At 46.6% G+C, this 97,530-nt stretch carries 60 protein-coding genes, 1 tRNA gene and 1 pseudogene; 27 read left to right on the plus strand and 35 right to left on the minus strand.

Annotated features, from left to right (window positions below; all coding sequences use genetic code 11):
- Positions 1-419: 419 nt before the first annotated feature.
- Together QUA62_RS17840 and QUA62_RS17845 are read left to right on the plus strand one after the other, a co-directional pair.
- Positions 420-522, plus strand: a tRNA-Phe gene (locus tag QUA62_RS17840).
- Positions 492-686: a hypothetical protein gene (locus tag QUA62_RS17845; RefSeq protein WP_333405718.1), complete on the plus strand. Its 195-nt coding sequence runs from the start codon at positions 492-494 to the stop codon at positions 684-686. Before QUA62_RS17840 ends, QUA62_RS17845 begins: the two co-directional genes overlap by 31 nt.
- A gap of 18 nt (positions 687-704) precedes the next feature.
- Here the strand turns inward: QUA62_RS17845 and QUA62_RS29425 are convergent, their stop codons facing one another.
- The 4 genes from QUA62_RS29425 to QUA62_RS17860 all read right to left on the minus strand — a co-directional run bounded on the left by QUA62_RS29425 (position 705) and on the right by QUA62_RS17860 (position 8,487).
- The gene (locus tag QUA62_RS29425) at positions 705-860 is read right to left on the minus strand and encodes a DUF4339 domain-containing protein (RefSeq protein ID WP_333372492.1); all 156 of its coding nucleotides are present in this window, start codon (positions 858-860) and stop codon (positions 705-707) included.
- 249 nt (positions 861-1,109) lie between these two features.
- On the minus strand, positions 1,110-3,221 hold the full coding sequence (locus QUA62_RS17850; protein ID WP_333405719.1) for a caspase family protein: 2,112 nt from the start codon (positions 3,219-3,221) through the stop codon (positions 1,110-1,112).
- Positions 3,222-3,310: 89 nt separating this feature from the next.
- Positions 3,311-7,414: an nSTAND1 domain-containing NTPase gene (locus QUA62_RS17855; RefSeq protein ID WP_333405720.1), complete on the minus strand. Its 4,104-nt coding sequence runs from the start codon at positions 7,412-7,414 to the stop codon at positions 3,311-3,313.
- Between the two features lie 605 nt (positions 7,415-8,019).
- A complete protein-coding gene (locus QUA62_RS17860; protein WP_333405721.1) occupies positions 8,020-8,487 on the minus strand; it encodes a site-specific DNA-methyltransferase in 468 nt (155 codons plus the stop codon).
- A 170-nt stretch (positions 8,488-8,657) separates the two neighbouring features.
- Between QUA62_RS17860 and ribBA the strand changes: the two genes are divergently transcribed.
- The 7 genes from ribBA to QUA62_RS17895 all read left to right on the plus strand — a co-directional run bounded on the left by ribBA (position 8,658) and on the right by QUA62_RS17895 (position 19,889).
- Positions 8,658-10,373, plus strand: coding sequence for a bifunctional 3,4-dihydroxy-2-butanone-4-phosphate synthase/GTP cyclohydrolase II (ribBA, locus tag QUA62_RS17865; RefSeq protein WP_333405722.1), 1,716 nt, complete (start codon positions 8,658-8,660; stop codon positions 10,371-10,373).
- A 265-nt stretch (positions 10,374-10,638) separates the two neighbouring features.
- Complete coding sequence (locus QUA62_RS17870; RefSeq protein WP_333405723.1) at positions 10,639-11,094, plus strand: HAD domain-containing protein; 456 nt, start codon at positions 10,639-10,641, stop codon at positions 11,092-11,094.
- Positions 11,095-11,142: 48 nt separating this feature from the next.
- Positions 11,143-12,582 carry a pentapeptide repeat-containing protein gene (locus tag QUA62_RS17875; protein ID WP_190662647.1) on the plus strand — a complete coding sequence of 480 codons (1,440 nt, stop codon included), beginning with the start codon at positions 11,143-11,145 and terminating at the stop codon, positions 12,580-12,582.
- A gap of 98 nt (positions 12,583-12,680) precedes the next feature.
- Complete coding sequence (locus tag QUA62_RS17880) at positions 12,681-14,414, plus strand: ATP-binding protein (protein ID WP_190662648.1); 1,734 nt, start codon at positions 12,681-12,683, stop codon at positions 14,412-14,414.
- An 875-nt stretch (positions 14,415-15,289) separates the two neighbouring features.
- A complete protein-coding gene (locus QUA62_RS17885) occupies positions 15,290-16,294 on the plus strand; it encodes an RNA polymerase sigma factor, RpoD/SigA family (RefSeq protein WP_190662649.1) in 1,005 nt (334 codons plus the stop codon).
- A 464-nt stretch (positions 16,295-16,758) separates the two neighbouring features.
- Positions 16,759-17,256, plus strand: coding sequence for a hypothetical protein (locus QUA62_RS17890; protein ID WP_333405724.1), 498 nt, complete (start codon positions 16,759-16,761; stop codon positions 17,254-17,256).
- Complete coding sequence (locus QUA62_RS17895) at positions 17,244-19,889, plus strand: CHASE4 domain-containing protein (RefSeq protein ID WP_333405725.1); 2,646 nt, start codon at positions 17,244-17,246, stop codon at positions 19,887-19,889. The genes QUA62_RS17890 and QUA62_RS17895 overlap by 13 nt, the downstream gene beginning before the upstream one ends.
- Before the next feature lie 49 nt (positions 19,890-19,938).
- Here the strand turns inward: QUA62_RS17895 and cobO are convergent, their stop codons facing one another.
- Both cobO and QUA62_RS17905 read right to left on the minus strand, forming a co-directional pair.
- On the minus strand, positions 19,939-20,562 hold the full coding sequence (gene cobO / locus QUA62_RS17900) for a cob(I)yrinic acid a,c-diamide adenosyltransferase (protein WP_333405726.1): 624 nt from the start codon (positions 20,560-20,562) through the stop codon (positions 19,939-19,941).
- Positions 20,563-20,620: 58 nt separating this feature from the next.
- Positions 20,621-21,199 (minus strand): Uma2 family endonuclease, encoded by a 579-nt coding sequence (locus tag QUA62_RS17905; protein WP_333405727.1) that lies wholly within the window; start codon positions 21,197-21,199, stop codon positions 20,621-20,623.
- Between the two features lie 900 nt (positions 21,200-22,099).
- Here QUA62_RS17905 and QUA62_RS17910 point away from each other — a divergent pair.
- The 3 genes from QUA62_RS17910 (at position 22,100) to rimM (ending at position 25,057) form a co-directional block, all read left to right on the plus strand.
- Positions 22,100-23,380: a molybdopterin-binding protein gene (locus QUA62_RS17910; protein WP_333405728.1), complete on the plus strand. Its 1,281-nt coding sequence runs from the start codon at positions 22,100-22,102 to the stop codon at positions 23,378-23,380.
- Between the two features lie 259 nt (positions 23,381-23,639).
- Positions 23,640-24,272 (plus strand): response regulator, encoded by a 633-nt coding sequence (locus tag QUA62_RS17915; RefSeq protein ID WP_006632834.1) that lies wholly within the window; start codon positions 23,640-23,642, stop codon positions 24,270-24,272.
- A 143-nt stretch (positions 24,273-24,415) separates the two neighbouring features.
- Positions 24,416-25,057 (plus strand): ribosome maturation factor RimM, encoded by a 642-nt coding sequence (rimM, locus tag QUA62_RS17920; RefSeq protein ID WP_333405729.1) that lies wholly within the window; start codon positions 24,416-24,418, stop codon positions 25,055-25,057.
- Between the two features lie 170 nt (positions 25,058-25,227).
- Here rimM and QUA62_RS17925 read toward each other — a convergent pair whose 3' ends face one another.
- The 10 genes and pseudogenes from QUA62_RS17925 to QUA62_RS17970 all read right to left on the minus strand — a co-directional run.
- A complete protein-coding gene (locus tag QUA62_RS17925) occupies positions 25,228-25,686 on the minus strand; it encodes a phosphate-starvation-inducible PsiE family protein (protein WP_333286404.1) in 459 nt (152 codons plus the stop codon).
- Between the two features lie 360 nt (positions 25,687-26,046).
- A complete protein-coding gene (locus QUA62_RS17930; RefSeq protein WP_332948676.1) occupies positions 26,047-26,358 on the minus strand; it encodes an RNA recognition motif domain-containing protein in 312 nt (103 codons plus the stop codon).
- Positions 26,359-26,374: 16 nt separating this feature from the next.
- Positions 26,375-26,821, minus strand: a complete 447-nt coding sequence (locus tag QUA62_RS17935; RefSeq protein WP_333405730.1) for a hypothetical protein — start codon at positions 26,819-26,821, stop codon at positions 26,375-26,377.
- Between the two features lie 161 nt (positions 26,822-26,982).
- Positions 26,983-29,178 (minus strand): nitrate reductase, encoded by a 2,196-nt coding sequence (locus QUA62_RS17940; protein WP_333405731.1) that lies wholly within the window; start codon positions 29,176-29,178, stop codon positions 26,983-26,985.
- A 374-nt stretch (positions 29,179-29,552) separates the two neighbouring features.
- The gene (locus tag QUA62_RS17945; RefSeq protein ID WP_333405732.1) at positions 29,553-31,316 is read right to left on the minus strand and encodes a nitrate ABC transporter ATP-binding protein; all 1,764 of its coding nucleotides are present in this window, start codon (positions 31,314-31,316) and stop codon (positions 29,553-29,555) included.
- Between the two features lie 104 nt (positions 31,317-31,420).
- Complete coding sequence (locus tag QUA62_RS17950) at positions 31,421-33,445, minus strand: nitrate ABC transporter ATP-binding protein (RefSeq protein ID WP_333405733.1); 2,025 nt, start codon at positions 33,443-33,445, stop codon at positions 31,421-31,423.
- A 230-nt stretch (positions 33,446-33,675) separates the two neighbouring features.
- On the minus strand, positions 33,676-34,545 hold the full coding sequence (gene ntrB, locus QUA62_RS17955; RefSeq protein ID WP_333214635.1) for a nitrate ABC transporter permease: 870 nt from the start codon (positions 34,543-34,545) through the stop codon (positions 33,676-33,678).
- A gap of 173 nt (positions 34,546-34,718) precedes the next feature.
- Entirely contained in the window at positions 34,719-36,053 is a 1,335-nt protein-coding gene (locus QUA62_RS17960) for a CmpA/NrtA family ABC transporter substrate-binding protein (RefSeq protein ID WP_333286415.1), read from the minus strand.
- A gap of 91 nt (positions 36,054-36,144) precedes the next feature.
- Positions 36,145-36,492 (minus strand): 2Fe-2S iron-sulfur cluster binding domain-containing protein, encoded by a 348-nt coding sequence (locus QUA62_RS17965; RefSeq protein ID WP_333405760.1) that lies wholly within the window; start codon positions 36,490-36,492, stop codon positions 36,145-36,147.
- A 3-nt stretch (positions 36,493-36,495) separates the two neighbouring features.
- Positions 36,496-38,031 (minus strand): annotated as a pseudogene (locus QUA62_RS17970) (ferredoxin--nitrite reductase); the annotation flags it as partial.
- Between the two features lie 610 nt (positions 38,032-38,641).
- Between QUA62_RS17970 and QUA62_RS17975 the strand changes: the two are divergent.
- Both QUA62_RS17975 and QUA62_RS17980 read left to right on the plus strand, forming a co-directional pair.
- A complete protein-coding gene (locus tag QUA62_RS17975; RefSeq protein ID WP_333405734.1) occupies positions 38,642-38,857 on the plus strand; it encodes a hypothetical protein in 216 nt (71 codons plus the stop codon).
- 824 nt (positions 38,858-39,681) lie between these two features.
- Positions 39,682-40,569: a PEP-CTERM sorting domain-containing protein gene (locus tag QUA62_RS17980; RefSeq protein ID WP_333405735.1), complete on the plus strand. Its 888-nt coding sequence runs from the start codon at positions 39,682-39,684 to the stop codon at positions 40,567-40,569.
- A 96-nt stretch (positions 40,570-40,665) separates the two neighbouring features.
- Here the strand turns inward: QUA62_RS17980 and QUA62_RS17985 are convergent, their stop codons facing one another.
- Entirely contained in the window at positions 40,666-43,320 is a 2,655-nt protein-coding gene (locus QUA62_RS17985) for a C39 family peptidase (RefSeq protein ID WP_333405736.1), read from the minus strand.
- A gap of 434 nt (positions 43,321-43,754) precedes the next feature.
- A complete protein-coding gene (locus QUA62_RS17990; protein ID WP_006632849.1) occupies positions 43,755-44,195 on the minus strand; it encodes a peroxiredoxin in 441 nt (146 codons plus the stop codon).
- Between the two features lie 607 nt (positions 44,196-44,802).
- Between QUA62_RS17990 and QUA62_RS17995 the strand changes: the two genes are divergently transcribed.
- From QUA62_RS17995 to ileS, 3 genes are all read left to right on the plus strand, one after another.
- Complete coding sequence (locus tag QUA62_RS17995; protein WP_333405737.1) at positions 44,803-45,213, plus strand: Npun_F0494 family protein; 411 nt, start codon at positions 44,803-44,805, stop codon at positions 45,211-45,213.
- Positions 45,214-45,658: 445 nt separating this feature from the next.
- A complete protein-coding gene (locus QUA62_RS18000; protein ID WP_333405738.1) occupies positions 45,659-46,222 on the plus strand; it encodes a Uma2 family endonuclease in 564 nt (187 codons plus the stop codon).
- A gap of 285 nt (positions 46,223-46,507) precedes the next feature.
- Entirely contained in the window at positions 46,508-50,104 is a 3,597-nt protein-coding gene (gene ileS, locus QUA62_RS18005) for an isoleucine--tRNA ligase (protein WP_333405739.1), read from the plus strand.
- Positions 50,105-50,356: 252 nt separating this feature from the next.
- On the opposite strand, the gene QUA62_RS18010 is transcribed toward ileS, so the two are convergent.
- From QUA62_RS18010 to QUA62_RS18025, 4 genes are all read right to left on the minus strand, one after another.
- Positions 50,357-50,650, minus strand: coding sequence for a hypothetical protein (locus tag QUA62_RS18010; protein WP_333405740.1), 294 nt, complete (start codon positions 50,648-50,650; stop codon positions 50,357-50,359).
- A 7-nt stretch (positions 50,651-50,657) separates the two neighbouring features.
- Positions 50,658-50,993, minus strand: a complete 336-nt coding sequence (locus QUA62_RS18015; protein WP_333405741.1) for a XisI protein — start codon at positions 50,991-50,993, stop codon at positions 50,658-50,660.
- A gap of 83 nt (positions 50,994-51,076) precedes the next feature.
- Complete coding sequence (locus tag QUA62_RS18020; protein WP_333405742.1) at positions 51,077-51,589, minus strand: dihydrofolate reductase family protein; 513 nt, start codon at positions 51,587-51,589, stop codon at positions 51,077-51,079.
- Positions 51,590-51,655: 66 nt separating this feature from the next.
- On the minus strand, positions 51,656-55,078 hold the full coding sequence (locus QUA62_RS18025; protein ID WP_333405743.1) for a leucine-rich repeat domain-containing protein: 3,423 nt from the start codon (positions 55,076-55,078) through the stop codon (positions 51,656-51,658).
- Between the two features lie 194 nt (positions 55,079-55,272).
- Here QUA62_RS18025 and QUA62_RS18030 point away from each other — a divergent pair, with 194 nt between their 5' ends.
- Positions 55,273-55,542 (plus strand): type II toxin-antitoxin system VapB family antitoxin, encoded by a 270-nt coding sequence (locus tag QUA62_RS18030; RefSeq protein ID WP_333405744.1) that lies wholly within the window; start codon positions 55,273-55,275, stop codon positions 55,540-55,542.
- The gene (locus QUA62_RS18035) at positions 55,539-55,850 is read left to right on the plus strand and encodes a PIN domain-containing protein (protein ID WP_333405745.1); all 312 of its coding nucleotides are present in this window, start codon (positions 55,539-55,541) and stop codon (positions 55,848-55,850) included. The genes QUA62_RS18030 and QUA62_RS18035 overlap by 4 nt, the downstream gene beginning before the upstream one ends.
- A gap of 120 nt (positions 55,851-55,970) precedes the next feature.
- Here QUA62_RS18035 and QUA62_RS18040 read toward each other — a convergent pair whose 3' ends face one another.
- The 4 genes from QUA62_RS18040 to QUA62_RS18055 all read right to left on the minus strand — a co-directional run bounded on the left by QUA62_RS18040 (position 55,971) and on the right by QUA62_RS18055 (position 57,619).
- Positions 55,971-56,291, minus strand: coding sequence for a DUF433 domain-containing protein (locus tag QUA62_RS18040; RefSeq protein WP_333405746.1), 321 nt, complete (start codon positions 56,289-56,291; stop codon positions 55,971-55,973).
- Between the two features lie 37 nt (positions 56,292-56,328).
- Positions 56,329-56,517: a hypothetical protein gene (locus QUA62_RS18045; RefSeq protein ID WP_333405747.1), complete on the minus strand. Its 189-nt coding sequence runs from the start codon at positions 56,515-56,517 to the stop codon at positions 56,329-56,331.
- Between the two features lie 397 nt (positions 56,518-56,914).
- Positions 56,915-57,277, minus strand: coding sequence for a DUF5615 family PIN-like protein (locus tag QUA62_RS18050; protein WP_333405748.1), 363 nt, complete (start codon positions 57,275-57,277; stop codon positions 56,915-56,917).
- 3 nt (positions 57,278-57,280) lie between these two features.
- A complete protein-coding gene (locus QUA62_RS18055; protein WP_190735861.1) occupies positions 57,281-57,619 on the minus strand; it encodes a DUF433 domain-containing protein in 339 nt (112 codons plus the stop codon).
- Positions 57,620-57,889: 270 nt separating this feature from the next.
- On the opposite strand from QUA62_RS18055, the gene QUA62_RS18060 reads away from it, so the two are divergent.
- A complete protein-coding gene (locus QUA62_RS18060) occupies positions 57,890-58,774 on the plus strand; it encodes an aspartoacylase (protein ID WP_333405749.1) in 885 nt (294 codons plus the stop codon).
- An 11-nt stretch (positions 58,775-58,785) separates the two neighbouring features.
- Here the strand turns inward: QUA62_RS18060 and QUA62_RS18065 are convergent, their stop codons facing one another.
- Positions 58,786-59,487, minus strand: coding sequence for a phosphatase PAP2 family protein (locus QUA62_RS18065; protein ID WP_333286450.1), 702 nt, complete (start codon positions 59,485-59,487; stop codon positions 58,786-58,788).
- A 160-nt stretch (positions 59,488-59,647) separates the two neighbouring features.
- Here QUA62_RS18065 and QUA62_RS18070 point away from each other — a divergent pair, with 160 nt between their 5' ends.
- Together QUA62_RS18070 and QUA62_RS18075 are read left to right on the plus strand one after the other, a co-directional pair.
- Positions 59,648-60,727 (plus strand): M23 family metallopeptidase, encoded by a 1,080-nt coding sequence (locus QUA62_RS18070; protein WP_333405750.1) that lies wholly within the window; start codon positions 59,648-59,650, stop codon positions 60,725-60,727.
- A gap of 141 nt (positions 60,728-60,868) precedes the next feature.
- Positions 60,869-61,450: a hypothetical protein gene (locus tag QUA62_RS18075; protein ID WP_333286454.1), complete on the plus strand. Its 582-nt coding sequence runs from the start codon at positions 60,869-60,871 to the stop codon at positions 61,448-61,450.
- A gap of 187 nt (positions 61,451-61,637) precedes the next feature.
- Here QUA62_RS18075 and QUA62_RS18080 read toward each other — a convergent pair whose 3' ends face one another.
- Entirely contained in the window at positions 61,638-61,871 is a 234-nt protein-coding gene (locus tag QUA62_RS18080) for a hypothetical protein (protein WP_190662685.1), read from the minus strand.
- Positions 61,872-62,064: 193 nt separating this feature from the next.
- On the opposite strand from QUA62_RS18080, the gene QUA62_RS18085 reads away from it, so the two are divergent.
- Complete coding sequence (locus QUA62_RS18085) at positions 62,065-64,227, plus strand: flavin-dependent dehydrogenase (RefSeq protein ID WP_333405751.1); 2,163 nt, start codon at positions 62,065-62,067, stop codon at positions 64,225-64,227.
- 38 nt (positions 64,228-64,265) lie between these two features.
- On the opposite strand, the gene QUA62_RS18090 is transcribed toward QUA62_RS18085, so the two are convergent.
- The 3 genes from QUA62_RS18090 to QUA62_RS18100 all read right to left on the minus strand — a co-directional run bounded on the left by QUA62_RS18090 (position 64,266) and on the right by QUA62_RS18100 (position 67,065).
- On the minus strand, positions 64,266-65,597 hold the full coding sequence (locus QUA62_RS18090) for a hypothetical protein (protein WP_333405752.1): 1,332 nt from the start codon (positions 65,595-65,597) through the stop codon (positions 64,266-64,268).
- Positions 65,598-66,083: 486 nt separating this feature from the next.
- Complete coding sequence (locus QUA62_RS18095; protein WP_333405753.1) at positions 66,084-66,746, minus strand: (2Fe-2S) ferredoxin domain-containing protein; 663 nt, start codon at positions 66,744-66,746, stop codon at positions 66,084-66,086.
- A gap of 67 nt (positions 66,747-66,813) precedes the next feature.
- The gene (locus QUA62_RS18100; protein ID WP_006632870.1) at positions 66,814-67,065 is read right to left on the minus strand and encodes an Asr1405/Asl0597 family protein; all 252 of its coding nucleotides are present in this window, start codon (positions 67,063-67,065) and stop codon (positions 66,814-66,816) included.
- Between the two features lie 355 nt (positions 67,066-67,420).
- Between QUA62_RS18100 and QUA62_RS18105 the strand changes: the two genes are divergently transcribed.
- Complete coding sequence (locus tag QUA62_RS18105) at positions 67,421-67,963, plus strand: Dps family protein (RefSeq protein WP_006632871.1); 543 nt, start codon at positions 67,421-67,423, stop codon at positions 67,961-67,963.
- Between the two features lie 131 nt (positions 67,964-68,094).
- On the opposite strand, the gene chlP is transcribed toward QUA62_RS18105, so the two are convergent.
- A complete protein-coding gene (chlP, locus tag QUA62_RS18110) occupies positions 68,095-69,315 on the minus strand; it encodes a geranylgeranyl reductase (RefSeq protein ID WP_039887052.1) in 1,221 nt (406 codons plus the stop codon).
- 440 nt (positions 69,316-69,755) lie between these two features.
- Here chlP and QUA62_RS18115 point away from each other — a divergent pair, with 440 nt between their 5' ends.
- Positions 69,756-70,142, plus strand: coding sequence for a hypothetical protein (locus QUA62_RS18115; protein ID WP_333405754.1), 387 nt, complete (start codon positions 69,756-69,758; stop codon positions 70,140-70,142).
- A gap of 1,086 nt (positions 70,143-71,228) precedes the next feature.
- Positions 71,229-76,598, plus strand: a complete 5,370-nt coding sequence (locus QUA62_RS18125) for an AAA family ATPase (protein WP_333405755.1) — start codon at positions 71,229-71,231, stop codon at positions 76,596-76,598.
- Positions 76,599-76,726: 128 nt separating this feature from the next.
- On the opposite strand, the gene QUA62_RS18130 is transcribed toward QUA62_RS18125, so the two are convergent.
- From QUA62_RS18130 to QUA62_RS18140, 3 genes are all read right to left on the minus strand, one after another.
- Positions 76,727-81,703, minus strand: a complete 4,977-nt coding sequence (locus QUA62_RS18130) for an Ig-like domain-containing protein (protein ID WP_333405756.1) — start codon at positions 81,701-81,703, stop codon at positions 76,727-76,729.
- Positions 81,704-82,112: 409 nt separating this feature from the next.
- Complete coding sequence (locus QUA62_RS18135; protein WP_333405757.1) at positions 82,113-86,906, minus strand: FG-GAP-like repeat-containing protein; 4,794 nt, start codon at positions 86,904-86,906, stop codon at positions 82,113-82,115.
- 205 nt (positions 86,907-87,111) lie between these two features.
- Positions 87,112-90,864 carry a CHAT domain-containing protein gene (locus tag QUA62_RS18140; RefSeq protein ID WP_445301680.1) on the minus strand — a complete coding sequence of 1,251 codons (3,753 nt, stop codon included), beginning with the start codon at positions 90,862-90,864 and terminating at the stop codon, positions 87,112-87,114.
- Positions 90,865-91,433: 569 nt separating this feature from the next.
- Between QUA62_RS18140 and QUA62_RS18145 the strand changes: the two genes are divergently transcribed.
- Entirely contained in the window at positions 91,434-97,175 is a 5,742-nt protein-coding gene (locus QUA62_RS18145; RefSeq protein ID WP_333405759.1) for an AAA family ATPase, read from the plus strand.
- Positions 97,176-97,530: the final 355 nt, after the last annotated feature.

Consider the following 97,530-nt stretch of genomic DNA (forward strand, 5'->3'; position numbering starts at 1 on the left):
TATGTCCTATTTTATGACACTTTGTGTACTCTGCTTACTTTTTTCTTCTGCTACCCCTACTTATTGAGCCGATACCTCTGACGCATCTACCTGGTATTGCTTTGATTCTCAGCCGTTATGCTAGCAAGATTTTCCCTTTTGTGCTGATGTGGCTGGGTTTCAGAATTCTGATAGACAGCGAATCCTATCGTCTTTTTCTACCGAACGCTTGACAGACTCATGCGATCGAAACATCGAAAAAATTCATAACAACAGTACCATTACCTACAAGAAAGCAAGAAAAAAGGCTTTAACATTATAGAATCATATAAAAAAAGCGATGCCGTCAATCCCAAATTACTGGTCTATCAATTTAATCTCCTTGCCATTCCATATCTGGCAGTTCCTTTTGAGGAAGTAGCGAGGTGGCTTCAATTTCTTGCCGGATTGCTGTTGTGACTTCGCAGTTACTATTCAAGGAATCGATCGGGAGCAGTGGACTGAAAATCCACGTGTTACGAGTTCAACTCTCGTTCCTGGCATCGCAAAGCCCTCACAAAGTTGAGGGTTTTTTTTTAGGAAAAATGCGGGCAATGCAGTCATTTATCGAACTCGATTTGCCTGAAAGTTTAGCTAACGAGATTGGTGAATCTGTTCGACCTGAATATTTGAAGCTGTGGAGAAGGATTCAGCCCCGCCGAGAATAGTTTTTTCGGGATAGCGCCTTATTTTTGAGTGAGGTACGACGCTAGTTCTGGAATTTCACCGGCGCGCTGCCACTCGGCTTCCCCGCGCCGCACTTTGGTTCGGGCTGTGATTTCCTGAACCTCCCATAATTGCAATTTGGTATAGGGCCCCTTGGCTTCACCGCTGCGAAACACGTACCATTGAGCAACTTCAGGAGTTGGCTGGGTCGTCTCACAGGCTTCATCCGATTCATTCCAGTTGTGGCTTTGATTGAGTGCCAGTTGCGTAAGCCCTGTTTAACTTTTTATGTTGAAAAAGGATTGAGATTAGGATGAGGCTAATCTTTTCCAGGAATAACAAGTTTTTGACTTACAACCGCAGATAAACACAAATGACCGCAGAGGGATATAGGCTTTGGCAGCATTCTTAAAAAATTCTCTAAATCAAACCCCACTCTTTTTCACCACCACTTCCACCTTTTCCGTCGTCCATTCCTCACTCGCATCAGTCACAACCGTAATCTTCCGCTTAGGATTTTCTTCATCCACAACCGCCGTTAATAACTGTTCTAAAGCATTGGTTGGTTTTTTATCCCCAACTCCTGGTCGAGGTTGGTCTAAAGCCGGCAACTCTAACAATTGAAAATTTGTTGCATCCACCGTCGCAAATACTTTAATAACTTCTACCCCTTCCTGATAATTTTCTGGTAATGATATGTTGAGTTTTCTGTTTATCTCTTTTTCCGGGGCTAAACATTCATAATCTGCTTTTTTGGGATAACTTTTAACTATACTAAAATCCTCCTGAAGATCCAACATGGTGATATTTAATGTTAAATGAGAGTCATTGCGAATCACTAGGGTAACATTCTCTTCACCTTCTTCTAAAATCGGCACCTTACCCTCAGCATTCAGAACTATTTGTTCTCGTTTTACTGATTTAACTAACTCAACCTTAAGTTTGCGATTTAAGGGAGCAAAAGCATCCTCATTATCCAGCTCCAAAATAGTCTCATATCTGGCAACATGGATTAAGCGATTAATTAGCCTTTCGGTGGCTTTAGGTTCATCAATTTTAATGGGAAAAAGAAGATTATTTATGGGTTCTTTATTCGCATCTAAAATCCAATACTCCCCTTCAGGATTCAGGGAAACAAAATAATCTACATTCTCATCTGTTTCTGTCTCCGAACAAAATTCTATCCAGCGATGGCCTTCAACTTGTGTTTTAACCTCTTCTATTTTTGTAGAAATTGATGCAATATTGACACCCTGAAATGGTGGTAACGGGTCAGGTAAGAGAAGGCGAACTTTGCGAATTTGTTTTAATCCTGGCGATAAATAGACAGCAGGGGAACCGATTTTAATCATTCCTTCAGTTAATTGATTATTGATGGTTCTGATACCATATAGCGCCGTTACTTCTGCCCAACAGTCCGCTGCTTTCAATTCTACTACTTTAACCGTTGCGATGCGGTTCTCACTATCTTTAAAATCCCTCGTTCTGAATTTAAAAATATCAAATTCTGCCCCTTTTTTAATACCGCTAGCTTGACCCATTTGTAGCTGAACTCGGTTTTTCTTAATATCTACTTTCATCACCGGCACCTTACGGCTAGCACCAACAGATTGACTACCCAAAAAAGTGCGATCGGTCTCTCCCATCAACATGGGTGTTTGTCGTACAAATTCATTGTTAACTTGAATAGAAATTTTATTGAACAGATCCTCTACAGAAATTGCTGTCCCGTGTTGCCGCAAAGCTTTTAATAAAAAATAAGTCAAAGCACCGTTGCGTTCCGTCCCTTCAAAAACCTTTTCATAAGCAAATTCATGATCCCGACAAGCTGCGATTAAGGTATAACCTTTCGGTTCGGGTAACAAGCCATTGACAACCGTAATATTGCGGCTATTTTCTGTTGCAGTTTGCCAATTTTGGGCTAATTCCTGAAGCGGGGCGACTAAACTATCCCTAGGTCGAGGAGTGGTATCAATAAACCCCTCACCGCGAATCCGGTCATCTCCGCTCATTTCTCTCGTTGCACCACCGGAATGACAACTATCGAGTACGAGGGTGACAACTAACTCTTTTTCCACCATTTCTTCCAGCAGTTTAGCAAATTCCAAATCGCGCAAATAGCGGGAATTTGGTTGACCGATATCTGTCGGAACTAAAGCTTCATCTAAACCCCCAAAACCCTTGAGGCTTTCAAAAATTGTTTTCGCCCGTCCCCCGTGACCAGAGTAGTGAATATAGACTCGATCTTGCGGTTGGGCTTTGGCTGTTAGTTCCTTGAATTTGGCAACAATATTTTCATACGTGGGTAAAAGTTCCGGGGCTTCTTGGGGTTGATTTGGATTCTCGGAAGCAGTTGCAGTGAGTTTAATAATTTGGTCGGGGGTGAGGTTAAAAGTAGTTTTTAAATAGGTTTCGACATGGTTAATATCTCGGACGCATCCCCGCAGGTTTTTGTAACGTCCCTCTGGTAAATCATGGGGAAAATAAAAATCGATACCGATCAGGAGGGCGTAGAAGTTGGGGGTTTGGTTTGTCATGGTTGATGGTGGGTAAGGGCTTTAGGAAATATTTTATTTTTATATAGGAGTAAACTGGGGGTTTTTATGCACTTTTCTATCTAAAACTATCAAAGCTTCTTGCATAAATTTCTGTCAATTTTCAGGGCATCTTCATCATTAGGATTAGGTATGAGGTAATTCTCTATGAAATTGCAGCCTTCCTTAACTAAATAATCAAAATCTAACCGCCACAGTTTCACGGTGTTGTCAGCACTGCCAGTGGCCAGCAGCTTGCCATTGGGGCTGAAACTGACAGCATTAACCGACTTTGTATGCCCAGTGAGGGTTGTAATTTCCTTGTCGGTGGTGGTATCCCACAGTTTCACGGTGTTGTTAGCACTGCCAGTGGCCAGCAGCTTGCCATTGGGGCTGAAACTGACAGCATTAACCGAGTTTGGATGCCCAGTGAGGGTTTTAATTTCCTTGCCGGTGGTGGTATCCCACAGTTTCACGGTGTTGTCAGCACTGCCAGTGGCTAGCAGCTTGCCATTGGGGCTGAAACTGACAGCATTAACCCAGTTTGTATGCCCAGTGAGGGTTTTAATTTCCTTGCCGGTGGTGGTATCCCACAGTTTCACCGTGTTGTCATCACTGCCAGTGGCCAGCAGCTTGCCATTGGGGCTGAAACTGACCGCATAAACCGAGTTTGTATGCCCAGTGAGGATTTTAATTTCCTTGCCGGTGGTGGTATCCCACAGTTTCACCGTGTTGCCACCACTGCCAGTGGCCAGCAGCTTGCCATTGGGGCTAAAACTGACAGCCCAAACCGTGTCTGTATGCCCAGTGAGGGTTTTAATTTGCTTGCCGGTGGTGGTATCCCACAGTTTCACGGTGTTGTCAGCACTGCCAGTGGCCAGCAGCTTGCCATTGGGGCTGAAACTGACAGCCCTAAGCCACTCTGTATGCCCAGTGAGGGTTTTAATTTGCTTGCCGGTGGTGGTATCCCACAGTTTCACCGTGTGGTCACCACTGCCAGTGGCCAGCAGCTTGCCATTGGGGCTGAAACTGACAGCTAAAACCCAGTCTGTATGCCCAGTGAGGGTTTTAATTTCCTTGCCGGTGGTGGTATCCCACAGTTTCACGGTGTTGTAATCACTCAGTTTCACGGTGTTGTCACCACTGCCAGTGGCCAGCAGCTTGCCATTGGGGCTGAAACTGACAGCATTAACCGAGTTTGTATGCCCAGTCAGGGTTTTAATTTCCTTGCCGGTGGTGGTATCCCACAGTTTCACGGTTTTGTCACCACTGCCAGTAGCCAGCAGGTTGCCATTGGGGCTGAAACTGACAGCTAAAACCCAGTTTGTATGCCCAGTGAGGGTTTTAATTTGCTTGCCGGTGGTGGTGTCCCACAGTTTCACGGTTTTGTCACCACTGCCAGTGGCCAGCAGCTTGCCATTGGGGCTGAAACTGACAGCCGTAACCCAGTTTTTATCAGCGAAACTTTTAATTTGCTTGCTGGTAGTGGTATCCCACAGTTTCACGGTTTTGTCAGAACTGCCAGTAGCCAGCAGCTTGCCATTGGGGCTGAAACTGACAGCTAAAAGCGGCTTTTTATGCCCAGTGAGGGTTTTAATTTCCTTGCCGGTGGTGGTATCCCACAGTTTCACGGTGTTGTCATCACTGCCAGTGGCCAGCAGCTTGCCATTGGGGCTGAAACTGACAGCCGTAAGCCAGTTTTTATGCCCAGTGAGGGTTTTAATTTGCTTGCCGGTGGTGGTATCCCACAGTTTCACGGTGTTGTCACGACTGCCAGTGGCCAGCAGCTTGCCATTGGGGCTGAAACTGAGCGCATAAACCGAGTTTGTATGTCCGGTGAGGGTTTTAATTTCTTTGCCAGTGGAGGTATCCCACAGTTTCACGGTGTTGTCAAAACTGCCAGTGGCCAGCAGCTTGCCATTGGGGCTGAAACTGACAGCATTAACCGAGTTCGCGTGTCCCCCCAAGGTGTTTGGTGCTGCCACATTGGAAACTGTATTTAATAATGACAGTTCTACTTGGCTATGAGTATCAGCATCTACCCAGGGTGTACGTTGCATTTGCACAACCGCTTTTAAAATTGTTTTGACAGCTTTTGACCCAGTAAGCACATCGGAATATTGAGCCAGAAAATTAATTTCATTAATAGCAGCACGCCACAAACCAAAACTAGCTAACCCTGCTAAACCCAAAGTTATCGCCGAAAAGCCACTTAGCCCGATAATCGTTAGTCGCCGTCCGCGTTCCCGTTCCTGTCTCTCTCTATCCCGTTCTTTAACGCTAACCTGAATAAAATCTCGTTCCTCCTGCGTCATTTCATCTGCGCGTTTACGCAACCAATCTTCTGCCACACTCAATAACGCGCCCCACAACAAAGCCCCAGCGTCATAGTTATTATTTTTCCACTCCCGCAGGGCCACCTTCAACCGTTCTTGCCAAGTCCGAAACTCACGGTTCGTATTCATCCACTCGCGCAAAGTTCCCCACTCTCGAATTAGCGCTTCATGCACTACCTCTACCGTATCTTCCGGTTCAAGCCGTCCCGTCACTACCAAACGCGCTGGATATCCCGCCAAATAACTGACCAAATTCCAGTTATCTTCCCCCACTTCCGCACGGGTAGCAATGCGCCTGGTATCTTCCGTTCCTTCCCCCGGACGCACTAATTGCACGAAAATTCGCTGTGCCTGCTTTTTCTGTATTTCACTCAGTTGTTTATAAACCTGTTCGGCATGATTGGCAATGGCTTTTTTCACCCCGCCAATTTCTTCATAAGCTTGGTGAGTTAACTCTCGGTTGATTTGCTTTTCCCACAAGCGAGTTAGGGCAAATTCTAATAATGGCAAATTCCCCGGTTCTTCTCCGACATCATCGAGAATGCGTTGGGTTAATCGCGGTTCTAACTGTACTTCCAATTTGTGAGCGGGTAATTCAATAGCTGCCTGTAATTCCTCCCGCTTCATGGAACTGAGTAACTGTGGTGTATATTCTTGCAACGCATCCCGCAACGGACGATAGGAAAGCACATAACCGTAAAAATCAGCGCGTAAAGTCAAAACTAAGGTAATATTTTCTTGAGCGATCGCCCTTAGCAACTCATCAGCAAAGCGTTCCTGTTCTTCCTTCACCTGACAAAGGGTGTACAGTTCCTCAAATTGGTCTGCCACCAACAACAACCGTTTACCTGAGTTGCGCTCTAAAATCCGAGATACCACTTGCTGCAAAGTGATTCTACCTTGCTGCAGATCGCCTGCTAATCCCACCGCTTCCCGCAGTTGTTGAGTTTCACCTGCTTCTGGTTCTAACTGCCGCACCAAGGCTGACGCTAACGGCAAAAACGGTTCTTTCCCCGGACGGAAAATTTCAATTAACCAGTTTCCCTCTTTTCGCAATTTGGGAATTAATCCCGCAAATACCGCAGAAGACTTACCGCTTCCACTTGGCCCAACCACGGCCACCAATGGTTGTGTGTGCGTTACTTCCACTAAGTTATTAACAAAATTTTCTTGCCCAAAAAAGAAGTCTGCATCTTCTTCTCCAAAGGCAGCTAATCCTTGGTAAGGGTTAGGCGGAATAACTTCTTCAAAATTACTTGCACTATCATCAATCGCCGAATTAGGTGATTTTTTTTTATGGAGAACGGGAATTTCGTTTTCCCCAAAGATCATCATCTGAGAACGACCTAACTCGCATGCTTCTTCTACCTCCCACCCAGCCGCAATCGCATCATAAAACGCTACAGCAAAGGCAACGGCTGCTCTATCTCCTACGGCTCTCTTCATGCCAACTACATCATTAACGTATTGGCTAATTGCCTCCGCCTGTACTTCCGAACAACAAGCATTGATAATTACGCACTTTACACCTTTTTTGGCAAACTCTTTAAACATACTGGTGAGGGCATTTGTCGGCACCAGCGCCATTTTTCCAGTATCATCATCTTCTAGGACAATTCCATCTTCTCCCGCACCATGTCCGCAAAAGTGGACATAGTGCGGTTGATAATCTAAGATAGCCCGGTAAAAATCAAGGCGACGCACGGCCCATTTTTGTTCTAATTTATACAGTTCTCGTTTATTTGCCCTTCGCAATCCTTCGTCAATTTCCCGGATTTCTCGATCCAATCGCAAGGGAGCAGTGTTTTTGGGATTAGCTGCCAGAATCAGAATTGTTTTGACGGGGGCGTTGTTACTCATAAGACAAACGAATGACAGGAGAATTTGGCGTTGCTTAATCAGGGTATGAAAAAAATAAGTTAGAAATCCAAAATCCTTGTGGATACTGGTTTCTCTGATTTCTATAGAACCCATTTCACATCTATTGCTGTAAAGGTCAACTTTGTGTGATAGGGCTTTCAGCTTTTTTGCCACCATCGCTTCATGATTTCTCGTCTTGTGGCTATTGAGTTATGTAAGACGGCTTGTTGGTGTGCCTCATTTTTTAATAAAAGATGTCAAATGGGTTCTATATTTAGCTTTTCATACCGTAACCAGCAACTCCGGAAGGATTATTTAGAAGCGCTAGCAGAAGGTAACAATTCCGTTTATGGAAATGCCACAACCTCACTCTCCTCCGTTTATGGAAATGCCACAACCTCAGTCTCCTTGTGGATACTGGTTTCTATAACTGGCATATTTCGCCTTTCATACCGTAAATCAGCAACGCCGAGAATTTTTCAACACGCTAGACGGCTATCCTGAGTTTGAGGTGATTATAAAAATAAAACTTCCCGTGGTACAGGCCGGAAATCCTGCGTCAGCGACACGCTCACACTACCGTTTCCACCACAAATCCCGAAGAGCTATTCATCCAAATTAAATGTATACTTATCTTGATTTTTTACATACCAGAGAAACTTTTCATTGCGGGGTGAAAAGAACTTGCTGCCCGCAACTCCCGCGCCGTAATTCCAGACAACTTCTTGAATCAGATAAAAAGGCACTTTGTCCCAAAGCAGGTAGGAAATCGGAATTGCTTTTGCCCGATCGCGAATTGACAAATAACCTAAATTTAGCCAAAACGCTCCTCGATCGAGCGTTACCCGGTAAACCTCCGCTATCCACTGCTCGCACCAGTTTAAATACTCATCTAACACCAAGGATTTTTCGTACTCTTTGCCGATGTTATAAGGCGGGCTGGTAACGGTTAAATCTACAAATTGATCGGGCAGCAGCTTCAATGCTTCCAAGCAATCCATGTTATAAATTAAGCAATTAGGAGCTTGAAAGTACGGTTTACCTAAAATCTTCGCGATATCAGTCAAGCTCATGAAATATTGGGGAGATATTTTGTTGACAAAGTGTAAAATTTATAGTAAGTGAGTTTAGAAATATTGTCAAACTCATCTGCACTGGGGAATCGCCCTGTCGGAAACAAAAGGTTACAATCACAAATACATTCTATTTCCATAACATTACTGTTTATAGCTTGAACTCCTCAGTGCCAAATAACAACACCTCAACACAATCCTTTCAATTTGACTCGATCGACAGCGCCCTCGCAGACCTCAAAGCAGGTCGCATGGTGGTAGTAGTCGATGACGAAAATCGCGAAAACGAAGGCGACGTGATTTGTGCCGCCCAATTCGCCACCCCCGACAACATCAATTTCATGGCCGTGAACGCGCGGGGTTTGATTTGTCTGGCCTTGAGCGGCGAAAGGCTCGATCGCCTGGAACTGCCCCTCATGGTCAGCAAAAACACTGACAACAACCAAACTGCCTTCACCGTCAGCATCGATGCAGTCAACGGCGTCAGTACCGGTATCTCCGCCGAAGACAGAGCCCGCACCATTCAAGTAGCCATCCACCCGGACACCAAACCTCAAGACTTGCGCCGTCCCGGTCACATTTTCCCCCTGCGGGCGATCGACGGTGGCGTCCTCAAACGCGCCGGCCACACCGAAGCCTCGGTTGACCTCGCCAGACTCGCTGGCCTGTATCCCAGCGGCGTCATCTGCGAAATTCAAAACCCCGACGGTTCGATGGCGAGGTTGCCGGAATTAATCGAGTACGCCAAACTCCACAACCTCAAAATAATCAGTATTGCCGACTTAATTAGCTACCGACTCAAGCACGATCGATTCGTCCGCCGCGAAACCGTCGCCAAATTGCCCACTCAATTCGGCGAGTTTATGATTTACGCCTACCGCGACACCCAAGACAATTCAGAACACGTTGCTATTGTCAAGGGCGACCCGGCAGAATTTAAAGACAAACCCGTGATGGTGCGGGTGCATTCCGAATGCCTGACCGGCGATGCTTTGGGTTCCCTGCGCTGCGACTGCCGGATGCAACTGCAAGCGGCACTGAAAATGATCGAAAATGTCGGTTCTGGCGTCATCGTTTACTTGCGCCAAGAAGGTCGGGGTATTGGATTGGTAAATAAACTAAAAGCTTACTCGCTGCAAGACTTGGGATTGGATACGGTAGAAGCCAACGAACGGTTGGGATTTCCCGCCGACTTGCGGAACTACGGCGTCGGAGCACAAATGCTCAACGATTTGGGAGTTAAAAAAATTCGGTTGATTACCAACAACCCCCGCAAAATTGCGGGTTTGAAAGGTTACGGGATTGAAGTAGCCGATCGCGTTCCCTTACTAATTGAAGCCACAGATTACAACTCGATCTATCTGGCAACAAAAGCCGAAAAACTCGGTCATATGTTACTGCAAACTTATTTAGTAACAGTGGCGATTCAGTGGGACGAAACGAAGGAAGAAGGTAGAAGACATTCGTCAGAAGGAAAAGAGGAAGATTCTGCAATCCAAAATCGGTACGAACACCTCGAAAAACTGCGGCATTTGGCGGCTAACCAGCACTTGCTGCTGCAAGAAGAAGCGCGACCGGTGGGAATAGCCCTTTTCGGAGAAGGCTCCCTCATCGTTCACCTCGGCTTCGATCAAGCCGGACTCGCAGCCCCCGATTGGTACAAAGATCCAAACCATCCTTACGTCAGGGCGATCGGTCAAATTTTGGGCGAAATCAGCACTGAGCCGAATTTGCAAACATTAGAATTCATGGTTTCCTCCGGTGGAGATCCGCTCAAAACCCTGCAAGTCCAGCTCGATCGCGAGACATTTCTTTTGTCGGAATTAACCGGAATTTGCGATCGGCTCGAACCTCAAAAAATCTACAGTTTTGCTCCTCTTGCCTGAAGGCAGAAGGTAGAAGCCAACCCCCCCTACCCCAGCAGGGGGGAAGGCAGAAGCCAAGAAAAGCTGTGAATTTCAGAATAATACTTGTTGATACCAGCATCTTCCTTTCGTCAGAAAGCAGCCACCAATAAAAACAGTGAATAACAATGTTGATTGCAGTCTAACAAGTCGATGTAGCGAACACTTGAGAGAGAATCGTCGATGCACATTTATATTATTAAGAAGTATTAATAGTTCTTAAATTATTTACTAGAACTTTTAGTTAATGTTAATTTTTTTAGACATTGATGGTGTACTTATTCCTGACAGAAGACATGAAACAGGGAGCTTGCAAACAGATATAATGAACTTTAATTCAGCTTGCCATAATCACTTTGAAAATGTCCTTCGTTCCTATCCTAATGCGCGAGTAGTAATTTCATCTTCCTGGCGTGAAATATTCCCTTTCGAGGTAATCCCGCCATTATTTTCACCAGATATCGCTATCCGTATTATCGGATTCACCCCTTTTCTCAACCCCAAAAATATTCACCAACACAAATATTTACGACACCAGGAAGTTCTTGAGTATCTTCGACAAAATCAAGCAGAAAACTCACCTTGGGTAGCCATTGACGATATTCCAGAACACTATCCGCCAGATGCGCCAGTTGTGGCTATTGATGATTACAATGGTTTTGACCAGAACTCAGCAAAGGTACTTTCAGAATATCTAACTTGATTTCAAAGGTTAGGAAAAAAGTATCGGAATAGAGAGGGTGAATTTGACATGGAAATGAACGTTGGTGACTTTCTGCACCGACTCGACCTCAGGGGACAAGCACTTAAAGGCACCAACCTCGGCGGTGCGGAACTCCGGGGAGCCAACCTCAGAGGCACCGATCTCCGAGAAACTAACCTCAGCGGCGCTATGCTCAGGTATGCAGACCTGATTGAAGCCGACCTCAGCGGCGCTAATCTCAGCGGGGCGGATTTAGCTGAATCATTTCTTAATTTAGCTAACCTCACTAGAGCTGATTTGACTGGTGCTATCCTCCGAGAAGCTAATCTCGTAGGAGCCGAATTCACCGGCGCCAACCTCAAACAAGCAAGTTTGATCAAAGCTAATTTAGTAGGAGCAAATCTCCACGAAGCCAACTTAACCAGAGCCAACCTCAGTGGGGCCGATTTGCGCGGTTCTCAGTTGAGCGGCGCCATTTTAGACAAGGCGGTATACAACAACCGGACTATCTTTCCCGAGGATATCGATCCGGGTGCAATGGGAGCATTTTTACTAACTCCCAATGCTTCGCTCCCTGGCTTAAATCTGGCTATGGTAGATTTGACCGAAGCCGATTTAAAGGGAGCCGATTTGCGGCGGACAAACTTATACAAAGCTATTTTATTTGGCGCAAAACTCGATCGGGCCAACTTAGCAGGAGCCAACCTCAGCGCAGCGGACTTGAGGGAAGCTAGTTTGAGCGGCACAATTTTGGAGAAAGCTGTTTACAGCAACAAAACATTGTTTTCAGAAGGCATTGACCCCGCTCTGGGCGGAGCTTATTTAATTGCTCCCAATGTATCGCTGCAAGGGGTAAACTTAACCGGAGCCGACTTAAACGGGTCAGATTTAAGCGGAGCTAATTTGAGCGGTTCTAACTTAAGTTCGGTTAATCTCAAAAATGTAGACTTCAGTAGAGCTAGCTTAAAAAAAGCTTACCTCAAAGGTGCAAACTTGGAGCAAACAGATTTGAGAGGAGCCGATTTAAGCGGCGCAATTTTACACCAAGTAAACTTGAGTTCTGCTGACCTCCGGCGTGTAGACTTAACAAGGGCTGACCTCAGCGGCGCTAATTTAAGCGATGCCGATTTGAGGGAGACAGATTTCACGGGGGCTACTTTGCTGTTCGCTAACTTGAGCGGGGCAGACTTGAGAGGTGTAGACTTGACAAAAGCTGACCTCAGCGGCGCTAACTTAACCGAAGCTGACCTCCGAAAAGCAGATTTGATGAGAGTAAATTTGGAGGGAGCAGATTTAACTGAGGCAGACTTGAGCGATGCTCATTTATTCCGAGTTAATCTCAGAGGTGCTAACCTGAAAGGTACTAACCTCAAAGGCGCCAGTTTAAAAGCGGTATTTTTGACCGATGCTTATTTGAGCGAAACCGATTTGGCCAATATAGATCTGAGTCCGAGTTTTTTTGAATTGCCACTAGGATCGGAATGGTAATTAGTTGACTGTTAACAATCGAAAATCTAAAATAAAAAATCGCCCGTCGAAAATTGCTCGATTATTAACAATCTAAAATCTAAAATCTAAAATCTAAAATGGATCGACCTTTAGGCTCTGTTATTCAAGGTTCTCTGAGCAAGGGATTAGAAGTGCGACTGCACGCCGACGTTTCGGTGGAAGATATGAGGGTGGGGAAATTTCTAGTAGTGCGGGGGGTGCGATCGCACTTTTTCTGTATGCTCACCGACGTGTCTCTCGGAACTTCTAGCGCCCGCATTTTATCGAATCCTCCCAATCCCGACGACGATTTTCTCCTCGCTGTGCTAGCAGGTAGCAGCACCTACGGTACCATCGAACTGTCGCCGATGTTGATGTTGACTGCTGAACGAGAAAAACAGCAGGCAATTTTCGACCCGACCAAAAACGGCGGAGTTCGCGAGAATAAGCTGGCGTTAGGAAATTTGGCTTCTTTTGAGTCACAAACCGGTGCGGATATAGAGTTGCTGCCTGTCAAAACTATTCCCAGCCACTTTTCCCAGGTGTTTGATGCCAAAGAAACTGATTTTCGGGCAGTTTTTGGCTGGGAAGATGACCCGTACCGCCGCAATTTTGCGATCGGCAAACCGATTGACATGGACGTTGCTGTGTGCTTGGATTTAGACCGATTTGTGGAACGCAGCAACGGAGTTTTTGGCAAGTCTGGAACGGGAAAATCTTTTCTGACACGCTTGCTATTGTCGGGAATTATTCGCAAGCAAGCTGCTGTCAATCTAATTTTTGATATGCACTCGGAGTACGGGTGGGAAGCAGTTTCGGAAGGGAAAAAGTTCAGCACTGTTAAAGGTTTGCGGCAGTTGTTTCCCGATAAAATTCAGATTTATACCCTCGATCCAGAATCGACCAAACGCCGGGGAGTCCGCGACGCTCAAGAGTTATTTTTGAGTTTCGATGAAATAGAAGTGGAAGACATCGCTTTGGTACAGCGCGAGTTGAATTTGTCGGAAGCTAGTATCGAAAATGCGATTATTTTGCGAAACGAGTTGGGCAGCAGTTGGATCAATAAGTTGCTGGAAATGAGCAATGAAGATATTTCAATGTTTTGCGAAGAGAAGCGGGGGAATAAATCTTCGATTATGGCTTTGCAGCGGAAATTAGAGCGGTTGAACGATTTGAAATATATTCGGAAACGCTGTCCGAAAAATTATGTGACTGAAGTTTTGCAGTGTTTGGATGGCGGGAAGAATGTAGTAATTGAGTTCGGTTCACACTCGGATTTGCTGTCGTATATGTTGGCGGCAAACGTGATTACTCGCCGCATTCACGGATCTTACGTGCGAAAAGCTGAGAAGTTTTTGCAGAGCAAAAATCCGTGCGATCGCCCGCAGCCGTTGGTGATTACCATTGAAGAAGCTCACCGCTTTCTCGATCCGGCGATTGTGCGATCGACTATTTTCGGTACGATCGCCCGAGAAATGCGAAAATACTTTGTCACCCTGCTGATTGTAGACCAACGTCCTTCCGGCATCGATGCCGAAGTCATGTCGCAAGTCGGAACGCGCATTACTGCTTTGCTAAACGATGATAAAGACATTGAGGCTATTTTTACCGGCGTTTCGGGAGGGCAGAGTTTGCGTTCAGTGTTGGCAAAACTCGACTCCAAACAGCAAGCATTAGTTTTGGGACACGCCGTACCCATGCCCGTAGTCGTGCAAACTCGCCCCTATGACGAGCAATTCTACAGAGAAATTGGGGATATTGACTGGCAAGAAATGCCCGATGAACAAGTATTTGCCGAGGCAGAATCTGCTAAAATGGATTTGGGATTTTAGATTGACAACTCCTAGATTCATTACAGAACTTAGGCAAATGTTACTGTAAATTAGTCTTTGCGAACAATTGGCGATCGCTGGTAATGACAGAAATATCTAATTTTTGCCTCACTTATAAACGAAAAAGTGCGATCGAACGTCAAAAAAATTAGGCCCCAGCTTTCAGTCAGAAGCTTTTCCCCTTTCACCCCCTCACCCCTCATCCCTAACTGCCCAAAATTTGCCTAAGCTTAAACATGGAGATGATGGAGCCTCGCAGCACAATGAAAGTCAAACAGGGCAACAGCCAGCCTTTATACACCTTGTCGTTACTCGTAGCCGAATTGGATTAACATATTTAAATAAAAATGTCAATAAATATTTTAAACAGTTACTCCCCTCTAATACGGCGATCGAGTTCGGTTATCTCGCATCCCAGCATCTAGGCAGCGAGAAAATTTCAAGCGATGATGGAACAGAGAGCAAAACAAAGCCCTCGAATTGCATGAGTCTGTTTGCATGAGTATTGTGAAGTTAAGTGGCAGTTAAAACTAACAGGGAATTCAAAACCTTAAGGAAAAATGTAGAATCTTGACCTTAAGACAGAGGTTTTTACCCTTTACGATCCTCAAAATTGGGAATAATATTGAGAAAACTAAACTCTTGCTCGACTTCGCCTTGAACTAGCCGTTAAAGCTAGCGAGCTACCGGAAATCGACGGGGATTACTGAAAAATCCAGCATAAAAGTAATCCCAAACAAAAAGCTTCTACCGATCGTCACCGATAAACAGGAGGGGAAACATCCCCTTTGTCGCAGTCTTTATCCCACTTGCAAAAGTGGGACAGGGTATCACCAACTTTTTATCTGTTGTTACAAGGAGTGCAATACTCACCCATGTCCACCATAACCCCCAAAAACAAAACAGTGAAAGCCGATCGCATGGGCAGCCGGCCATACTCCTCAACGGATACGGTTCGTACCTATCTGCACGAGATCGGTCGCGTACCTCTGCTAACCCGAGAAGAAGAAATTGTTTTCGGGAAGCAGGTGCAGCAAATGATGAAATTAATCGAAGCAAAACAAGCACTTGCTAAAGAATGGCAGCGGGATCTGACGGATCAAGAGTGGGCTGCTGAAATGGAGTTGACCGAACCCGAACTTAGCCGGATCTTGCACATAGGGCGGCGCGCCAAGCAAAAGATGATTGAAGCGAATTTGCGGCTAGTAGTCGCGATCGCCAAAAAATACCAGAAACGCAATATGGAATTCTTGGATTTAATCCAAGAAGGCACCCTCGGTTTAGAACGAGGAGTCGAAAAATTTGACCCGATGCGGGGATACAAATTTTCTACCTATGCCTACTGGTGGATTCGGCAAGCAATTACCCGTGCGATCGCCCAACACGCCCGCACAATTAGATTGCCAATTCACATCACCGAAAAACTCAACAAAATCAAAAAAGTGCAGCGGGAACTTACCCAGCAGTTGGGCCGATCTCCCTCCCCCGGGGAAATTGCCGCGGCCTTGGAACTGCACCCTTCCCAAATTCGGGAATACCTGCTGATGGCAAGACATCCAGTTTCTTTGGACTTGCGGGTAGGAGACAACCAAGATACCGAACTGCAAGAACTCTTAGAAGACGAAACTGCATCTCCCGACAACTACATTACCTCGGAATTGCTGCGGCAAGACCTCGATACTTTGATATCAGAACTTACCCCCCAGCAGCGAGATGTGATAATTCTGCGCTTCGGTTTGGAAGACGGCACAGAAATGTCTCTGGCGAAAGTGGGAGAACGCCTCAATCTCAGCCGGGAACGGGTGCGGCAGCTAGAACATCAAGCCCTTGCCCACCTGCGGCGCCGCCAATCTCAAGTCCGAGAATACTTGGCTAGTTAGTCACTAAAAAAGTTGAGATTTTGGGAAATCTCAACTTTTTTTACGTCTATACCAGTTTGAAAAAAGAATGTAACTGTAAGCCGGTGATTCACACAATTAGGCAATAGATCATTCCCAATTATTCCATTCTTTAATCTAAAACACGACTTACGCACTATCGAGCTTAAATCAAGGGTTTGAGATTGCTTCACTACGTTGTCTTGGGACAGAAAATCGTAGTATATGCGTCCAGGACTATAAAATTTAAAATCTAAAATGGTATTATTTGACGGGTCGATCGCCCGATCGGGGCGGACGCAAAATTTGTCAAAACTAATCTTACATTTAAGTTCAGGAACCGGGCGGGCGATTGTTCCTTCAAGTTAATAGCCAACATTAAGCCAAATACCCGGTTTCTCTACGATCTTTGTGAAACTGGTACAAGAGGCGCTTGGAACCAGGTATTTTAAATTTTGGGGTCTGGAGTGGTTTTGACTTATTTGATATTGACAGGAAGTTTAGAAGCGATTGCGATCGTGCTTGCTCTCTCGCCCGGTAACTTCAGCATCGCATTCCCCGCACGCCTGGTACAGGACTCGGACATCAAATCCGGCGTTTTAAGCTCGCAATCTCCCCCAAATCCTGCGCCAGATACAGCTAGCACAGGTTTAGCAGATGGCATTTACCTCTACGGCCAGTCGAGCAAGCCAGATGAAATTAAACAAGAATATTTGGTATTGGAAATGCGGCAGAGTAAGGTAGTCGGAGCTTTTTACCTGCCTCGGTCTGCTTTTTACTGTTTTTACGGCACAAGCGAGCGAACTCAGTTAAATTTAACAGTAGTTGACAGTTACGACGGCAGTCGCTCTCCCTACTCCGTAAATCTGCAACAGTATTACCCAATTTCCAGCATCAGCGACAACGATCGGCGCATCTTGGGTATTTGCAAAGAATCTCACAAACAGCAGGTGTGGGAAAAGTAGGAAACACGCGCTGCGCCACCAGTCAGGGTTCAGGAAACAGCGGTAAAATTGCTCCTGAGTTGAGAATTTCGGACGGACACCACACACATGGCAAGATGAAACTGCGTCGGAAAACACTATCGATCGTTGGCATTACCATCGCTGCATTGACTGGCATTCTGTATGTCGCCTCCTCAAGCATCCTCTTGGGCAGCCTGATCAAAGCAGAGGAACAAGAAGCCACACAGGTTGTCAAGGGAGTGCTCAGCGTGTTCGGGCAAACCGCAGACGACTTCAACTCGCGCTTTGCCGACTGGTCGGCCTGGAACGACACCTACGATTTTATCCAAAACCGCAACTCAAAATTCATTGCCTCCAATTTAATTCCAGAAGGGCTGGCTAATATAAGAGTTAATATAGCCGTATTTGTCAATACTTCTGGCGAAATAGTTTACGGTAGGGGTTTAGACAGCGAAAAGCTGAAATTAACGCCTGTTCCAGAAGCATTAAAACGGCGCATTTCTCTCAGCGACCCGCTGTTGCAGCACCGCAACGCCAAAAGCAGCCTCGCTGGTATCCTGCTGCTACCGTCAGGGCCAATACTGATTACTTCCCGGCCAATTGTCAGGACTAAAAGCACCGGCCCGATCCGAGGTACGCTGATATTCGGGCGCAATTTAGATGCTGCGGGCATTGCGAAGCTTTCTAAAATTACTCGCTTGCCGCTAATCGTACACAGCGTTAATGAGCCTGGGTTGCCTGCTGACTTTCAGAAAGCGCGGGAGAAACTGTCGGAAAAAAAGCCGATTTTGGTGCGTCCTTTAAGCGAAGAGTCGATCGCGGGTTACGCCCTGATCCGCGATATTTACAACCAACCTGCGCTGCTATTGCGGGTGGATATCCCCAGAGAAATATATCGGCAAGGTCACATTAGTTTGCTGTACCTGCTGGGATCTGTAGCGTTAGCGGGAGTTGGGTTGGTCGGGTGCACTCTGCTACTGCTAGAGCGTCTGGTGCTGTCTCGGTTGAGCGGTTTGGCGAAAGCAGTGAACCACGTCAGCAGCAGCCAAGACCTCTCGGTGCGACTGCCGGTTACGGGTGAAGATGAGTTGTCAGACCTTGCCCATACTATCAACGGAATGTTGAGTGCGATCGCCCAAGCCGAAAGCGAACAACTTGAGGAAAAAGCCCGCTATCGAGCGGTAGTCGAGCAAGCTACAGATTGTATTTTCCTATGGGACGCTCAAACCAAACGCCTTTTGGAAGCCAATACAGCGTTTAGAGACTTGCTCGATTACAGTCTGGATGCGATTTCGCAACTAACTATTTACGATATCATCGCTTACTCTAAAGACATAATTGACAACAATATCGAGTTGCTGCTGACGAACAAACAATTCAGAATTGGCGAAGTTCTCTACCGCCGCCGAGACGGTTCCTGCGTGGACGTGGAAGTGAGCGGGAGCGTGATTTCCTACGGCGGCCGCGAGATTATTTGCACGGTTGTCCGGGACATTACCGAGCGCAAACAAGCCGAAGCCGAACTGCGAGCCTCGGAAGAACGCTACAGACTTTTGTTTAAAAATAACCCCCATCCGATGTGGGTTTACGATTTAGAAACTCTAGAATTTATAGCCGTCAATCAGGCTGCTGTCCAACACTACGGCTACACTCGCGACGAATTTCTCAACATGACCGTTGCGGACATTCGTCCCCCCCAAGAGCTGCCGAGATTGCTAGAAAATATCTCCCAAGTAGATGCCGGTATTGAGTTTGCAGGTGTATGGCAGCACCAGAAAAAAGACGGAACAATTATTGATGTTGAAATTACTTCTTATGCTCTGGTATTTGATAGCAGAAATGCTGAATTAGTGCTTGCTCACGACGTGACCGACCGCTTGCAAGCCGAGGCAGAACTCTACAAGGCAAAGGAAGCCGCAGAAGCAGCTAGTTTGGCTAAAAGTCAGTTTTTGGCTAACATGAGCCACGAACTGCGAACTCCTCTGAATGCGATTATCGGTTACAGCGAGATTCTGCAAGAAGAGGCTTTAGATTTGGGCGAAGAAAATTTTGTATCGGATTTGGAGAGAATTCACCATTCAGGCCAGCTTTTACTTTCTTTAATTAATGATATTCTGGACTTGTCGAAGATTGAAGCCGGTCACGCGGAACTTGAATTAGAAACTTTTGACGTGTCGGAGGCAGTTCTAGATGTAGCCAGAACTGTGGAACCGCTATTTTTGCGAAACACTAATCGCCTGAATGTGGAGTGTCCTAATAATATTGGCGAATTGTATTCCGATCAAACTAAGTTTACTCAAATTTTGTTTAATTTGCTCAGTAATGCAGCTAAGTTTACTCATAAAGGAACAGTTACACTCAGCGTAGAAAGAATAAAAAATGACGAGAATAGTGGGAATTCCGAACAGTTAATTATTAAGTGTACTGATACGGGGATTGGGATTACTCCTGAACAGCTACAAAAGTTATTTCAACCTTTTACGCAAGCTGATGCTTCGACTACCCGCAAGTACGGAGGTACGGGTTTGGGCTTGGCAATAGCGCAGAAATACTCTCAGATGCTGGGGGGAGAAATTACTGTGAGTAGCGAGTTTGGCAAGGGGTCAACTTTTACTCTGATATTGCCAGCATAGCTCTTTTTTAAATTTTAGAGAGGCGCCAAAGTCTTGACTACAAACAATATTAATACTCAATGCCTGGTTGAGCTTTAATCCCTTGTTCTCGGAATGGATGCTTAACTAAAGTCATTTCTGTCACTAAGTCTGCCCGTTCGATTAGCGCTGGCGGGGCGCCTCTGCCTGTTAAAATAATGTGGGTTTCTTCTGGTTTTTGTTCTAACCCGGAAAGCACTTGCTCGACTTGCAAATAACCTAGTTTTAATGCTATATTGACTTCATCTAAAAGAACTAATTTAAATTCGGGATTGCAGATGAAAGTTAGGGATTTTTCCCAGGCTTTTTGAGCTGTTTCGATATCTCGCTCGCGGTTTTGCGTGTCCCAGGTAAAGCCTTCCCCCATTGCGTGGAATTCTAGCTGTTTTTCCCAGAGTTGAAAAACGGCTTTTTCTGCGGGTTCCCAAGCTCCCTTGATAAATTGTACTATAGCGACGCGGTATCCGTGACCGAGCGATCGCACAACCATTCCCAAAGCGGCTGTAGTTTTGCCTTTCCCGTTACCAGTATTGACTATAATTAAACCTTTTTCTTTTGAGGAGTTAGCGATTCGCTGCGCCTGTACTTCTTGGCGGCGCTGCATTTTCTGTTTGTGCTGTTCGGCTGTTAGGGAAGTTGTTTCTTTAGTTTCCATTAGATTTTTTTAACCGCAGATGAACGCCAATAGACGCTGATGGATGCAGACTTTTTAGTTATTGCCAGACTAGCTGCAAGTTTAGCACGAAACCGGGCAAAACATCTTCTCCTGAAAGTTCGGCGGGAGATTCCAGTATTTCTACTTCTTGTCCTGGGCGATAGATTTCGACTCGGCGGGTTTTGCGGTTGATTAACCAACCTAGTTTTACTTGGTTGTTCATGTATTCTTGCATTTTGTCTTGGGTATCTTTTAAACTATCGGTGGGCGACATTAATTCCAAGACAAAATCTGGGGCGATGGGAGGGAATTTTTGTTTTTGTTCGGGAGTAAGTGCGTCCCATCTTTCCTTTTTTATCCAAGAGACATCGGGAGAACGATTTGCACCGCTGGGCAGTTTGAAGCAAGTTGAAGAATCGAAACAAATTCCCAGTTGGGTTTGTCGGTTCCAAATCACAAAATCCGCATTAATTTCTGAGTTATAACTTCCGGTTTCTCCTCCCGTAGGTGGCATGATGATTATTTCTCCTTTGGCGTTGCGTTCAAATTTGACATCGGGGTTTTCGCGACACAGTTGATAAAATTGGTCGTCGGTTAGTTTAACTATGGAGTTGAAGTTGATGGTAACTGCTATCATGGTATTTTATCAGGATGCGTTGGGATTTTTAAGCCACATAATGTATATGAATGCGGATAAATGCCGAGCGATGCCGATGCTGTAAATATTATTGAGGTGGGAAGAAGGATTTGAGTTGTATTTTTTGGGAGGCACTGGTGATATCATTATATCATCTACTTATAACTAACTCTCAAAATTTTTATATAAAGCTTTTAGGAGGAAACACTTACAGACATACCAATAATAAAACGCAATGTTGATTTCGCTAAACAATTTAGGTACTCCCTCTAGTAAGCTGGAAAATATTTTGTTTTTTAAATGCAGGGAATCCACGCCGATAGCAAAAAACAACAAGCCCAAACCAGCTAACAATATTGGGTAGGGAGTCAACTGTAGTTCTCGCCGAAAAAAACATCCGTAGGAGCACAAAACAACGGCGTACAAAAGGCTTACTCCTAGCTTTGGAATGCCTAAGGCTATCATATATATATGAATTCTGTAACTGTGATTCAGCAGAAATCCACCTGTTAAAAGAGCGGAGAAGAGAATAAATCGATTTTCGGAATTGCGCGGTTGAAGACTTTGAGCTAGTCCATAGGTGAAAGTACAAACAATGACTGGTACAGAACATAAAATCTGGAATATCCGAGTTAACAAGGCGACATTGGGATTGGGAGAAAAATAAGGGTGAAAGAATAAATCGCTGACTTTTAAGCCGGAAAGTTGAGTTAAAAGTATCAGCAGCGCCACTAGGAAGAAGGATAAACAATTTAGTCGGACAACCAAGCGAGAAATAGTCATCAGCAATTAATACCAAAAATTAGGTTTACTGCCAAAATACAAAAAAATTATATCACCAATATCTCTGGAGATTTTGCTAAACTTAATCAGGAGTGTTATCAAAACAAGGAGACAGTCATGCTGTCAGTGAAAGAAGCAGAATCGATCGTTCTAAATTTGGCGCAACCCCTCGACAGTCAGCGGGATGTAGAAACTGTAGACTTGCTGGCAGCATCGGGGCGCATTTTGGCTGCCCCCGTAACTGGTTCCCTTGATTTTCCTTATTGGGATAATTCAGCAATGGATGGGTACGCGGTGCGGTTTGCTGATGTTGAAAATTGTAGCGCCGAAAAACCAGTGGTACTCGAAGTAGTTGAAGAGATTCCAGCCGGATATCAGCCTCAAAATACCGTCCAATCGGGGCAAGCGGCGCGAATTTTTACGGGTGGAGTGATGCCAGCGGGTGCTGATACGGTGGTAATGCAGGAAGAAACAAGGCGTGAGGGCGATCGCATTTTTATCTTAGTTTCTCCTGAAAAACCGCAAGCATTTGTCAGGCACAAAGGCGCTTTTTATCAAGCAGGAACACCTTTGCTAACTCCCGGTACAGTTATCAACGCCCCAGAAATGGCGGTGTTAGCAACTGCCCAGTGCATTCAAGTTCCAGTTTATCGGCGGCTGCGGGTGGCAATTTTTTCTACGGGTGACGAATTGGTATCGCCTGACGAACCTTTGGCACCGGGGAAACTGGTAGACTCGAATCAGTATGCTTTGACCGTTTTGTTGGCACAAATGGGATTTGAACCGATTCGATTGGGAATTGTTCCTGATAATGAAGATGCCTTAAACAAGGCGATATCCCGGGCTGTTGCGACGGCGGATGTGGTGCTTTCTACGGGGGGCGTCTCGGTAGGAGACTACGATTATGTCGAGAAAATTTTGGCGGATTTGGGAGGAAAAGTTCACATTAGTTCTGTGGCGATTAAGCCGGGGAAACCTTTAACGGTTGCTGAGTTTAAACGAGGTGAAAAAAATGATGATTCTCCGAGTTTTAGTTCAGATTGTCTCTATTTTGGTTTGCCGGGAAATCCGGTTTCGGCTTTAGTCTGCTGTTGGCGGTTTGTTGTGCCTGCTTTGAGAAAAATTTCTGGGCTTGCCGCGGATGCTTGGGGGCCGGAGTTTGTCAAAGCTAGGTGTAATGCTGAATTGCGATCGCCTGGCCGGCGCGAAACTTATGTTTGGGGTAAACTACATTTAGTTGCGGGAGTGTGGGAATTTGAACCTGCTAGCGGCAGCCAAAATTCAGCGAATTTAATTAACCTCGCCAATACAAGTGGTTTAGCAGTTTTGCCACCAGCGGAAACCGGGATTTTACCAGGTGAATTCGTGGAGGTTTTAAAAGTTAGTCAGTATTTATAGCCTTTCTCAGTAACATGAGGTGCACGCTTGATATAGGGCATAGGGCATAGGGCATAGGGCATAGGGCATACCTCACTTTATTGAGAACTGCTATAGTTGTTATTTGTTAGTTGTTATTGGTTCGGTGTAAGTTGATGTAAAATATTAATAACTAAGTAATCTTCTTCCTTCTTTCTCCCTTCTTCCTTCTTCCTTCTTCCTTCTTCCTTCTTCCTGACATCCGTTACACAATCCGTTGCCGAACTTCCTTCGTATTATTATGAGAATTTTAATTGTTGAAGATGACCCGATGATGCAACTGGGATTAGAGCAAGTTTTAGCCGATTCCCCAGAAATAGAAATAGTAGGACAAGCAGAAGACGGCTATTTAGGCGTAGCAGCCGCACTGAAACTCAAACCTGATATTATTGTGATGGATATCGGTTTGCCGCGGCTCGACGGCATAGCAGCGACGCAGCAAATTAAAGCACAACTGCCAGAAGTTAGAGTAGTAATGTTAACTTCTCACACGGCAGAAACTGAAATTATTGCTGCCCTTTCTAGTGGTGCTGATGCTTATTGTATTAAAGGTGCTTCCGTAGACAGGCTGTTAGCAGCAATTGCAGCCGCAGCAGAGGGAGCTACATACCTTGACCCTCAAATTGCGCGCACTGTCATCGAGCACCTCAAACCCCCGATACCTGCCTCTACAACTACTTTTGGTCAGTTGTCGCAGCGGGAATTGGAGGTGTTAAAATTAATGGTGGAAGGTAACAGCAATCCCGAGATAGCAGCGGCGCTTTACTTGAGTCCAAATACGATTAAAACTCACGTTCGCGGTATTATGAATAAGTTGGCAGTGGATGACCGCGTGCAAGCAGCAGTTGTAGCGCTGAGAACTGGATTAGTGTAAAGAAGGAAGAAGGCAGAAGGAAGAGGGAATAAAAATAATTCAACATTTTTCAGTTGCTTTCTTCCCAATTCCCCATTGCGGATTCCCAATTCCCAACACCAAATTCCCATTATCAATTACTAGCAATTTGAGTGATATAATCTATGTCTGAGTGGATAGAAATCGGTAAAATTGTAGCAGCTCAAGGTTTGGACGGGGAAGTGCGAGTCTATCCCGATTCGGATTTCCCGGAAAGGTTTATCGAACCGGGGAAGCGGTGGATTTTGCGCCCTAACAAAAGTGAACCGGAACCGATCGAGTTTTTGGGCGGTCGCTACATTCCCGGCAAAGGGCTGTATGCTGTAGAGCTAGAGGGTGTGGAAGACCGCGATAGTGCTGAGGCGCTGCGGGGCTGTAAGTTGTTTGTTGAAAAGACCGATCGACCTTACCTCGAATCTGATGAGTTTTACGTCCAAGATTTGATCGGTATGGAAGTTTTTAACCAGTTAACCGGGGAAATTTTAGGCAAGGTAAGTGATATTATTCCTGCAGGTAACGACCTTTTAGAAGTAGAAACGAATCTAACGCCGCCGGAAACTGTCGCCGCAGAATTAGAAAAGCCAAAACAGCCGGAAACTCCCAAAGCCAACGCTGACCCCAGAAATACCCGCAAACCACGGAATATTCGCGTTAAAGAGCCTAAATCCACAAAAATTTTGATTCCTTTTGTGGAAGAGATTGTGCCAGTTGTTGACTTAGAACAAGGCCGAATTGAAATTGTGCCTCCTCCTGGTTTATTGGAATAATATCATTTCTGGTCAATCGACCGGATATGATAGAACAATTCTAAATAAGTCGTAAATTTTTTACCCCACCCCAACCCTCCCCTTGGTAAGGGGAGGCAGTAAGCAATTCACGAATGATGCGAGGATTGCTATATTAGTTATTTAAAATTCCCACTTCTCAATTCCCCATATTAATCTTTTTCTTTATTTGTGTACCGCACTATCAAGTAACTGATAGAAAGCGCGAAAATTGCAATCGCCAAACCAATCAAGTCGGCTGCTGTTTTCTTTTCCAGGTCAAGAATGATGATTTTTCGAGATACTGCTATCAAAGAAGTTACAATAACTAGCTCTACTTGAATTACGTGCTTTTTCAGATAAGCTGTAATATTTTCCAAGATTTCCAGAGCAATTAAAACATTTAAAAATAACCCAAATATGACAAACAACGTGTCTTTTAACAAATTATCACTGTGGTTTACCAATTCTTTGGCTAAAAACACCAGCAAATCGCAAACGCTGACGATAATTACCAAAATCATCGCCAGTGATAAAATTTTCGATATTATTACCTCTACACTTTCCGTAAAATGCAGAAAATTTTCTTCATTCCCTAACTTAGAAATTTGCCTAAATATTTTTTTCAGCATACCGGTGATTTAGTCATCTTTCTTGATGATTCTGTCATTGTTCGGTACACTTTGCAAGGGTTTAACTCTGGGATTGCCTGGTTTCGCTGTGCCACCCTGGTGCTGGACAAGGGTTCTTTATCTACCTGTTATATTTTATAATTTTTCGTGTCACCTAGGAATCGATCGCACGCGATCGAACTCCTGATTAATAATTTTTGCCATAAAAAAGCCTCAAACTATTGTCTAGCAATATTTTGAGGCTTTTAAGGCGCGGTGCAATCACTGAACTAACTATCCATTCTCAACAGAGAATGATCGTTGATTCCCAGCTTGCTCCGACGCAATATACAAGATAGCTAAAAATTTAGCTCGGGTGGTTTAGTAGCGACGAGAATTGCCACCGCGATCGTTGTTACCCCAGTTACCGCTGTTAGAAGAACCACGTTCTTCGCGGGGTTTTGCCTTATTGACCTTGAGGTCGCGACCCATCCACTCAGCACCGTCAAGAGCCTCAATGGCTGCGGCTTCTTCGGCTTCAGTAGACATTTCTACAAAAGCGAAGCCCCGCATCCGACCTGTTTCCCGGTCAGCAGGCAACTGAACGCGCTTTACTGTTCCGTACTCTCCAAAAGTTTGGTTGAGGTGCTCCTGCGTTACTTCGTAGGATAAATTGCCGACATAGATTGACATTGAACATTCTCCAGAATCAGAGTGTGTAGAGATTTAAATCCGGAGGAACGCCGATCGAACGAACTGTACTGCCGAAAATAAAGCCTTGTAAAACCATCATAGCACCTTGAGGTGCAAACGGCAATTGTCTGACTCGATTAATTAAAAAGAAAGCAGAAGCTATTCGCCACAAGGCATTCTGCGGAAGCAAAAACCCCCAATCAAGAAGGAACAACTCAGAATAAATAAATTTAATTTTTCTTGTTCCCGGGCTCTGCCGGGGAAACCCAGTTCTTAGGCTGCGTAATGGCATAACGATTTTAGGTTTTAGATCTGGGATTTGGGATTTAAGATTTATGTGTAGGGTATGTCCGGGTTCACAATTGCTCGATCGAAAGAGGTTGTTACCCGAAAAACGGATACAAGCCTCCCACTCCTGTCTTGGAGAGATCCCAATTTTAGACTCTTGTTCAAAATCCCACATCTATCTGTGGAGTAAATCTCAAATCGTTCGGCTCAGAGCGATTGACTAAGCGCTTGTCGAACGTCTCGCCGAACATCAACCCGGTTCATCCCCATGTCGATCGCCCGGGGCTTCCCGCTCGTTCTTCGGTGAGTTGTAACATCCCGTAGTTGGACGGCAGCTCAAGAAGTGACGGCGAGAGTGGATTTTGCCCAATTAAATTCCTCAACTTCTGCAGCAACTTCTGATCCAACTTCCGCCGCAGTTTCGGCCCCAACCAGCACCAACTGCACCGCACAAGCTTTTAACTCGGGCTGTTTGGAATCTGGACAGCTTGCAGCATGAGTCATAGCATTGGCTTCAGCACCTTCAGCCCACAGAGAACCCCAGTGCATGGGTACAAATAGCGTACCCGGGGCGATCGCCTTTGTGAGTTTTGCCGGAAACTGCGCCTTGCCGCGGCGCGATCGAACTTCCAGCAAATCCCCCTCCTTAATCTGCAATTTGGCAGCATCGCGGGGGTGAATTTCCAAAAACGGGTCCGGGTGCAATTGATTAATTTTTTCTGTTCTACCCGTCCGCGTCATCGTGTGCCAGTGTCCGTAAACTCTTCCTGTCGTTAACACAAACGGATAGTTCGGATCGGGAGGTTCTGCCAGTCCCCGGGAGTGATAGGCCGAAAATCTCGCCCGCGCATCAGGAGTGTGAAAACGCCTGTCAGTATACAGCCGTTTCGCTTCGTTCGCTGGATGCACAGGCTCGTTTTCCCGGCAAGGCCACTGCTGCGGCCCTTCTTGGCGGATGTATTCGTGGCTCAGACCGGTCATGTCGCAAGGCTGGCCGCGCGTCAACTGCGCGTACTCTGTAAAAACCTCCGCACTGTTCTCGAAAGCAAAGTGTTCGGCAAAACCCAACCGCCGTCCCACCTCGGCGAAAATGCTCCAGTCGTCGCGGGCTTCCCCGGAGGGAGTGTCGAAACCCGGACAAAAGGTAACGCGGCGTTCGGAATTCGTCATTACTCCGGTTTTTTCGCTCCACTGCGTTGCCGGCAGCAGGATGTGAGCGTAGGCCGAGGTTTCAGTGGGATAGTAAGCTTCTTGATAAATAGTAAAGGGCGATCGCAGCAAAGCGGCTTTAGTGCGTTCCAAATCCGGCATACTCACCACCGGATTAGTAGCTGCAATCCACAGCAACTCGACTTCGCCACTTTCCAAACCGGTAATCATCTCCCAAGCTGTGCGGCCCGGATTCGGGGAAATGCTTCCCGGTGCGATTCCCCAAAACTCCTCGACTTGGGTTCTGTGTTCGGTATTTTTCACAAATCGGTAGCCTGGGAGCAAATGAGACAGTCCTCCGGCTTCCCGCCCTCCCATCGCGTTTGGCTGACCGGTGAGGGAAAACGGGCCACTTCCCGGTTTGCCGATTTGACCGGTCATCAAGTGCAAATTAATCAGCGATCGCACCTTTGCCGTGCCTTCCGACGACTGATTCATCCCCATCGACCACAGCGACAAAACCCGCTGCGACTGTTCCCAGTAGTTGGCCGCCGTTTCTAACTCGCTGACAGTAATGCCGCAGCGCGAGGCTACAAACTCCGGCGTGTAGCTGCTAATAACCTCAGCAAAAGCTGAAAAATTCGCCGTGCATTCTTCAATAAACTCAGAATCTATTGCTTGCCTGCGTAACAGCAAATATGCAATTCCGTTAAGCAAATCTATATCTGTACCTGGTTTAATTGCTAAGTGCAAATCCGCCGCTTCAGCAGTCGGAGTCCGCCTTGGATCTACCACAATCATCTTGACATTGGGATTTTTTTTGTGGTATTTTGCTAATCGATTAAATACGATCGGATGGCATTCCGCTGTATTGCTGCCGATAATAAAAGCGCAATCTGTTAATTCTAAATCGTCGTAACAGCAAGGCGGCCCGTCCGAGCCAAAGCTTTGAACGTATCCAGAGACTGCTGAAGACATACACAAGCGAGAATTAGCATCAAAATTATTAGTACCCAGACAACCTTTCATTAGTTTCTGGGCAATATAATAATCTTCTGTTGCGAATTGACCCGAACCGTAAACGCACAAAGCATCGGGGCCGCTGGTGCTGCGAATTGTTTGGATGCGGTTAACAATTGCATCAAGAGCTTCGTCCCAGCTAGCGCGGCGGAACGGTTGGTCGAGAGTATCTCGCATCATTGGATACAGTAGCCGATCGCTCCGAATGGACTCTGCTACGGTTGCTCCCTTAATACAAACCATGCCCTGACTCGATGGGTGATTGCGATCGCCCCGCACTTTCCAACTTTGTTTTTTGTCGGGAACAACTTCTAGACCGCAACCTACACCGCAGTAAGGGCAAAGAGTTTTTATAGTTTCCATCTGTTGATTTTAGATGCTAATTTTTGAAAGCTAATGGGTAATTCGTAATTTGTCATTATAGCCGGAACTGAGAGCTCCTGCAAATAACGTGTCAATCATTACTAAATTTTCCCATTTATACTTCCCAGAAACGGACAATACCCTGATTTAAAATTACCCGCTATCTTACTAAAAATCGCGCTTGCTCTCGCTTATAGTAAGCTTCTGGCTGCTCCTAAATCTTCCTCAAACAGAGGAAATTATAACCTAACTCTTGTCACCCCCAAGAAGGGGGGCTAAGAGGAATTTTTGCCTAGTTCTAACAGCGCCCAGGTACTACTTTTGACCTAGTTGTTGATAGCAATGTGAGATTTAGTGCGGGAGTTTTATGCCGCCTACTTCCCTGATTTTACTTCAAATACGCCACCGTTGGTGGGGCTAAAAGTTACTTGGAAGTCAGCAGTTTTTTCAGCGCCTGCAGTGGCACCGGCAGGAGTTTGCAAAACAGGCAGAGGAGTTTCTTTGAGGAAATCTTTAGCTGCTTTATTTGTGGGATCGAACTGTAGGATATCGCCGTTTTGTTTTACTTTGACCCGATAAGTCAAGCTTTCGGTAAATGTCGGAGTTGTTCTCCATTTTTGGTCGATTTGTGCATACAACTTCTGTCCGATCGCATCGAGTTCGGCTTGGTCAGAAATCTCTGATGTGGCACTGGTTGCTGCATTGGGCGCGACGGCGCTGTTAGCAGCAGCGATGGCTGCAGGGCTGGCATTCGGCGCAGGACTTGCAGCAGCGATGGCTGCAGGGCTGGCATTCGGCGCAGGACTTGCAGCAGCGATGGCTGCAGAGCTGGCATCCGGTGCAGGACTTGCAGCAGCGATGGGCGCAGGACTTGCAGCAGCAGCGATGGCTGCAGGGCTTGCAGCAGCGATGGGTGCAGGGCTAGCATTCGGTGTGGCGATGATCGAACTTGCTGCGATTTGCGGGCTGGGGGGAGAACTAACAACCGCCGCCGCAGGCGGCGCCTGCGGTGCAGTTTCTTCTAGTTTCGCTTGCTTTAGCTGGCTGGAAACAACAGACATATTGACGGCAGCTAAAGTAACCATTGCTACGAACCACGAGGCTGCCAGGATGCCGCGTTTGATCGGCGAAGCTTCTAGGGGTTCGGCAGCGTGAGACACAAAAGGTGCAGGTGCGATCGGCGTGTTAGCAACCGCAGGCTTTTTGCTAGCAGGTAATGGCATCGGTAGCGCGACGGCTTCTGTCTCGGAGTCCGTTGCTTCACCTTCTTCGTGGTGCGCGTAGCGAGAAAACAAGAACTCCAAAGCAAAGTTGCGAAGTTCGTAGTATTTCGGGTCTTCCATAATCCGCGCCCGGTTGCGGGGACGGCTGAACGGAACGTGCATATCTTCGCCGATGGAAGCTGCTGGCCCGTTGGTCATCATCACGATGCGATCGGCCAAAAACAAAGCTTCATCAATATCGTGAGTAATCATAATGACGGTAATTTTTTCCTTCCGCCAAATTTTAAGCAATTCTTCCTGCAACTCTTCCCGGGTAATCGGGTCTAGAGCTCCGAAAGGTTCGTCCAAAATCAACAGTTTGGGGCGAGTTGCCAGAGCTCGGGCGATCGCCACCCGCTGTTTCATCCCCCCGGACAATTGGCCCGGTCTTTTGTTACAAGCTTCGGTCAGCCCCACTAATTCCAAGTGTTCCTTGACGATCGTATTGTGTTCGTCTGCGGACTTTTCCGGGTAAACATTTTCAACGCCGAGGTGAATGTTTTCAGTAGCAGTCAGCCACGGTAGCAGCGAGTAGTTTTGAAACACCACCATGCGATCGGGGCCTGGTTCAGTAATCTGCGAACCTTCCAGGGCTACTTCTCCGTTTGTCGGCCCGTTGAATCCCGCAATCATATTCAGCAAAGTGGATTTGCCGCAGCCCGAGTGACCGATCAAACAAATAAATTCGCCTTCATTAATAGTCAGGTTTACACCGTCGAGAACGACGTAAGGGCCTTTAGGAGTTTCGTAGACTTTCGATACGTCTTTAATAGTAAGAAAGTCTTGCTTGGGCGTTTGAATTGTGGTGGTTGTTTGGGGGGTGTTTAGAGTTTGCATTTTTTCAGGATTTGGATTTTGGGTCGGGGAATTAGACATGACAGCTTTCGATTGAGAATTTGAAATTAGGGATTGAGGAAGGGGAAAATGTGGAGTCTTGTTTCCTGATTTCTTGCTCTTCATTCCCTCTTCCTATTTGCTGGTTATGCTGGCAGTTTGATGGAACACTGACTGCCTATTTGTTCAATTAAGATTTCTTCAATGCGGACGGCGCGCTTAATTTTGACATTCTGAAGATATTGGATCGGGTCGTCTAGATTAAACACAGTGCCGTCAAATAGCTCGATCGTCCGGCGATCTCTGGCGATATCCGGCAAGCCCAATTCGCGCACTGCTTGACCGAAAACATCGGGCCGCAAAACTCGATCGACCACTTCCACCCAGTTTTTCGGGAACGGGATCAGCCCCCAGCGAGCCATCTGCGCCATCACCCACACCATTTCTAGGCGGTCTGGAAAATTGGTTTTGTCAACGTAGAACTGGTTGAAATTGTAGAGCATCTCGGGTTCTGCCTCCGTACCGGAGTTGTACGGGTCGAGGAACCCCGGACGGATGTCTTTCGGATCGGCGCCGATGTATTGTTCTTGGCTAATCAATGCTAGGACTTCTTCGCGGTTGCGGCGGTCGTCGCAGTAGTCGCAGGCTTCCAAAAGTGCTTTGACGAGGGCGAGGTGGGTTTGAGGATATTTCTGAGCCCAATCTTCGGTAACACCGAGAACTTTTTCGATGTGTCCGGGCAAAATATCGAGGGAACGGGCCATGACAAAACCCGTACCGCTGTTGACTGCGTGGGAGTTCCAGGGGTCGCCTGAGCAGTAGCCGTCAATGTTGCCTGCTTTTAAATTCGATACCATCTGCGGGGGCGGAATTACGGTCAAGCCCACGTCGAGGTCGGGGTCGATGCCGCCGGCGGCCAGCCAGTAGCGGAACAGCAGATTGTGCATGGAGGCGGAGTGTACCATGCCCAAGGTGTGGACTTTATCGGGACTCTTGGCGATCGCAGCTTTGAAATCCTCTAATGTCCGAATGCCTTGTTTGTAAAGGTCTTTGCTGAAAACAATTGAATTGCCGTTGCGCGACAGCGTGAGGGCGCTACAGACGGGTACAGGGGCTTGACCGTCCATGCCCAACAGCATGGCGATCGGCATTCCTGCGACCATTTGTGCCGCGTCTAGCCGTCCTTCGGCGACTCCTTGGGCGATCGCTTTCCAGCTAGGTTCGCGGCTGAGAGTAACTTCTTCCAAGCCGTGGGCTTGAAAAAATCCTTTTTCTTTGGCTACCACTAACGGGGCGCAGTCGGTGAGGGGAATAAAGCCGATGTCGAGGTTGATTTTTTCCAGACCGTTGCGGGCGATGACAGGCGGTTGTTGTTTTGCCCTGCGCTGTTTGACCCGCTTTTGCTGGTTGAGGAAGTAAACCATTTCGTTACGCAGCGCGTAGTAACTCGGATGGTTGACAACTTCCATGCGCTTGCGGGGGCGGGGAATGTTCACTTCGAGGATTTGCCCGATTTGCGCTTCTGGGCCGTTGGTGAGCATCACAATGCGATCGCTCAGCAATAAAGCTTCGTCCACGTCGTGAGTTACCATCACGCTGGTGACTTTGCTTTCCTCGCAAATTTTCATCAACTGGTCTTGCAAACCGCCGCGAGTTAAGGCATCGAGGGCTCCGAAGGGTTCGTCTAGCAGCAGCAATTTTGGGCGAATCGCCAGGGCGCGGGCGATCGCAACTCTTTGTTTCATCCCGCCAGAAATTTCGCCCGGGCGTTTGTCCGCGGCGTGTCCGAGTCCGACCAATTTAATGTGGTGTTCGATCACCAACTCGCGATCTTCTTTAGAGTTACCGCTGTAAATTTCCTCTACTGCTAGGGCAATATTTTCGCGCACCGTCAGCCAAGGTAGCAGCGAGTAATTTTGAAACACCACCATTCTGTCGGGGCCTGGATCGCGGACTTCGCGTCCTTCTAAAGTAATCCCGCCCTGACTTGCTTTGTCGAGACCGGCGATGATATTTAGCAGTGTAGATTTGCCACAGCCCGAGTGCCCAATTAAGGTGATGAATTCTCCTTTTTTAATTTTCAGTTCGATATTTTTAAGAGCGATGTATTGCTCTCCATTGGGCAAGTTAAATACGCGGTCAACGTGGTCTACTTCAACAAATACTGACATGGCAATTTTAGGTTAGTTTGTAATTTGTATGATGCTGATTATTAATTGGGCATTGGCCATTGGGCATTGGGGATTGGGCATTGGGCATTGGCCATTGGGCATTGGCCATTAATTTATAACTAATTTCTAGCAGTTTGTAGTGGGCAACCATTCCCCATTCCCCATTCCCCATGCCGGATGCCCTATGCCCTATGCCCTATGCCCTATGCCCTATGCCCTATGCCCAAATTCTATTTCTGTTCTTCAGGAACAACTTTGGAAGCGATGAAACCCACCATTCTGTCTAAAATCAAACCGACGATTCCTACATAAAGCACTGCTAGAATCACTGCACTGAGTCGAGAACTGTTGTAAGAGTCCCAGATGAAGAAGCCGATGCCGACGCCGCCGACTAACATTTCGGCAGCTACGATCGCCAGCCAAGACAAACCGATGCCAATTCTCAAGCCAGTGAAGATGTAAGGAACTGAAGAAGGGAGCAGGATTTTCCAGAAGTATTTTTGGTTGGGGAGGCGCAATACGCGGGCGACGTTTCTGTAGTCTTGGGGTATTTGTTGAACGCCTACTGTGGTGTTAATTAGAATCGGCCATATTGCTGTAATTAAGATTACGAAAAGAGCTGAAACTTCGTTAGCTTTCATCCCCATGCCTTCAAAGGGATTGAACTGTTGAAATACAGCCAGGGCGATCGGCAGCCAAGCTAGGGGCGGGATAGTTCTGAATACTTGAAACAGCGGGTCTAAAGCATCGAACATTAAGGAGTTGGTGCCGATGAGGATTCCCAAACTGATGCCGAGAACTGCGGCCAAAGTAAAGCCGATCGCCACCCGCTGCAAGCTAGCCAAAATTTGCCAGAACAAGCCTTTGTCTGTACCGCCGTTGTCGAAGAAAGGATTGATAATCAGCTCCCAGGTTTCTTGGACAGCTTTGATTGGTCCCGGCAAGCTGGACTCGGGACTGTGGCAGAGGATTTGCCAGATTATGAGCAGAACTGTAATTGCTACCAGCGGGCGGATGATTTTTCGGCGGTTTTTTTGAACGTGATCCAGAACGAAATTTACTGGATTTTTGCTTTTAGTAACAGCGAGATTTGTTGCCATTTTTGTTTTTGCAGTTTTGTGAATAATCGATTATTTGTAGATACTTGGAACAGAGTTCAACTGGTTTTGCCCCTGGAACGAACCCTGCGTTTCACTCGATCCAACACCGTCAATTTTAGGTATTTGTCAACTGTTAACAGTTAACAGTCAACAGTCAACAGTCAACAAACTAATTATGCTTTTTTGATGGCCAGACCCTTCAGATATTCTTCGGGTTTTTCTGGGTCAAACTTCACGCCGTCAAAGAAGGTTTCGACACCGCGAGAACTGGTAGCAGGAATTTGGGCTGCAGGAACGCCAAGTGCTGTCGCTGCTGCTTTCCAAATATCTTCGCGGTTAACTTTATCAACCGTGGCTTTGATGTCGGTAGTTGCCGGGATATAACCCCAGCGAATATTTTCAGTTAAGAACCAAGCATCGTGACTCTTGTAGGGATAAGAAGCATTATCAGCCCAGAATTTCATAGCTACTGGGCTGGCAGCTTCAATGCGGCCGGTACCGTAGTCAACTTGACCTTTAGAGCGACCGATAATATCTGCTACTGGAACTTTTAACCACTTATCTTGAGAGATGATTTGGCACATCTCATCGTGATTTTCTGCCTTGTCGCACCACTGCTGGGCTTCCAGTACGGCCATTGTAATTGCTTTAGCAGCTTTGGGGTTTTTCTCAACCCAATCTCCTCTTAAAGCTAAAGCTTTTTCTGGGTGGTCTTTCCAAAGTTCTCCGGTTAATAAGGCGGTGTATCCTACCTTTTGAGTAACGAGCTGAGCATTCCAAGGTTCGCCTACGCAAAAGGCTTCCATGCTGCCAGATTTCATGTTCGCTACCATTTGGGGCGGCGGTATGGGAATCACGGAAACATCTGTATCTGGATTAATACCGCCGGCTGCTAGCCAGTAGCGCATCCACAAGTCGTGGGTACCGCCGGGAAAAGTTATAGCAACAGGAACGTTTTGATTGCCAAAAGCTGCTTTCAGGGGTGCGCTGTCTGTACCTACTTTTAAATCTAGGTATTTTTTGCTGAGGGAAATTGCTTGACCGTTAGTATTTAACCGCGCCACAATGTTCATCGGCACTGGCTGATTGCCTTTGGTAATAGTGCCTAATGTCATGTGGTAAGGCATCGGGGATAAAATGTGGGCTCCGTCAATGCCGCCTTTGTCGGAACCGAGTTCTAAGTTGTCGCGAGTAACTGGCCAAGATGCTTGTTTAGTAACTTGTACGTCTTTCATGCCGTACTTGGCAAATAACCCTTTTTCTTGGGCAATGATTAAGGGTGCTGAGTCGGTGAGGGCGATGAATCCGAGTTTGGCTGCGGTAACTTCTGGGGCGTCGGCAGGGTTGATGTTGACTGCTGGGGCGGCGCTGGGTGATGGGCCGCCGGCTGCGGGGGTGGCACTTCCGTTAGATGTGGTGGAACTGGAACTGCAACCGTGGGCTAGGAGGGTGCCGGCTGCTGTTGCTCCGGCGGTGATGATGAATTTTCTTCTCGAAAGGTTGCTCATTTGTCTTGAATTGTTGTTGTACTTTGAGATGGTGGAAATGTGAGATGTGAGATTAATTCGCGACCTTGGCATCGCATCTCACATTGTGAGATTAGGCGTCGATCGTCACTCTGCCGATCGCCCGCGCGCTGCAAGTTAAAATGAACCCTGGTTCTAAGCCGGCGGCCGCTTCGGGGTGGCTGTCGTAGGCCGCAATATTACCTTCTAGGAGTTTCTGCTTACAAGTGCCACAAACTCCCTTTCGGCAATCGCTGTCAAGTTCGACCCCGGCCCGTTCGGCAACATCGAGAATGTACTCATCTTCGCTGCAAGCAACTTCTTTGCCCGATCGAGCGAAAATGACAGTAGATGTCTGAGGTTTCGGTGCCTGGGCTGCCTTTTCGCCCTCCTCAACCGTCAATTGCAGTTGCCGCTGCAGCACAGCTACATCCCCTGTCATCTGTTTGGGAACTGCCCCAAACTGCTCGACTAACAGTTGATGCAGCACTGGTTTGAGGTCTTCGCAAGGGATGCTTTTTTGGACGCAAGTACCCAAATGAGCGTCTTTTCCGACTGTGCCTCCCATGTAAATGTCTACACCTTCGAGGGTTTTGCCGTTCTTGCGAACTTTTGTTCCCATCAAACCGATGTCTGCTACTTGGGGTTGACCGCAGGAATTGGGGCAACCCGTCCAGTGAATTCTCACAGGTTTGGGAAGTGAAAGTTCGACATCGAGTTCCTCAATCATTGCCACGGATCGGCTTTTGGTTTCGATGAGGGCGAAGTTGCAAAACTTGGCACCGGTGCAGGAAACCAAGGCTCGCATCAGCGGTGCGGGCTCGATGGAAAAACGCTGCAACAGCGGTTCTTTGACCAACGATTCAATCCGCGACTCGGGAACGTTGGGAATAATCACGTTTTCTTCCACAGTGAGCCTGAGCTCGCCGCTGCCGTAAACCTCGGCGATTCTGGCCAAATCGAACAAATCCGATGCCTGCAGCCGTCCGACTGGAACGTGCAGCCCTACATAGTTGAGCCCTGATTGTTTTTGGGGGTAGATGCCGATGTGGTCGCGTTTGTCCCAGGTGATTTCATCTTTGGGCGCGGCGGCGGGCAAAGTGCGACCTAATTCTTGTTCGACTTCGGCTCGGAATTGTTCGATTCCGAGTTCGTCAATCAGCCACATCAGTCGCGATTTTTGGCGGTTTGCTCTCGGGCCTCGATCGCGAAACACAGTTAAAATTGCTTTGCACAAATCTACAACGTCGCTGGGACTTGCCCATGCGTTGAGAGGAATTGCAGCTTCGCAGCGTTTGGCTGAGAAGAAGCCGCCGACTAAAACGTTAAAGCCGATGTTGCCGTCTTTGTAAGCGGGTACGAAGGCGATGTCGTTGATTTCTGCGTGGACTGAGTTGTCGCGGCAGCCTGCGATCGCAATATTAAACTTTCTCGGCAAATTTGAAAACGCGGGGTTGCCTTCGCCGCTGTTCGTAATCATGTCTTGGACTTCGTTCGCCAGTTCCCGCGTATCTATCAGTTCGTCGGCGTCTAGGCCCGCGACTGGGGAACCCGTGATGTTGCGTACATTGTCCATGCCAGACTGGATGCTGGTCATGCCCGCTTCTTTGAGGCGGCGGAAGATGTCCGGCACGTCTTCGATGCGAATTCCGCGCAATTGCAGGTTTTGTCTGGTGGTGATGTCGGCGCTGCCGTCGTCGCCGTAGCGCTGTACGATTTCTGCTAGCGTTCTGGTTTGATTGCTAGTAATGATGCCGTTGGGCAAGCGCAGCCGCATCATGAATTTGCCGGGAGTTACTGGCCGAAAGAAAATGCCGAGCCATTTGAGGCGGTGCTCGCGATCTGTTTCGTCCATTGCTTCCCAGCCGATTGCGGCGAAGTGGTCGAGTTCGCCTTTTAATGCTAAGCCATCTTTTTCGGCTTTGAGTTTTTCAAACTTGTTCAGGCTCGCTTGGGCTTTGGGTTCTATTGTTTGGGTCATCGGTTTACCCTCGCTGCTGGCTTGTGGGGAGGTATTGACTTGGAGCATAAAGTGTGTGTTTCCTGCTAACCTTAGTGACTGTATGAATTTAAAACTGTATATTTAGTTACTAGATCGAATTTCTTTTAAGCATGGTTGGTCTTCTGTAAACTTGAGTTTGACTGGGCGCTGGCTCGAACGTCGCCAAACTATTTATGGTTATAGTTGCTACCGATGATTGGGTCGATCGCTGCGTTTCGATGCACCTTTGTTATGAGCTAATGTAAAGCCCACGATTGTAAATATTCGTAGCTATTTTTACAAAATATTGAGTTTTATGAATATTTCGCATAGAGCTCATGCGTTTTATACATGGGAAATGGGTAAAGACGCCCACAAAACCGGAAAATCTCTCTAAATCTTTAGATTTAGGAGGAGAGAGGGGGAAATTGGAATATCTAAAATTAATTTTGTGACTGCGATCGCAGACTTAAAACGAGCTCGTCACACAATTACAACGGTCGCTGTCACACAGTTTGCCTCAAAACATCACCTTGTGTGCTATGCCAGCGTCACTATTAATTTTCGGAGAACCAGAGATGATATAAGCATCGAATTCAGGGAACATCTCATGTTTTTTGTTCAACTTATCCCCGGCGCTATTTCCGAAATGGTTGCCTCTGTTACGGAGACGGGTTGTTTGACTTTAGCCGATCGCTACGGCTTGATGGCCGCTGTGTTGGATGACTCTCTCGACGAGGAATACAGACATTCGATCAACCGCCTGCTGCGTTCTGTGATTAAGGGAAGAGTCAAGATAGTCAACGAACTGTCGGCGATATATTAACAGCATTTAAAAATTTGATTGATTTATGCACCGCTGCAAGTGCAGAAACCACCGGCCCATTTAGAAGGAACCCACGATGCCTGCAGCGGATGTAGCGCCGGAAGTTTCTTGGGTGTTCTAAAAACTTGCGATCGCTCTTGCGGTATGATTTTTTTTGATTATCCAATTCTCGCTTTGTGCGGCACTTACAGAAAAAGTGCTGATTCACAGTTTTGACGATCGAGTGAGAGCCTGTTGGGTGGAACGCTTATGGTAAAATTAGTAAAATTGTGGGCCATCGGCATTTGAGGAGTTTCAGGAATGAAGTCATCCCAACCGACGTAATTATGATTATTCCACAGCGCTGGAAATGAAAGACAATTTAGGAAAATTATTAATCAAACAATCGAATTATTAATAGAATCGGGCATCGGCATCTACAACATCACGCCCACTTTTGTCAAAATTCGTTGGTAATTGATAAAAAATCAATTAAGTCGATCGGTCGGAAAAAATAATAATATCTTGTAGGGGCCAGTCAAGCCTAGATATTGACTCGCAGACAGTTTATTGCTGCACTCAACCGTCTAAACCCGGTAGTGGGTTTATTTGCACCTATACAGGATTTATGCAGCCCTACTTTATACTGTGCCTGCATAAATCCTGTATTTAGTTACTGCCCTTGGTTAGTTTTTTTAACCAATATAGTTGATATAATGCGATCGCCCGACCAAATTTTTAGCAATATTTTAATATTTTCAGGCGAAATATATGATTGACTGAAAATTAAAAACAGTCGAGCAAGCAGACTTGACAATTTAACAATGATTCCCCGGGAGCATTTTATGAAATCCATTGCTAAAAACAGCATCCACTGGACTTACTCAGTGGCTATGTTCTGTGCCCTTTTCGCAATACAGCAACAAAAAGCTACAGCAGCAACGCTATCTAACGGCTGGAATTATGCGATCGATTCTTTCAACGACGGCGTGACAGGGCCCCAAATCGGCGGCGGGGAATTTGAATTTTACGGCATCGCCATCAAAGAAACATCAGATACAGCTTTCATCGCCATCAACTCCAATCTAAGTTTAGCAGGATATGCCGACCCGCTAGCTCAAAGAGGCAACATCAACTACGGCGATTTATTCTTCAATTTTTCCGGTCAAAACTTCAATACAGCTAACGCAAACGGCAGCTTGTTTGGTATCCGCTTTGCTGCGGGAAATGACTCCGGCGTGGCGACAACAGGCGTTTACAGAAATGTTACAGCGAAAAACGTCACCCAAACTAACTCTGGCTTTAGCAATTTAAATCAATTCAATACGGTAGTGGCATCTCAAGGCGGAACCCCATCAATGGGCGATTTAGCGGCCACAGATCCCTATTTTCAACAAACAGGCAACTCGACTATTCTCAACTCAATAGCTACGGGTACAAAAGTAGGAGAAATCAATTTTTTAACGCCAGCAACTTTGAGCGTCCTCGGTCTTAATTTCGCTCAGTTTAATGCAGTAGGTTCTCAAACAATTGGATTCAGTTTTAATAAATCCTCCATGCCTTCGGGGAACTATATTGCTAACTTTTTGGCCGAGTGCGCTAACGATGCGATCGCTATTCAAGGATCGTTTGAGGCTGTACCCGAACCTTCTACTTGGTTTAGTACTTTACTAGGATTGAGCTTTTTAGGTATTGGCGCAGCAAAACGCAAAATTAAGCGCAAGGTTTCCTAATTTAGGTAGGGTGTGCATTAAGTACCTTACGAATAGCTGTTATGCACACCTTACGAATAGGCGTAGTGCCTCACTAATTGCAAACAGTAGAGTAGATTATGGAGAGATAAAATGGGCCCAAACATTCCCATCTGGCCCAGCAACTTGATTGACGTAACTGTAGGGATACATCAACTTTCTCCCCTCAGTATCGCTGTAACCAGTGAGTGCATCTCCCCAAGGATCTTGCACGATATAACCCTGAGAATTGTAGCCAATTACAGTAAGAATGTGACCGGCCGCAGTAAAATCTCCGGCTAAAACTACTGGCCGCCGATTTAGCAATTCCGATCGCACTTCGGCCCATGTGCGAGTCGTACTAAAACTCGTCTTAAACCCGTAAGCCTGAATCAGCGCCGAAAGCACACTGTGATCCGTTTGAGAACCCTGGCCGGCATAATCGAAACACCACTGCAACAACTCATCCTCCAACTGTCCGCCCCACTCAGAACGAAGGCCGTAATAATAAAGCACCATGGCGATCGCAGTTACGTTGCAAGTAGACCAGTCAAAACGCGGATTGTCCCGCTGCGAAAAATACGGCACGTTCAATTCCACATTGTTCGGAACCGGATCGAAAATTTTATCTCCCCGCTTGAACTGAACAAAACTAGGAAAAACATAACCTGTATTGCCAAAATTCGGCAGTTCTTCAGTCAGGGAAACTTTCAGGTGAGATGCTTCCGCCCCGTAGCTGTTCACGCCGTAAACTCGACCTAAAGGCAGCGTAGTTCTCTCGGTACTGCTCAGGCTAGCAGAATCTACCGGCCGTTTTTTAAACACAGTTGCTTGCAGGATTGTCATTGTCAAAGCACTGGGGTCAAAGGCAACTTCTTTGCCGTCTTTTTTAATTTTAACGTCCTGCCAATAAATAAATCCGATATTGCCGAAACCGGGAATTGGTTGGGCGAGAGTTACTCGGAAATGCCCCAAAATGCAGGCATAACCAGTGATCGCATAGGTGCTGCCTAAAGTTATTTGAGCAACTTGATTTGCAGGCAGTTTCGATGAATCTTCTGGTTGACCTTTAATCTGAGTTGTTTGAATTACCAACAGTTGAGCGCTGACGTTGCTATTCGGTACGTCGGCCAGGTCAAATTTTAGGATTTGAGTACCTTTGGCCAACTGAACGTCGGGTTCGTAAAAATAGCCAAAAGTGCCGATCGGTGAAATTGCTGAATCCACAACCACCTTGAGATGCCCGTCAATAAATCCGTATCTGCTAACCGTCAAAGTCTGGCCTGCTTTGACAAGAACTTTTTGCTGATTGTTGAGTCGAGAAGAATCAAGCGGAGCTACCTTAAACAAAGTGTCAGAAACTATCTTTAAGGTCAAACCTTGTCCCACAGTTAGCGGATCGGAACTTACGGTAATGTAAATTATTTGGCTGCCAGTAACGTTGCCTTTGCTGTCAGTTGCCCGCAACCTGAGCCACCGAGCTCCCGCTACGCTAAATCCTTTAGACAAATTAACTTGCCAAGTGCTGGCTTCTTGGTTTAGAGTGACGGTTAGGGGAAATTTATCCTCAGCTATCACGTCAATTTTTGCTGCTTGTTGCCGGTCAAAAGTACCCCGAAGGACGATCGGCTGATTTACTAAAACTTCTGACGGCCCTTGATAAGTTAAATTCACAGCGGGATTAAAAGATTTGCCACCGCGGCTGAATTGCACAAAATCGGGATAAATGAAACCCGTATTGCCAAATTGTGGCAAATTCTCGGTCAGCGAGACTTTAATGTGGCTTTGTTCGATCGAGAATCCGGCAATTCCGTAAATCCTTCCCGCCGGCAAGGTAATCTTTTCTTGGGGTGGCAGGCTAGCGGCATTTATCGGCCGCTTTTTAAACACAGTTGTTTTGATGATTGTCATCGTAACTGCATTTCTATCATACTCAATTCCCCTGCCGTCTCGCAAAATTTGGACGTGCTGCCAGTACAGAAATCCCGAAGTTCCTAAGTTAGGAACTGCCTGAGCAAAAGCGACTCGGAAATGGTTTTCCACGCAAGCGTAGCCGAGAATATTGAAAGTTTCTCCCAGGTTAAATTGTAATTTCTGAGTTGATCCTAAAGTTGCAGAATCTGTAGGGTTGAGCTTTAACCAGGTCTTTTTGATCACCCACAGTAACTGCATTCCAGGTGGCGGGGCCGGCAACTCGGCGCGATCGAATATGAGAATTTTTGCGCCTTTGGTTATAACTACGTGTTTTTCGTAGAAAAAGCCAGAGGTTCCCACCGGAGGAATTGGATTATTTAGTTGAACATTCAGGTGACCGTCTTCTAACTCGTAGTCCCTAATTTGATAAGTTTTACCTGCTGGTATTTCCGCTTTTTGCAGGTTGTTGAGATTGCTTGCGGGCAGTGTTCCGACTTTGAATGCGGTATCTCTGAGAGTAATTAACGTGAAGAATTGAGCGGGTGACTGAGAAGCAGGATTAACTTTGATATTAATTGTTTGTTGGCCGATAACTTTGCCGGTCTTATCAGTTGCCCTCACCTGCAGTGTGCGAGTTCCTGCGCTATCGAATCCTTTTTCTAAACTGATGTGCCAAAAGCCTCTAGAGAGATTGATCCCCATATTCAGCGCATTTGAGCCTTCTGCTGCTGAAATTGCTGCCACTAGATTTTTGTCAAAACTGCCAACTAAGACAGTGGCTCTATTGGCCTCAATTTCTCGCGGGCCTAAGTAACTCAAAATAATGTTGTTGGTTGTCATTATATATCCCTCTACCTACTTAGTTATTCAGCTAAAGCAAGGATAACTTCTGATTTTATCAAACACAATGACCCTAACCAGGACAAAATCGCCCCTAGATTCAGCCTACGGGCGGTTAATGCCTTTTCCAGTATAAGTTTTTAATTATTGGCGGGAGTTGCGTCACAAATCTAACTTTAGACGTACCATAAGCACCTTAACCGAATAGATGCCTGGTTGAGCGGATTTGTGGTGCAAGTTTTGAGGGAAGGGATTTAGTTCGAGTAGGTTGCTTCCCCCTGTATCCTTGACCCCTCACTTGCTGAGTCAGGACTTACGAAAAAAACCCGGTTCCTACCAGAATATTGCTTATAGCAACGAGGCATCTAGGAAGAAACCGGGTTTTTAGCCGTTTGGTGCATCCAGGAAGGTTAGTGCGATCGGCTAAAATTCGACTAAACTATGGTGACAAGAATATCTTGAGCGTGAGAGTCAACTTTCATGGTTTCGCCCTCATAAACTTGAATGATTTTGCCGGTACCGTCGATGACGAAAGTAACGCGCTTGGCATAATCGCCTTTTTCGACATCGTAAGCTTTGGTAATCGTGCCATCAACATCTGCTAAAAGCTGGAAAGGCAAACCGTATTTTTCTGTGAACTTTTGGTGCGATTCCTCGTTGTCTCGGCTGACACCGAGAATTACAAGATCTTTCCCTTTGTATTCTTCATAAGCTGCTTTGAAGCTTTGGGCTTGTCTGGTGCAGCCGGGGGTGTCATCTTTAGGGTAGAAATACAAGATGACGGTTTTACCGGTGAAGTCGGACAGGGAGACGGTGTTGCCGTTTGTGTCTTTGGCGGTAAATTGAGGGGCAGCGCACCCAACTGGTAATGTCATAGTTTTGTTTCCCTTGAGATTTACCAACCTATTTTAGTTGATTTTGTGCTGCTACCGTCAATCTTTTGAATGTGAGGTTCGGGATTGAGTTTGTCCCAGGGAAATTTGGCGCTTGGAAATAGTTCGCTCTGGTGATTTTTGGCGTTGACTTGCGGGCGATTGCGTGTTATATTATCGGCTTTTTATTAAAAATTTCTTAGGTAATTAAAATTGATTACTCAAGTAAAATATGAGGAATTTCTACACGGTAATTTTCCGAATAAGTGCTGAGGAGGGGTTTTATATCTGTTGATAAAATGGAGGCTGAAACAAGGCAATGCTCCCGAGCAATCTCTTGATAAATTCAAAGAATAATTGAATTTATTGGCGAACTGTATGAATGTGGATATGATGTTGAGTTCACCCGTTTTCCTATTCATCACTTCCCTTAATTTATGAGTTTTTAAGATGGAGAAACTCAAATCAATTATGAATTAAAAAAGTTTATGCCTAAAAATATTTTTTTCGGTTCAAAGCCTGTCTGAATTTTTATATAAGTTTCATAACTCCAATTTGGCTCTAAATCTGCAATCATAAAAAATATAGTAGCTACTCAAAAGTTCTCGCAATGACTTTTATCCCCTCCGAAGCGTTTAAATCTATTAGTTATCCCGATCGCACTGTCAAAAGAGCCGATCGCGCCGTCCGCTGTTCCCCTTTTCAATTACACTTCTTCCAGACCATCCGCGATAACAGTGTTTTCCTAACTGCGATCGCCTCAAATTCCGGTGTAGAAAGCGGCTACACTCGATCGCCCGTATCCGAACTCGTAGCCGAAAACTCTCTACTCTGGCTGATCCAAGTCGGCGTGTTGCGGCGGGAAGTAGACGGACAAGGGATTACCGACAGTTTTCGCCTCACGCCCCTGGGCCGCCAACTCGTGGAAAAATGGGAACAGGAAGGACAGGGAGTGCCGGCCGCGTCATTGTGCGATCGTATGGGAAATGCCGTCAGCCGCGGGTTCGGACTATTTCTATGACCTTTTCTCGCTTGCTGCTACAGTCCGACAGGGAATGAATTCCCTGTCTCATAGCGAAAGTCGGTTAAAACCGACTGCAAGTGTCAATTCAATTAGATGTTGAGTTTCGCATAAAACCGACTGCAAGTCTCAATTTAACTCGATGTTGAGTTTCGCATTGCACGTTAATCAACCTCCTCAGTCCTCTTGCAGAGGACTTGCGCTATGAGACAGGGATTTCAATCCCTGTCGGACTCGCCGTCAAACGAGTTAGACCGCGATCGCACTTGAGTTTCTTAGAAGGACTGGGGTGTGTTTTCTTTCGCGGAGAATCCCACAAGCAAATTTATGCTTTTTTGTGGAACAGGCCGAAAAGCCTGTTCTTAAAAAGGATGCAAGATGTGAGTATAAATTAAATTCGCGATCGCTTAACTAATACAAATTAAACTTAAATCAAATAAAAATAATGGTTCAAACCGCTTCTAAACCTTTGAGTCTCGATGAATTTCTCCAACAGTCGGAAACCAAACCCGCTAGCGAATTTATCGACGGTCAAATTATCCAGAAACCTATGTCCCAAGGAAAACACAGCACAATTCAAAGCGATTTGGGTGATGACATCAACCGGGTACTCAAACCCCAACGCATCGCCCGCGCTTATCCAGAATTGCGCTGTACCTTTGGCGGTCGATCGACAGTACCCGATCTTGCAGTCTTTACCTGGGAACGCATTCCCCGCGACGAAAACGGCGAAGTAGCCAACACTTTCGCCATCGCCCCCGACTGGACAATCGAAATTCTTTCCCCCGACCAAAGTCAAACTAAAGTCGTCCGCAACATTCTCCACAGTCTCGCCCACGGGACTCAGATGGGCTGGCTGATTGACCCGGAAGAAGAACTGGTATTTGTCTATTTTGCCGATCGCACCATAGCAGTTTTTGAAGAACCGGGCGATCGCATCCCCGTTCCAACCTTTGCTGAATCCTTCAATCTCACCGTCGGTGAAATGTTCAGTTGGCTAACCGAATAGCCTAACGTCGATTTGTGATATCGTTTATGGTTCGACCGGAATGATTTAACCGCAGAGGCCGCAGAGGGCGCAGAGTCAGAGAAGAGAGATCTCTCTACGGATTTGGTTCGATCTAATGTGCGGTCGATCGCTTATACTAAAATATCTGGTTGTCAGCTCTTCAATGACGAGAGATGACTAAAGTTGTCACTACAAACTTAATTAGGATTATTTAACCGGACTTGATATCATCTTTCAAATAACCGCTAACTACTAACAACTAACTACATAAAACGTTTCTCAAAAATGGAAGCTAAATCTTACAAAGACACCGTAAATCTGCCCAAAACCAAGTTTGATATGCGCGCCAACGCCGTCAAACGGGAACCAGAATTGCAACAATTTTGGGCCGATCAAGAAATCTACGATCGCCTCTCGGAAAATAACCCAGGCGACTTGTTCATCCTGCACGACGGCCCCCCCTACGCCAACGGACAACTTCACATCGGCCACGCCCTCAACAAAATCCTTAAAGACTTTATCAACCGCTACCAAATGCTGCGCGGCAAAAAAGTCCGATACGTCCCCGGTTGGGATTGTCACGGATTGCCGATCGAACTTAAAGTATTGCAGAACATGAAATCGGAGGAGCGGCTCAATCTTACCCCGATCGAACTCCGCCGCAAAGCCGCCACCTTCGCGCAGCAAACAATGGAACAGCAGCGCGAATCCTTCCAGCGCTACGGCGTTTGGGGCGACTGGAAACACCCGTATTTAACCATGAAACCCGAATACGAAGCCGCTCAAATCGGCGTTTTCGGTCAAATGGTGCTCAAAGGCTACATCTACCGCGGCTTCAAACCGGTTCACTGGAGCCCGAGCTCGAAAACAGCCCTCGCCGAAGCGGAATTAGAATATCCCGAAGGCCACACGTCGCGCAGCATCTACGTCGGCTTTCATGTGAAAAAATTGTCAAAATCCCTGCAAACAAAGCTCAAGCGCTATATGCCGAGCCTCTGGGCGGCGATTTGGACGACTACCCCCTGGACGATTCCGGCAAACTTGGCGATCGCAGTCAATCCTGAACTGACTTATGCCGTGGTGGAACCGCCTGCAGATTCCCACATCGCACAACAATTTATGTTAGTAGCTGTCGATGCGGTCGATCGGCTGTCGGCAACTTTTAACACTCAATTAAAAATACTTGCCACCTTCAAAGGCAAAGAATTAGAAGGTTGCAGTTACAAACACCCGCTGTTCGATCGTGAAAGTCCAATTGTTGCCGGCGGTGACTACATTACCGCCGATTCAGGAACCGGATTAGTGCACACCGCACCCGGCCACGGACAAGAAGACTTTATCGTCGGAAAACGCTGCGGTTTGCCAGTTTTAACGCCCGTAGACGAGAACGGAAATTTCACCGCAGAAGCAGGACAGTTTGTAGGTTTAAATGTCCTCGGAAACGGCAATGCCGCAGTCATTGATGCCCTTGCCGAAGCAAATTGTTTGATTAAAGAAGAAAGTTACGCTCACTCTTATCCTTACGATTGGCGCACGAAAAAGCCGACTATTTTTCGGGCGACGGAACAGTGGTTTGCTTCCGTTGAAGGGTTCCGAGATGAAGCCTTAAAAGCGATCGCGAATGTGAATTGGATTCCCGCCCAAGGGGAAAATCGGATTACTGCAATGGTGGGCGATCGATCGGATTGGTGTATTTCTCGCCAGCGGACTTGGGGCGTTCCCATTCCCGTATTCTACGACGAAGAAACCAACGAACCGCTGTTAAATGAAGAAACGATCGCCCATGTGCAAGCCCTTTTTGCCGAGAAAGGTTCCGATGCTTGGTGGGAATTGTCGATCGATGAATTGCTGCCGGAATCTTACCGCAATAACGGCCGCACTTACCGCAAAGGTACAGACACGATGGATGTGTGGTTTGATTCCGGTTCTTCCTGGGCCGCAGTTGCCCAAGGTCGATCGGAATTAAACTATCCTGCTGATATCTATTTGGAAGGTTCAGACCAACACCGAGGCTGGTTTCAATCGAGTTTGCTTACCAGTGTAGCAACAAACGGCGTTGCTCCTTACAAAACAGTTTTGACTCACGGTTTTGTGCTGGATGAAAAAGGCCGGAAGATGAGCAAATCTGAAGGCAATGTCGTCGATCCAGCAGCCGTAATTAAGGAATATGGAGCCGATGTTTTGCGGTTGTGGGTGTCTTCGGTAGACTACTCGGCAGACGTGCCTTTGGGCAAAAACATTCTCAAACAGCAGTCGGATGTTTACCGCAAAATTCGCAATACAGCTAAGTTTTTGCTGGGCAATTTGCACGACTTCGACCCGGCAAAAGATGGCGTTGCTTACGAGGAATTGCCGGAACTCGATCGCTATATGCTGCACAGAATGGGCGAGGTTTTTGCGGAAGTTCAAGATGCTTTTGAAAGCTTCCAATTTTCCCGCTTTTTCCAAACTGTGCAGAATTTCTGCACGGTGGATTTGTCGAATTTTTACTTGGATATTGCCAAAGACAGACTTTACATCAGCGCGACAGATACCCTTCGCCGCCGCAGTTGTCAGACGGTGATTGCAATTGCTGTGGAGAATTTAGCAAGGGCGATCGCACCTGTTTTGTGTCACATGGCTGAGGATATTTGGCAGTACCTTCCCTATCCGACTCCTTACAAGTCAGTATTTGAAGCCGGCTGGGTGCAAATTGATGCTTCATGGCACAATCCAGAATTGGCTACTCGCTGGCAGTATTTGCGACAAGTGCGCGGCGAAGTTAACAAGGTTTTGGAAAAAGCCCGGATGGAAAAGGCGATCGGTTCTTCTTTGGAAGCTAAGGTTTTGCTGTATGTTCCCGATGTGGAAAAAAGAGAGCAATTGGAAGCTTTGAATCCCAGCAGCGAAGAATTGGTGGATTATGTGCGATCGCAAAATTCAGTCATCGAGTTAGCAGCAGAGGAGAAAGCAAAAGCAGCACAAGATCGACAGGAAGAACAAGCGGCAAAAGTTGCCAAAGTCTTGACAGAAAACACAATTTATGTTGAGGGGAAAAAGAGCGCAGAAAAGGGCGATCGGCCTTCTCAGATAGTAGAGTATTCGGCCCCGGAACTGCCGGCTTCAGATTCTGGGCCAATCTTAGATCGAGCCGCCGAGTTGGTGGCTAATTTGCCTGAATACGCGGGCAAGTTTTTCACAGAATACCAAAAAGCGCTGGTAACACTTGGGCTGTTAGCCTCTGTGTTGATAACCGGCAGAGTAACGCTGGCGATTTTGGATACGATTAATCAGATTCCGATGTTGGGAGGCTTGTTGGAAGTCATCGGCATCTTATTTACAATCTGGTTTGCTTTCCGTCACTTGCTGTTTGCCGCCAACCGTCAACAACTGGCTCAAAAGATTGATTTTATGACAGCAGATGTGGTGGGGCGGACAAGCGGGCTTGTGCTTGTAGAAACACAGGCGATCGTACTCGCACCGCCACTAGAGACAGCGCTTGTGCTTGTAGAAGAAACACAGGCGGCGATCGCACAAACAGCCCCAGCCGAAAAAGTGTTGTTAGAAACACCCCCAATTCCGCAAGCAGAATTAGTTGCGATCGAGCCCCAATCAGAAATTCCTGCTGAAATAGCTGTAACGCACGATTCTACAATGGCCGGCAAGGGTGTAGATGAACTGCGGTATTTGTTCATTACTTCGGAAGTGGAACTGGTAGAATCGAATGAAATTCTGCAAGAATTGCCGTACAGTTATCAGTCTCCTGAGTTGGCGATTGGTGTAGTGAAAGCAGACGGGGAAAAGTGCGATCGTTGCTGGAATTACTCGACTCACGTCAGCGAGTCGATCGAACATCCGCTAATTTGCGAACGCTGCGTTTCTGCTGTAGACCACAAATTCTAACCGTATGATGTACACCGCGCACCGCTGTAACTGCCATTGCGAGCTATACGCGAAGCAATCGCCGACTCCGTGATTGCTTCACTATCTACTCGTTACCAGGCTCCTGCCTGGTAACGCAGATCCGGAGGCTCTGCCTCCATCTTCCCAGCCGAGGCAGAGCCTCGCTTATATGGGTTCCAAGGCAGAGCCTTTGAACCAGTTAAATCAATCAAACAATGAGTGGGATGGGCTTTGAGCAGCGTCCCGAATATGCTATTTCTTAAAAAAACCGCAGACGATTTCACCAGGGTTGTTTTGTCCAAACGTCAAAACTGTTCCATCTTTCTTAACTGTAGTGCGATCGCGGCAATTGTAGACTTCCAGAGGCTGTTTCACTCCATCAACACTCAGAATTACCCTGTATTCCCAATAGTTTTTCGCACTGCGTTTGATATCGACAATGCAAATCTCGCTTCCTTGATAATTGCGGCATACAGAGGCGTCAGCAGGAAGCGCGACCCAGAAAAAACATATTAATAACAAAAAGTAGCAAATACATTTCATCATCCGCTATCTATTCCACTGCATAACCCGTATACTTCCGCATAAAAGGCGGCTGAAATCCCCAAACAATATCCTCTTTTGGAACTCCAGCTATTACTAAATCTTCAGCAATATCATCTTCAGTGGCATTCCATTGAAGCCAAATTTTCCCGCCCTTGATATCTATGTGAATGCTACAGTGATGCACCCTAGTCTGCTTGTCCCAGCCAACATAAAAGATTTGGTAGTGATCTCGTTCTGTATCAAGAATTGTCTCGACTTCAATGTCTCCGTGAGCAGGTTGGCGCTTGCCGTACTCCAGTAACATTTGCTGCACAATTTGCCGATATTTGATTAATTTTTCCATTGTCAACTTACTAAGTCCTATCTTACCTTTTTTGATAACCAACTGACAGTATTTTGCAAGCGACTTAGCCATTGGGCGCGCCCTCAAGTCGCGACATCGTAAGATAGTTGAACCATACCAGAACTATATGTCTGACATCCAGTTAACTGCAAAGCTGTAGTATTTATGGGATTAACAAATAAAGGGATTCCCTCGCCTAAAATAAGCGGATGAACCGAGAGAATCACTTCGTTGACAAAATTTTGATTCAGGAAATCGCGAATCAGCAGAGCACCTCCCACCAACCAAATATTCTTGCCGTCAAGCAATCGCAAATCATTGACAAAATTCTCTAAATCTGTTACCACTTCGACATCAGAAGTGGCTTGAAAATCTAGATTTTTCGTAAAAACATAACTCTTTTTTTCCTGGTACGGATACTCGCCAAAAGTTAGAACTTGTTCGTAAGTTTTCCGACCCATGAGAACCGTATCGATGCTATCTAAGAATTTAGTATAACCGTAATTTTGGTCTGTAAACAGCCAGTCAATATCGCCATTCGAGCGGGCAATATAACCGTCCAAACTAGATGCAATGAATAGTACAATTTTACGCATGGCAACACCCAGGTTTTTGGAATGATTGGGGCGATTATCGCCCCAATTACCTTAATTTTAAATGATTTAGTGTCGTGACGGTAGCTTGAGTTCGATACCCACCTTTTGACCGACATCGATCGCCTTATCAGCAAAATCAGTCACGCCAGCGATGCCAACTCCGATCGCAGTACCCGCCGCTAAAATAGCTGTTAAGCTTTTCTTTAATCGAGTTTTATTCCATTGGCTTTCCGGTTTCTTAATTTCCGCTTCCACATCTTCAATATCAATAATTATACCCTCGCGGATGTCTTCGGGAAACTGATCGGCGGTTTGACGCATCGAGGAAATCAGTTTGAAAAGTTCGGCGGTATTGGTGTTATTGTTTTGCAGGGATTGATTGCCAGCAACTTCGGCACTGTTCGACGAACCGCCGATATTGCCGGAGAAGTTAGCACCTTGAAAAGCACCTTGAAAGTTGTTGGTTTCAGAAGAATTTTGAGTCATTTTTGCTGAGGCTTTATTAATAATTGGTCTACTAACAGCTAGTTTAGCGATATCTACAATATCGTCATATTCTCTTCCGTATTTTTCCATTTCTCGATCGCCCATTTGGTTTCTGCGCCGAAGTTCGATCGACTCATACCCATCCAGCAACGGCCGCAAATCGAGTTTGAGTTTAAGTTTGCCGACGCGCACTGTATTCTCGCCCATCTCCTCCAATCCTAGCAACTCCTCGTAATCCAGCGGATCGGCATCGGGATAACCCGGAACCGGCACCCATTGACTGATTTCCAGATTGGCAAAAGAATTGTGGATTTTGGTAAACGTATCGCGAATCATGCTGAGGAAAGAACGCCGCGTCGATTCCCGCCCGCTAACGGCAATAAAGATTTTCTTATCTTCCGGGTCAGATTTGATCCGGGCGATGTTGTACACCTCAGCGCCTTCCCTGTACTCCAGCATAACCCCCGTGCGCCAGTGGGTGCAGTTGTGGATTTTCTCGTGCATGAGGACGATGAAACGCGAGAGGATGCTGTCGGGGAGGATGCGGTAGTGATATTGAAATTCCAGCGTTTCGCCTTGGAGTTTGGTGTTTTCCGGTTGTTCTTTGGGCAAGATGCCGGGGATGAGGAAAGTCGGCGGGCAATTGCTGACGGGGAAGCAGAGTTCAAATTCCTCCATCAACCCAGTGAGGCAGTGGTAGCGGTGGCTGGGATATTTAGTTGAATCTAGGATGCGGCTGAGGTCGGCGTAGGTGAGAATGCCTTTGGTTTTGACTTTGAGTGCGTCGTCGCTGAGGAGGGCATAGATGCCTTCTGTCACCCAGTGGGGATTGAGGATGTTGGTGGATTGCAGGATGGGGTGTTCGCGGAAGTTGAGGACAATGCCCAGGTTGTGCAGCAGTCCGATGAGTTGGGTTTGGTCGGTTTCTTCAAAGATGTTTTCTTTGGCGCAGATGGTGGCGTATTCGCTGATGCTGATGAAGTCTTTGTCGAGGTTTTCCAGGCGCTGCTTGACTTGGAACCAGCTTAGCGGCAAAAGATCGTAGACTTCTTTGAGTTGGGAGATTTCCGTGTGGATGGCGCTGCGGAGTTCGTCGATGCCAGTTCCGCTTTCGCAGGAGGTTTCGATAATCGCTTTGATGTTGGGATATTTGTCGCGCAAGGCTTTGCGGTTGAGATCCAGGGGTTGTTCGTCGCATTTGTTGCCGACGATGATCACGGGGGATGCGTCGCCGAAGCTTCCGATCAGTTTCAGCCAGTATTCGAGGCGGTTTTCGTCTTCGCTGGTGCGGCAGTTGCACACGAGGAGGTAGAGGCTGCGTTTGGTAAGGAAAAATTGGTGGGTGGCGTGGTAGATTTCTTGTCCGCCGAAGTCCCAGACGTTGAGTTTGACCGATTTGGTGTTGACTGTAATTTTCCAGTCTGTGATGTTGAGTCCGTCGGTTTGGGATTCGTTGGGGTTGTATTGGTTGTGGGTGAGGCGGTTGATGAGGGAGGTTTTGCCGACGCTTCCTTGTCCGACGAGGAGGACTTTGGCTTCGTTGAGGGGGAGGACTTCGCCGCTGCGGAGTTGGCGCAGGTAGTTGAAGATGGCTTCGGGAGTACCGGGCTCTTCGTTCAGGTGGGTGGGGCCTAGAACTTCTGGAGAAATGGGCAGGGGATTGCGGCGGAGATCGAGTTTTTCAAGTTTTGGCAGTGTTTCCAAACATTCAGGAATCTTTTCAATCTGATTGTTCCAGAGGTCAAGTTTTGTCAGATTCGACAGTTTGCCGATCACATCTGGGATTTCGGTAATCTGATTCTCCCAGAGGGCAAGCCATTTCAGATTGGACAGTTGGCCGATCGCATTGGGGATTTCAGTAATCTGATTCCAACCGACGCAAAGTTGTGTCAGATTCGATAGTTGGGCGATCGCTTCTGGGATTTCGGCAATCTGATTGCGATTGAGGAAAAGCCCTGTCAAATTCGACAGTTGGGTAATCGCTTCTGGGATTTCGGTAATCTGATTGCCATAGAGAACAAGCTCTGTCAGATTCGATAGTTGGCAGATCGCTTCTGGGATTTCGGTAATCTGATTTTGACTAAGGTCAAGCCGTGTTAGATTTGGCATTTGGATAAGTGCTTCACAAATCTTTGCTAGCCCATCTGGGACTTGTGCGATCTGATTATTACGAAAGCAAAGAGTTGTCAAATTGGGCAGTTGGACGAGTGCTTGGCAAAGCTTTGCTAACGCATCTGGAATTTGGGTTATCTGATTGTCACTGAGGTCAATGTCTGTCAGATTAGGTAGTTGGATGAGAGCTTCGGAAAGCTTTGCTAAAACCTCTGGGACTTGTGCGAGCTGATTGTTACGGAGCCAAAGTTTTGTCAGATGAGAGAGTTGGCAGAGCGCGTCTGGAATTTCTGCTATCTTATTGTCACTAAGGTTCAGCCATGTCAACTTAGAAAGTTTGCAGAGCGCTTCTGGAATTTCTGCTATCTGATTGTACCAGAGGGTAAGCTCTATCAAATTTGACAGTTTGCAGAGCGCTTCTGAAATTTCTGCGATCTGATTGCTCCCCAGATCGAGGTGTGTCAAGTTTGATAGTTTGCCGAGCGTCTCTGGAATTTCTGCGATCTGATTGCCACCAAGATCGAGGTGTGTCAAGTTTGATAGTTTGCCGAGCGTCTCTGGAATTTCTGCTATCTGATTGCCACTGAGGTTAAGATCTATCAAATTTGACATTTGAGCGAGCGAATCGGGGATTTTGGTAATTTGGTTGTTAACAATTGAAAGTTTTTTTAAGTTAGTTAATTGAAGAACTACATCAGGAAACTCAGTTAACTTATTCCCAACCGACTTTTTTTTCTTCTCATCCCACTTCCTCAACAGCAACGTCTCAAGCTGCGTGCACTTGCCAATCTCCGGCGGCAAATCCTCCAACCCCAGCCCCGACAAATTCAATTCTGTCAATTTTTCCTCGGCTGCCCGGTGAATTCGCCGCACTGCTTCCTCTCGCGTCATGCCCTTCGTCTCTCGGTAGGATTCTTTTTATTGTGACAGAAATTTTTGGTTAGTGGCGAGTTTCGCGCGCGTCACAATCAAAGAAACCGGGTTTTTTGTGGTTTCTACACTGTCATGCGTCTTCTGGGCAAAAACCCGGTTTCTGAGCGAGACATCACAACTATAATAAAATAACCGTTAAAAGAGGAAAGCCAATGGTGACGAGCCTGAATGTGGATACCGCACTGCTGCAAGAGGCGATCGAACTTGAGGGAGAAATTGAGTTCGAGACTCTAGTTGAAATCGCCTTGCGCGAATACATTCAACGCCGCATACAGTCACAGAATCTCGAACTTAGCTTTGGAGAATCTCTCAGTGCATTTCGTGAAAAATATCAACTGCAAGAACTCGGTTTAAATCCTGATGAAATTTGGGGAGAAGTTCGCGCTCGAACTTTTGCAGGACGCGAGGTCATCTTTGAATGACGCTGCGTTATTTACTCGATACCAACATTATCTCCGAACCTGTTCGTCCTGTTCCGAATGCGAATGTGATGACTAAACTAATTGAGGCAAAATCCACAGTGGCAATCGCCTCGATCGTTTGGCATGAAGTTCTGCTGGGCTGTTATCGAATGCCTGATTCTAAGCGTCGCAGTGCGATCGAAGCTTATCTTCAGGAAGAAGTGAAAGTAAAATTACCGATTTTGCCCTACACCCAAGAAGCCGCTGAGTGGTTCGCTTTCTTAACGAGCAAGACTCATCCCCCTCGGGCTTACACCGTCTTATGCTGATGGGCAAATTGCAGCGATCGCTAAAGTCAATAATCTGATTCTGGTGACACGAAATGTTGCTGATTATGCAAACTTTCAAGACTTGGCAATCGAAAACTGGTTTTCTTAAACTTAATCCATTTAATCATCTGTATGATGAGAAACTATAATGCGATCGATTTCTGCGCGGTGGCGATCGTAATAACGCCAAGCATTCTCTAAATCGCGATCCGACAAACCTGGATAATTCCGAAGTAACTCAGCCTCATGGGCCCCCTGTTGGTGAAGCGAAACCAGTGTCCAAACAGGAATGCGCGTGTTGCGAATTCGGGCATTTCCTCCACAGACTCCAGGCGTACTCTGAATCGCCCTAGCCGAGAGTTTTTCTTGGAATAGCAAACTCTCTTCAGGTGTCAGCGACTCAATGACTTGAATTAAGGAGTCAACCAACTGAATGTTCATAGCTGGTAATTTACAGAATATATAATAGTGCGATCGCTCAAACTATCATAGCAAATTTCCCCAACCTCAACGTCTCAAGGTGCGTGCAATTGCCAATCTCCGGCGGCAATTCCTCCAAGTCCAACCCCGACAAATCCAATTGAGTCTGGCCCTCATCAGCCGCTTTGTCGATCGACTGCAACAACTCTTCTCGCGTCATATCTTTTTGTCTCTTGGTAGGATTCATTTTATTGTGACAGGATTTTTTGGTTGGTGGGAGGGGGAATTAGGACACGGCAGTGACCAAGGTGTGACAACATAAGCTGTTAGTCCGCCGAGTTTTCTCGCTTACCCGAAAGTCCGCCAGGGAATTAATTCCCTGTCTAATAGCGAAAGTCCTCTCAAAGAGGACTAATGAGTTCTTCAGTCCTCTTCTAGAGGACTTTCGCTTTGAGGCAGGGGTTTCAACCCCTGCCGGATTGTTGGACTATTGGTTGTACCTGGTTGTTGACACCAAGGATCATTGCCATGTCCAACTTTACCTACGCATCACAACCCGTAGAAACCGGGTTTTTTCCCTTTTCTACGGCTGTCACCAAATATTGTCGCAAAAATCCGGTTTCTGGCCTAAGCATCAGTCCTGTTTATGTTAATGGGAGATGGACGATCTGATCTTGGTATTCGTTATCAAACGAACCATCAACAATCACAATCAATTCCTCAATATTTTGCCCTATACTTAAATCCTGATTCAAAACGAAAATCTCTGGAATATGACCACCTTGAGCCAGATGATCTACCCAATGTACGGGCATTGACTTGCGATTGTTTGTCACCAAAATAAAGTTATGCTCCTCACACCACACCAAAATCTCCGGATCGAGAGTGCTTTTTGGGGGTGTACCAATTTCGCCCACTGCCCAAACTACTAAATCAGGGCGTTTTCGCCGAAGTTGTGTAGCATAAATGGGCGTAACATTCTCGTCCATTAAATATTTGAGCGCCATTTCTCAAGCACCCTGGATAACAGATTGTCTTTCCCGTTCAGCTTTCAATTTTCGCAATCTTTCTGTCGCCGGATGGGGATTTGCTACTTGGATCTTTCGCTGCTGATGCGACCATTCCAACCAATCTTGCAAATATCTACTTACTGATTCTTGATTTTGTAAATAATACAAAATAGTCGTATAAACTTCTGCCAAAGTTAGAGATGGATAGAGTTGCTGAATTTCTTCTGGGGTGCGTTCCCGATACAAATACTCATACAGCACCGTCTCAATCCCGATGCGATGTCCTTTAATGCGAATATCATCCGGTGCTAAGAAATCAAAATACTCATTCAGTCCCATATCTAAAATCCCTCTTTTAGCTATCTACTATTCTACTATTCGGTTTGATGAGAAACAATAATGCGATCGATGTGTTCGCGGTGGCGATCGTATTTTTATTGTTTAGTGACGAGAAATACCCAGAAAAAACGGGTTTCTCAGTTCTGCGTGTGATACCTACTTACTTAAACTTTAGCTAATCTAAATATAAACACATAATAAACCTCAATCTGATGTTTTTACCAACAGATGACAAAGGGTGATAAGCTGGGGATAGGAAGTTATTTGTTTATGAACCAAATTAAACGTGTTGCCATAGTGGGAGGAACCCACGGAAACGAACTCACAGGAATTTACCTCGTGAAGAAATTCGATCGCGCGCCAGAGTTAATTGGGCGATCGACTTTTGAAACAATCGCCCTGCTAGCCAATCCCAAAGCTTGCGAAATCGGGACACGCTACATCGATATTGACCTCAACCGCTGCTTTAGAAAGCAAGATTTAGAAAATCCCCATCTCTCCAGCTATGAAGCGCAGCGGGCGAAAGAAATCTACCGCCTTTTTAGTTCAAAAAACACTCATCTGCCCAACTTAATTATCGATTTGCACAGCACCACGTCCAACATGGGGCTAACATTTATTCTCGCCAGCCATCATCCATTTAACCTGCAACTAGCAGCTTATTTAACCTCTGTGTATCCCCACCTCAAGGTACTCGCTTCTACAACCAATAATCATGATAGTCTTTTGCTGCGATCGCTTTCCGAATTAGGCGGTACGCTGGAAGTTGGTGCAGTGCCGCAAGGCGTCTTGGATGCGTCTTTATTTCAGCAAACTGAGCAAGTTGTCTGCCGAATTTTAGACGGCGTAGAAGCCTACAATCAAGGCACAATGCCTGCTGCAAAGAATCCCCTGACTATTTATCACACCATTGAGGCGATCGACTATCCCAGAAACGAGAACAGAGAAATTCAGGCAATGATTCATCCCCATCTGCAATCCAGAGATTATGAAGCCCTAAATCCCGGCGATCCGATGTTTTTGACCTTTGATGGTGAGTCGGTATTGTATGAAGGTAAATCGACCGTTTATCCAATTTTCATTAACGAGGCTGCTTACTACGAAAAAGGAATTGCCATGTCTTTTACCCAAAAGCAAATAGTCAGTCTTGAGTAGAAATTTAAAACTTAGTCTTGAGAAGTTTCAGGGGACAAAAACTCCTCTTTAGAAGCCGTAGTAAAAGAACGAAATTCCTTCCATATTTCCAAACTGAGAATACAGGTAATCAGCCACACCACACCAGCCGTATAACCAGCAATAACATCGGTAGGCCAGTGAACTCCTAGATAAAGCCGACTCAAACCAATAGCAGCAATTAATACAACTGTCAAGCTGTAAATCCACCAGCGTTGCTTGGGAAAGCGCGCACCCAAGAAATATCCTAGCAAACCGTAAATAACCATGGAAATCATCGCGTGCCCGCTAGGAAAACTGTAAAAGCGAACGTCAACAACGCGCTCCCAAAGTTGAGGTCGATCGCGAGCAAAAAGTTTTTTTAATAGTAAATTTAAACCGAGCGCCCCCCCACCGGTGATCGCAATAGTTGCGGCTTCCGATCGGTGATTGCGCGCTAGCAAAACAATACCCAAGCTCAGACAAATCGCTAGCAGCAACTTCGGCTCGCCCACAAAGGTAAAGCCCAGCATTACTCGATCGCGCAGCGGAGTGTGAAGGCTCCTGAGATATAGTAAAATAGAGGTATCGAAAGCGTAACTTTGTTTTCCCAACACGTCTTCGGCAAGGGTGGAAAATCCCCACATCCCCAAAGCAGCAACAGCAAGCCCGGCCAGCCGAATTATCGAAATGAGCGATCGAATTTTAGAACGCATTTTCTAAGTAATTAAAATTTTAAAATTTCCAACTCAAAATAATACCACAAGTATCGGAAACGAAAACGCCTTACCAATCGTCTAGATTCTTGAGCAACTATATTCTGAACCATTAATTGATTTTTCACTACCCACCTCAGCTTTTACATCCCATCGGCGAATGACTATACTCTCCACCAAATACATTTCTGCAATTTTGTTGACCTTGGGGTTGACAAGTCTTTCTAGCTGTGCTAGTAACAGCGGAGTAAGTGCGCCGATCGCCGAAGCCCACACGATCGCCCAGCGTCTCGTCTCGACCGCAGTCGCCCAAAAGCCGAACAACCCGCAATTCGGCCAGCCGATCGACTGTACCCTAGGAAAAGACTGTTTTGTATTGCTGTATTTCGATCGAGAACCCGGCCCCACCGCCGTCGATTTTGGCTGCGGACGCCAAACCTACGACGGCCACGACGGCACAGATTTTGCCATTCCCGACGCCAAAGCAATGGCAAAAGGAGTGCCAGTTATTGCCTCCGCTGCAGGCAAAGTTTTGCGAGCACGAGATGGTGTAGTCGATCGGCGTTTACAAAACGAGACAGAGAAAGCCAACATCGCAGGCACAGAATGTGGCAACGGCATGGTAATCGACCACGGCGGTGGTTGGGAAGCCCAATACTGCCACCTCCGCAAAGGCAGCGTTGCCGTCAAACCGGGTACGCAGGTACAAAAAGGCACAGTTTTGGGCATGGTGGGAAACTCTGGGATGGCATCTTTCCCCCACGTACACGTAACTTTTCGCTATCAAGGCAAACCCGTAGATCCGTTTGTCGGGCCCGACGCGAAGGTAGGCTGCAACATCGCCCGCAATCCTATTTGGGACAAGCCTCTAGACTATATTTCCACAGGTTTAATTAGGGCCGGTTTTGCCAATAAGCCACCCGATATCAACGCTGTTTGGGAAGGACAATTTTCAGAGACTCAACTCCCTGCAAACAGTCCAGCTTTGTTGTTTTGGGTGCAAAGTTACGGAGTGCTCAAGGGCGATCGCGAACAATACAAATTATTTGCCCCCAACGGCACAACCATCGCCGATCAGACCAATGAAATTAAAGCCCCCAGCCGCACTTGGTTGGGTTATGTCGGCAAAAGAAACAGTACAAATTCTCCTCTGACTCCCGGAGTTTGGCGGGCCGAATATCGGTTGACTCGGGGCGATCGAGTTTTGACCGAAGTCAAGCGAGAAGTAGAGTTGCGTTAGTCGCCAAGTTACTCATACCAAATTCCTTTAAAAATGAGCATCAAATATGTTAAAATAACAAAAATATTTTTTCATTTTTGATGGTCAAGTTTTCCTTGCCTCATAATAAAAATGTCATACAGCCAATTCACAAACCTAGAAATGATAGAAACCAACTTTGGCATAACCATTGCTGACAAAGTTGGTATTTTTGCCGATTTACCCGACGCCGAGTATAGCGCTCTTCTCAGCCAAACTCTGCAAGAAAACATTTCTTTAGCTTTAGCAATTAATACCGAAAAAGCTCGCTCAGAATTAATTGTCACACCTATTTTAGTAGAACTTAGAAAGCAGTTTAAGTATCAAATTAGCTTTTTTTCAGGAAAAGAGTTTAATGTAGATTTAGAAAAAGGATTAATGGGTTTCTGTGATTTTATGATTAGTCGTTCTCCCGAACAACTCCTAATCAAAGCCCCCGTTGTCGCCTTAGTAGAAGCTAAAAATGATAATATCCAAGCTGGGCTTCCACAATGTATGGCAGAAATGATTGCCGCTCAAATCTTTAATGAAAGAAGAAACAATAATATTTCCGAAATATATGGAGTAGTCACAACAGGGACTAATTGGAAATTTTTACGGCTTAGTAATCAACTTATGGAAGTTGATTTAAATGATTATTTTATTGATAATATTAGTAAAATAATTGGCATCTTAAAATATTTGATCGATGCAGCTAACCTATGAAACTGGGAGCCAATTTATGAAATTTGCTCAATAGAGATAAATTTAACAATGACTTAACCAGAATTTTTACAAGATCACAAATTATCCGGGACAATCTAGCTTTCATCAGCTTGTTGTCGCCGGCTCGATCACTCCTCCTTCCCCGTCGAACGCGAGCGTTCGGGAGGGTGGTTTGGATGTATAAAATTTAGGGCAAATTGTTCCAAGCTTGAGCCACAATGTCGCTCAGCCATAGCCTCTGAGCAAAATCGAGCAGATTGTCGTCCGCGAGTACCTCAGCCTTTAATTCATCCAAAGACTGAGATCGCGATCGAGCTATTTGGATCACACCCGCGATCGCCGACGCCACCAATTCTTCATTCAGTGGCTGCTGTCGCAAAGCAATCATTTCTTGAGGATTCGTAGGAATGGGATAATTCATAGGAGTGCATACCAAAGGGAGTAGATATTCAGCCGTTGCGGGCCAACCGAGAGCAAGAGCGATCGAAAACCTAAAAATCTGAGAACATTGTAAACTTATTTAAAACTCAATAAGTATTCGGGAGTATAGCCTACTTTGCTCCCTTGTCAACTCCCCCATCTTTATTAATTTATTCAGAATTGAGAGCCTAATCATGCAAGAAATTCTTTATCTAGAAGTCCCGACACCGGATACAGCAGCCGTCTGCACTTGGTTGCAGCACGAATTCGATCCCGGAATCGGAGAAAAAATTATTACTGCTGACGGCTTTCGCCTGCTTTCACCAGCCACAACAGCCGAGGTTCTCAAGTCTGGAACTCAAAAGGCCAATCCAAAACCCGCCTTGGCTGACACCAATTCAGGAAACCAAAATTGGCGATCGGCAGAACTTTCCACCTTTGTCTGGTCACTGCAACGCACCACTTATTTAAAAGTCTTTCGTCTAGAAGAGGCGCCTGCGGGAGAAAAAAAGTTCCTGGAAGCTCTGAATCTTGCTGTGAAAAACAAGTTTCCCGATCGCTACCCGGAACCCCCTGTCATAGACCTCTCCAAACACTCAATTTTTGAGGCTCTTGCCCCCTATTACCCCCTCACCGTCAAATACTTCCAAAAAATGCCTGAAGGCGAATACGACCTCAAGCGCGTCTACTGGTGGGAGCAACGTTGGCGCGAAGGCACTCGCAATCCTCAAAAGCCAAAACAAGTAGTGTTTTTGAAGGAAGAGGGAACAGGGAAGAAGGAAGAAGGAAGAGGGAAGAAGGAAGAGGGAACAGGGAAGAAGGCAGAAGACACGATTTTGGTGTCTGATTCTGGCGATACTTTTTATGACTTAATTTATATTGGCGGGGCCTTGGGAGTGATTCACGCCGCAGTCATGGCGAGATTGGGCTACCGGGTGCTGCTAGTTGAACGAATGCCTTTCGGGCGAATGAATCGCGAGTGGAATATTTCGCGGGATGAAATTCAAAGCTTAATTGATTTGGGTTTATTTACTGCTGCAGAAATCGAAACTTTGATTGCCCGAGAATACAAAGATGGCTACAACAAGTTTTTTGATGCTAACAATCCGCCCGTTGCTCAAGCGCCAGTTCTGCACACACCAAAGGTACTCAATGTAGCTTTGGACGGCGAAAAATTGCTGAATTTAGCGGGAGTTAAGCTAACAGAAGCTGGTGGGGAAATCTGGGACGAAACTGAGTTTATCAGAGCCGATGTTGAAGCAGAAAAAGTAGTAGTTCAAGGCCGCCACTTGCCGACAAAAGCCGATCGCACTGCATTAGGACGGCTGCTGGTGGATGCAATGGGTTCGGCTTCTCCCATCGCTTGGCAATTGAACGAAGGGCGGACTTTTGACAGCGTTTGTCCGACAGTGGGAGCAGTCATCGACGCAGGATTTGAGCCGGGAGTGTGGGATTCCGAGTACGGGGATGTACTCTACACTCACGGGGACATTTCCCGGGGGCGCCAGCTCATCTGGGAGTTGTTTCCCGGCGCCGGCACAGAATTGACAGTTTATCTATTTCACTACCACCAAGTACATCCAGAGAATCCCGGTTCTTTGCTGGAAATGTACGAGGATTTTTTCGCAATTTTGCCGGAATACCGCCGCTGCGATGTCGATAAATTGGTGTGGAAAAAACCGACCTTTGGTTATATTCCGGGGCATTTTAGCAGCAACAGCAGCGATCGCTCCGTGGCCATCGATCGCCTAGTCTCGATCGGCGACGCAGCATCCTTGCAATCTCCCCTCGTTTTCACCGGCTTCGGCTCTCTTGTCCGCAATCTTTTCCGCTTAACAGACCTTTTGGATACAGCATTAAAGCACAATTTGTTGACTGCAAATCACTTAAACCAAATTCGCGCCTACCAGAGCAATGTTTCCGTAACTTGGCTATTTTCTAAAGGCATGATGGTTCCTACCGGGAGCAGTTTGCCGCCTCAAAGAATTAATTCAATTCTCAATACCTTTTTCGGTATTTTGGCAGGACAAAAACTCACCGTAGCCGAAACTTTTATTAAAGACAGAATCGACTGGCTAACTTTCAATCGACTGGCGCTCGAAGCAGCCGGAAAAAACCCTTCTCTCCTTTTGTGGATTTTAGATTTTGTCACCTTGAGGGATATTTGGCGCTGGCTGGGAAGTTACGTGAATTTTACTCTGCTGGCTGTGGCCAGTTTGCTGTTCGGATGGCTTCCCAGCTTCGCTCGCAGGGTACAACCTTGGTTGGAACCCCGGTATCCGGCTGTTTGGCTGTGGCTGTTGGCTACCAGCTATGCTCTCACCTACGGCCTGGGAAAGGCGAGAAAAGAGTTTTGAGTTTTGAGTTGTGACTCAAAACTAGCAACTTCAATTCGCTATCGAAAACTCGGCAATTCAATTTCAGCTAGCGATCGGCGTTTTTTAGAAGCCCGCAGCGGACTGGCAATCAAGCTCAGCCAGTCTGGTTGGGCGACTGCTGTGGGTTTTGCCACACTCGATCGCACTTCTTGAATGCCAAAGGTTTCAACAGAGTTCAAAATTTGAAAAGCCCTGGCCAATTCTTGGGCGTCCACTTTGGTAGCAGTTTCGGGTTCAGGCTCAGCCACCGGCAGTTCAGGTTCAGCAACCGGTTCGGCCAAGTCAGTTGCCGGCTCATCAGGCTGGGAGGTTTCGCTCTTGTGCAATTGAATGCCGGATACTTCGGCTAATTTGTTGAGTTCCACATTGGCTGGGGCTTCAGGCTCGATCGCATCGACAACAACCGCTACCTCTGGATGCTCTTCGGTTTCCGACCAAGGTTGGACAGGGGAAGCGTTAAAGGCTGGCGGCAGCGGAACTTGAGAGCTTTTGACCGTAGCGAGCAAGGATTCTAATTGCGCGCTGGCGCTATCCTCTGCATTGTCAGGCGACTCGCTCCTTGATGACTTTACCTGCGGCCTGTCCAAACTTCTTTCCAAGGCAGCTTTGAATTGCAGAGTGTGGCGCTGCTGGCGGTGCAAGCGGGCTCGCAATTCCCTGCAAATATTTTCTGTGGCTACTAACTGGTGTAACTGTTCGTTGTAGCGCTGCACAGTAGACGCACATTCTCGCTCAACAGTCGCTAGCCTGACTTGGCTGGTTGCCAACTGACTTCTTAATTTTTCGACTAAAATTTCTTGACTTTGGAGGGTTTGATGGGAAACTTCCACTTTGCCAAACAGCCGCGTCAATTGTTCTTGAGTATTTTCCAGTTCTGCAGTCCGCTGTTCTAGCAAAGTTTCGCGATTCTGCAATGTTTTTTGGGACTCTTCGAGCGCTGTTTCTAGCTGGGCGATGCGCTGTAAAAGGTCGCGGTTGCATTCGTGCAGCGCTTGCATTAGGGTGACTGGGGTCGATCCTTTGCCCTTGGCCTGTTCGGCATTCCCAAGCATATTTTTTAGATTGTCTGAAATCGGGGGCGAGCCCGCCTCAGTCGGCTGTGTCGGAGATTGCGAATTTTTTGTTTCAGGTTTTGTAGGAATTGCATCTACACTGATGGCGTTGGGAAAATCTACTGTTTGCCAGTCTTCTTCTGGCTGTTGGGGAAGCGTTGCGGGAGTGTCTGTCGCATCGGGGGCGATCGGCTCAAAACCCCCAGCAGCAGCAAAATCTGAGTGCAATGGTTCGGTATCGGATGGAACAGCAGGGTACGGTTGGTGCTGATGGGCTCGAAGATCAGCTTCTGACATGGCTTTTTATCCCAATACTCACAGGGTCTCAGATACAGTCTATCCTTAGAGATTCTCCAGAAGGAAGCCCCTAAGTGATAGTTTTTGGCATTTTTCCGGTTTTTTGGGACAATAACCTCTGAATCGAGTGGCGCGATCAAACTATAGCGGTCGGAACAAGTCGGATGGAAGTCGGAACAAGCAAGAAGGAAGAACCAATAAAATCAAGGGTTTGAGCAATTAAGAATGTCCTAACCGTTTTAGCTGTTGCGCTATACAACCCGAACTCAAATTAACGTGTAAGATGCGCGCACCAGCACCCTCCGGCTGTGAGTTTTTCGCCGCGAGTCCTATCAAAATGATTTTTCTCAATCTCTAATAGCAGTTTCAAACAATGATGCCACTGTAGACCCCTGATCCAAACCCATACAGAATCAGTTATTCCCAACTCTTTAATTCTTTAATCTAAAATGGTATAACTTACTGTTTCGGCATCCGGGCGATCGCCTAAGCTTTAACAACTGCAAAATGTTTGTCAATGATTGCTGGAACTTCTGCCGGTGCAATGCGACTGTAGCGAGTTTTGTCCGGCATTAAAACTATATTGGGGCCGGCTTTGCACTGTTTGAGACATCCGGTTCCCTGAACTGTCACTTTGTCTTCTAAACCGCGCGAATTCAAAGCATTTTCTAAAGCTTTACAGACTCCTCCAGCGCCCCGCTTCAGGCAGTCTGATTTTTGACATACTAATATTTTGGTTTGGGTTTTTGCCGGAGCTTTTACAGTGTGAGCTGCTGTGGCAGAGGTGAATTCGCTTTTGCCGATCGCGCGATCGTCGGATGTCCATACCGCAACAGGCAGATTGGTGGAGTCGAGCAGTTCTGGCGATCGATCGTTTTGACCTTGAGCCAGCTTGAGGCTGCGAGCTTTAAGTTTTATTTTACCGTTTTTCAAGTTGATTTCTTTCTCGCCTACAACTTCAACTTTCAAACCGGGCGTCAAAACAGGTAACAGAAATGACCGCAATTCCTTGCACAGTTTAACAAGATATTCTACTCCCCGAGCATTGCTAATTCGCAAATATTTAAGTTTGCAGCCATCTTCAATAATCAAGCCGAGGATTTCTCCCTCTAAACTGAATTCGGAAACTTGCTTGCCAGACTTATACATTGTTATGACTCCTTTAAATCCGTTACATCCGTTACATCTTGTACACTGAGCTTTGCCAAACTTGCTTCTACCTTGAAGCCTTTTGCCAGCAGCACTCCAGCCATTCCACCAGTTCGTCCCGAGGGGCACTGACTTGCCTCAACACGCTCATTAACTGAGCCGCTTGTTTAGCTGTGTTGACTTTTGCCCGCAAAGGTTGGTCAACCGCGCACCAGCAGGGAATTTCTAGTTCTTGCAAGCGTTTGTAAACTTGCCACCTATCTAGCCAACTAACTTGCACAATGTCACAAACTTCTAATTCTGGATCTGCTGGATTCATTTTTTAACAACAGTAATAATTTGCATTAATTTTTACCCTGAATGGTAGCGGGTAGAACTTAAAAGCCAGATTTCAGCAGAACATCAAAGATGATCGAAAGCCCTTCCTGAAAAATTCTGCCTTTTGCCCTCTGCCTTCTGCCTTCAGAAGGTTCGCCCCACTTTCAGGAAGCGTTCAGAACTAGGATCTTGTTCAAGCATAACCCAACTGCTAATAATTCTCAATAGGTTTACAAAAAAAATTTCCTACTCTATAAAATCTTCTACTATCGAGGCAGACGCTGCTTGACTGGTAAATTTACGGTGCTAGACTGACTCTATTGGCAACAAAACTGCCTATTGAGAGGAGAACACACATGGCTGAGACTCAGAGTGCATTGAGACCGTTTGGACACATAGCCGAAAACCCAGTTCTACTGGAACATTCAGTCACAGCACCGATTTGTGAAGGGATGAACGCGCTGCTGGCCAGTTTCCAGGCTCTATACCTGCAATATCAAAAACATCATTTTGTGGTGGAAGGGGCAGAATTTTACTCCTTGCACAAATTCTTTGAAGAAAGCTACGGAGAAGCTCAAGATAGCGTCCACGAGTTGGGCGAACGGTTAAACGGGTTGGGCGGCATACCGGCAGCTAGCTTTAGCAAGTTAGCCGAGCTGTGCTGTTTTGAGCCGGAAGCCGACGGCGTATATTCCTGCCGCCAAATGCTGGAACACGATTTAATTGCAGAGCAAGCTATCCTCGGTTTGCTGCGGCGTCAAGCAGGACAAGCAGAAAGTTTGGGCGATCGAGCTACGCGCTACCTCTACGAAAAAATCCTGCTGAAAACAGAAGAGCGGGCTTATCACATTTCCCACTTCCTCGCCCCCGATACCTTAGTGCAGTTGAACTTGAACTAACAATTCTTCTTCTTCTTCCTCTTCCTTCGCGCCCTTTGCGCCTTCGCGGTTCGTTATCTTAGATCAAAAAAAAAGCGAGCAGTTTTGTGACTGCCCGCTTTTTTATACAAAGTGCGCTTTTCCCCAGGGAATTAAGGCGCTAAAGCATTGCCGCGCAACAAGCTACCAATGGTTTTCGCAGTAATCTTCATTTGCACGAAAGGATTGGCCGGTACTACTGTTTTATACAAGTAGCTATCGAATGTGAGCTTCTGCACATCGCGATCGGCACACATTTCCACAAAAGCTTCGCGAGTAGCGTCGGAACGGTAGAACACGCGCTGCAAAATGTCGAGAACTTTGTAAGTAATGCCGTAGGCTTTATCCCACCGCTTCAGGTAAATCTTAATTTCCTCTTCAGTCGGAATGCGCGCGCCTTTATTGGAAATCTCCACAATAGTTTCGGCGCACATCCGGCCAGACTTGGCGGCAAAATAGATACCTTCGCCGGAAGACTTGGTAACGTAACCTGCTGCATCGCCTACGAGAGCAACTCGGCCGACAACCCGGCGGGGACGCGGATGTTCCGGAATTGGGTGAGCTTCCACTTTAATAATCTCACCGCCCATCAGTTTTTTGGCAGCGCGGGCGCGAACGCCTGCTTGCAGCTTTTTGATGCTGGCTTGATTGACTTTCATCGTGCCGGTACCGACGGCTACGTGGTCGTATTTGGGGAACACCCAAGCGTAGAAATCGGTAGATACGTCGTCGCCGACGTACATTTCGGCTAAGTCTTCGTAGTAAGCCATTTTATCTTCTGGCAGGCGGATGCGCTCTTGGAAGGCGATCGCATAATTGTAGTCGCCAGCGTCGATCGCCTTTGCTACGCGGGAGTTGGCGCCGTCAGCCCCGATTACCAAATCGACTTTCAGAGTTTTCTGAATTCCCATTGCGCTGCCGTCGGAGTGGTCGGCATAGTGGAGAGTGTAGGGGTCTGTATTGTTGCCGGGAATTTCTAATTTGTGAACGGTGCCGTTAATCAGTTTTGCACCCAACGAAGCGGCGCGATCGCGCATGAAGCCATCGAGCACTTCGCGGCGGCACATACCGATGTATTCGTGTGCGTTTTCAATATTGATGTCCACCTCGACGTTGGAGGGGGAGATCATTTTCATTTTTCTGACTTGGCGGTCAATAATACTTTGCGGCAAATCAAATTCGCTGACCATGCACAGGGGAATCGCCCCACCGCAGGGTTTGGCGTTGTCTAATTTACGCTCGAATAGGTATGTTTCGATTCCTGCTTTTACCAATGTTTCGGCGGCGGAAGAACCCGCAGGGCCTGAACCTACTACTGCAACCCTTAGTGTCAAAGCTTTTCTCTCCAGTTTTTTTCTATAGGCATTACTCAGGTGTGATGGTATCACGGACTTTGGATGCGGTGGCGTGAAGCAGGGGAGATTTCAATGAAATGAAACAGAGCTTAACAGTTCGATACGAAAATCGGGTTTCGGGCAGTAGGTGCGATCGAAGATCTTAAATCTTTAACGGCAGATGAACGCGGATGTGCGCTCATGTGCAGTGGTGTGTCCTGGTGTGCGATCGAACTTCTAAGAACAAGCTTTCGCGCCTGTTCCACAACAGATGAATTTTCTGCTTGTGGGGTGGGCTTCTAGGCTGAACAAGCTTTCGCGCCTGTTCCACAACAGATGAATTTTCTGCTTGTGGGGTGGGCATCTTGCCCGCCCATAAGAGGTTAGAACCAGTCCAATAAGTTACATTAAAGTTACTTGCACTTATATCTAAAATTCTTATGCTCGGTAACTTTCAACAAAGCAACCTGCGGATTGAGCTTGAAGCTTCCGAAACAGCGATTAGAGACAGCTTGTTGCGTCCGAGTCAATTGCAGCAGTGGATGTGGCCGCAGCAGTTGTCTAGCGGTTTGCCGGAAGAATTTTCTCAAGGTTTGACCTTTACAAGTTGGCTGGGCCCCGTGGCAGTTCAGCATCACGTTGATATTGCTGAGCACAATTGTCTGCGGCTGTTATTGAGTCAGGGAATTGACGGATTTCACGAGTGGTATTGGGGCGATGGTTGGGTGCAGTCTCGGTTGGAGGGAGTGTCGCTGCTGCCGCTGAATTTGGGGCAAACGGCTAGTTTACTCCGGCTGCGGGAGTTTGTAGCCCGGAAGGGGAAGTAGATAAATGACTCTCCAAAATCCTTAGAACAAAGTCTGGTAGTCCTGCATAGCAACGAAAAATCCTAAACACTTTTAGGGGTCAAGAAGTGTTGTAATCATGGATAAAATACCAGAAGGCCCCACATTATTGGAAAGCTTTTTAGATTAGGAAAGACTCTTTATTACAACAATAGCGAGATATCCTGTACATCAGGGAGTTCTTGCATCTTTCGATATCAGAAGTTTTGCCCGTATCTTTCCGACAGATTTGTGTCGCTGGCGAGGCAAAACTTTTTTATATGCGACCAAAAAATCTGTATAATAGACGGCACATTGTCTGTCAACTGCTTGGAGGGAATCCGACAAACCTTTAGCACCCATTTCAACTCGACTTCGTATATATAGCCATCCTAAATCATTTGTGAATTTCTTACTCCCTCCCCGCGAGTTCGGGGAGGGTTGGGGTGGGGTAAAAAATTTACGACTCATGTAGGATTGCTATAAACCGCTAGAATTTTTTTGGTTAAGGCATCAATTGGCAGCTCTTTCCACTGCTTGTTCCCCTTATTGTCTACAAACGACTACATTTCATCATGTTGGAGCGTTAGCTTGTCTTGGTTTTTTGACTTTACTTGAACTTTCCGGGGGACTGATGCTAATTGTTGAAAAAGACATAGTATTGGAACCAGCGGGGGGACACCCTCGGGACTTTGACAATCGCAACTCAACATATTTTTTCTAATAAAAGCCGATAGCTCAATTTTTTGTTTCTTCTGAAATCCTTTGATGTCTGGGGTTTTAAACAAACTGCCTGTGACAATATATATATTTAAAGTTTTGCTTAGCGCTGGGGGTGGGACAATTTTTAACGATGTTTGGATAACCGAAACGGGGACAATTCATGGAGTTGAGAATTAACCAGGCTTAGATACGTAGGCATTATAACTCATTACCCTTACTCTGCCAGACCGCGTGAAAGCTACTTAGCTGCCGAAAAACTAAGAGTGTGTTATAAAAACATGATTTGTTCCTTTCTAAAGCGCTATTCTCGACACAACGAACCCGGTGTGTTTTGACTGCGCGTTAATTTTTAGCAAGAAAATAAATATGCTCTCCATTCCAGGCATTGCCGTCCAGACACTTCTCTATGAAAGTGCCAACTCTCTGGTTTACCGGGCCATCCGGAAAGCGGATAACCAGCGGATTATCCTCAAACTTCTCAAAGAAAGCTACCCCACACCTCAAGAATTGGTGCGCTACCGCACCGAATACCGAATCACCCAAGAGTTGAAAGAGGCGGGAGTCGTGCGAGTATATGACTTGCAAAAATACCAAAACAGCCTCGTGATGTTTGTGGAGGACTTTGGCGGTGAATCCTTGAAAATATGGATGCAGCAGCGCTCCTTTACTCTTGAAGAATTTTTGCTGCTCGCTATTGCTACAACTGAAACTTTAGGACAAATTCACAGTGCCAATATTATCCACAAGGATATTAACCCTTCTAATATAGTATTCAATCCAGCGACCGGACAGCTCAAAATTATCGACTTTGGCATTTCCACTCAGCTAACGCGAGAAATGCCAACCCTGAAAAATCCCAACGTTTTAGAAGGAACCTTCGCTTACATCTCGCCGGAACAAACTGGTAGGATGAATCGCTCTATCGATTACCGCACTGACTTTTACTCCCTCGGTGTCACCTTCTACGAATTGCTGACAGGAAAACTGCCTTTTGAGACAGAAGACGCTTTAGAGCTAGTTCACTGCCACATTGCCAGACAACCAGTTCCCCCGCACGAAATCAAGCCAGAAATCCCCCTAATTGTCTCGCAAATTGTCAGCAAGCTGATGGCAAAAAATGCGGAAAATCGCTATCAAACTGCATTGGGGCTCAAGCAGGATTTAGAAATGTGTCTGGTTCAATTACAAGAAACCGATAGCATAGAAGAATTTGACTTGGGAACGCTGGATCTTACAGACCATTTCCTGATTCCCGAAAAGTTATACGGCAGAGAAACAGAAGTTTTTCATCTATTAGCGGCCTTTGAAAGAGTTCGTAAGGCTAGTGCCGAAATGATGCTAGTTGCTGGCTTTTCTGGGATTGGTAAAACCGCAGTAGTGAATGAAGTGCATAAGCCGATCGCCCGACAGCGTGGCTATTTTATCAAAGGCAAATACGACCAATTCCAGCGCAATATCCCCTTCAGTGCATTTGTGCAAGCATTTCGGGAATTGATGGGACAATTATTATCAGAAAGTGACGCTCAGTTACACAGATGGAAAACCCTGATTCTCACCGCAGTAGGCGAGAGTGGGCAAGTCTTGATTGACGTAATTCCTGAATTAGAACACATCATTGGCGCTCAACGTCCTGCACTAGAATTGTCGGGGAGTGCAGCACAAAATCGCTTCAATCTGCTGATGCAGAAATTTGTGCAAGTATTTACCCAAGCAGAACATCCCTTAGTGATGTTTTTGGACGATTTGCAGTGGGCAGATTCGGCATCGCTGCAATTGCTACAAGTGTTAATGCAGGATAGGGGGCATCTGTTAGTATTGGGTGCTTATCGGGATAATGAGGTATCACCGGCTCATCCGTTTATGTTGACTGTGGATGAGATTTTGAAGTCTGGAGCCACGGTGAATACGATTACCCTGCAACCGTTGAGTTTAGCAGATCTCAATCAGTTGGTAGCAGATACGCTGATTTGCGATTTATCTTTAGCCGGGCCCCTGACAGAATTGGTTTATCAAAAAACCCAAGGTAATCCCTTTTTCTCGACTCAATTCCTCAAAGCCTTGTATGAAGAGGGTCAAATTATTTTTAACCCCCCTCAATCCCCTCTTAGTAAGGGGGGCAGTAAAGGGGGGTGGCAGTGCGATATTAATCAACTTAAATTTGCCGACGCCTCGGATGTGGTGGAGTTTATGGCGGCGCAATTGCAGAAGTTGCCTGCCAAAACTCAGGATGTTCTCAAACTTGCTGCGTGCATTGGGGCACAGTTTGATTTAGATACCTTGGCAATAGTCAACGAAGAATTACCAGAACCAACGGCATCAGCGCTGTGGAAAGCCTTGCAAGAAGAACTCATTTTAGTGATTTCAGAAGGCTATAACTTTATTCAAACAGATGCTCAATCCCCGAATCAGTCTGTTGCTAATCCAACTTATAAGTTCCTGCACGATCGCGTCCAGCAAGCGGCTTATTCATTGATTCCCGACGACCAAAAACAAGCCACTCATCTGAAAATAGGACAGTTACTGCTACAAAGTTCTTCCGAGATAGAAACAGAAGAAAAACTATTTGATATAGTGGGGCATTTAAATCAAGGAATTGAGTTAATCCATCAATTAAGTGAACGCTCAGCCTTAGCCCAACTCAACTTAGAAGCTGGACGTAAGGCTAGAAATTCTACCGCCTACGCTGCGGCAAATATCTATCTACAAACGGGAATTGAGCTACTGACACCTCAATGCTGGCAAACTCAATATGAATTGGCGCTAAATCTCTATGTTGCTGCTGCTGAAATTGCCTATTTGAATGGTGACTTTGATGGTATGGAACAGATGGCAGCACTGGTTTTGCAAGAAGCCCAAACAATTTTAGAGCTAGTTAAAATTTACGAAATTAAAATTGCGGCTCAGACAGCCCAGAGCAAGGTATTAGAAACGATCGCAGTAGCAAGAGACGCACTCTTACAATTGGGGATTGAACTTCCTGCCGAACCTGATGAAGCCAAGATTGGCAAAGCGCTACAAGCTCTTGCGGGCCAACTAAGTGGCAGAAAGATTGAGGAATTGGTTGACTTACCTGTGATGACAAATCCACAGACTCAGGCAGCTATGCAACTGTCTGGTATGTTGTTTCCACCCATTTTCCAGGGAATGCCCGGTTTGCTGCCCCTGCTTAGCTCAACGATGGTGAGTTTATCGATCTCCTTTGGGAATGCGCCCGCATCGACGGTGGGTTATGCGATGCACGGGATGGTGTTCTGTGCCTTTTTACAAGAGGTGGAAACGGGCTATGGCTTTGGGAAATTGGCACTTTCATTGCTCGATCGGTTGAATGTGCCCGAATTCAAGTCCACAGTTCTACTTTTGTTTGGTGGCTGGATTCAGCATCGCCAAGAATCTCTTTTGGCAACGATACCGACGCTGAAAGAGGGCTATAGGTTTGGTATGGAAACAGGCGACTTTGTAGACGCTGGCTACAACATATATATTTGTTTTTATACTCATTTATTCGCTGGTGTAGAACTAGACACTTGGGAACCAGAAATAGCAAGTTACAGGGCTGTCATGGCGCAGTTGAAACAATATTCGGCTCGGGTTTATTTGGATATGATTCAGCAGACGGTGCAAAACTTGAGGGAAACCCGTATGCGGCCGGATTTGTTAATAGGCTCTGCCTACGATGAAACGGTGATGATTCCCAAGCACTATCAGGATAATGAATTCACGGCGATCGCTTGTGCCTGCATCTACAAACTGCTGCTTGCTTACTGCTATGGGAATTATACGGCTGCCCTAGACCACATTACCCAAGTCAAACAGTATTTGATGGGAGTATCTGGATCGGCTTTTGTTCCAATTTTTCATTTTTATGCCGCCCTGACGCACCTGGCAATTTTTCCCGCACAGCCAGCAATTGAGCAAACTGAAATTATTGCCTTAGTGGAAACCCATCAAAGCACGCTGCAACAGTGGGCGCAAAATGCTCCCATGAATTATCTGCATAAATGGTATTTAGTGGAAGCAGAACGGCAACGGGTGTTGGGCAATAAAGCCGAGGCGATTGAAATGTACGATCGTGCCATTTCTGGAGCCAAAGAAAACAAATATGTTAATGACGAAGCCCTGGCAAACGAAATCGCAGCCAAATTCTACTCGGAATGGGGCAAAACAAAAGTTGCTCAAGCCTACATCTTTGAGGCGTATTATTGTTATGTTGAATGGGGAGCTACTGCTAAGGTAACGGATTTAGAAACGCGATATCCCCACTTATTCGCGGTAACTCAACCGGGAAGGAATAACACTCAAACTACCGTAGCAATGACAACGACTGGTTCGGGCAACCACCTAGATATCAGCGCAGTTATGAAGGCTTCTCAGGCGATTTCTGGAGAAATTATGCTAGATAAGCTACTGTCTAGCTTGATGAAAATTTTGATTGAAAATGCAGGGGGGCAACGAGGCTATCTGATTTTGTTAAGCCAGGGCAAACTATTAATTGAAGCTGAAGGAACAATAAATTCCGCACAAGTGACCGTGTTGCATTCAATCCCCGTTGAAACCTGTCAAGAACTTTCCAAAGCGATTGTCAATTATGTGGCTCGCACTCAAGAAAGCGTCGTACTGGATGATGCTGCGCGATCGGGACAATTTACTAACGACCCCTACATCCAAAAGCATCAGCCCAAATCAATTTTATGTGTGCCGCTGATTAACCAATCTCAAATCATCAGTATTGTTTACCTAGAAAATAATCTGACAGCGGGAGCTTTTACCCCTGAAAGAGTGGAACTATTAAAAGTGTTATCTGGACAGGCGGCGATCTCGATTCAAAATTCTAAGCTTTATACAGAAGTACGCGAAAATGAAAGCAGGCTGGCTCAACTCAACAAAGCTTACGAGCGATTTGTTCCCCATCAATTCCTCCAGTTTTTAGAGAAATCAAGCATCATTGATGTGGAATTGGGCGACCAAGTGCAGTTAGAAATGTCGGTGTTGTTTTCCGACATTCGCGACTTTACCACGCTTTCGGAAACTATGACGCCGGAGGATAATTTCAAATTTATCAATTCTTATCTCAGTCGCATGGAACCCGTCATTAATGAAAATAAGGGGTTTATCGACAAATATATTGGCGATGCGATTATGGCGCTGTTTAGCGGTGAGGCGGATAATGCGGTGAAAGCGGGAATTGCTATGCTGCACCGTCTCGTTGAATACAATAAATACTGCGCCAACGCTGGCTGTGCCCAGATTCAGATTGGGATTGGGATTAATACGGGTTCTTTGATGCTGGGAACGGTGGGCGGACCAAATCGCATGGATGGGACAGTAATTAGCGATGCGGTTAATTTAGCTTCTCGCGTGGAAAGTTTGACAAAAAATTATGGGGTGGCGCTGTTAATTACCCAGCCAACTTATGCGCGCCTGAAAAATCCATCTCTGTACACAATCCGCACTCTAGACACGGTAAAAGTTAAGGGAAAATCCGAAGCTGTGACGATTTATGAGGTGTTTGATGCAGATCCGCCAGAAATTAAACAAGCCAAGTTAGCTACGCTGGAATTGTTTGCAGAAGCTAGGGCACTTTACTCGGAAGGGAAGTTATTTGAAGCGGCGCGGCTGTTTTCCGAGTGTTGGCGTCAGAATCCGGGCGATCGCGTTGCTAAAATTTACTGGGAACGCTGTGAGTCTGCATTGGTGACTCGCACAAAAATCAAAGACCGACTACACCATTTACATTAAGCGGTTGCTATACCTGAAATTCACAGCAAAAGTGCGATCGACTGCTGAGACACCCTACAAACTAGGCGATCGAAATCGGGTAGGTATGTTGTTGCGCTAAAGCGCTAAAGCGCCACAACATAAGAAGTCTAAAAAGTTACTGCCTGAACTATACTGCTGGCAGTGACTCCTTTCAAGACAGCTAAATATTCCCCTGTTACCTGATACTGAATTATAGTATCGTTCACAAAAGCGCCTGTTCCTTGATAAATATTTAACTGGCTAAAAGCCAGGGGGCTAATTAAATCAATTTTGTCTTGATTGAGGGTAAAATCAGTAATCACATCGGCTGTAGAAGCGTCTGTTCCACCAGTATCGATCGCGATCGCAAACACATCAAAACCCAATCCGCCTGTGAGAGTGTCGGCACCAATTTCTCCAAATAAGTAATCATTGCCCCCGTCGCCAAACACTATATCGTCGCCATCGCCGCCGTAAATGCGATCGTTTCCCTTACCTCCGTAAATCAAGTCAAAGCCGCCGTCACCCCGAATAAATTCAATCCCTTGGCCGCCAAAAATAATGTCATTGCCATCGCCGCCCCTGATGCCGTCATCACCTTTTTGTCCGTAAAGCAAGTCATCCCCTGCTTTGCCATGAATATAGTCATTGCCGGGGCGTGCGTGGATAATGTCGTTTAATGCCGATCCTGTGACGCGATCGTCGGAGTCTGTCAAACCGATTACTGACTTGTTCAACAAGGTTTTGACATCGCCTAAGTTATCGTTATCGCTGATATTGACTGTGAGAGGGGCGACGATATTATTATACAATGTGTCATTGCTGGTAGTGGCGTGGCTAATTGGGCTGACCCGATCGCCCTCAACAACCGCATCGTCAACCGCAGTCACCGTTACCGTTTGAGCGACATTCCAGTTTGCGGGAGTAAAAGTAAGAGCCCTTTGGCTGACAGTAACTTGAGTTTCAGGGGTAATGGCGACGGTGACATTAGCAGTTGGCTGAGTATTTAATCGCACTTTGTATATATCGCTGCCCAAGCTTTCGAGTACGTCGGTACTGCCAAGTGGTTCAAGGAAAATGACAGCGGGAGTAGCTTGAGTTGGCGTTGGAGTTATTGTCGGTGTTGGCGTCGGAGTTATTGTCGGAGTTGGCGTTGGAGTTATTGTCGGTGTTGGCGTCGGAGTTATTGTCGGAGTCGGAGTTATTGTCGGAGTTGGAGTTGGAGTCGGAGTTGGAGTCGGAGTGGGAGTTGGCGTAGGAGTTGGTGTTGGAGTCTGTGTTGGAGTCGGAGTCGGTGTTGGCGTGGCAATGTTAACAGTAAAACTGCCTAAATTGCTAGCTACAACTTGATTGCCAAAAGTATCTTTTACTTGCGATGCTTGCAAATTAACAGCATAACTGCCATTATCTGTATCATCCCAATTTCCCCCAGGCGGAGTCAGCGAATAAGTGGCCGTGCGAGCTGTGCCATTACTATTAGTATCGACGCTGACCAATGTAGCGGGAATTGCACCACCTGACCAGTTTACTACCAGATCAGAATTATCTAAACTGCTAACATCAATTCCACTACTATCACTAAAAGTAACTGTCAAGGTCTGACTTGTGCCGCCCGCTGTAGTAATGTTAGAAATTGTACCCAAGCTAGCAGTAGGTGCCGTAAAATCAGCGGTACGAACCAGTTGAGTGGCAGCGGTATTATTATTACTCGCTGTATCCGTAGCAAGAGCCGGAAGTACATCAACTGTGACGGGGCCATCAGCATTCGGTGTGACATCAAAGGTGTAGGTTTTGGCATCGACTGTGACAAAGTTACCGACAGTCGCATTGGTGACGGTAATATCAGTATTATCAAACCCGGTGACATTTTCACTGAATGTTGCTGTGACGCTAAATGCTGCGTTGACTCGGGTTGCTGATGCGGATGTTAAGGCAACTGTTGGTGCGGTAAAATCAGCGGTACGAGTTAACCGAGTGGCCGCCGTATTGTTATTACCCCCAGTATCATTCGCTGTTGCCGCAAGTACATCAACGGTGACATTACCATCAGCATTCGGTGTGACATCAAAGGTGTAAGTTTTGGCATCAACTGTGACAAAGTTACCGACTGTCGCATTGGCGACAGTAATATCAGTATTATCAAACCCGGTGACATCTTCACTGAATGTTGCTGTGACGCTAAATGGTGCGTTTGTGATTGTTGGGGATGCGGATGTTAAGGCAACTGTTGGCGCTGTAGCATCATTCGTGCGAGTCAGTTGCGTGGCGGCGGTATTATTATTGCCAGCAATATCAGTGGCTGTAGCAGGGACATCAACGGTGACAGGGCCATCAGCATTAGGTGTAACGGTAAAATTATAAGTTGTGCCACTACCTGTGAAATTGCTAATCGTACTGTTAGTAAGATTAACGTCGCTGGCTATAAATCCTGTGACGCTTTCGCTGAATGTTGCTGTGACTAAAAATGCTGCGTTTGTGGTTGTTGGTGATGTGGAGGTTAAGGCAACTGTTGGCGCTGTAGCATCATAAGTGCGAGTCAGTTGCGTGGCGGCGGTATTGTTATTGCCAACAAGATCAGTGGCTGTAGCAGCAGGGACATCAACGGTGACCGGGCCATCAGCATTAGGTGTAACGGTAAAATTATAAGTTGTGCCACTACCTGTGAAATTGCTAATCGTACTGTTAGTAACATTAACATCGCTGGCAATAAATCCTGTGACGCTTTCGTTGAAGGTTGCTGTGACTAAGAATGCTGCGTTTGTGGTTGTTGGGGATGCGGATTTTAAGGCAACTGTTGGCGCGGTGATGTCGGCGCTGCGAGTCAGTTGCGTGGCGGCGGTATTGTTATTGCCAGCAAGATCAGTGGCTGTAGCAGCAGGGACATCAACGGTGACAGGACCATCAGCATTAGGTGTAACGGTAAAATTATAAGTTGTCCCGCTACCTGTGAAATTGCTAAGCGTACTCTTAGTAAGATTAACGTCGCTGGCTATAAATCCTGTGACGCTTTCGCTGAATGTTGCTGTGACTAAAAATGGTCCGTTTGTGGTTGTTGGGGATGCGGATTTTAAGGCAACTGTGGGTACAATGGTGTCAATAACTATGGCTTTACTACCGCCGAGGGAATTGGGTGTGGCGGTAGCGGGGAGGCCTAAGATGGCATCCCCAGTCAAATTATCTTTAATTGTGCCGCCGTTGAGGGTGAGGGCAGTTGTGGCCAGGTATTCTAAGTCACCCGAGGTGTCTGGGGCTTGCACTACATAGTTGAAGGTGAGGGCTGTAGTACCGCTACCGCTGGTATAGGTGGCAAAGCGGTCAGTTGTGCCTGTTTCTAGTAGCAGTTGGGGCGTGCCACCTGTGGTATCTACGTTGACAGCGGCATCCAAGGTGACGGTGATATTGATAGTAGAACCGACACCGTAGCTGCCGTCAGCGGTGGTAGCGGTGACAGCAGTAACTTTCGGGGTAGTGTTGAGCAGGATGGAGACGCTGTTGCTGAAGCCGTTCGCCACAGCTAAGTCAGGTTTCCCGTCGCCGTTGAAGTCGTCGATGATGGTGGAGCGGGGGCCATCACCCGTTGTGAAGTCAACTTTGGTGGCGAAAGTGGGGGTGGTGGCTCCGGGGGCGGTGGTGTTGAGCAGGATGGAGGCGGTGTCGCTGCCGTTGTTCGCCACAGCTAAGTCAGGTAAACCGTCGTCGTTGACGTCGTCGATGCTGGGGGTGTAGGGGCCATCGCCAGTACCTAAGGTAACTTGGGGGGCGAAAGCAGGGGTGGTGGCTCCGGTGGCCGTGGTGTTGAGCAAGATGGAGGCGGTGTCGGTGAAGATGTTCGCCACAGCTAAATCAGGTTTCCCGTCGCCGTTGAGGTCGCCGCTGCTGACAGCCAAGGGCTTAGTGCCACTAGGGAAGTCAACTTTGGAGGCGAAGGCGGGGGTCGTAGCTCCTGCGTCGGTAGTGTTCAGCAGGATGGAGACGCTGTCGTTGTCTCTGTTTGCTGCAGCTAAGTCAAATTTGCTGTCGCCGTTGAAGTCGCCGACGCTGACGGAATAGGGGATTGCGCCAGTACGGAAGTCAACTCGGGGGGCGAAGGTGGGGGTGGTAGCATTTGCGGTGGTAGTGTTCAAAAGGATAGAGACGGTGCTGCTGCTAGTGTTGGCGACAGCTAAATCTGGTAAATTGTCCCCGTTGAAGTCTTTGCTCTCGACGGATAAGGGCTGAGCGCTTGTACTGAAGTTAACATTACTGGCGAAGGTGGGGGCGGTGGCCCCTGCGGTGGTAGTGTTCAAAAGGATAGAGACGGTGTTGCTATTGGAGTTCGTCACAGCTAAGTCAGGTTGACCGTCGCCGTTGAAGTCATCGATGCTGAGAGCCCAGGGTTTAACGCCACCACTAGAGAAGTCAACTTTGGAGGCGAAGGTGGGTGTGGTGGCTCCTGTGGGGGTGGTGTTGAGCAGGATGGAGACGCTGTTGTCGCTGTAGTTCACCGTTGCTAAGTCAAGTTTTCCGTCGCCGTTGAAGTCGCCGGTGCTTACGAAGAGGGGGTAACGGCCAGTTGATAAGTCAACTTTGGGGGCGAAGCCTAGTAAACCGCTGTAGGTTTTGAGGGTGGTTTCTGTGACGGCAAGTTTGGGTCTGTGAGGGGATGGGGGGATGAGTTGGGGGATGTCCCAGGTGCCTCCTCGTTCGCTGTTGCCTGTGGTATTAGTGTTGGCGGCGATGTTGGCGCCTGTGAGTTGGTGCAGTTGAGTGAGGAATGCGTAACCTGCGTGCCCGGCTGCTACGTTACACCCGTAGAGGAGAATATCGGCACGGGGAATTAATGCTTTGCGCCACTGTTTGAGTCCAGGGCCGAAGCTTTTTATGTTGCTGCTGTTGAGTGTATTTGTACCGAGATGTACGGAACCTGGAGAGCCGTGAGAGATAATGTGGATTGCTTCGATATTTTGTTCAATTGCTAACCTTTCGGTGATTTGCTCAATGCCATCGAGCGTTTCATCTAGGATAATTACTTCAGCATTTGGGGAAACGCCGTTAATTAAACTCTGGTAATCTTCAACATTTGAGTCGATAAAAATTAGCTGTGAAGCATTTTTTTGTGGTGTCATTTGTAGCCTCTTACTTTTTCAAGCGGTAAGCCGAATAAAAAATATTTATTGCTCATTAAAAACCTCTCTAATGGGGCTTCTGGTGTGACTCTACTCCTGAGTTGGCTATTGAGCGCGCACCGCCCTCTGCCAGTTCGTAAGTTCTGTCTTTCCTGGCAGTCATTTTTGTAGTCCAGTTTTCTTGATTATCGCCCGCTCTCCTTAGCAGAAAACTCCCATTACTATTTTCTGGCTCCCAGCTTCATTTCATACCATTTGTAACATTTTTATCTGACAGAAGCTAAGCCAAATTCAATCATTTCCAACACTTAGGCACTCACGCCCGTTGGGTTGGGTGGCACAATTTGCCTCTGCAGCTTTTATGGGTAGATTGTTGGTGGGATGCAAAATATATCGGCATCCCCGAAAGCTACACCACGAAATTTACTAGCTCAACTATACTGCTGGCAGTAACTCCTTTCAATATAGCTAAATATTCCCCTGTTACCTGATACTGAATGATAGTATCGTTCACAAAAGCGCCTGTTCCTTGATAAATATTTAACTGGTTAAAAGCCAGGGGGCTAATTAAATCAATTTTGTCTCGATCTAGGGTAAAATCAGTAATCACATCAGCAGCGGAAGCGTCTGTTCCACCAGTGCCGATCGCGAGGGCAAACACATCATTGCCCAACCCGCCGGTGAGAGTGTCGGCACCGATTTCTCCAAATAAGTAATCATTGCCCCCGTCGCCAAACACGATATCGTCGCCATCGCCACTTTCAATGCGATCGTTTCCCTTACCGCCGTAAATCAAGTCAATACCGCCGTCACCCCGAATAAATTCAATGCCTTGGCCGCCAAAAATAATGTCATTGCCATCGCCGCCCCTGATGCCATCATCCCCTTTTTGTCCGTAAAGCAAGTCATCCCCTGCTTTGCCATGAAGATAGTCATTGCCGGGGCGTGCGTGGATCATGTCGTTTAATGCCGATCCTGTGACGCGATCGTCGGAGTCTGTCAAACCGATTACTGATTTGTTCAACAAGGTTTTGACATCGCCTAAGTTATCGTTATCGCTGATATTAACTGTGAGAGGGGCGACTAAATTATTATACAATGTGTCAGTGCTGGTAGTGGCGTGGCTAATTGGGCTGACCTGATCGCCCTCAACAACCGCATCGTCAACCGCAGTCACCGTTACTGTTTGAGCGACATTCCAGTTGGCGGGAGTAAAAGTAAGAGCCCGTAGGCTGACAGTAACTTGGGTTTCAGGGGCAATGGCGACGGTGACATTAGCAGTTGGTTGAGTATTTAGTCGCACTTTGTATATATCGCTGCCCAAGCTTTCGAGTACGTCGGTACTGCCAAGTGGTTCAAGGAAAATGACAGCGGGAGTAGCTTGAGTTGGCGTTGGAGTCGGAGTTGTTGGGGGAGTTATTGTCGGAGTTATTGTCGGAGTTATTGTCGGAGTCGGAGTTATTGTCGGAGTTGGAGTCGGTGTTGGCGTCGGTGTTGGCGTCGGTGTTGGCGTCGGAGTTATTGTCGGAGTTGGCGTCGGAGTTATTGCCGGAGCCGGAGTTATTGCCGGAGCCGGAGTTATTGTCGGAGTTGGAGTTATTGTCGGAGTTGGAGTCGGAGTTGGAGTTGGCGTGGGAGTCGGTGTTGGCGTGGGAGGCGGTGTTGGCGTGGCAATGTTAACGGTAAAACTGCCTAAATTGCTACCTACAACTTGATTGCCAAAAGTATCTTTTACTTGCGGTGCTTGCAAATTAACAGCATAACTGCCATTATCTGTATCATCCCAATTTCCCCCAGGCGGAGTCAGCGAATAAGTTGCCGTGCGAGCTGTGCCATTACTATTAGTATCGACGCTGACAAAGGTAGCGGGAATTGCACCACCTGACCAGTTTACTACCAGATCAGAATTATCTAAACTGCTAACATCAATTCCACTACTATCACTGAAAGTAACTGTCAATGTCTGACTTGTGCCGCCCGCTGTAGTAATGTTAGAAATTGTACCCAAGCTAGCAGTAGGTGCCGTAAAATCAGCATTACGAACCAGTTGAGTTGCTGCGGTATTGTTATTACTGGCAGTATCCTTAGCTTTAGCCTCCGGTACATCAACTGTGACATTACCATCAGCATTCGGAGTAACGGTAAAATAATAAGTCGTGCCGCTACCTGTAAAACCGCTCACCGTACCGTTAGTAACATTAATGCCACTATTACTAAATCCTGTCACAGTTTCACTAAATGTTGCTGTGACTAAAAATGGTGCATTTATTGTTGTCGGTGATGCGGATGTTAAGGCAACAGTAGGTGCGGTAAAATCAGCAGTACGAGTCAGTTGAGTTGCAGCGGTATTATTATTACTCGCAGTATCCGTAGCTGTTGCCTCCGGTACATCAACTGTGACATTACCATCAGCATTCGGTGTGACTGTAAAATTATAAGTCGTGCCGCTACCTGTAAAGCCGCTAACCGTACCGTTAGTAACATTAATGTCACTCGCACTAAATCCTGTCACATTTTCACTAAAAGTTGCTGTGACTAAAAATGGTGCATTGATTGTTGTGGGTAATGCGGAGTTTAAGGCAACTGTTGGGGGTGTTAAATCAGCATTACGAACCAGTTGAGTTGCTGCGGTATTATTATTACTGGCAGTATCCGTAGCTGTTGCCTCCGGTACATCAACTGTGACGGGGCCATCAGCATTCGGTGTGACTGTAAAATTATAAGTCGTGCCGCTACCTGTAAAGCCGCTAACCGTACCGTTAGTAACATTAATGTCACTCGCACTAAATCCTGTCACATTTTCACTAAAAGTTGCTGTGACTAAAAATGGTGCATTGATTGTTGTGGGTAATGCGGAGTTTAAGGCAACTGTTGGGGGTGTTAAATCAGCGGTACGAACCAGTTGAGTGGCAGCGGTATTGTTATTATTGGCAGTATCCGTAGCTTTAGCCGCAAGTACATCAACTGTGACGGGGCCATCAACATTCGGTGTGACATCAAAGGTGTAGGTTTTGGCATCAACTGTGACAAAGTTACTGACATTCGCATTGGCGACAGTTATATCAGTATTATCAAACCCGGTGACATTTTCATTAAAGGTAGCAGTGACGCTAAATAAACCATTTACTGTTGTTGCTAATGCTGATGCGGATGTTAAGGCAACTGTGGGTGCAGTCGTATCAATAACTATGGCTTTGCTACCGCCGAGAGAGTTGAGTGAGGCGGTAGTGGGGAGGGTTAAGAAAGCGTCAAAGGCTGTACCCACAGTTTCTTTAATTGTGCCGCCGTTGAGGGTGAGGGCGTTGGTGGCGAGGTATTCTAAGTCACCGGAGGTGTCTGGGGCTTGGACTACATAGTTGAAGGTGAGTACAGTACCGCCGCTACCGCTGACATAAGTGGCAAAACGGTCAGTTGTACCTGTTTCGAGTTGCAGTTGCGGTATGCCACCTGTGGTATCTACGTTGACAGCAGCATCGAAGGTGACGGTGATATTGATAGTGGAACCGATACCGTAGCTGCCGTCAGCGGTGGTAGCGGTGACAGCAGTAACTTTGGGGGTGGTGTGGAGCAGGATGCCGGCGTTGTTGTCGCCCGGGTTCCCCACAGCTAAGTCAGGTTTTCCGTCGCTGTTGATGTCGCCGATGCTGACGGAGCGGGGGTAACGGCCAGTTGGGAAGCGAACTTGGGGGGCGAAATCAGGGGTGGTCGCTCCGGTGGCAGTATTGTTGAGCAGGATGGAGACGTTGTTGCTGAAGTCGTTCGCCACAGCTAAGTCAGGTTTTCCGTCGCCGTTGATGTCGCCGATGCTGAGGAATCTGGGGCCAGCGCCAGTTGGGAAGGGAACTTGGGGGGCAAAAGTGGGGGTGGGGGTTCCGGTGGCAGTAGTGTTGCGTAGGATGGAGACGTTGGCGCTGTCCGTGTTCGCCACAGCTAAGTCAGGTTTGCCGTCGTTGTTGATGTCGCCGATGGTGACGCCGAAGGCGCCAGCGCCAGTTGCGAAGGTAACTTGGGTGGCGAAAGTGGGCGTGGTGGCTCCGGTGGCAGTAGTGTTGCGTAGGATGGAGACGTTGGCGCTGCCGTAGTTCGTCACAACTAAGTCAGGTTTTCCATCGCTGTCGAGGTCGCCGATGCTGACGCCGAAGGGGCGAGTGCCAGTTGCGAAGGTGACTTGGGTGCCGAAATTGGGGGTGGTGGCTCCCGTGGCCGTATTGTTGAGTAGGATGGAGACGCTGTTGCTGCTGCTGTTCGCGACAGCTAAGTCAAGTTTTCCGTCGCCGTTGATATCGCCGATGCTGACGGAGGCGGACTTAGTGCCAGTTGGAAAGGGAACTTGGGGGGCGAAAGTGGGGGTGGTGGCTCCTTTGGTGGTGTTGTTGAGCAGGATGGAGACGTTGTTGCTGGTGTAGTTCGCCGTTGCTAAGTCAGGTTGACCGTCGCCGTTGAAGTCGCCGATGCTGACTCCGAAGGGACCAGCGCCAGTGGCGAAGGGCACTTGGGGGGCGAAAGTGGGGGTGGTAGCTCCGGTGGCAGTATTGTTGAGCAGGATGGAGGCGGTGTTGCTGCTGGTGTTCGCCGTTGCTAAGTCAGGTTGACCATCGCCGTTGAAGTCGCCAATGCTGACGGACAAAGGGTTACTGCCAGTAGGGAAGGTGACTTGGGGGGCGAAGCCTAGTAAACCGCTGTAGGTTTTGAGGGTGGCTTCTGTGAGAATTAGTTTTGGCTTTTGAGGGGATGGGGGGATGAGTTGGGGGATGTCCCATGTGCCTCCTCGTTTGCTGTTGCCTGTGGTATTGCTGTTGGCGGCGATGTTTGCGCCTGTTAGTTGGTGGAGTTGAGTGAGGAACTCGTGGCCTCTGTCTCCGGCTGCTATGTTACAGCCGTAGAGGAGAATATCGGCACCGGGAATTAATGCTTTGCGCCACTGTTTGAGTTGAGGGCTGAAGCTTTCTATGTTGCTGCTGTTGAGTGTATTTGCACCGAGTTGTACGGAACCTGGACTGCCGTGAGAGATGATGTGGATTGCTTCTATATTTTGTTCAATTGCTAGCCTTTCGGTGATTTGCTCAATCCCATCCCGCGTTTCATCTAGGATAATTACTTCTGCATTGGCGGAAACGCCACTAATTAAGCTCTGATAATCTTCAACACTTGACTCAATAAAAACTAGAAGTAAAACCAATTTTTGGTGTATCATTTGCATCATATTTAATTTTAAAGCTTTAGAGTTTTTATTCAAATAACATTACGAAAATTCCTAGCAATCAAATGTTAGCAATTTCCTTGTTAATGCCGATTGCTTCGCTTCTCGATTAGAGGGTTATTTTTTATGCAATTTTTACTCTGTTTTTACGAATAAAAAAGCATTTGTAGGGCGCGACTAACGAAGCACTTGCAATTATGTTTATACCTTACCAAGGACTTCCAATCATCGTAAAGCCCGACCAATAATAAGGATGGGAAAGGTTTTCATTACCTAGTTTAGCTAATTCTAGTGGCAATTCTAACTCCTTATTTAAGTTTGACAAAATTAAACGGCCATTTTCAATGCGAACTTGACCTTTGAGCATGGCGATTTGAGCCTGCCGTAAGGCTTCGGCTTTAATAGGCGCGACTTTTAACTGATCGTAAAATTCAGCCATTAACCCTAAAGTACCTTCATCGCTGACGTACCAAAGACTCGCCAAAACTGACTTCACCCCCGCTTGCACAGCTAGCCCCGCAAAGCCTAATTCAACGCCCTCATCACCCACAGCAGTTTTACAAGCGCTCAACACCAATAGCTCAACTTTAGGCGGCTGATCCCACCCTAGTTCGCGCACGCGATCGAGTGTTAGTCTGGTGTCTGATAACTGAATGTAAGAATTGCTCGGTGCTCCCGGCTTAAATTCTCCGTGAGTGGCGAGGTGAATAATTCGATAGGGTCTGTCATTGCGCTGCGATTGAAGATTATTGAGAGTAAAGGTTTGATTAAGGAAAGATTCGCCTTTCCATTCTGAGGCAATAGCATTAAGTTCTGCGGGCACTGCTGGCAAGGGTTGGTTATTGGTAAATTGCGAGGCTCCCATTGCTAAAACTTCAGCATTTTTAACGCTTTCATAGTTAGTATCGGTCAAGTTGACACTGGGAATAAGTGCGATGCTGTATTTTTCTACTAGAAATTGAGAACCGTCATGGAGGGCGGCTAAGGGGAGCGATCGCAACCCCGCATCCATACTAAAAACTAGCGTATCGATGCCCTGAGCTTTCAAATCAGCTTCCAAGGGTGCAATTATCCACTGGTAAAGTTGTTGGGATGCTGGCAAATAGCTCTGAGTATTGATTTTGCTGGGACTAAGGAGTTCAGACCTCAAATTGGCGACGACTTGCATCAAAGTTTCGCGCTTAGCTGGGGGGATGCTTTTATGAATTGGGATGCCTGTAGGGGGAACGATGATCAGGTCTAATTGTTCAGGGCGGGCTAAGGCGTAAATAATGGCTGGTTTCTTACCAGTTTGGTTGGCGATGACTTTAGTTCTTTGCTGTATTGCCGTAAAAGATTGCAAATCCCGCCTGATTTCCTGGTTAATGTATGACCCCACTTGTTCGCTATAGAAGATATCCATAAAGACACTGGCTTGAGAGATATCGCCTCTATCGATTAGCCTTGTGATATCGCTGGGGCTAACTATATTTAGAGGCGATGCCGTTTGGACAACTTCGCTTACCCAATCGGATCTGTAGTTAAAAAGAGACTCAATTCTATTAATGATACTCAGGTTGTCAGATTGAGCGATCGCGTTGGTAGTTGAAATATCCGGTAAAGAGAAGGTGGCATCAAGAGACGGAGATAAAGTTGGTGTCGGAGTAGGTAATGGCATCGGGGCTAGCATTTCAGGCGCAATGGAGGGCACAAGCAATATCGGAGACGGTATTGCTTGTGGAATTGGCGCGGGTGATGGCGTTGGTTCTGGTATTAAAGATGGCGCAGGTGATGGCGTTGGTTCTGGTATTAAAGATGGCGCGGGTGATGGCGTTGGTTCTGGTATTAAAGATGGCGCAGGTGATGGGGATGCCGTTGGTGGTGGGGTTGGAGAGGGTGTCGGTTCCGGTGTTGGAGATGGTGTCGGTTCCGGTGTTGGTTCCGGTGTTGGAGATGGCGTCGGTTCTGGCGTAGGCGATGGCGTTGGAGATGGGGTCGGTTCCGGTGTTGGTTCCGGCGTTGGAGATGGTGCCGGTTCCGGTGTTGGAGATGGCGCGGAAGTAACGATCGCAATATTGCCCTGAGTGTAAGTGCTTGGCGGCACTGGCACTGCAAACTGTGGCGAAATTGTCTGGGAACCTGATGTAATGGCTCCCGCCGTCCCATTCGTTGTCGCATCGCCGACAATAAAAGGTGTAGTCGTGCTCCCCGCGTGGCGAATAGTAATCGCGCCGCCACTTGTGCCATTAGCGCTGGAAATGCTCACATTTACACCGTTACTATCTGTAAAAGTGCCGCTGACTGTGAGAAGATTGCCAGCCGTGAGGTCAATACTGCCGCCAGTAGACTGAAGAGTGCCTGTAACGGCGATGTCGCTAGCAGCTTTGAGAGTAATATTGCCGCCAGAAGTGGCGATCGCATCCAGCGCAATGTCCCCTGCTGATTCCAAAATCACAGGCCCGCCTGCTGTCGAAATCGTTCCCACTCCGATGCTATTGCCCGAAGCAACACCGGGCGAAGCAAAAAATGTCTCCCCTGCTGTCGTATTCGGCGGCACATTGGCAGCATTCGCTAGAGTCGAAACGCCCGATCGCAGAATTAAAGCTGCACTACCTGAAAGCACCGCCGCATCTGGATCGGCAGAATCTGACAAAGTAGTATCTGGCCCAGTGATAGTAATATCTCCCGCCGCGATCGCGCCTTTTGCTTCTACCTTAAGTGAGGTTCCAGTATAATCACCAAATCTCACATCTCCCTCGGAGCTAATAATCGGGTCGTACAAACTCAAAAAACTGCCACCGTTGCCAGACAATGTGAGAATACTTACATTACCTCCCGCAGCGAAGTGAGCATCACCGGAAACATTGCCATTGCTCAATAATGTGATATCCCCTGCGGATTGGAATGCAGGGTTAGGGTAATTTAGCGCGAAGATATCAATATTTTGATTACCTTGTATAGTAAGATTGCCGCCCGCGATCGCCCTGAAAGCGTTATTTCCATCCCGCACCCGCACCGTATCTCCTGCCAACAGATACAAGTTATTCTCAGTAAGTAGCTGGCTTTCTACCAAAGTGAGATTACGTGCTGCCGAGAGTGTAGCATTCTGACTATTAACAGTAGAACTAGCGATCGCCACATCCCCGCTTTCCACCCTCAAACCCGCCGTCAAAACCACTTCTCCTGCACTGTTAACGGAGATACCAGTAGCAGAGTTTCCACCTGCGCCCGCAAGCAATTGCGGAAGAGACAAAGGCAGAGATAATTGCCCATTCTGTGCCAACAATCCCCCGTCAACAACCCCTATTTCTAAACTTAATAAATGTCCTTCTTGACTAATCCGAACAGCATTTTCACCGGGGACAGCAGCGACAATAATATTACCTTGCGGAGCATTGAGGGAACCAGTGTTGACAACTGTGCCGCCAATTAAACTTATACTTTGCCCCGCCCTGACTGCTAAAGTACCTGCATTGATGATACTTCCCGGTTGGCTGAGATTAAAGTAAAAAGTGTTCGGAGTTCCTATCAGCGTACTGTAATCGTTCGCTCCGGCAACATTGAACAAACCGGAATCAAAACCGATGTTAGTAGCAGTAGTAGCTGTAAAAGCAGCCGGAAGATTCAAGCTAGCATTAGGGCCAAAGATAATGCCCGAAGGATTTATTAAAAATAGGTTGGAATTGCCACCACTTACTTTAATTAAACCGTTAATAATAGAAGGGTTGCCGCCTACTACCCGTCCTAAGATGTTGCGAATAGCGGGAGTAGACATAAAATTAGCAATCTGCCCTTCGCTAAGCCCAAACTGTTGAAAACTGTGGAAAAGATTCGCTCCATCTCTAGAAGTTTGACCGCCTGTAATATTCAAGCGATCGCCGTTGTCAGGCGTGACAGTAGTGCCAGCGTCATTGGGTGCGGGAACAATGGGTTGTCCTTGTACCACCGCTGTACTGACAATAGTGGCTGCGATCGCTAGCATTGCAGCACCATGTATAGAAAAGAAGGCTAGTTTCATTAGCTTTTAGCTGGCAGAGAGATCACGTATCTGACAATTATAACTTTAAGGTATTAGCTGATCAGTGCGGTCAACTGCGACGCAGGCTTAGCTATTAAGAAGGTCGTCACCATCAGGGCGGTTGCTTTACCTAAAAATCACATTCTGCACCCTCAACTGTCAGAATCGGTTATTACTTGTTTTTATCCAGTAATAAAGCTATAAATTATAGCTTTATACCGTACATTGACTGATGAAAAACGTTTTAAAGCTAGAATTTATTATTTTAAAAATAGAGTTTTCTGCGTAATTATGCTGTGTCACACGCCAAGCAGCGTAATGTGGGCTGAAAATCACAGCAAAAGTGCGATCGACTGTTGTGCACAATACAAATTAGGCGAGCGAAATCGGGGCTACCACAAAGTATTTGCAGGCTGCTACCCGAAAAACTAAACATTTGTTAACAAAGCTTATTTTTGCTTTTCTAACGCGCTATGCTCTAGACAAAACTGGTGCGTGTTGACTGCGCGTTAATTTTTAGCCTAAAAATCAATATGCTCTCTATTGCAGGCGTTGCCACCCAGACACTTGTCTATGAAAGTGCCAACTCTCTGGTTTACCGAGCCATTCGGGAAGCGGATCGCCAGCCGATTATCCTCAAACTTCTCAAAGAAAGCTACCCCACACCTCAAGAATTGGTGCGTTACCGCACCGAATACCGCATCACCCGAGAGCTAAAAGAGCCGGGAGTTGTGCAGGTTTATGACTTGCAAAAATACCAAAACAGTCTCGTGATGTTTGTAGAGGACTTTGGCGGCGAATCCTTGAAAATATGGATGCAGCAGCGCTCGTTTACTCTGGAGGAATTTTTGCTCCTGGCGATCGCCACCACAGAAGCATTAGGGCAAATTCACAGCGCAAACATTATCCATAAAGATATTAACCCCTCAAATATTGTTTACAACCCGGAAACGAAACAATTAAAAATTATCGACTTTGGTATTTCCACTCAGCTAACGCGAGAAACGCCAACCCTGAAAAACCCCAACATTTTAGAAGGCACATTAGCCTATATTTCACCCGAACAAACGGGGAGAATGAATCGCACTCTCGATTACCGCACTGACTTTTACTCGCTCGGCGTCACCTTCTACGAATTGCTGAGTGGAAAACTGCCTTTTCAGACAGAAGATGCTTTAGAGTTGGTTCACTGCCACATTGCCAGACAGCCACTTTCCCCCCACGAAATCGAGCCAGAAATTCCCCTAATTGTATCTCAAATTGTCAGTAAATTGATGGCGAAAAACGCGGAAAACCGCTATCAAACCGCCTTGGGAATAAAGCATGACTTAGAAATATGTCTGCTTCAATTACAACAAACGGATAGCAGAGAAGAATTTGACTTGGGAATGCGGGATATTACAGACCGTTTCCTGATTCCTGAAAAGTTATACGGCCGGGAAAGTGAAGTTGATAATCTATTAGCAGCCTTTGAACGAGTCAGTACAGGTAGCGCCGAAATGATGCTGGTGGCTGGCTTTTCTGGAATTGGTAAAACCTCAGTAGTGAACGAAGTCCACAAGCCAATCGCCAGACAACGGGGCTATTTTATTAAAGGCAAATACGACCAATTTGGGCGCAATACTCCTTTCAGTGCATTTGTGCAAGCTTTTCGGGAATTGATGGCGCAATTATTATCAGAAAGTGATGCTCAGGTACAAACATGGAAAACCAAGGTTCTGACAGCAGTAGGCGAGAGTGGGCAAGTGCTGATTGACGTAATTCCTGAATTAGAACGCATCATTGGCGCTCAAGATCCTGCACTAGAACTGTCGGGGAGTGCCGCCCAAAATCGCTTCAATCTGCTGATGCAGAAATTTGTACAAGTATTTACCCAAGCCGAACATCCCTTAGTGATATTTTTGGATGATTTACAGTGGGCAGATTCGGCATCGCTGAAATTGTTACAACTGTTGATGGAGGATAGGGGGCATCTGTTAGTATTGGGTGCTTATCGGGATAATGAAGTCTCCCCTGTTCATCCGTTTATGTTGACAGTGGAGGAGATTATTAAGTCTGGGGCAGTGGTTAATACTATTACGTTGGAACCGTTGAGTTTAGCAGATATGAATCAGTTGGTAGCAGATACGCTGATTTGCGATTTATCTTTATCTCAACCTTTGACAGAATTGGTTTATCAAAAAACCCAAGGTAATCCCTTTTTCTCGACTCAATTCCTGAAGGCGTTGCAGGAAGATGGTCAAATTACTTTTGACTGGAATGTACGGCATTGGCAGTGCGATATTGCTCAAGCTAGACTTACCCACGCCTCGGATGTGGTGGAGTTTATGGCGGCGCAATTGCAGAAGTTGCCCAGAGAAAGTCAGGATGTTCTCAAGTTGGCGGCTTGCATTGGAGCGCAGTTTGATTTAGATACATTGGCAATAGTCCACGAAAAATTAACCGAACAAACGGCATCAGCATTGTGGAAAGCTTTGCAAGAAGGACTCATTTTACAGATTACAGAAGGCTATAGCTTAATTCAAACAGACGTTCAATCCCCGAATCAGTCTGTTACTAACCCAATTTATAAGTTCCTGCACGATCGCGTCCAGCAAGCGTCTTATTCCCTAATTCCTGAAAACCAAAAACAAGCCACTCATCTCAAAATCGGACAGTTACTCCTACAAAATTCTTCGGAACTAGAAAGAGAAGAAAAACTGTTTGATATTGTCGGGCATTTGAATCTAGGAATTGAGGCGATCGCTCAAGCAAGCGAACGGGAAGCCTTAGCTCTACTTAACTTAAAAGCCGGACAGAAAGCCAGAAATTCTACTGCCTACGCTGCTGCAACGGCCTATTTACAAACAGGGATTGAACTCTTGAGGGCCAACTGCTGGCAAAGTCAGTATGAATTGACCCTAAATCTTTATGTTGCTGCCGCCGAAACTGCCTATTTGAATGCTGATATTGAAGGCATGGAACATAAAGCCGCATTGGTGTTGCAGAATGCTCAGACGATTTTAGACAAAGTTAAAATTTACGAAATTAAAATCGCTACTCACACAGCCCAGAGCAAAATGTTGGAGGCGATCGCAGTGGGTAGAAATGCCCTGGCGCAATTAGGGGTTGAACTCCCCACCACACCTGACGAAGCCAAAATTAGCCAAGCGCTACAAACCCTCAATAGTCAACTCCAGGGAAGAACGGTGGAAGAATTGATTGACCTGCCAGTGATGACTAATCTCCAAATTCAGGCAGCTATGCAACTGTCGGGTATGTTATTTGCACCTATTTTCATTGGAATGCCCGGTTTGCTGCCTCTACTTAGCACTACGATGGTGAGTTTATCGCTCCAATTTGGGAATGCACCCGCATCGCCAGTAGGGTATGCAATTCACGGTATGGTGCTTTCTGCCTTTTTAAAAGAGGCGAAAACGGGTTATGACTTTGGTAAATTGGCACTCTCATTGCTAGATCGGTTCAATGTGCGGGAATTCAAACCCATAATTCTCCTGATGTTTGGGAGCTTTATTCAGCATCGCCAAGAACCTCTGAGGGCAACGATCCCGACGACAAAAGATGGCTTTACTGCTGGCATGGAAACGGGCGACTTTCTCTACGCTGGCTACAACATAATTAATTACTTTGTTGCCAAATTTTTTTGTGGGGTAGAACTAGATACTTGGGAAACCGAAATAGTAAGTTACAGTGCTGCCTTGGCTCAGGCGAAGCAATATTCTGTCCAGGCTTTTTTGGATATGACGCAGCAGACGGCGAAGAACTTGAGGGAAGCCCGTCTTCCGTCGGATTGTTTGAGCGGAACTGCCTACGATGAAACGGTGATGATTCCTAAGCACCATCAGGATAATGAATTCACGGCGATCGCCCTTGCCTACACTTACAAACTGATGCTTGCCTACTTTTTTACTATTTACACGGCTAGCCTAGACCACATAGCCCAAGGCAAACAATATTTAATAGCAGCATCGGGAACTATTTTTGTTCCCAATTTCCATTTCTATGCAGCCCTGACGTACCTGGCACTCTTCCCCACACAGCCAGAGCAGGAGCAAACTGAAATTCTCGCCCAGGTAGAAACCCATCAAATCACTTTGCACCAATGGGCACACAATGCTCCGATGAATTATCTACATAAATGGTATTTAGTTGAGGCGGAACGCTATCGAGTTTTGGGCAATAAAGCCGAGGCAATTGAAATGTACGATCGCGCCATTTCTGGAGCCAAAGAAAATCAATTCCTCAACGAAGAAGCACTAGCTAATGAACGAGCCGCCCTATTTTACCTAGAATGGGGTAAAGAAAAATTTGCTCAAATCTACATAATTGAGGCGTATTATTGTTATATCCAATGGGGAGCCACGGCTAAGGTAAAAGATTTACAAACCCGCTATTCCCACTTATTAAAACCTATTCAATCTGGAAATAAAAACACTCAAACTACCGCAACAGTGACGACTGCTGGTGCGGCTAGTAATCTAGATATCACCACAGTCATGAAAGCTTCCCAGGCGATTTCAGGTGAAATTCGGCTGGATAAACTAATGTCTAGCTTAATGAAAATTTTGATGGAAAGTGCAGGAGCGCAAAGAGGGTATCTAATTTTGTCAAGCCAGGAAAATTTGTTAATTGAAGCTGAAGGGACAATCAATTCAGAACAAGTCACCGTTTTGCAATCCATCCCGGTTGAAACCTGTCAAGAACTTTCCTCCGCCATTGTCAATTATGTTGCCCGCACTCAAGAAAGTGTCGTACTAGATGATGCAGTTCGAGAGGGACAATTTACTAACGACCCCTACATCCAAAAGAATCAGCCCAAATCAATTTTATGCGTACCGCTGATTAATCAATCTCAAATTATTAGTATTGTTTACCTAGAAAACAATCTCACAGCCGGAGCTTTTACGCCTGAAAGAGTGGAACTATTAAAAGTGTTATCTGGACAGGCAGCGATATCGATCCAAAATTCTAAGCTTTATACAGAAGTCCGCGAAAGTGAGAACAGACTGACTCAATTTTTAGAAGCAATTCCAGTGGGGGTGTCAGTGCTGGATGCTTCTGGCAAACCTTACTATAGTAATCGCGTTGCTATTCAATTATTAGGTAAAGGAGTTATTCCTCAAGTCGCCAGCGAGCAAATACCAGAGATTTATCAAGTCTATCAAGCTGGAACAGACCAGGAATATCCCTTTGCTGACTTGCCGATTGTGCGGGCGTTGAAGGGAGCAAGTGCCACCGCTGAGGATATGGAAATCCACCAAGGCGACAAGATTATTCCGATCGAGGCTTGGGGTACTCCCATCTATGATGAAAAGGACAACATTTCTTATGCAATTGTAGCCTTTCAAGATATCACGGAGCGTAAAAAAGCCGAAACTGAGCGAATCAGATTTACCAATGAATTGTTCCAACTCAACAAAGCTTACGAGCGCTTCGTCCCCAATCAGTTCCTCCAGTTTTTAGAGAAATCAAGCATTATTGATGTGGAATTGGGCGACCAAGTGCAGTTGGAAATGTCGGTGTTGTTTTCCGACATTCGCGATTTTACCACGCTCTCGGAAAGCATGACGCCGGAGGATAATTTCAGATTTATCAATTCCTATCTTTCTCGTATGGAACCCGTTATTAATGAAAATAAGGGGTTTATTGATAAATATATTGGCGATGCGATTATGGCGCTGTTTAGCGGCGATGCGGATAATGCGGTGAAAGCCGGAATTGCTATGCTGCAGAGCCTCGTTGAATACAATCAAAATCGCGCCAATTGTGGTTATCCACCGATTCAGATTGGGATTGGCATCAATACTGGCACTTTGATGCTGGGAACGGTGGGCGGACCAAATCGCATGGACGGGACGGTAATCAGCGATGCGGTGAATTTAGCTTCTCGGGTGGAAAGTTTGACGAAAAATTATGGGGTGTCGCTATTAATCACCCAGTCAACTTACTCGCGTTTAGAAAATTTATCCCAGTACGCAATCCGCACCCTCGATACGGTAAAAGTCAAGGGAAAATCTGAATTAGTAACAGTTTATGAGGTGTTTGATGCTGATCCGCCTGAAACCAAAGCGGGCAAATTAGCTACGCTGGAATTGTTTGCAGAAGCTAGGGCAAATTACTTGCAAGGGAAGTTTGCTGAAGCGGCCCGGCTGTTTGCCGAGTGTTGGCGTCAGAATCAGGGCGATCGCGTCGCTAAAATTTACTGGGAACGCTGTCAGTCTGCATTGATGAGTCGCAGCACAAAAATTAAAGATCGGCTAGACAATTTAGATTAATTGGAACAGTCCCAAACTCGATCGCTACATTGTTGGAGGGGGAAGTCATTTTCATTTTTCACAGTGGTATTGGGGCGACGGTGGGGTGCAGTCTCGGTTGGAAGAAGTGTCGCTGCTGCCACTGAATTTGGGGCAAACGGCTAGTTTGTTGCGGCTGCGGGAGTTTTTGGCGGGTAAGCATAAAGGCTCAGAGTGATGTGAAGCGCGATCGCTTCATTGAGGACTAGGATTAGGTCAAGATCCATCACAGCAGCGATCGCGGGCAAGGAAGGCAAAAGCGGCGTTGCTGAAAGGGTAATGATTTAAGTCGGTAAAGGAATAGTTTGATATTTCAGATAGTGCAGCAATAACCGTA

It is taken from the genome of Microcoleus sp. MON1_C1 (genome assembly GCF_036701945.1).
GTDB lineage: Bacteria > Cyanobacteriota > Cyanobacteriia > Cyanobacteriales > Microcoleaceae > Microcoleus.

Coding starts and splice junctions, on each gene's coding strand:
- QUA62_RS17960 (WP_333286415.1), bottom strand. CDS start 36,053: ATGAGCAACCTTTCGAGAAGAAAATTCATCATCACCGCCGGAGCAACA.
- QUA62_RS18075 (WP_333286454.1), top strand. CDS start 60,869: ATGATAGAAACCAACTTTGGCATAACCATTGCTGACAAAGTTGGTATT.
- QUA62_RS18065 (WP_333286450.1), bottom strand. CDS start 59,487: ATGCGTTCTAAAATTCGATCGCTCATTTCGATAATTCGGCTGGCCGGG.
- QUA62_RS18040 (WP_333405746.1), bottom strand. CDS start 56,291: ATGAACATTCAGTTGGTTGACTCCTTAATTCAAGTCATTGAGTCGCTG.
- QUA62_RS18025 (WP_333405743.1), bottom strand. CDS start 55,078: ATGACGCGAGAGGAAGCAGTGCGGCGAATTCACCGGGCAGCCGAGGAA.
- ntrB (WP_333214635.1), bottom strand. CDS start 34,545: ATGGCAACAAATCTCGCTGTTACTAAAAGCAAAAATCCAGTAAATTTC.
- QUA62_RS18085 (WP_333405751.1), top strand. CDS start 62,065: ATGCAAGAAATTCTTTATCTAGAAGTCCCGACACCGGATACAGCAGCC.
- QUA62_RS17925 (WP_333286404.1), bottom strand. CDS start 25,686: ATGCTGAAAAAAATATTTAGGCAAATTTCTAAGTTAGGGAATGAAGAA.
- QUA62_RS18055 (WP_190735861.1), bottom strand. CDS start 57,619: ATGGGACTGAATGAGTATTTTGATTTCTTAGCACCGGATGATATTCGC.
- QUA62_RS18090 (WP_333405752.1), bottom strand. CDS start 65,597: ATGTCAGAAGCTGATCTTCGAGCCCATCAGCACCAACCGTACCCTGCT.
- QUA62_RS18060 (WP_333405749.1), top strand. CDS start 57,890: ATGAACCAAATTAAACGTGTTGCCATAGTGGGAGGAACCCACGGAAAC.
- QUA62_RS17940 (WP_333405731.1), bottom strand. CDS start 29,178: ATGGAAACTATAAAAACTCTTTGCCCTTACTGCGGTGTAGGTTGCGGT.
- QUA62_RS17870 (WP_333405723.1), top strand. CDS start 10,639: ATGTTAATTTTTTTAGACATTGATGGTGTACTTATTCCTGACAGAAGA.
- QUA62_RS17990 (WP_006632849.1), bottom strand. CDS start 44,195: ATGACATTACCAGTTGGGTGCGCTGCCCCTCAATTTACCGCCAAAGAC.
- QUA62_RS17905 (WP_333405727.1), bottom strand. CDS start 21,199: ATGATAGCAGTTACCATCAACTTCAACTCCATAGTTAAACTAACCGAC.
- QUA62_RS18100 (WP_006632870.1), bottom strand. CDS start 67,065: ATGAATCCAGCAGATCCAGAATTAGAAGTTTGTGACATTGTGCAAGTT.
- QUA62_RS18015 (WP_333405741.1), bottom strand. CDS start 50,993: ATGGAAAAATTAATCAAATATCGGCAAATTGTGCAGCAAATGTTACTG.
- QUA62_RS18000 (WP_333405738.1), top strand. CDS start 45,659: ATGGTTCAAACCGCTTCTAAACCTTTGAGTCTCGATGAATTTCTCCAA.
- QUA62_RS18145 (WP_333405759.1), top strand. CDS start 91,434: ATGCTCTCTATTGCAGGCGTTGCCACCCAGACACTTGTCTATGAAAGT.
- QUA62_RS18010 (WP_333405740.1), bottom strand. CDS start 50,650: ATGATGAAATGTATTTGCTACTTTTTGTTATTAATATGTTTTTTCTGG.
- QUA62_RS17995 (WP_333405737.1), top strand. CDS start 44,803: ATGACTTTTATCCCCTCCGAAGCGTTTAAATCTATTAGTTATCCCGAT.
- QUA62_RS18020 (WP_333405742.1), bottom strand. CDS start 51,589: ATGCGTAAAATTGTACTATTCATTGCATCTAGTTTGGACGGTTATATT.
- QUA62_RS17915 (WP_006632834.1), top strand. CDS start 23,640: ATGAGAATTTTAATTGTTGAAGATGACCCGATGATGCAACTGGGATTA.
- QUA62_RS17935 (WP_333405730.1), bottom strand. CDS start 26,821: ATGTGGGATTTTGAACAAGAGTCTAAAATTGGGATCTCTCCAAGACAG.
- QUA62_RS17930 (WP_332948676.1), bottom strand. CDS start 26,358: ATGTCAATCTATGTCGGCAATTTATCCTACGAAGTAACGCAGGAGCAC.
- QUA62_RS18140 (WP_445301680.1), bottom strand. CDS start 90,864: ATGCTAGCGATCGCAGCCACTATTGTCAGTACAGCGGTGGTACAAGGA.
- QUA62_RS17880 (WP_190662648.1), top strand. CDS start 12,681: ATGGATCGACCTTTAGGCTCTGTTATTCAAGGTTCTCTGAGCAAGGGA.
- QUA62_RS17850 (WP_333405719.1), bottom strand. CDS start 3,221: ATGACAAACCAAACCCCCAACTTCTACGCCCTCCTGATCGGTATCGAT.
- QUA62_RS18125 (WP_333405755.1), top strand. CDS start 71,229: ATGCTCTCCATTCCAGGCATTGCCGTCCAGACACTTCTCTATGAAAGT.
- QUA62_RS17980 (WP_333405735.1), top strand. CDS start 39,682: ATGAAATCCATTGCTAAAAACAGCATCCACTGGACTTACTCAGTGGCT.
- QUA62_RS17975 (WP_333405734.1), top strand. CDS start 38,642: ATGTTTTTTGTTCAACTTATCCCCGGCGCTATTTCCGAAATGGTTGCC.
- QUA62_RS18070 (WP_333405750.1), top strand. CDS start 59,648: ATGACTATACTCTCCACCAAATACATTTCTGCAATTTTGTTGACCTTG.
- QUA62_RS17860 (WP_333405721.1), bottom strand. CDS start 8,487: ATGAGCTTGACTGATATCGCGAAGATTTTAGGTAAACCGTACTTTCAA.
- QUA62_RS18030 (WP_333405744.1), top strand. CDS start 55,273: ATGGTGACGAGCCTGAATGTGGATACCGCACTGCTGCAAGAGGCGATC.
- QUA62_RS17885 (WP_190662649.1), top strand. CDS start 15,290: ATGTCCACCATAACCCCCAAAAACAAAACAGTGAAAGCCGATCGCATG.
- QUA62_RS18115 (WP_333405754.1), top strand. CDS start 69,756: ATGCTCGGTAACTTTCAACAAAGCAACCTGCGGATTGAGCTTGAAGCT.
- QUA62_RS17985 (WP_333405736.1), bottom strand. CDS start 43,320: ATGACAACCAACAACATTATTTTGAGTTACTTAGGCCCGCGAGAAATT.
- QUA62_RS17855 (WP_333405720.1), bottom strand. CDS start 7,414: ATGAGTAACAACGCCCCCGTCAAAACAATTCTGATTCTGGCAGCTAAT.
- QUA62_RS17945 (WP_333405732.1), bottom strand. CDS start 31,316: ATGTCTAATTCCCCGACCCAAAATCCAAATCCTGAAAAAATGCAAACT.
- QUA62_RS18050 (WP_333405748.1), bottom strand. CDS start 57,277: ATGGCGCTCAAATATTTAATGGACGAGAATGTTACGCCCATTTATGCT.
- ileS (WP_333405739.1), top strand. CDS start 46,508: ATGGAAGCTAAATCTTACAAAGACACCGTAAATCTGCCCAAAACCAAG.
- QUA62_RS18035 (WP_333405745.1), top strand. CDS start 55,539: ATGACGCTGCGTTATTTACTCGATACCAACATTATCTCCGAACCTGTT.
- QUA62_RS18080 (WP_190662685.1), bottom strand. CDS start 61,871: ATGAATTATCCCATTCCTACGAATCCTCAAGAAATGATTGCTTTGCGA.
- rimM (WP_333405729.1), top strand. CDS start 24,416: ATGTCTGAGTGGATAGAAATCGGTAAAATTGTAGCAGCTCAAGGTTTG.
- cobO (WP_333405726.1), bottom strand. CDS start 20,562: ATGGAAACTAAAGAAACAACTTCCCTAACAGCCGAACAGCACAAACAG.
- QUA62_RS18130 (WP_333405756.1), bottom strand. CDS start 81,703: ATGACACCACAAAAAAATGCTTCACAGCTAATTTTTATCGACTCAAAT.
- QUA62_RS18095 (WP_333405753.1), bottom strand. CDS start 66,746: ATGTATAAGTCTGGCAAGCAAGTTTCCGAATTCAGTTTAGAGGGAGAA.
- QUA62_RS18105 (WP_006632871.1), top strand. CDS start 67,421: ATGGCTGAGACTCAGAGTGCATTGAGACCGTTTGGACACATAGCCGAA.
- QUA62_RS17965 (WP_333405760.1), bottom strand. CDS start 36,492: ATGACAGGGGATGTAGCTGTGCTGCAGCGGCAACTGCAATTGACGGTT.
- QUA62_RS17950 (WP_333405733.1), bottom strand. CDS start 33,445: ATGTCAGTATTTGTTGAAGTAGACCACGTTGACCGCGTATTTAACTTG.
- QUA62_RS17875 (WP_190662647.1), top strand. CDS start 11,143: ATGGAAATGAACGTTGGTGACTTTCTGCACCGACTCGACCTCAGGGGA.
- QUA62_RS18045 (WP_333405747.1), bottom strand. CDS start 56,517: ATGAATCCTACCAAGAGACAAAAAGATATGACGCGAGAAGAGTTGTTG.
- QUA62_RS17910 (WP_333405728.1), top strand. CDS start 22,100: ATGCTGTCAGTGAAAGAAGCAGAATCGATCGTTCTAAATTTGGCGCAA.
- QUA62_RS18135 (WP_333405757.1), bottom strand. CDS start 86,906: ATGATGCAAATGATACACCAAAAATTGGTTTTACTTCTAGTTTTTATT.